The organism is Mangrovimicrobium sediminis, assembly GCF_004745945.1.
Lineage (GTDB): Bacteria > Pseudomonadota > Gammaproteobacteria > Pseudomonadales > Halieaceae > Mangrovimicrobium > Mangrovimicrobium sediminis.
On the sequence record NZ_SRLE01000001.1, the window covers coordinates 56,283 to 171,625 of the forward strand.

Here is a 115,343-nt window from a genome sequence, read left to right on the forward strand (position 1 = left end):
CTGCCGGATACCCCCACCGATCCCGCCGCCAGTGCCCTGGTACTGGGCGCCGGGCTGGCCGGCTGCAGCGTGGCCCGCGCCCTGGCCCGGCGCGGCCTGGCGGTCACCGTGCTTGAGCGCGGGGCGATCGCCGGCGCGGCGTCCGGCAACCCGCAGGGCATCCTGTACACGCGCCTGTCGCGCCGCCACGCGGCGCTGACCGACTTCGCCCTGCAATCTTTCCGCCACGCCAGCAGCCACTACGCGGGCATGTTCGCCCGCGCCGAGCTGCACACGGGGGAGGACGGCGAACTGTGCGGTATGTTCCATCTCGAGGAAGATGCCGACGAGTTCGCAGCCCTGTCGGCGGCACTCACCGGCCTCGAGGACCTGGCCGCGGGGCTGACGCCCGGGCAGGCGGAGCAACACCTGGGTCTGGCAACGGCACTGCCGGGCTTCTGGTTCCTTGGCTCGGGCTGGCTGCGGCCGACGGCGCTGTGCCGCGCGCTGCTCGAGCACCCCGGCATTCAGGTACGCAGCAATTGCGGCGAACTGGCACTGGCGCACGAGGGTGGCCAGTGGCGGGCCCGGGATGCGCACGGCAAGCTGGTCGGCGAGGCGCCAGTCGCGGTGATCTGCGCCGGGCACACCAGCCTGTCCCAGGCCGGTCTGGACTGGCTGCCGCTGCGCGAGATGCCCGGACAGACCACGCAACTGCCCGCCAGCGCGGCGAGCAGCACCCTGCGGGCAGCGGTATGCCACCGCGGCTACATTGCACCCGCGGCTGGAGGCGAGCACTGTATCGGCGCGACCTTTCGGCCGCGCGAGCGCAACGTCGAACTGCGCCCATCAGAGCACCGGGAAAACCTGGACAACCTGGCCGCCGCCCTGCCCCAGTGGCAGCCCTGGCTGGACGCCCTGCCGGCCGCGGAACTGCACGGCCGGGTGGGCATACGCTGCACCAGCCCCGACTACCTGCCCCTGTGCGGGCCGGCGCCGGAGCGCGAGGCGTTCTTGCACGCTTATGCCGGCTTGCGCAAGAATGCCCGTCAAATCATCGCCCAGCGAGGCCCCTACATGCCCGGACTCTATGTCAACACGGCCCACGGCGCACGCGGCCTGAGCTCCACGCCACTGTGTGCCGAACTGCTGGCCAGCCAGATCTGCGCCGAAGCGCCGCCGGTCTCGCGCGAACTGTCGCGCGCGCTGTCCCCGGCCCGCTTCCTGGTCCGCGACCTGTCACGTAACCGGGCCTGAACTATGTACCACTGCCTGTGCCGCCTCGCCTGCGCACTACTCGCCACCGCCGCGCTGTCGGCACCCGCCCTGGCCATCGAGCAGTACGGCTACCGGGTCATCGACAAGAAACCCCAGGACCGCAGCCTGTTCATCCAGGGCCTGGAAATCCGTGACGGCAAACTGTACGTCGGCTCCGGCAACTACGGGCAGTCGGTGCTGCAGCGTATCGATTTCGCCAGCATGGAGCCCGAAGTCACCCGCCACCTGAACCCGCGCCTGTTCGGCGAGGGCGTCACCGTGTTCGGCGACTTCATCTACCAGCTGACCTGGCGCGAGCGCATGCTGCTGGTGTTCAAGCGCGACGACCTCTCCCCCGTGGAATGGCACCCCCTGGCCGGCGAGGGCTGGGGCATGACCAACGACGGCACGCGCCTGATCTACAGCGACGGCAGCGACAGACTGTACTTCCTCTCCCCGGGCACGCGCGGCGTGACCGGCTCAATCCGGGTCACCGAGAACGGCAAGCCGGTGACCAGGCTCAATGAACTGGAATGGGTCGATGGCGAAGTCTGGGCCAATATCTGGCAGTCGGACCGCATCGTCATCATCAATCCCGAGACTGGCGAAGTGCGCGCCAGCATAGACCTGCGCGGCCTGCTGCCGGTCATGGAGCGCAAGGCCGGCACCGACGTGCTCAACGGCATCGCCGTGGACCCCGCGACGGGTGACATCTGGGTCACCGGCAAGCGCTGGCCCTGGCTCTACCATATCGAACTGGTACCCGTCGCAAACCCGCAATAGGCGGCCGAAACGCGCTAAACTAGCGTTTTGTGCTGTCCCCAGAAGAGCGACTATGAACCAGGCATTACCCAGGGCCCATCCGGCCTTTGAACCCCTGCGCCAGCAGAGCATCGACGCCCTCGGCCTGCGCGTCGAGGAGTACCGCCACCGCGCCACCGGCGCCACCCACTACCACCTGGCGGCGGACAACCCGGAGAACGTGTTCCTGGTCGCCCTGCGCACGGTGCCCGAGGACTCCACCGGCGTGGCGCATATCCTCGAACACACCGCGCTGTGCGGCAGCGAACGCTACCCGGTGCGCGACCCGTTCTTCATGATGCTGCGGCGCTCGCTGAACACCTTCATGAACGCGTTCACCAGCTCTGACTGGACCGCCTACCCCTTCGCCAGCCAGAACCGCAAGGACTTCGACAACCTGCTGCAGGTCTACCTGGACGCAGTGTTCTTCTCGCGGCTGGATCCGCTGGACTTCGCCCAGGAGGGCCACCGCGTCGAGTTCGCCGAGCCGGACGATCCGCAGAGCGAGCTGGTGTTCAAGGGCGTGGTGTTCAACGAGATGAAAGGCGCAATGAGTTCCGTGCCCAGCTACCTATGGCAGAAACTCTGCGAGCACTTGTTCCCCACCTCGACCTACCACTACAACTCCGGTGGCGACCCGGAGCACATCCCGGACCTCAGCTACGAGCAGCTGTGCGAGTTCTACCGCAGCCACTACCACCCCAGCAACGCCATCTTCATGACCTACGGCGACATTCCCGCGCCGGAGCTGCAACAGCAGTTCGAGGAGCGCGCCCTGCACCGCTTCGGGCGCCAGGAAGAGCGCATCGCGGTGGCGGCGGAGGAGCGCCTGCCGCAGCCCCTGCGCGTGCGCGAGCGCTACGCCTTCGACGACAGCGGTGAGACCGACCATCGCACCCACCTGATCGTGGGCTGGATGCTGGGCGAGAGCTGCAACCTGCAGGAGATGCTGGAGGCGCAATTGCTGTCCAGCGTGCTGCTGGAGAACAGCGCCTCCCCCCTGCTGCGCGCGCTGGAGACGACGCCCCTGGCGCACGCGCCCTCGCCCCTGTGCGGGCTCGAGGAATCCATGCGCGAGATGGTCTTCGTCTGCGGCGTCGAGGGCACCGACCCGGAGCATGCGGAGGCCCTCGAAGCCCTGGTCCTCGACGTGATCCGCGATGTCGCCGACAACGGCGTGGAGCACGAGCGCCTGCAGGCGGTGCTGCACCAGCTGGAGCTGCACCAGCGCGAGATCAGCGGTGACGGCTACCCCTACGGCCTGCAGCTGATCCTGCAGGCGCTGGGTTCGGCCACCCACTACAGCGACCCGATTGCTGTGCTCGACCTCGAACCGGTGCTGGACTACCTGCGCCAGCGCATCGAGGACCCGCAGTACATCCGCGAGCTCGCCCGCCGCCTGCTGCTCGATAACCCGCACCGGGTGACCCTGCTGGTGGAGCCGGACCGCGAGCTCTCCGACCAGCGCGTGAAGCGCGAAAAAGCCCGCCTGGACGCCCTGCGCGCGACCATGGACGAAGAGCAGCGCGAGGCCACCCTGCGCCTGGCGCGCGATCTCGTCGCCCGCCAGCAGCAGGTGGACGACCCCGACGTGCTGCCGCGTCTGGAACTGGCAGACGTGCCCGCCAGCATGCCCGAGCTGGAATGCACCGAGGGAGCGGCCGGCGCCCTGCCGATGACCAGTTACGGTCGCGGCACCAATGGCCTGGTGTACCAGCAGATGGTCTCCCCGCTGCCACAACTGGACGAGGAAATGCAGCAGCTGCTGCCCCTGTACACCCAGTTCCTCACCGAGCTGGGCGTGGGCGATGGCAGTTACCTCGACGCGCAACACCGCCAGTCGGCCACCGTCGGCTCTATCTCCGCGTTTACCTCCATGCGCGGCAAGGTGGACGACGAACAATCGGTGAGCGCGCATTTCGTGCTCTCCTCCAAGGCCCTGCTGCGCAACGTCGCGGCCCAGTCCGAGCTGATGGCCGATACCATGCACAGCGTGCGCTTCGACGAGGTGCCGCGCCTGCGCGAGCTGGTCAGCCAGCAGCGCTCCCGGCGCGAACAGGCGGTGACCGGCCACGGTCACAGCCTCGCCATGTCCGCCGCGTGTGCGGGCATGAGCCCGCTGGCACGTCTCAACCACCACCTCACCGGCCTCGCCGGGATTCGCGCCCTGCGCCAGATCGACGAGGCCCTGCAGGTGGACGGCAAGGCCGAAGACTTTGCCGCGGAACTGGCCAGCCTGCACGGCAAGGTCAGCAGTATGCCGCGGCAGCTGCTGGCGATTGCCGAGCCCGAGGCCCTGGCGGACATCGCCGCGGCCGCGGCGCAGGCCTGGGGCGCACAGGTCGAGGGCGAGAACCCCGCCTTCGCACTGGCACCGGTGCGCGAGCGTCGCAATGAATTCTGGATCACCAATACGCAGGTCAATTTCTGTGCGCGCGCCTATCCCACGGTGTCGGTGCAACACCCCGATGCGGCAGCACTGACCGTGCTCGGCGGCGTCCTGCGCAACGGCTACCTGCACCGCGCCATCCGCGAACAGGGCGGTGCCTACGGCGGCGGCGCAATGCAGGACTCCGGCGTGGCGGCGTTTCGCTTCTACTCCTACCGCGACCCGCGGCTGGCCGAGACCCTGGCGGATTTCGACGCCGCGGTGGCCTGGCTGCTGGAGACCCGCCACGAGGCGCGCGCGCTGGAGGAAAGCATCCTCGGTGTGATCAGCAGCCTGGACAAGCCCGGCTCACCGGCCGGCGAGGCCAAGCAGCATTTCCACAACCGGCTGTTCGGGCGCAGCCACGCCCAGCGTGAGGAGTTCCGCGCGCGGGTGCTGGCGGTGAGCATCGAGGACCTGCGCCGGGTGGCGGAGACCTACCTGCAACCCGAGCTCGCCAGTACCGCGGTGGTCAGCAGCAGCGCACAGCTGCCCGCGACCGAGTCGCTGCGCGAATCACTCGGCCTGAAGTTGCAGGAGTTGTAGGCCGTTATTGCGCCCGCGCCCGTGAACGAAGTAAACGGACCCAAGGGCAAACGGAGTCACGGGTAAACGGGGTCAGAGCCTAGGCTCTGACCCCTTGCTTCACCGGCCGAGCCGTCGGAAAAACCCAACGCCCATCCAGCACCTGCGCCCGCGGCCGATACAGCCGCACCACATAATTCCACCCCGGAGTAATCGGCAGGCAGTTCCCCGGCGCCTGTTCACAACCCCCGAAATACACCGTCACACCACCATCGTCATCACACTGCGCGCTCACATTGTTAATCGAGTAAGCGTCCCGGTCATTTTTCTCAAAATACCCCTCCCGGTTGTACACACTGATCGACCAGAAACCGTCGACCGGCACCTCGTGCACGCGCAACACATGCGGCGTGACGCCATCGTTGCCCGGCGGGTGTACGTTCACGTAAAAGGCATCGCGCGCCGGGTTACCGCCCCAGCCCAGCGCCGTGCCGATAAGGTGCTGCACATCGTCAACCTCACCGCGCGCACCGAACATCTGCGCCGAATCCATGCCCCCGGCCGCCGCGGCAAGATCGTTGAGCGCCGCGCGAATGCGGCCGGTGGCCAGCGTATCCCAGGCCGGAATGACAAAATCGGCACCGCGCGGCTGCTGCAGCAGCACCTGCGCCTGCAGCGCGTGCGCCAGCGCGAAATCCGCCTCGCTGCCGGGGTCGACAAACGTGCGCACCAGCAACAGCGCATAGCGGGTGCCGACGTCCGCCAGGGAAAAACAATGGCTCCCCGGCGTGTATACCACCGCGGGCGTGTAGTGGTCCTGGTCGATCACCTGCAGCGCCATGAAACGGCCGCCGGCCTCGGGCAGGGTTACCGTGACCGGACCCAGCGACAGGTCCGCCACGGCGTAGGAATACAGCGCATCGCGGTTCATGCGCACGACGTCCTGCTTCTCGATGGAGGTCAGGTAGGGCACGTGCAGGAACTGGCCGAAGGCGCCGTTCTCGACGAACTTGCGCAGGTAGAGGTCGGTCTCGGCGCGCCGGAAGTTGGCCAACGTCACCGCAGCCGGGGTGTTTGCAGTCATACCACGGGGTCCTGCCGGTGTGGGGTAAACCAGCCCGGCGGCCGCTTCAGCTGTCGAGCTCGGACTGCAGCAGCTCCAGGGTGGCCTCGAAGGTATCGCCGAAGGGCATGACCGCGGCATTGAAGTCGGTCACCCCCGCCTGGCGCAGCTGGTCGATGTCCGCGCGCAGGGTATCGGCATCGCCGACCAGCGCGAGTTCCGCTGGCCCCTCGACCCCCTCGCGATCGAGCATCGCGCGGTAGGACGGCAGCATGCCGTAAATCTCCAGGGTCTTTCCAATATACTCGCGCGCCGCGTCGACATCGCGGGTCAGGCAGATCGGCATGCCACAGACAATGCGCGGCGCGGCGTGCCCACCGGCGCTGGCGGCCTCGCTGATCGCCGGTACGACGTGGTCGGCAATCGTGTGCGGCCCGGTCATCCAGGTGGTGGTGCCGTGGGTGTAGCGCCCGGCCAGGTCGAGCATGGTCGGCCCCAGCGCGGCGAGCAGCAGCGGCACCGGTTCCGCGCCGGGCACGTCCAGTTGCAGGTGCCCGCTCAGGTCCTCGCCGTCGTAGTCGACCTTTTCACCGCGCAGCAGGGGGGCCAGCACCGACAGGTACTGGCGCATGTGCTTGGCCGGCTTGTCGTAGGACATGCCGTACATGTCCTCGATAACCAGGCGGTGGGAAAGCCCGACACCCAGGGTGAAGCGACCGCCACAGGCGGCCTGGGTGGTCATGGCCTGTTGCGCCAGGGCGGCCGGGTGCCGCGGATAGCTCGGGGTCACCGCCGTGCCCAGTTCGATGTGGTCGGTCTCCCAGCCGGCGATCGCGCAGGCGCCCACCGCATCGAGACCGAAGATATTGGGCAGCCAGAGGCTGTCGAAACCGCGCGATTCCATATCCTGGGCGAAGGCGACCACGCCGGCCAGGTCCATTTTTATATCTGGCGTGGTGCCGGCGAAAATACCGATGCGCATGGTGGTGTCCTCGTGCTTGCGGGCGGGTGCTTCAGTGGCAGATGGTGGACCCATCGTCCCTGACAGCATAGAACAAACAGTCCGCGTGGGCGATCAGGGCATTGGTGGTGATCATGAACAGCTTCAGCGGCTGTGCGGGATAGATATTGCCGTCCTCGATGCGCACCAGGCGCGACACCGCGCAGTGCCCCCCGGCATCCTGCGCACGAAACAGGCGGGTAGCCTCACTGCCCGCCCAGCCGAGCAGGGTGTCGTCGCCCACACCACCGAAATTGTGGTGCTCGATGTCCGGCAGCAGGGTGATGTCGTAGTTGTCGCAGGGCGCTTCCGCGTAGGTCAGCGTGACGTTCTCGCGCAGCTCCAGGCGGATCGGGTCGCGCAGCAATTCAAGACCCCAGTCGGTCTGCGCCGGGCGCAGCACATCCTCGCTCTCGAAGTAGCGGCACATACCCTCAAAGGCCAGTTCGTGGGCCTCCTCGTCCAGCCTGCCGCCGACCTCGACGGTCACCGTGGGGCGCTGCTGCTCGGACAACTCCATCAGGGCGCCGAGACCCAGGTCGGACACGATCAGGCGCTGTGTGAACAGGGAGACCAGGGCGTCGTGCTGGCGGTCCATGTGGCAGCACACGCCGAACGAGGGGCCGGAACCGGAGGTATTGTGAATGTCCACCACCGTTTCCGGGTGGTGCAGGCGCAGGAGTTCCAGGATCTCCTCGGCAAGTTCGCCCTGGGCATCGTCGAAGGGCGGGCGGAAGCAGCGGTTGAGATCCCGCGCACGCGGCAGCATGCGATGTTCAAACAGCGGCGGCTCCAGCGCCGCGGCCACCGAGGCGACGATACAGACCACGTTGACCGCCGGGCGGCGGCCGCTGCGCAGCCAGCGGTACAGGGCGAACAGTCCGGAGGGCTCGTTGCCGTGCAACAGGGTGACCAGCGCGCGGGTGCGCGAGCTGTCCTCCCCGGTCAGCAACAGGCAGCCCGGCCCATCCAGCCAGTGCAGGAATTGTTCGATGTTCTCGCCGACCTCTTCGGGGTCGGGATCGCGTACAAATTTAAAACGTCTCAAAGCGGCCACCTCGCAACGGGCAGGTTTTCCGTACTGTATTCAATAAAGCGTTCGAGCATGGCGTGGCGGGCGCGATCCGCATCCATCTGCAGCGCCAGGCTGTCGAGGGTTTTCTGCTGCCAGATCGCACCGGACTGACGGCGCGCCAGGCGCTCCTCGATGATGCCCAGGTAGTGCGCAATCTCCTCGCCGTCGATGCCGATGGCCGCGAGGCCGTCGGCGGCGACCGGCAGCAGCTTCGCCAGCAGTTCGTCCACCGGCAGTTCGCGGGCGCGGCTACCGCCCTCCCCCGGCCACACCAGTTGTGCATCGAGACCGAACTGCGCGGCGCGGTAAAAATTGTACTGCGCGTAGTGGAAAGGCATCGCCGGCAGCAGTTGCGCCAGCTGGGGTCGCAGGCCCTCGGCCAGGCCGATGAGAAAGGCGGCATTGGCGGCCATGTCGACGGCGGTGGGTCCCGCCGGCAGCGCGCGCATCTCGATGCGCAGGTGGCCGCCGCTGGCGTCGTCGTAGATCGGCCGGTTCCACAGCCAGACCGTGCTCTGGTGCAGGCGCATCTCGGCCAGGCCGGGAATGCGCCCGGCCGCCAGTTGCTGGGCCGCCGTTTCCTCAGCGCAGATTGGCAGCAGCGGCTCGTAGACGCTGACCGTCTCGCGAAACAACTCCTCGGCGCCGTCGCGCACCCAGCCCAGGCCGAAACCGACACGCGGCGGCTGGTGACAGGCGTAGGGGTCCAGGTGGCGGGTATCGATAGACTGCTTGAACAGCGGTATACGCGTCTCCTGCCACAGGCGATGCCCGAACAGCGTCGGTGAATTGGCGCCGATCGCCAGGGCCAGCGGCGTGGCCAGTTGCACCGCGTTGAAGGTATCCGCGTAAACCGCCGGCGATACCCGGTAGTGCACCTGGAACGAGGTATTCGCACCTTCCAGAGTGATGTCGTTCATCTCGATGCGCAGGGGTTCGGCACCGCCGATCTCGATTTGGAAGCTGTCGCCGCGCTGCCGGATCAGCTGCCGCACCAGGGCGTGGTAGCGGCGCCGGTCGGTGATGCAGTCAGCGCCGAAATCGGTCTCGCGCAGGGTGGGCAGAATGCCGATGGGCACGATGCGCCCGTCCCAGCGCTGCGCCACGGCGCGCAACCGCGACAGGCTGTCGAGCATCGCCCGCTCGGTGGCAAAGAACGGCCGCTCGCGCACGCCGAACGCCGGCAGGTTGTACTCGAGGTTGTAGCGGTTCAGCTCCAGCGTGAGCGTCGGGTCGTCAGCGGCGGCCAGGACCTCCTGGTTGATCGGCAGAGGGTGGCCGCGCTGGTCGACGATGTACATCTCCAGTTCCGCGCCGAATGACGCCTCGCCCTCGCCGAAACCCGGACGCCGCAGCAGTTGCGCCAGCACGTCCAGGTTGTCGTGCAGGCGCTCGCGAAAGCGGAGAAAGTCCTCCGCATCGAAATCTATGCGATCAATTTCCAAACCCATGTGTGCAGTGTGCCCTGAGCGCCCCCGCGGCGGTTTGATCTAGGTCGTGTTCGCCCGATTCTACTGTTCGATCGCTATGCGCAACTGGACTCGCACACGGTAGGTGTTCTCGCCACTGGCGATGGGTACTGAGGCATCGGACATCGCCGCCCGCGCCTCCATCATCATCACCGGCTGCATGCGGTTCTGGTCCTCGCTGAGCGAGAGAATCCTGCCCAAGCGTACACCGGCCGCCTCGGCGAGCGTCGCCGCCTTGGCCATGGCATCGCGCACCGCCAGTTGGCGCGCAACCTCCAGGGCGACCGAGGGGTCGGCATTGGTAAAGCGGATATTCCCCCCCTCGTTGACGCCCAGCGAGACCGCCCTGTCGATGACGGCGCCGAGCTTCTCGAGGTCGCGCACGGTCACCGCCAGGCTGTTGCGCACGGTATAGCCGACAATCCGCGGCGGGGTCTCGCCGCGCGGCTTGTCGTAGTGGTAGCGCGGCTGGATGTTGAAGTTCGAGGTCTGCAGGTCGCGCGCTTCGACGCCGGCCTTGCCCATCGCCTCCAGCACCGCGCGCATCGCCGCGGAATTCTCGTCGAGCGCCGCGCGCGCGGTGTCCGCCTCGCGCATCACGGTCAGATCCAGCACGGCGATATCCGGCACCAGCAGCGACTGCGCCTCGCCGGTCACCGCGATCTCACCGGGCTCCGCGGCACTGGCGTGCAGCGGCAGCACGGCCAGCAGGCAGCTGACTATGGCCCAGGACAGTAATCCGGTTCTGTTCATGACGACTCCCTATTCGTTGGTTTGATCTTCTAAGGACATCCATACCGCCGGCGACAGGCCATCGCCGCCACTCTCGGCATGCTGCCGCAGTTGCCGGCGCATGTCGGGGGTCCAGAAACGCTGAAGGTGGTCGCGCGTGCGCTGCGCGGCGGCAGCCGGGTCGCGGTGCTCGCCGCAATTCGCGGCAATCTGGTTGGCCATGTGCACCAGTCGCTGCAACGCAGAACCACTCATGCACGACCCCCCTCGACGCCGGCGAGACCACTACAGGCCTCCTGCGCAGAGCCGTGCAGAAAGCGCCCCTCCCCGGTGTAGATCGCCTGCCGGCCGGGCTGCAGGAAACCAACCAGGCTCATGTCAGCCTGCGCGGCCAGTTGCAGGGCGAGCGAGGTCGGGGCGGACACCGCGGCCAGCACCGCGATATCGAGGCGCGCGGCCTTGGCCACCATCTCGTAGCTGAGGCGGCTGCTGACCAGGACAAAACCGGCCCCGCCCTCCCCAGCCCGCGTCATCGCGCCCAGCAGTTTGTCCAGCGCGTTGTGCCGGCCGACATCCTCGCGCAACAGGCGAATGCGGCCGGCGCTATCACACCAGGCTGCAGCGTGCACCCCGGCGCTGCGGGCGCGGATCACCTGGGCGCCGCCGAGTTCGGCGAGGGCGTGCTGTAGCGCCTCGGGAGCCAGGACAAAACCGCCGCTCACCCGGGCAACGGCGGGAATCGCCTGCTCCAGGGATTCCACGCCGCACAGGCCGCAGCCGCTGCGTCCGGCAAGGCTGCGCCGGCGCTGCTTGAGCGCGGCGAACGCGGCGCCGGTGATTTCGATGGCCAGTTCCAGCCCTTCGCTGCGCTCGATCACATCGACGCCGAGAACCTGCCCGGGGTTATCCACGATACCCTCGGACAGGCTGAAACCCAGGGCGAAATCCTCCAGGTCTGCCGGCGTCGTCATCATCACCGCGTGGGAGACGCCGTTGTAGACCATCGCCACCGCGCTCTCGACCACCACGGCATCGGTATCCGCCTGCCATTGCCCGCGGTCCCACACCTGGCGCGATACTGCGGCTTCAGTATCAGTCATCGCCACTGACCTCTTCCGTCTGTGCACGCGGCACAGACTGCCGCTGGCGCGAGCGCCAGGACGCCGGTGCGTTGACCCGGCTCACCTGCACTGCAGTCACTTTGTACTCGGGGCAATTGGTGGCCCAGTCGGAGTTCTCCGTGGTCACCACGTTGGCGCGCGACACCGGGTGGTGAAAGGTGGTATAGACCACGCCCGGCCGCACCCGCTCGGAGAGCTGCGCGCGCAGCACCGTGGCGCCGACGCGGCTTTCGATACCCACCCAGTCGCCGTCGGCGATACCGCGCTGCTGGGCGTCCTCGGCGTGGATTTCCAGCAGGTCCTGGGCGTGCCAGGCGGTGTTGGCGGTGCGCCGTGTCTGCGCGCCCACGTTGTACTGGCTGAGGATGCGCCCAGTGGTCAGTATCAGCGGGAAGCGCCGGTTGACGCGCTCTTCGGTGGGAATGAAATCGGTGATTGCGAACAGGCCCTGGCCGCGCACGAACTGCTCGACGTGCATGGTCGGCGTGCCCTGCGGCGCGCCCTCATTGCACGGCCATTGCAGGCTGCCGTACTCATCCAACAGTTCGTAGTTCACCCCGGCGAAGGTCGGCGTGAGCGCGGCAATCTCCGCCATGATCTGCTCGGGGTGCGTATAGTCCATGGTACAGCCCAGGGCGTTGGCGAGGTCGCGCGTCACCTCCCAGTCCGCCTTGCCGGACAGCGGCGGCATCACCTGGCGCACCCGCGAGATGCGCCGCTCGGCGTTGGTAAAGGTGCCGTCCTTCTCCAGGAAACTGGCGCCCGGAAGGAAGACATGGGCGAACCTGGCGGTTTCGTTGAGAAAGATATCCTGCACCACCAGGCACTCCAGGCTGGCCAGCGCCGCCTCCACGTGCTCGGTGTTGGGGTCCGACTGGGCGACGTCCTCGCCCTGGCAGTAGAGCCCGAGAAACTGGCCATCCACCGCCGCGTCGAACATGTTGGGAATGCGCAGGCCCGGCTCCGGGTCGATGCTCACGCCCCAGGCGGCCTCGAACTGCGACCGGGCGGCCGTATCCGACAGGTGCCGGTAACCGGGCAACTCGTGGGGGAAGGAGCCCATGTCGCAGGAACCCTGCACGTTGTTCTGCCCGCGCAGGGGGTTCACGCCGACCCCTTCGCGGCCGAGGTTGCCGGTGAGCATGGCGAGGTTGGCGATGCCCATTACCGCGGTCGAGCCCTGACTGTGCTCGGTCACCCCCAGGCCGTAGTAAATGGCCGCATTGCCAGCGCTGGCATACAGCCTCGCGGCGCCGCGCAGGGTCTGCGCGGATACACCGGACAGCTCCTCGAGCGCCTCCGGCGAGTGCATGGGGTCGCGGATAAATTCCCGCCACTGGGCGAAGGCAGCAGAGTCACAGCGCGCGTCGATAAAAGCCTGGTCGTGCAGGTTTTCCTCGACGATGACATGGGCCAACGCGTTGAGCACCGCCACGTTGGTGCCGGGCCGCAGGGCGAGGTGGAAAGCGGCTTGCACGTGGGGCGCGTCCACCAGTTCGATGCGCCGCGGGTCGATGACGATCAGTTGCGCGCCCTCGCGCAGGCGCCGCTTCAACCGCGAGCCGAATACCGGGTGCGCCTCGGTCGGGTTGGCGCCCATCACCACGATCACGTCCGCCTGCGCCACCGAGGCGAAGGCCTGGGTACCGGCGGATTCCCCCAGCGTGGTTTTCAGCCCGTAGCCGGTCGGCGAGTGGCAGACGCGCGCGCAGGTATCGACATTGTTGTTGCCGAAGCCGGCGCGCACCAGTTTCTGCACCAGGTAGACTTCCTCGTTGGTACAGCGGCTCGAGGTAATCGCCCCGATACTGTTGCGGCCGTGCCGCGCCTGGATCTCGCTAAAGCGCGCGGCGGTGAAGGCCAACGCCTCGTCCCAGCCGACCTCGCGCCAGGGCTCGTCGATACTGTCGCGGATCATCGGTGTGGTGATGCGATCTTCGTGCGTGGCATAGCCGTAGGCAAAGCGCCCTTTCACGCAGGCGTGCCCCTCGTTGGCGCGGCCGTCTTTCCACGGCACCATGCGCACCACCTGCTCGTCGCGCAGTTCCGCGCGCAGGCCGCAGCCTACACCGCAGTAGGCGCAGGTGGTTTCCACGCTGCGCCGCGGCGCGCCGAGTTCGATCACGCTGCTCTCCACCAGCGCGGCGGTCGGGCAGACGCTGACGCAGGCGCCGCAGGACACGCACTCGGAGCCGAGGAAGTCATCCCCGGCAACACCCACGCGGGAATCGAATCCACGGCCCAGAATGGTCAGCGCGAAGGTGCCCTGGGTATCGGCACAGGCGCGCACACAGCGCGAGCAGACAATGCACTGCTGGGGGTCGAAGGTGAAGTAGGGATTGCTGGTGTCGGCAGCGCCGCAGTCAGCCGGCGCAGCCGCGGTATAGCGCGAACTTTCGATATCGAGCTCGCGCGCACAGTCCTGCAACTCGCAGTCGCCGTTGCTCGGGCAGCTCTCGCAGTCCAGCGGGTGTTCCGAGAGGTAGAGTTCCGTCACGCCGCGGCGCAGGCGCACCAGTTCCGGGCTCTGGGTGCGCACCTGCATGCCCTCCTCCACCGGCGTGGTGCAGGAGGCAGGAAAGCCGCGACGGCCGCTGATCTCCACCAGGCACACGCGGCAGGAGCCAAACGCGGCGAGGCTGTCGGTGGCGCACAATTTGGGGACGGGGCTGCCGGCCAGGGCCGCGGCGCGCATCACCGAGGTACCCGCCGGTACGCTGACCGCGCTGCCGTCGATGTTTAGGGTCACCTCTTCACCTGCGGCGACGCCGGGTGTGCCGAGGTCCGGCTGCGGCTCGTAGTAGTGCAGGACGTTGTCGTCGCGGCTCATGCGAAGTCCTCCGGGAAATGCGCGAGCGCGCTGCGCACCGGCGCCGGAGTCATGCCGCCCATGGCGCACAGCGAGGCCTGTTCCATGGTGTCGCACAATTCCTCGAGCAGCGCGAGCTCGCTGTGCGGCGCCTCGCGCGCGATAACGCGATCCAGCAATTCGGTACCGCGCACGGCGCCGATGCGGCACGGCGTGCACTTGCCGCAGGATTCCTCAGTGCAGAATGCCATCGCGAAGCGCGCCTGCCGTGCCATGTCGACGCTGTCGTCGAACAGCACCAGGCCGCCGTGGCCGAGCATGCCGCCGACCGCGGCCAGCGCCTCGTAGTCCAGCGGCGTATCCCACAGGGACTCGGGTAAATAGGCACCCAACGGACCGCCCGCCTGCACCGCGCGCAGCGGCCGGCCGGAGCGGGTACCGCCGCCGAAGTCCTCCAGCAACTGCCGCAGGGTGACGCCGAAGGGCACTTCGACCAATCCTCCCCGACGCACATTGCCCGCCAATTGTACGCTCAGCGTGCCGCGCGAACGCCCTTCGCCGAGTGCGGCATAGGCCTGCGCGCCGTCGGCGATAACGGTGGTCGCGGCTGCCAGCGTGAGCACGTTGTGTACCAGCGTCGGCCGCCCGAACAGGCCCTGGTGCGCTGGCAGCGGTGGCTTCGCGCGCACCATGCCGCGGCGCCCCTCGAGGCTCTCGAGCAGCGCAGTTTCTTCACCACAGATATACGCACCGGCACCGATACGCAGGTGGATACGGAAGCTGCGCTGGCTGCCGGCGAGGTTGCTGCCGAGGTAACCCGCGGCCTCGGCCTTGGCCAGCGCGACTCGCAGTACTTCGCGGGCGCGCGGGTATTCCGAGCGCAGGTAGATGTAGCCGGTGTCGGCGCCCACGGCCAGCCCGGCGATGGCCATGCCCTCGAGCAACTGGTAGGGGTCGGCCTCCAGCAGCAGGCGGTCGGCAAAGGTGCCGGAATCGCCCTCGTCCGCGTTGCACACGATGTATTTCTGCCCGGCGGGCGTGTCCATCACCGTGCGCCACTTGATGCCGGCGGGGAACGCCGCGCCGCCGCGGCCGCGCAGGCCCGAGTCATCGATGGCCTGCACGATCTCCTCCGGGGCCATCTCAAGGGCACGCTCCAGGGCATCGAAGCCGCGCCGCAGCAGGTAGTCATCGAGGCTCAGGGGGTCGCCCAGTCCGGCGCGGGCGAAGGTCAGGCGTCGCTGGGCCGCGAACCACGGCAGCGCTTCCACATCGCCCAGAAATAGCGGGTGCTGTTCGCGGGCCTCGGGCGGCAGCGCGACGATAGCGTCCACCTCCGCCGCGCTCAGCGGCCCAAAGCCCACCCGGCGCCCGTGCTGCTCGATCTCCAGCAGGGGCTCCAGCCAGAATGCACCGCGCGAACCATTGCGCACGATGCGCCCGTATTCCCCGCGCGTCTCAAGCGCCGCGGCCAGGGCCTGCGCCACGTCATCCGCACCGACGGCGATAGCGGTGGTATCTGCGGGAACGAAATACCGCACGCTCATGACGCGCTCTCCAGCAGGCTGTCCAGCAATGCATCCAGCCGCGCAATATCGACCCGGGCATGGGTGGCATCGCCGATACGCAACGCCGGCGAGCAGGCGCAATTGCCCAGGCAGTAGACCGATTCGACAGTCAGTTCGCCATCCGCCGAGGACTGGCCCGGCTCGATACCCAGGCGCGCCTGCAGGTGCGCAACCAACGCCTCGCCGCCGGCCGCCTGGCAGGACTCGGCGCGACAGATGTGCAGGGTGTGACGACCGGCCGGTTGGCGGCGGAAGTCGTGATAGAAACTGATGACGCCTTCGACCTCCGCGGCGGAAAGCTGCATGGCCCGCGCAATGGGTGGCACAGCGTCCGCCGGGATATAGCCAAAGTCCGCCTGCACCGCGTGTAGCAGGGGCAGCAGCCCGCCGGGCTGATCCTGGTACTGGTATAAAAGCTGCGCCAGCAACTGCTCGCTTTCCACGCAAGCGCCCCCGTTTTGGAATCCTGTTATGGGTGGGTACGGACTTACAGTATCGCGCAATTCTCCGCGGGCGTCAGGCCGGCGCCCCGCACTGCCGTATCACAGGTGCGAGGCGTGAAAGGCGATGTGCTCGCCGATGAATGTCGATATGAAGTAATAGGAGTGGTCGTAGTCGGGCTGCATGCGCAGGGTCAGCGGGTAGCCGGCTTCCTGCGCGGCCTCGCGCAACAGTTCGGGGCGCAGCTGCTCGGCGAGGAAGCCGTCCGCCTCGCCCTGGTCGACCAGCATCGGCAGGTGCTCCCCCGCCAGGCGGATCAGGCAGGTGCTGTCGTAGCTCTCCCAGGCCGCGCGGTCATCACCGAGGTAGTTGCCCAGGGCTTTTTCGCCCCAGGGACAACGGGTCGGCGAACAGATCGGCGCAAAGGCAGACACCGAACGAAAGCGGCCGGGGTTGCGCAGGGCAATCACCAGCGCGCCGTGCCCACCCATGGAGTGGCCACTGATCGCCGCGCGCGAGGTATCCAGCGGCAGGCCGGCCAGCGCCGCGGGCAGGTCCTCGAGCACGTAGTCGTACATGCGGTAGTGGGCCGACCACGGCGCGTTGGTCGCGTTGACGTAGAAACCGGCGCCGAGGCCGAAGTCCCAGGCGCCCTCAGGGTCGTCGGGCACGCCCTCGCCGCGCGGGCTGGTATCCGGCGCGACCAGGGCGACACCGTGCGCGGAGGCATAGCGCTGGGCGCCGGCCTTGGTGGTGAAGTTCTCGTCGTTGCAGGTGAGGCCGGACAGCCAGTAGAGGACAGGCACCGGCTCGCTCTCCGCCTGCGGCGGCAGGTACACCGCGAAGTGCATATCGCAGTCCAGCGACGCCGCGCGGTGCGCAAAGCGCAGCTGGCGGCCGCCGAAGCAGCGGCTTTCGCCGACCAGTTCCAGTGCGCCCATCAATACAGCACCACGGAGCGGATGCTCTCGCCGGAGTGCATCAGGTCGAAGGCCGTGTTGATCTCCTCCAGCGGCATTGTGTGGGTAATCAGATCGTCGATGTTGATACGCCCTTCCATGTACCAGTCGACGATCTTCGGCACGTCGGTACGGCCGCGCGCGCCGCCGAACGCGGTGCCGCGCCAGGAACGGCCGGTGACCAGTTGGAACGGGCGGGTGGAAATTTCCTGGCCGGCGCCGGCGACGCCGATGATGCAGCTCTGGCCCCAGCCCTTGTGGCAGCACTCCAGCGCCTGGCGCATGACGTTGACGTTGCCGATGCACTCGAAGCTATAGTCGACGCCACCGCCAGTCATTTCGACGAGGTGGCCGACCACGTCGTCCACGTCTTTGGGGTTGACGAAGTCGGTCATACCGAACTGCGTGGCCAGCGGCACCTTGTCCGGGTTCAGGTCCACACCGATAATCCGCGACGCGCCGACCATGCGCGCCCCCTGGATGACGTTGAGGCCGATACCGCCGAGACCGAACACCGCTACCGTGGAACCGGGCTCGACCTTCATGGTGAAAGCGACGGCGCCGATGCCCGTGGTGACGCCACAGCCGATGTAGCAGATCTTGTCGAAGGGCGCGTCCTCGCGCACCTTGGCCAAAGCGATTTCCGGCATCACCGTGTAATTGGAAAACGTGGAACAGCCCATGTAGTGGAGGATGGGCTTGCCGTCGAGGGTGAAGCGGCTGCTGCCGTCGGGCATCACACCGCGGCCCTGGGTCTCGCGAATCGCCTGGCACAGGTTGGTCTTGGGGTGCAGGCAGAAATCGCACTCGCGACACTCGGGCGTGTACAGCGGGATCACGTGATCACCGGGCTTGAGGCTTTTCACCCCGGGGCCGACCTCGACCACGACACCGGCACCCTCGTGGCCGAGAATCGCCGGGAAAGCGCCCTCCGGGTCGTCGCCGGACAGCGTGAAGGCGTCGGTGTGGCACACGCCCGTCGCCTTGACCTCGACCAGGACCTCACCCGCGCGTGGCCCCTCCAGGTCTACCTCGACGATCTCCAGCGGTTTGCCGGCCTGGAAGGCCACGGCGGCTTTAGTCTTCATGCAATTGCTCCCGGGTGGTGAATTTCGGATGCGCACATTATAGGGGCTATACTGCGCGAACACCCACCCCCCGACCAACGTCTAAACAGGAGACAGCCCCGCCATGAGCGAACCGGTCAGCGTGCATATCGAAAACCACGTGGCGGAAGTCCGCCTCAACCGGCCGGAGAAAATGAACGCGCTCTCCTGGGCGATGTTCGAAGCGCTCACCGAGGTGGGCCAGTCACTGGCGCGCGACCGCGAGGTGCGCGCGGTAGTCCTCACTGGTGCGGGCGATCACTTCTGCGCGGGGATGGACCTGGAGAACTTCGCCAACGTTTCACCCGAGGACGATTTCTTCCGCCCCGGGCGCGGCGGCGAGTGGCCCAACTACTACCAGTCGCCGGCGCGGGTCTGGCGCGAGGTGCCGGCGCCGGTGATTTGCGCCCTGCACGGCGTGGCCTACGGCGGCGGCCTGCAGATCGCCCTCGGCGCCGATGTGCGCATCGCCCACCCCACGACGCGGCTGTCGGTGATGGAGATCAAATGGGGGCTGATACCTGACATGTCCGCATCGCAGACGCTGCGCCACCTGGTGCGTGTGGACGTGGCCAAGGAACTCACCTTCACTGGCCGGGTCGTAGAGGGCTCGGAGGCGCTGGAGCTGGGCCTGGTGACCCGCCTGGCCGATGACCCGCTGGCCGAGGCCCGCGACCTCGCCGCCAGTATCGCCGCGCGCAATCCCGACGCCATCGCCCTGGCCAAGCGCCTGTTCGACACCACCCGCGATGGCGACGAAACCGCGGGGCTGGAAACGGAAGAGCGCCTGCAAAAACGCCTGCTCGGCAGCGCCAACCAGATGGAGGCACTGATGGCCGGCCTGGAACGCCGGCCCGGCGCATTTGGCCCGCGCGGCTTCGCCACCTTCGACGACATCGACAACTGACCGGAGACCGCATGAACGGCTACATCCCCCCCCGGGTCTGGACCTGGGACAGCGAAAACGGCGGCCGCTTTGCCGCCATCAACCGCCCGGTGGCGGGCGCCACCCACGAACGTGAACTGCCGGTGGGCCGCCACCCGCTGCAGCTGTATTCGCTGGGCACGCCGAATGGCCAGAAAGCGACCATCATGCTCGAGGAACTGCTGGCCCTGGGTATCGCGGACGCCGAGTACAACGCCCACCTGGTGGATATCAGCGAGGGCCACCAGTTCAGCTCGGGGTTTGTCGAGGTCAATCCCAATTCCAAGATTCCCGCACTGGTCGACTACAGTGTCGACCCGCCGCAGCGGGTGTTCGAGTCCGGCGCCATCCTCGTCTATCTCGCGGAAAAGTTCGATGTCCTGCTGCCCACGGAGCGAGGCCCACGGGCCGAGTGCCTGTCCTGGCTGTTCTGGCAGGTGGGCAGCACCCCCTTCCTCGGCGGTGGCTTCGGCCATTTCTACGCCTACGCGCCGGAGAAGTTCGAGTACCCGATCAACCGCTACGCCATGGAGGTCAAGCGCCAGCTGGACGTACTCGACCAGCGCCTGGCCGAGTCGCCCTACCTGGCCGGGGACGCCTACACCATCGCCGACATCGCCACCTATCCCTGGTACGGCCAGCTGGTGATCGGCGACATCTACAAGGCGCAGGAATTCCTCGACGTGGACAGCTATGCGAACGTGCAGCGCTGGGCGCGGGAGGTCGCAGCGCGCCCCGGGGTGCAGCGCGGCTCGCGGGTCAACCGCAGCGCGGACGGGGAGTCCAACGGCGTGCCCGAACGCCACGAGGCCAGCGACCTGGATTGACAGGTCCGCACCATGAACCCGGAACAGGAAGTAGCACGCAGCCAGAAGCGCATGGGACTGGGCATGCTGGCGCTTGCCTGGGTGGTGATCATCGGACTGGTCGGCTGGTTCTTCAACGATATGCTGGCCGCGCGGGTCAACCCCAACAGCAACGTCGCGTCATCCCTGGGCGCCGACGGCGTGCGCGAGGTGGTCCTGCAACGCAACCGCTATGGTCACTACGTGGCCAGCGGCGAAATCAACGGCCAGCCGGTCACCTTCATGCTGGATACCGGCGCCACCGGCGTCGCGATCCCGCCACGGATTGCCAGTCAACTGGGATTGCGGCGCGGTATGGCTTACCAGAGCGAGACCGCTAACGGCTCGACGCTCAGTTACGCCACCCAGTTGGAGCGCGTGGCGTTGGGCGATATCGTCATGCAGGAGGTGCCGGCGGCCATCGTCACCGGCATGGAGTTCGAGCAGGTATTGTTGGGAATGACCTTCCTCAAGCACATCGAGTTCAGCCAGCGCGGGGACCAGCTGACCCTGCGCCAGTACCCGCAGGCGAACAGGTGATCGCTAGAAGGTGTAGATACCGGTAGGGATACGGCGCATTTCCAGGCCTCCCTGCCCGGCGCCCACCGCAAACAGGCCATCGATGCCCACGTAGTGAACGGGGGTCGCCAACTCCGGCGGCACAACCGTGCTCGCGCTCAGCGGCTGGCCGAGGCTGAGGGGCTGCAGGTAGGCAGAGGGTAATACCAGGCGCGTGGCGACCGGCGAAGGCTCCGCCGCGCGCACGACGCGGTCTGCTCGCTCCGCCCGGGCGGATTGCGCGCCGGGCGCAGCGACAACCTGCGCTGCGCCAGCGGCGAGAAGAACCAGAGCTGCCAGGGTGCCGATTGTTCTGTGCATGGTGACTACCTCCATCTGCATCCGAGCAGTTGATACGCTAAGTGTGCGTCAATGGCCGGTTAACCTGTGGCGGAGAAATGTAAAGAAACGTAAACCGCCACCGACACTCACTCCAGGTCGAGAATCACCTTACCGCGGGCGCGGCGCTCGGCCAGGCAGTTGAAGGCATCGGCGTAGTGCTCCAGCGGGAACACGTCGGTGACCACCGGTTTCAGCTTGCCCTGCGCAAACAGCGCCCAAAGTTCCTCCACGTTGCGCTGGTTGCACTCCGGTTCCTCGCCGGTAAACCGGCCGTAGAACACGCCGACAATCGCGCAGCCCTTGAGCAGTGCCAGGTTCAGCGGGATTTTCGGGATCGGCCCGCTGGCGAAACCGATCACCAGGTAGCGGCCGTTCCAGGCCATATTGCGCAGTGCCGCCTCGGTAAAGTCGCCGCCTACCGGGTCGTAGACCACATCGACACCGCGCCCGCCGGTCATGGTCTTCAGCGTGGACTTGAGGTCGACCTCGCTGTAGTTGATGACTTCGTCCGCACCCAGTTGCCGGCACAGCGCCAGTTTCTCCTCGCTGCTCGCCGCGGCGATCACGTGGGCGCCCATCAGCTTGCCGATCTCCACCGCCGTGGCGCCCACGCCCCCAGCGGCCCCCAGCACCAGCAGGGTCTCGCCGGGCTGCAGGTTCGCGCGCTGCTTGAGCGCGTGATAGGACGTAAAGTAGGTCAGGCTGACGCCGGCGGCCTGCACGAAGTTTAGGCCCTCTGGCATGGGGTACACATCCGCCTCGGGCACGGCGCGCCGCGCGGCGAAGGCCTGGTGGGTACCGGCGGAGATCACCTTGTCGCCGGGGCGGAAGCGCGTGACGCCCTCGCCCACCGCGAGCACCACGCCCGCGCACTCGGCGCCGGGCACGAAGGGCAGATCCGGCTGGGTCTGGTACTTGCCCTGGATCATCAGCAGGTCGGGAAAGTTGAGCCCCGCAGCCTTTACCTCGAGCAGCACCTCTCCCGGGCCGCACTCGGGCTCGGGCCAGTCCTGCGCCAGTTCCAGCGTCTCGGCGGGACCGTGTGCTCGGCAAACGATGGCTTTCATGCATTCTCTCCTGGGTCTTATTGTGGCGTCGGCGACGGCTGTCGCGACACGGGCAGGGACGCCCGCGCCCGGGCATGTTAGCAGGCGTGCGCCCGGCGCAAAAACCCGATTGTCACCATTGATTTATCCGATTGGTAAAACCACGGTCGATTGATTACCGTAAAAGCATACAGTTACCCAACCGAGGAATACGACATGGCAGTTATCGAACGCGTCCCCAGCGTCACCTTCAAGACCCGCGTGCGGGACGACTCCGTTGATGGACCCAACCCCTACCGCTGGGAGGACAAGACCACCGAGGACATCTTCGGCGGCAAGAAAGTCGTGGTATTTTCCCTGCCGGGCGCCTTCACGCCGACCTGCTCCTCCAACCACCTGCCGCGCTACGAGGAGCTGTACGACGAGTTCAAGGCCCAGGGCGTCGACGAGATCATCTGCATCTCGGTCAACGACGCGTTCGTAATGTTCCAGTGGGGGCGCCACATCGGCAACGAGAAAATCTTCCTGCTGCCCGACGGCAACGGTGAGTTCACCCGCAAGATGGGCATGCTGGTGGACAAGTCCAACCTGGGCTTCGGCATGCGCAGCTGGCGCTACTCCATGCTGGTGGACGACTGCAAGATCGAGAAAATCTTCGTGGAGCCGGACTTCGGCGACCTGTGCCCGACCGACCCCTTCGAGGTCTCCGACGCGGACACCATGCTGGCCTACCTCAAGGGCGTGGAGCCGGGTGGGGTGAGCAAGCCGGTGCTCGACTTCGTCGGCTGAGAACAACTCTCCGGGAAACGCGCGACGCCCTACACGGGCGTCGCTGCCGGCCTCGGCCGCGAACTCAACACCAGTCCCAACAGGCCGCAGCCAAACAGCCAGGCTGCCGCCGGCACAGGCACTGTTGCCACGGACCACACCGCACCGGTCAGGTAGGTGTAATCGGCGGAACTCAGGTTTTCATAGCCGGAATCCAGTGTAAACCAGCTGACACCGGTGGCAATTGCGCCTCCCTGGTCTTGTCGCGACGCCATGCTCCCACCGACCGTACCGTCCTGCCAGTATGCGGAGACCGCCCCACAATACGCCGGATCGTCGCAACCGTAGGTGTTATCGACCGGCCCCAGGTTCCCGCCGATAAACACCTGGTTGATCAGCGCCCAGCTCGCAGCATTGGCCTGGGAGCTGGACTGGAAGACAAAATCGCTGCTCTCGTCGCAGCCCGAAGCCAGGGAGACGCAGGACCCTTCCAGGAACAGGACGTCGTAGCGCACCCCCGACACATCTACGCCAAGAGCGCCGACAATCCTGCCGGTCTCGTCGTATTGAACCGTTGCTGCCTGTGCCGGTATACCCACAAACAGCAATATCAGGCTGGTCAGGAGCAATAGTTTGCGCACAGGCGGTCTCCTCCGGGAATTTCCGACTAAAAGTGAACTCGCCCTGTCTGTCGGCGTCAGCGGGGGCCAACTTTAGGCAAACCGGTAGAAAATACGTGAAGAGGCAAAAAAATGCGTATTGGATCAAGCGGGCGCGGGAACCGCGGGTCCGGCGGACCTACATGCCCGGGCTGAAAACTGCTAACGTCGGGGGATCAATCCCGCGGTAACCGGACCCCGATGAGCAATTCCCTGCGAGCCACGCTGTACCAGCGTTTCGAGAAACTGCCTGGCGTCAGGCTGGAACAGCACGGGCAGCTACTGGCCCTGCGCGTCGAGAACCAGGCGGCGAGCGCACTGGTGTTCCTGCAGGGCGCCCAACTGGCCCACTACCAGCGCCAGGGTGAACACCCGGCCATCTGGCTCAGCCCGCAGTGCACCTACCAGCGCGGCAAGCCGCTGCGCGGGGGTGTGCCGGTCTGCTGGCCCTGGTTTGGCGACCTTGAACGCAATCCCGCCGCGATTCGCCGCCAGTGGCGCGCCGCCGACGCCCCCGCCCACGGCTTCGCGCGCAACCGGGACTGGCGACTGGACGATGTCAGCTGCCCGGACCCCGAGCGCACGCTGATCGACCTCAGCCTCACCGTCGCCGCCACCGACGACGCCGCATGGCCGCTGGGCGCGCTCCTGCAACTGCACATAGAAGTAAGTGCGCGTCTGCGCATCGAACTTCGGGTAAGCAACCAGGCTGCGACCGCCTTCTACTATTCCGGCGCCCTGCACAGCTATTACGCGGTCAGCGCTATCGATACCGTGCGCGTCGACGGCCTGCAGCGCCTGAATTACATCGACTGCGCGCGGGACTGGGACCACGGTCGCCAGCACGGTGAACTCGCCATCGACGGCGAGACCGACCGCATCTACCACGGGGCCTGGGGCCCAATTCGCGTCATCGACCACGGCTGGCGCCGGGTGCTGCACCTGAGCAGCGAGGGCAGCGATAGCGCGGTGGTGTGGAACCCCTGGGTGGAGAAATCGCAGCGGCTGTCGGACTTTGCCGACGACGCCTACCGGGGCATGCTCTGCGTGGAAACCGCCAACGCGGGCGAGGACTTCGCCATCGTCGAACCCGGCGAAACCCGCCGGCTCGGATTCACCCTGCGCTGCCGACCGCTGTAGGACGGCGGCGATTGCCCAGCCACAGTGCGCCCAGTGCCGGCGCGAACAGCCAGGCCGCCGCCGGCAGTGGAACCGGCGAGGTGAACAGGTCGGAGTCCTCGCTCAGGAGCCAGGCACCACCGCCGCCAAACGTGTCCGCCTCGGCCGCCCCGAGTGCGATATTCACCGTGGTCACGGTCAACAGCGTCAGTTCGGCGCCACTGGCGTTGCGGAAATTGCCGACAATGGAGGAGAAGCTGGCACCGTCCTGTGCGATGTTGATACCAAGGGCGCTGGTCGCATCAGCCTCGCTGAATTGCTGGTCGCCGAAGGTGAAGCGGAATTCGTAGGCGTCTTTGTCCAGGAACAGAATCGAGCCCGGCGTGCCCAGTGAAGCATCCAACTGGAAGCCGCCGCTGACGGTTTCCCCGGCAGCCAGCCCGAACGCCGCGCAATCGGTATTGCGCAGGTCGGTGCAGGTGCTGGAAAACTCGAAGACCACCGTGGCGGCCCGGGCGGGAATCGAGACCAGCAAAAACGCTGCGAACAGGACCGGCGATACACGAAAAGACTTGCAAAACATGGGCGAACCCCCCGGGGGCATGCTGGAGACCGCGACGCCGCGGTTCAGGGAAGCGTAGCAGCGCCAACCGCCACCGACAAACCTGGGCGCTACCCTACAGCCCCCGGCGGAAAGCTGGTAATGTTGCCCCCTCCTATCCGGACGCAAACCACCCGACGTTGAGCCAGAAAACCGCCCAGGAAGACCTCACCGGCCACACGCCCATGATGGTGCAGTACCTCGCCATCAAGGCCCAGCACCCGCACGATCTCGTGTTCTACCGCATGGGCGATTTCTACGAACTGTTCTACGACGACGCCAAACGCGCCGCACAGTTGCTGGACATCACCCTCACCGCACGCGGCAAGTCCAACGGCGAGCCCATTCCCATGGCCGGCGTGCCCTTCCACGCGGCGGAGGGCTACCTGGCACGACTGGTGCGTGCCGGCGTGTCGGTAGCGATCGCCGAGCAGATCGGCGACCCGGCCGCCAGCAAGGGGCCGGTAGAGCGCAAGGTGGTACGGGTGGTCACCCCCGGCACCCTGTCCGACGAGGCGCTGCTCGATGAGCGCAGCGAGAGCCTGCTGATGGCGGTCAACCAGCACGGCGAACGCTTTGGCCTGGCCTACCTGGACCTCGCCAGCGGTCGCTTCCGCGTGCAGGAAGTCGATGGGGAGGAAGCCCTCGCCGGCGAACTGCAACGCCTGGCCCCGGCCGAAACCCTCTACCGGGAGAGCATCGGCCACACCGTCGTCCGTAGCCGCCGCGGTGCCCGCGGCCAGCCGGAGTGGGAGTTCGACACGGCCAGCGCACGGCGCGCCCTGAACACCCAGTTCCAGACCCACGACCTCGCCGGCTTCGGCTGCGAGCAACTGGACCTCGCCCTGGGCGCCGCCGGTTGCCTGCTGCAATATGTGAAGGACACCCAGCGCAGCGCCCTGCCCCACATCCGCGGGCTCAGTCACGAGCGCCGCGAGGACAGTGTGATCCTCGACGCCGCCACCCGCCGCAACCTGGAGATCGACACCAACCTCGCCGGCGGTGAGGAGAACACCCTGTACGCGGTGCTCGACGAGACGGTCACCGCCATGGGCGGCCGCCTGCTGCGGCGCTGGCTGCACCGGCCGCTCACGCGGATACCGGTGCTCGAGGCACGCCAGGAAGCGGTCGGCGCACTGTGTGCCAGCTATGGTTACGAGGGCGTGCGCGAGGCGCTCAAGCCGATCGGCGATATGGAGCGCATCCTCGCCCGCGTCGCCCTGCGCTCGGCGCGGCCGCGGGACCTCAGCCGGCTGCAATCCTCGCTGGCGGCGCTGCCGCAACTGCGCGAGGCGCTGCCCACACTGGACTCGCACCTGCTGCGCGAACTGGATGGACAGGCCGCCGACTACCCCGCCCTGGTCGCGCTGCTGGATAGCGCGATCATCGAAAACCCGCCGGTGGTGATTCGCGACGGCGGCGTGATTGCCGAGGGCTATGACGCCGAACTGGACGAGTTGCGCGCCATCAGCAGCGGCGCGGCGGAATACCTGCTGGACATCGAGCGGCGGGAGAAAGAGGCGACCGGGCTGTCCTCGCTCAAGGTCGGCTACAACCGCGTGCACGGCTACTACATCGAGATCGGCCGCGCCCAGGCCGAGCGCGCACCGGCCCAGTACATTCGCCGGCAGACCCTGAAAAACGCCGAGCGCTTCATCACCCCAGAATTGAAGACCTTCGAAGACAAGGCACTTTCCAGCAAGAGCCGCGCCCTGGCCCGGGAAAAAGCCCTCTACGACGACCTGCTGGAGCGCCTCAACGAGGACCTCGCCGCACTGCAGGACACCGCCGCCGCGGTCGCCGAGATCGACGTCCTCGCCTGCCTCGCCGAGCGCGCCGACAGCCTGCGCCTGTGCCGGCCGCAGTTTGTCGAAGAGCAGGTGTTCGAGGTCAGCGAGGGCCGCCACCTGGTGGTGGAGCAGGTACTGGACGAACCGTTTATCGCCAACGACACGCTGCTCGACGACAGCCGCCGCATGCTGCTGATCACCGGACCCAATATGGGCGGTAAATCCACCTACATGCGGCAGAACGCGGTGATCGCGCTGCTCGCCCACATCGGCAGCTTCGTGCCCGCCGCCGCCGCGCGCCTGGCGCCACTGGACCGCATCTTTACCCGCATCGGCTCCTCAGACGACCTCGCCTCTGGCCGCTCCACCTTCATGGTGGAGATGACCGAGACCGCGAACATCCTGCACAACGCGACGCCGCGCTCACTGGTGCTGATGGACGAGGTGGGCCGCGGCACCAGCACCTTCGACGGCCTCAGCCTGGCCTGGGCCGCGGCGGTGGAACTGGCGCGCGAGGTGCGCGCCTTCACACTTTTCGCCACCCACTATTTCGAGCTGACCGCGCTGCCGGAGATCTGCCCGAGCCTGGCCAACGTACACCTGGATGCCACCGAGCACGAGGACCACGTGGTCTTCCTGCACCACATCCAGGAGGGCCCGGCGAACCGCAGTTTCGGCCTGCAGGTGGCGAAGCTGGCGGGCATACCACCGCCGGTGCTGGCTGCCGCGGCCGCCAAACTGCACGAACTGGAGACCGCCGGGGAGAACAGCCAGGCGCCGGGCGCGGGGGCTGCGGCGTCGTCGCCACAGGTGGACCTGTTCGCCGCGCCCGCGCCACACCCGGTGGCCGCGGCACTGGAAGCGCTGGACGTGGATGGCCTGAGTCCGCGGCAGGCGCTGGATACCCTGTACCGCCTGCGCGACCTGCTCTAGCACACACCCTGCCGCCCTTCTCATCCGGCGGCCTTGCAGTTAAACTAGCGCCCCCTGAGCCGGGCCGGGCGGCGCCGGGGCAAGGCACGAACCAGGAATCCCGTGAGGCACGAATAGCATGACGTTTGTTGTAGGCGAAGATTGTATCAACTGTAAGCACACCGACTGTGTGGAAGTCTGCCCGGTCGACTGTTTCTACGAGGGGCCGAACTTCCTCGTTATCCACCCGGACGAGTGCATCGACTGCGCCCTGTGCGAGCCCGAGTGCCCGGTGGACGCCATCTTCTCCGAGGACGAACTGCCCGAGGACCAGCAGGTATTCCTCGAACTGAATGCAGAGCTGGCCGAGATCTGGCCGAACATCACCGAGATGAAAGACGCCATGCCGGACGCCGAAGAGTGGGCCGGCAAGCCGGGCAAGCTCTCGCTGCTCAAGCGCTGACAGCGGCCGCCTGAACAAGCCCCGCACTGCGGGGCTTTTTTATTTCTGAACCCGCGAGGCAGGCACCATGTCCGAACGCGGCATCCTTATGCTCGCCGCCGGTTTCTCCCGGCGCTTCGGCGCCGACAAGCGCCGCGCAACACTGGCCGACGGCAGGCAACTGCTGGTGGCGAGCGCCCAGAATGCCCTGGCCAGCGGGCTGCCGCTGCGGGTCTGCCTGCGCCCGGACGACGAAGCACTGGCCGAAGCCCTGACCGAACTCGGTGCACAGGTGGTGTGGTGTGACAACGCCGCCCGCGGTATGGGCGCCACGCTGGCGCAGGGGATTGCCACGGTGGATGACTGGCAGGCCGCACTGGTCGCACTGGGGGACATGCCCGACGTACATCCGGACACCTTCGTCCGGGTCGCTGCCGCGACCGACGCGGCGAGCATCTGCCGCCCGACTTGGAGCGGCACCCCCGGTCACCCGGTCGGCTTTGGCCGCGACTGGTTTGCGAGCCTGCGCCAACTGGATGGCGAGCGCGGCGCGCGCGAACTGTTGCGGCAGCACGGCGCACAGGTAATCACCCTGGCGCTGCCGGACCCGGGCATCCTGCGCGACGTGGACACCCCGCAGGATCTGGTTTGATCACCCTGTGCTGGCACATCGCCCTGCGCTCTTTTATAGTCCCTGCTGTTAATGTTGTGCACTGGCTAAGCTCCTGATGGAACCGGAAAAACCCACCACCTTCTTCGGCCTCGACTGGCGGATCGCCCTCGGCTTCGCGGTTTCCTTCGTGTGGATTACCGGCGGATTCCTCTACCTGGCCAGCATCGTCGGGCTCAGCCAGTTCATCCACCTGCCCACCGCGGACATTGGCAGCTTCCTGGAGGGCGCCTTCGCCCCGCTGGCGTTCCTGTGGCTGGTCATCGGCCACTTCATGCAACAGAAGGAGATTGTCGCCAACACGCGCGCGATCTTCCTGCAGGAGCAAAGCGCCCGCCGCCAGGAAATGCACGCGCAGCGGGACTCGTTCTTCAAGCTGCAGACCCTGGTGCAGGACCAGTTGGGCTCCATCGCCGCGTTCCACTACATGTCGCTGCAGGCCCTCATCGGCACCGAGGACGAAGACACGGACGCACTGACCGCAGAACAGACCCTGGGCGCCTCCAGCGACTCGGCCTGGTTTATCCGCAAGATGATCGCCCTGGCGGTGAGCAACCGCCAGGACCAGGCAAAAATGCACGAGATTTTCTTCGGCACCGAACTGCGCGAGCGCCACTCGGACAACTACATCAAGACCTTCCGCAAGCTGCTGCGCGCCGCCGAGGCGGTAGACACCGACAACATGGTCAGCGAGGCGCTGTTGCACGGCTCTCCGGCGGGCATCCTCTACCGCATCATTCTCATGGTGCAGGGGGAACAGTTGATCGACTCGTTGATGTCGCTGTCGAACGAACCCGGCTCCGGCCGCAGTATGGCCGGCTGAGCCACCGCACTCAGGCGATGACGCCCTCGGCGCGCAGTGCCTGCAGCGCCTCGTCGGATAAACCCAGCAAACCCTGCAGTATCTCGGTGTTATGGCTGCCGACAGCACCGCCAGGCCAGTCCGTGCGCCCGGGCGTTGTCATCAGGCGCGGCGCAATGGCGGGAATCTTCAGGGGTTCGCCGTCGATGGTGACGTTCTCGAACATGCCCCGCGCGATGAAATGCTCGTCGGCCATGATGTCGGCGATGCTGTTGATCGGACCTACCGGTACCCGCGCCTCCTCCAGGGTGGCGATGATGTAACTGGAGGCGTGCGCCGCGCACCAGTCCGCCAGCGCCGCGTCGATGGCCCCGTCGTGGCGCACACGGCCGGCGTTGTCCGCCAGGGCCGGGTCCGCGGCCATGTCCGAACGGCCGGCGGCGGTCATCAGGCGTTTGAAGATGGAATCGCCGTTGCCGCCGATCACCACGTACTTGCCGTCGTCGCACAGGTAGGTGTTGGTGGGCACGATGCCGGTGACGGTGGTGCCCGAGGGTTCACGCACGACACCGGCGCCGTCGTACTCGGGCACGATGGCCTCCATCAGGTTGAAGATGGATTCATACAGGGCGACATCGACCACCTGGCCCTCACCACCGGCGCGCTGGCGCTGCAACAGGGCCAGCGCAATACCCAGCGCTGTGTGAATCGCGGCGAGGGTATCGCCCATGGAAATATTGGTGCGCACCGGCGCCTGGCCCGGCTCGCCGTTGATATAACGAAAGCCCGCATAACCTTCGGTGACCGAGGCATAGCCGGGTTTGTCAGCGTAGGGACCGGTCTGGCCGTAGCCGGAAATGCGCGCATACACGAGGCCGGGGTTGTCCGCCTTGATGGTGTCAGGTCCCAGCCCCCAGCTCTCCATAAGTCCGGGACGGAAGTTCTCCACCAGCACGTCCGCATCGCGCAACAGGGCGCGCACCAGTTCGCGGCCGCGCTCGGTTTTCAGGTCCAGGGTTACGCTTTTCTTGTTGCGGCCGAGACTGCGGTACCACAGGGAGGTGCCGTCGCGCAGGATGCGCCAGCCGCGGATGGGGTCGCCGCCGGGCGGTTCGACCTTGATCACCTCGGCGCCGAAATAGGCCAGGATGGTGCCGGTGAAGGGGCCAGCCAGCAACTGGCCCAGTTCGATGACGCGTATGCCATCCAGCGGTCGTGCACCTGTGGCCGTGTTCTCCAATTGCATGCCCTCCCCGGGCCAGCTGAAAAGTCACGGCCATTAAAACAAAAAAAGGCGCGACCAGCGCGCCTTTACCAGTAGCAGCGGTGGGTCAGCCGAACAGGGATTCGCCGGTGAGACCGTGGTGTTCCATGATGCCGCGCAGGCGCTTGAGCGCCTCCACCTGGATCTGGCGCACACGCTCGCGGGTAAGGCCGATCTCGCGGCCGACTTCCTCCAGCGTGCTGCTCTCGTGACCGCGCAGGCCGAAGCGACGCACGACGACCTCGCGCTGCTTTTCGGTCAGCTCGTCCAGCCAGCAGGCGATGTTTTCCTTGATGTCCGATTCCTGCAGCAGCTGGGACGGGTCGCTCTCCTGCAGGTCGGCAATGGTATCGACCACCGACTTGTCGGAATCCGGACCGACCGGTGTATCCACCGAGGTGACGCGTTCGTTGAGGCCGAGCAGGCGTTTGACGTCGTCCGCCGGTTTGTCGAGCATCTCGGCGATTTCTTCCGCGGTGGGTTCGTGGTCGAGCTTCTGGGTGAGTTCGCGCGCCGCGCGCAGGTAGACGTTGAGTTCCTTGACCACGTGGATCGGCAGGCGGATGGTGCGGGTCTGGTTCATGATCGCCCGCTCGATGGTCTGGCGAATCCACCAGGTCGCATAGGTCGAGAAGCGGAAGCCGCGCTCCGGGTCGAATTTCTCCACGGCGCGAATCAAACCAAGGTTGCCCTCTTCGATCAGGTCGAGCAGGGTCAGGCCGCGGTTGATGTAACGACGGGAGATTTTGACTACCAGGCGCAGGTTGCTTTCGATCATGCGCTTGCGCCCTTCTTCGTCGCCCTTGCGGGCCAGACGGGCGTAGTGTTTTTCCTCGTCGGGTGTCAGCAGCGGCGAGTAGCCGATCTCGTTGAGGTAGAGTTGGGTGACGTCCAGGGACTTTTCGACCCGGCTGGCGGTGCGCGCCTTGGCCTCGTCGAACATCTCGTCCTCGAGACTGCTGTCGTCCGCGTCATTATCCTGCGAGTCAAGCATCGCCTCTTGCGCGCTGTCGTCGTCGCCATCGAGTTCGATGACACCCCTCTCGGCTTTCACGCCGGCCCCCTTGAGCTGCTGCATCTTGCGAGAACTCCGTTTCTCTACTGCGGTGTTTTCCAGTTCCATGGCGCCCCCCCGAAACCTGTTGCTGGCAAAGTCTGCAAGCCGTCCCCCAAACACCGGGCAGGACAGGCTAACTCAACCATCGGAGCAAACACAAGCAACCGTGCAAACAATTGCACTAGCTAACTTTACACTCCGGGACGAGATGTGCCGCACCGCCTTTTGCCGCGACGTCAACGCCGGGGCAGAACCCCGAGAGGGTCGATCGGCTTGCCCTCCCGACGAATCTCGAAGTGCAGGCGCACCGAATCCGTGCCGCTACTGCCCTTCTCCGCGATCTTCTGGCCGGCGCTGACACTGTCGCCCTCGCCAACCAGCAGGCGTTCGTTGTGGCCATAGGCGCTGAGATACTGCTCGTTATGCTTGATGATCAGCAGTTCGCCGAGGCCGACAATCCCGGTACCGGCGTACACCACCTGTCCCGCCGCGACGGCAATCACCGGGTCGCCGCGGGCACCGCCGATATCGATACCCTTGTGCACGGTCGCCGAATAGTGCCGGATAACCTGCCCGTCAGAAGGCCAGCGCCAGCTGCGCACCGGGCCGAGGTCCACCGATGAGCCAGTTTTAGCAGGCGTCGATGACGCTTTAGTGACCGCCGGTGGGGGGGCCGGAGCTTTTTTGGCCGCTGGCGTGGGGACTTTTGCCGCGGGCTGCGCTGCCGGTTTGGCCACGGTGGTGGGACGCGACGGCGCCGGGCTGGGCGCAGGCTGGTCGCGCTCGAGCAGCACCAGGCGCTGCCCGGGGTAGATGGTGTACGGCAGCGGGATCTTGTTAGCGGCCGCCAGCCGGCGGTAGTCGAGGCCGTAGCGAAAGGCGATGGAGTACAGCGTATCCCCGCGCTGCACAGTGTACCCGGGCTGGGTGCTGAGGGTTTGTACAGGGGCTGGCTGCGGCGCGCGGGCCGCATTGCGATCCTCCACCGGGGCGCGCACATTGCCGCCGCAGGCCACCAGCAATGCCGTGACAAGGCAGCCGGCCAGGAATCTGATGTCACACCTCGGGTTCGCCTGCGTGCGCATCGTCGCTGGATTCAGCCCGTGCGGGCTTCCCTCGTGGCACCACCCCAGCGGTGGTCGATCAACCACACCAGCGCCAGGCCGCCCAGCGCCAGGACCACGCACAGCGGCACCAGCGGGTCCTGGCCGGTGAGCGTGTGAAATTCGCCGGGCAGCACCGGGACCTGCTGGGCCGGACGCGGGTGACCGTCGCTGCCGGTGGTCCAGACCAACACCTGCTTCCAGGGCCAGACCACCAGCAGCGAACCGAACAGGAAGCCGGTGAGCATCGCCATGGTGGGTTCGTGAAAGCGGTGCATCAGCCAGTACAGCAGCCGCGAGAAACACAGCAGTCCGGCAGCGGCGCCGACGGCGAACACCGCGATCACCGCCAGGTCCAGGCCCTTGAGCGCGCCGATGATCGTGCCGTACATGCCCAGCAACACCAGGATGAAACTGCCGGATATCCCGGGAAGAATCATCGCGCAGATGGCGAGGAAGCCGGCGATGAACACCCCGGGCAGGCCGAAGTGCAGGTTCAGTGCCGGCGCCAGCGCGATCGCCGTGGCCGTGGCGACCCCGACCAGCAGGCAGGCGGCCCGGGTCGCAGTCCAGCCGCGCACCTGGCGCAGCAGCACCAGGGCCGAGGCGAGGATCAGGCCAAAGAAGAACGCCCACAGCGGTACCGGGTGGTGCTCGAGCAGCCAGGCGATCAAACGCGCCAGGCTCACCACGCTGGTGGCGATACCGGCCAGCAGGCAGAGCAGGAAGGTACCGTTGACGTGTGCCCAGGCGCCGCGGATATCCAGGCGCAACAGCAGGCGCAGGCACTCCAGGTCGAAGGCGCGGATGCTGCCCAGCAGCGTGTCGTAGATGCCCGTGATAAAGGCGATGGTGCCGCCGGACACCCCGGGGACGATATCCGCCGCGCCCATCAACAGGCCGCGCAGGTAGATTCCGAGCTTGTCCAAGGGCTCAGCGCACCGTGCCGGGACGCAGTGGTACGAAACGAACGGGCTCGACCACGGTGGTCTCGAAGCCCTCGGCGCTGCGGTCGACCACGTGCAGGAACTGGGTCTCCTCGCCCACCGGGATCACCAGCCGGCCACCGGGCGCGAGTTGCTCGAGCAATGCCTCGGGAATCCGCTGGGGCGCCGCCGCCGCGAGTATGCCGTCGAAGGGCCCGCGCTCCGGCCAGCCGAGGGCGCCGTCCGCATGCGAGACCTGCACGTTGCGCAACTTGAGCTGGCGCAGGCGCTGGCGCGCGCGCTGCAGCAGTGGCTTGATGCGCTCCACGCTGTAGATCTCGGGCACCAACTGGGCCAGCACCGCGGTCTGGTAGCCGGACCCGGTACCGATTTCCAGCACGCGCTGCGGTACGCCGCGCTCCAGCAGAAGTTCGGTCATGCGCGCGACGATATAAGGTTGTGAGAGGGTCTGCTGGTAACCGATGGGCAGGGCGACGTCCTCGTAGGCGCGGTGCGCCATGGCCTCGTCGAGGAACAGGTGGCGCGGCGTGGTGCGCATCACATCGAGCACGCGCTGGTCGCGAATGCCCTCGTCGACGAGGCGCTGGATGAGCCGCTCGCGCGTGCGCTGCGACGTCATGCCGATACCGTTGAGGTCTACGCTATTCACTCCGCGAACCACTGTGCTGCCCCATTGTCTCCCCTGCCTGCCGCCCCCGGTCGGCAATCTGCATGAACTCCGCAAGCAGGGCCGTGGCGTAGCCGCCGGCACCCAATCCGAAGGTCAGTAGCAGGCTGCCATCATCACAAAACTGCCAGCAAAAGTCATCAGCGAGCAGGCGCGTCGCCCGCCAAGCCAGCTCCAGCCCCATGCGCTCCAGAAACTCGCAGGTCTCGGACTGTTCGGCCAGGGCCGCGCGCGCCGGGGCGGCGGCCGCAGCCAGCCTGTCGCTACCCCGGCCCCACAGCGGCAATGCCGGGTGCAGGTCGGCACGGGCGCAGCGCGCCTCGATGTCGGCATCCACCTGCGCGCACTGGAACAGGCTGTGGGTACCGGCAAGCATGCAGACATCGCCGGGGCGCACGCGGTCCCAGTCACCGTCGGCGACGCGCTGCCCGAGCAAGTGGTTGAACAGCGACGAGCGCAGGGCGGAGAGATAGATGCTGCGCCGGTTGCGCGAGATCCTGCGCCCGCCCTCGCGCATCCAGCGCTGCGCCTGGGCCAGGGTGGCGTCGTCGCGCCCGAAGCGCTGCTCGCCAAAATAATTGGGCACGCCCTGCCGGGCGATCAACTCGAGCCGCGCAAGCAGCGCCGCGGAATCCGCCTCCAGCTCGCGCAGGCGCAGGGTGAAACGATTGCCGCGATGCACGCCGCGCTTGAGCTTGCGGCGGTGCCAGGTGGCTTCGAGGACGCGCACCTCGCCGCCAGCCTCAAGCGCCGACCAGTCCGGCGCCGGACGACCGGCGAGCCCCACGCTGAACCACTGCCTCGTCACGGCATTGCGGTCCTTCATGCCGCTGTAGCCGATTTCCCGCGGGTGTACGCCGGCCAGCGTCGACAGGCGCTCGGCGAGTTCCGGCGTGGTCAGTTCGCGCTTTTCGAGGTGCAGGAAGGCGTGCTCGCCACTTCCCTCGGGGATAAAACCGAGTTGCTCCTCGACCAGGAAATCCTCCGGCTGGACGCGCATCAGCGCGCTGGCCACCGGTGCTCCGGTGGCGGTGGGACAGCCACCGTTCACGCTGGTGCGCCGAGCAGGACCACCGCGTGAGCGGCGATGCCCTCCTCCCGGCCGGCGAACCCCAGGCCTTCGGTGGTGGTGGCCTTGATACCGACGCAGCCCACGCCCACCTGCAGGTCGGCGGCGAGATGCGCGCGCATGGCATCGATGTGCGGGGCGAGCTTCGGTGCCTGCGCGATCAGGGTGGAATCGATGTTGTGTACGGTGTACCCGGCGTCGACCACCAGTTGATAGACACGGCGCAGCAGTACGCGGCTATCGATGCCGGCGTTGGCCGGGTCGGTATCGGGGAAGTGCCGGCCGATGTCGCCGGCGGCGATGGCACCCAGCAACGCATCGCACAGGGCGTGCACCAGCACGTCGCCATCGGAGTGGGCGGCCAGGCCGCGGCTGTGGGGAATGCGCACACCGCCGAGGACGACGGCGTCGCCCTCGGCAAAGCGGTGCACGTCGTAGCCGTGACCGATGCGCAGGGTCACTGCTGCTCCTCTTTCCAGGCCAGGTACCAGGCGGCCAGCGCCAGGTCGTCCGGCGCCGTCACCTTGAAGTTGGCGGGCGACCCGGGCACCAGTTGCACCGGCAGGCCGGCGTGTTCCATCGCCGAGGCCTCGTCGGTCACCGGCAGGCCCTGCGCCAGTGCGCCCTCGAGGGCCGCGCCGAGTTCGCCAAGGCGAAACATCTGCGGCGTCTGTGCGCACCACAGGCGCGAGCGATCCAGGGTGTGCTCCACCAGGCCGCTGTCGCCGACATACTTGACGGTATCGACGATGGCCTCGGCGAGTATGCCGCCGACCTGGGAGGCCAGCACCTGGTCAATCAGCCGCGCCAGGTCGGCCTCGGGCAGGCCGGGTCGCGCCGCGTCATGCACCAGCACCCAGTCGTCCGGGTCGCCGGGCACGGCGCGCAGGCCGGCCAGTACGGAATCGGCGCGCTGCGCACCGCCGGTGACGCGCTGCACACGGGGGTCGGCAAACAGGGGCAGCGTGTCCGCGTGGGTGTCGTTCTCGCTGACCGCAACGGTGACGCTCTCAATGCGCGGGTCGCGCAGCAGCGCATTGACCGAATGCTCGAGCAGGGTGACACCGTCGAAGCGCAGGTACTGCTTGGGAATGTCGCTGCCCATGCGGGTACCCACACCCGCGGCGGGCACTACCGCGTGACAGCGACCACTCACGGCTGCTCTCCGGGCGCAGGGCTGGCGTCTTCCTCGACCTGGTAAAACACCTCGCCGTCACGCACCAGGTTGAGCTGTTCCCGGGCGCGCTGTTCCACGCCCTGGTTGCCGCTTTGCAGGTCCAGCACCTCGCGCTCCAGCACCGCATTGCGGGTGCGCAATTCCTCGTTCACGCGGTCGAACTCCTCGACCTGCGCGCGCAGGCGGTGCACCTCGGCGAGACTGCCGTCAGCGAACCACAGCCGGTACTGCAGGAGCAGCAACAGGGCGACCAGTATCGCCAGCATCCAGCGCACGCCATCGGACCGCTAGCGGCGGAACTCCGCGAGGCCGCGGTACGGCGCGCTGGCGCCGAGTTCCGCCTCGATACGCAGCAGGCGGTTGTACTTGGCCACGCGGTCGGAGCGGCACAGGGAACCGGTCTTGATCTGCCCCGCGGCGGTAGCCACGGCCAGGTCGGCAATGGTGGCGTCCTCGGTTTCGCCGGAGCGGTGCGAGATTACCGCGGTGTAGCCCGCGGCCTTGGCCATGGCGATGGCGTCGAGGGTTTCCGACAGGCTGCCGATCTGGTTGAACTTGATCAGGATCGAGTTGGCGATGCCCTTGTCGATGCCTTCCTTGAGGATTTTCGTGTTGGTGACGAACAGGTCGTCGCCCACGAGTTGTACCTTGTCGCCGATTTTGTCGGTGAGCAGTTTCCAGCCGTCCCAGTCGGACTCGTCGAGGCCGTCCTCGATGGAGATGATCGGGTGGTGGTCGGCCAGGGCGGCCAGGTAGTCGGTGAACTCGGCGCTGGAGAACTTCTTGCCCTCGCCCGCCAGGTCGTAGACACCGTCCTTGTAGAATTCAGACGCGGCGCAGTCCAGCGCCAGCGTGATGTCGCTGCCCAGCTTGTAGCCGGCCTTGTCCACCGCCTCGGCGATGGCTTCCAGGGCCGCCTCGTTGGACGGCAGGTTGGGGGCGAAGCCGCCCTCGTCGCCCACCGCGGTGTTCAGTCCACGCGCGGCGAGCACTTTCTTCAGGTTGTGGAAGATTTCGGCGCCGGCGCGCAGCGCCTCGGCGAAGCTCGGCGCGGCCACCGGTTGCACCATGAATTCCTGGATGTCCACGTTGTTGTCCGCGTGCTCGCCACCATTGAGGATGTTCATCATCGGCACCGGCATGCTGAAGGTGTCGCTGCCGTTGAGTTCGGCGATGTGACGGTACAGCGGCAGGCCCTTGGAGGCAGCGGCGGCCTTGGCGGCGGCCAGGGAGACCGCGAGGATGGCGTTGGCGCCGAACTTCGCTTTGTTGTCGGTGCCGTCGGCGTCGATCATCGCCTTGTCCAGGGCGCGCTGGTCAGCGGCATCGAGACCCAGGGTCAGGTCGCGGATCGGCCCGTTGACGTTGCCCACCGCCTGCAGCACGCCCTTGCCCAGGTAGCGGGACTTGTCGCCATCGCGCAGCTCGAGCGCTTCACGGGAGCCGGTAGAGGCGCCGGACGGGGCGCAGGCGGCGCCGACGTGGCCGCTGTCGAGGGTGACCTCGGCCATGACCGTGGGGTTGCCGCGCGAATCCATGACCTCGAAGGCCTGCACGTTTGCAATCTTGCTCATAGGGCTAACTCCGTGAATGCGTTCTATTCGATATTCAGTTCGGGCAGGGACTTGACCAGCTCGTCCACCGCCTTGACCTGGGCGAGAAAAGGCTTGAGTTGCGCCAGCGGCAGCGCGCTGGGACCGTCGCACAGCGCTTTGTCCGGGTCCGGGTGGGACTCCAGGAACAGGCCGGCCAGCCCCACCGCCATGCCGGCGCGGGCGAGTTCAGCGACCTGGCTGCGACGCCCGCCGGACGCGGCACCGCCCGGGTCCCGGCACTGCAGGGCGTGGGTGACGTCGAAGATCAGCGGCGCATCGCCGCAGGTCTTTTTCATCACGCCGAAACCGAGCATGTCCACCACCAGGTTGTCGTAGCCGAAGTTGCTGCCGCGTTCGCACAGCAGGATACGCGAGTTGCCGCACTCGGCGAACTTCTCAACCACGTTGGCCATCTGCGAGGGACTCAGGAACTGCGGCTTCTTGACGTTGATCACCGCGCCGGTGGCCGCCATCGCGGCGACCAGGTCGGTCTGCCGGGCGAGGAAGGCGGGCAGCTGGATGATGTCGCAGACTTCCGCCGCCGGCGCCGCCTCCTCGGGCGTGTGTACGTCGGTGATCACCGGCAGGCCCAGCTCCGATTTCACCGCGGCGAGGATGGACAGCCCCTCCTCCAGTCGCGGCCCGCGGAAGGAGTGGATCGACGAGCGATTGGCCTTGTCGTAAGAGCCCTTGAACACCAGCGGGATGTCCAGCTCGCGGCACACCTGCGCGTAGTGCTCTGCCACGCGCAGGGTGAAATCGCGGTTCTCCAGTACGTTGACGCCACCCAGCAGCACGAAGGGGGCGCGGTTGTCGATGCGGATACCCGCGCAGCTAACGGTCTGGTCGGACACGGCCTTTCCTCTGCAAAAAGGGAGCTGGGTTGCGCCTCACGAACTCGCGGCGTGCTCGATCGCCGCCCGGATATAGCTGGAGAACAGCGGGTGACCGCCGCGCGGGCGCGAGGTGAATTCCGGGTGGAACTGGCAGGCCACGAACCAGGGGTGATCGACCAGTTCGATCATCTCCACCAGCGAGTGGTCCGCGGACCAGCCGGCAAAGCGCACGCCGGCGGCGCGCAGCTGGTCCAAGTAGTTGTTGTTGATCTCGTAGCGGTGGCGGTGGCGCTCTTCGACCACATCCTTACCGTAGATCTCGCGCACCTTGCTGCCCTCTTCCAGGTGGCACGGTTGCGCACCCAGGCGCATGGTGCCGCCGAGATCGGAACTCTCGTCGCGTTGCTCGGTGCTGCCGTCGGCATTCATCCACTCGGTGATCAGGCCGACGATGGGGTGCGGGGTGCTCGCGTCCATCTCCGTGGAGTGGGCGCCTTCCAGGCCGCACACGTCGCGGGCAATCTCCACCAGCGCCACGTGCATGCCGAGGCAGATGCCGAGGAACGGGATGTTGTTCTCGCGGGCATAGCGCACCGCGGTGATCTTGCCCTCGATACCGCGGTCGCCGAAGCCGCCGGGCACGAGGATGGCATCCGCCCGCTCGAGTACCGCGGTGCCATCGCGCTCGATGTCCTCGGCGTCGATGTAGTCCACCCGCACTTTGGTCAGCGTCTGCAGGCCGGCGTGGGCGAGCGCCTCGTTGAGCGACTTGTAGGCGTCCAGCAGGTCCATGTACTTGCCGACCATGGCCACCCGCACTTCGCCCGCGGTCTCGGTGAATTCGCGCTCGATCACCTCGTCCCACTCGGCGAGGTCGGCGGGCGGGCACTCCAGGCCGAAGCGCTCGACCACGAAGTCGTCGAGGCCGAAGCTGTTGAGGATGCCCGGGATGCGGTAGATGGAATCCGCGTCGATCAGCGGAATGACCGCGCGCTCCTCGACGTTGGTGAACAGCGAAATCTTCTTGCGCGCGCCCTCGTCGATCTCCACCGAGCAGCGGCACAGCAGGACGTCCGGCTGCAGGCCCAGCGCACGCAGCTCCTTGACCGAGTGCTGGGTGGGCTTGGTCTTGATCTCGCCGGCGGTGGGAATAAAAGGCACCAGCGTCAGGTGCATGAGCAGGGCATTGCGCGGGCCGACTTCCACCCGCAACTGGCGCGCGGCCTCGAGGAACGGCAGGCCCTCGATGTCGCCCACCGTACCGCCGATCTCGACCACGGCGACATCCGCGTCGCCGGCGCCGAGGACAATGCGCCGCTTGATCTCGTCGGTGACATGGGGAATCACCTGCACCGTGCCGCCGAGGTAGTCGCCGCGGCGCTCCTTGCGCAGCACCGCGTTGTACACGCGGCCGGTAGTGAAGTTATTGGAGCGCTTCATGGTGGTGCGAGTGAAACGCTCGTAGTGACCCAGGTCGAGGTCGGTTTCCGCACCGTCTTCGGTGACGAACACCTCGCCGTGCTGGAAGGGACTCATAGTGCCCGGATCGACGTTGATATAGGGATCCAGCTTGAGGAGGGTGACCTTGAGGCCGCGGGCCTCGAGTACTGCAGCCAGCGAAGCGGCCGCGATACCCTTGCCCAAGGACGACACAACCCCACCGGTAACAAAGACGTAACGCGTCATGAAATGCCTTTAAAACACGTGTATTCGGGAATACGCAAGCACTCCGCAACGCCCAGCTGTTCGCCGTGGAAGTCCTGCAAAAAGATGGGACGCCAGACTACCAGAAACCCCCTGCCTGCTCAATCCACACTGCACTCAGCGGCGGGCTCCCATTGCAACTGCCACAGGGACTCGCCTGCCGCGGGAACCTCCCGCCAGCGCGAACTGCGGCAGGCGCCCAGCCCGCCCACCGCGAGAATTTCCCCGCCCAGGGCCAGCAGCGGCAGCCGCTCGCGCCACCAGGGTGGCACCTGCGCCTGGCGCATCCAGTCCTTCAGGCTACCCGCCCCGGGCCCGTGCGCCGGGCGACAGGATTCGCCGCCGCGGCGCCAGTGCAGCTCCAGCGCCTCCCGGTCTCCCAGAGCGATCCCGCAGGAGGCGGACGGCTGCAGGCCGAGGCGGCCGAACCCTGGCACTTCCAACGACTGCCCGGGCGTGAGCGGGAGCGAGTCCTGTGGCTGCGGGGCTTGTGGCAACCGGTAGACGCCCTCGCGGTAACGCTGCAGGCGATAACTGCCGGCCCGCAATAGCGGCGCCGCGTCCGCGCGTGCCGAGCGCAGCTGGCCGATGAATTCCCGCAGCGGCGCCTGGTCCGGCAGCGGCAGGCCCTGCCCGCGCAGCCAGTGGCGCAGCCGGCGCGCGGCGGCACCAACATCGCCGGCCAGCAGAGCCTGCAGGTCGACGCCGGGATCACCCATGACGCTGTAGCAGGTGGGCAACACGCTATCGGACGCGGCGAGCGCACGCTCTGCCTCCGCCAGGTGTGCACTGGCGCGGCCCACGGTCTGGCGGTAGGCGGGCCAGCGCGCCTCGATGCGCGGCAGGACCTCGTGTCGCAGGTAGTTGCGATCCAGTTGCGGATCGCCGTTGCTCGGGTCGTCTATCCAGTCCAGAGCGTGCGCCGCGGCGTAGGACTCCAGCGCCACACGCGGCAGCTCGAGCAGCGGCCGCACCAGCCAACCCTGCCCCAACGGGCGCTTCGGTGCCATGGCGGCGAGACCGGCCAGGCCGGCGCCGCGCAGCAGGCGCAGGAACAGGGTCTCGACCTGGTCGTCCAGATGATGGGCGGTAAATACAATGGCGCCGGGTTCCAGTGCTGCGGCCAGCGCCGCGTAGCGCGCCTCGCGGGCGGCGGCCTCGATGCCCTGCCCCGCGGGCGTCACCGCAACCTGTACAGTCCGGCAGGGTACCCCGAGCTGCTCGCAACGCGCGAGGCAGTGGGCGGCCCAGTCGTCGGCCTCCGCTTGCAATGCGTGGTTGACGTGCAATGCCGCCAGCGGCGGTGCCGTGTGCTCGGCGCACCAGCGATGCAGAAGATGCAGCAGGACAGTGGAGTCGAGGCCGCCGCTGAAGGCGACCAGCCAGTGCGGGGCGTCGCGCAGGCCGCGCAACTGGCTATCGAGTTGTGCGAGGTCCAGCGTCGCGGACACGGGACCGGCGCGGCCCGGCGTCAGTTGTTGCCGAAGGAGAGAATCCGCTCGTAACGCTGGCTGAGCAGATCTTCCAGGGGGAGGCGCGCCAGCCGGTCGATCTGGTCTACCAGGTGCTCGCGCAGGCGTTGCGCCATCAGGTCGACGTCGCGATGGGCACCGCCCAGCGGCTCGGGGATGGTGGCATCGACAATACCGAGCTCCTCGAGTACCGAGGACGTCACACCCATCGCCTCGGCGGCTTCCGGCGCGTGCACGGAATCCTTCCAGATGATGTTGGCACAACCTTCGGGGGAGATAACAAAGTAGGTGGAGTACTGCAGCATGGCCAGGTGGTCGCCGACCCCGATACCCAGGGCGCCGCCGGAGCTGCCCTCGCCGATCACAATACACACCAGGGGGGTGGCCAGGCGCGACATTACCGCGAGGTTCTGCGCAATGGATTCGCTGATACCGCGCTCCTCGGAATCGATACCCGGGTAGGCTCCGGGGGTGTCGATCAGGGTGACCACCGGCATCTTGTAGCGCTCGGCCAGTTCCATCAGGCGCAGCGCCTTGCGGTAACCCTCGGGCTTGGGCATGCCGAAATTGCGGTAGACCTTGTCCTTCACCGCGCGGCCCTTCTCCTGGCCGATGACCATGACCGGGCGGCCATCCAGGCGCGCCACACCGCCAACGATGGCCTTGTCGTCACCGAAGCGACGGTCGCCGTGCAGTTCGTCGAACTCGGTGAAGATGCGCGGGATGTAGTCGAGGGAGTACGGGCGCAGCGGGTGGCGCGCCACCTTGACGATATCCCAGGCGCTGAGATTGGCGAAAATCTTTTCGGTGAGCTTGGCACTCTTGTGCCGCAGGGTCTGGATTTCCTCGCTGATATTGAGCTCGTTATCCGAGCTGACCAGCTGTAATTCCTCGATTTTTACTTCCAGCTCGGCGATCGGTTGCTCGAAATCCAGGTAATTCGGGTTCACTGACTCACTGCCCCCTCGCGGTGAAATAAAGCTGCACCCAGTGTAGCCAAATTAGTACCGGACCACCATTCCCCGGCGGCGTCTGGTATTATTCACCCGCTTAATGTTTACTATGCACACATCGTGACAGCGGTACGTCGACGATCCGGCAATCTGCTGCCATACTTCGCACCAAGTATAAAAATCGCGGCTCCCCCCGTAGAGACCGTGTTGGAGGCTATCACCGTGAGAAGACCCGTTCCCAAGCTGTGTCCACTGGCCGCCGGCCTGGCGCTGGCAGGTTTCGCCAGCCAGGCAGCTGCGCTGAGTTTCGAGATGGGGCCCTTCGAGGGCACCTTTACCTCCACCCTGACCGTAGGCGCCAGTTGGCGACTCGAGGACCCGGATAGCGATGTAGTCACGCCGGGCAATACCGCTGGCAAGGGCGGCGCCGCCTCAAGCACTGCCGATGACGGCAACCTCAACTACGAAAAGGGCGACATGTACTCGCTGCTGTTCAAGGGCGTGCACGACCTCGACCTGAACGCCGGCAACTACGGCTTCTTCACCCGCTTCAAATACTGGTACGACTACGCGCTGGATGATGACAAACTGGCCCACGGCAGTGCCGCCAACGATTACGTCCCCAACCAGACGCTGGAGACCGGCGACTTCGAGGACCTGGCCAAGGAAAAAGGCTTCGAGTTCCTCGACTACTACGCCTACGCCAACTTCGACCTGGGCAGCCTGCCGGTGGAAGTGCGCGGCGGCAACATGGTGCTGTCCTGGGGTGAGAGCACGTTCATCCAGAACGGCGTCAACACCATCAACCCCTTTGACGTCACCGCCCTGCGCCAGCCGGGTTCTGAGATCAAGGAAGCCCTGCTGCCGGTGGGCATGGTCTACGCCAACGTCGGCCTCACCTACGACCTCAGCCTGGAAGCCTTCTACCAGTACGAGTGGCAGCGCACCATCATCGATGAGTGCGGCACCTACTGGAGCTCCACCGACCCCTACGGTGGCGGCTGCGACTACCTGACCGCCACCGCGGGCGTATCCGACCGCGAGCAGTTCGAGACCGGCTACGTCATCCCGCGCGCGCCGGACCAGGAGGCCTCGGATAGCGGCCAGTGGGGTGTGGCCATGCGCTACTTCGTCGATTCGCTGAACTCGACGGAATTCGGGCTGTACTACACCAACCTGCACAACCGCACGCCGATCTTCAGCGGCATCAACCCGAGCGAAAACTACGGCGTGCCGTTCCTGCTCGGCTCCAACCCCTATTACTTCTTCGAGTACCCCGAAGACATCGAACTCTACGGCCTTACCTTCGCGACCAACATCGGCGAATGGGCGGTCTCCGGCGAGTTGAGCTACCGGCCGGAATTCCCGCTGCAGATCAACACCGTCGACCTGTTGCAATCGCTGGCCCTGGGCTCCTGGGGCGAGTGGTCGCGGGTCACGCCACGCGCGACCGAGGCAGGAGCGGGCGCAGTGGTGCACGGCTACGATGAGGTCGAGTACACCCAGTTCCAGATGACCTTCATCAAGTTCTTCGAGCAGGTGCTGGGGGCTTCGCGCCTGAGCTTCGCCGCCGAGGCGGCGGGCACCTGGATCGGCGGCATGGACGACGACATCAACTACGGCCGCTCCTCGGCCTACGGTATCGGTGACTTCGAGGAATTCCAGAGCACCCTGTTCAACGTGCCGGTGTCGTGCAATTCCCACCCGTTCCTGGAGGCAGTGGCAGGACTCAAGCCGAACAGCAACGGCGACTACTGTACCGACGACGGCTTCACCGACGACTTCTCCTGGGGCTACCGCGTGCGCGCCAGCCTCGAGTACCCGAGTGCAATCGCCGGCATCAACCTGACCCCGAGCCTCGCCTGGGGCCACGACGTCAGCGGCACCTCGCCGTCGCCCAATTTCATCGACGGTCGCAAGGCACTGAGCCTGGCGCTGCGCGGCGACTACCTGAACACTTACCGCGCCGAGTTGTCGTACACGACCTACTTCGGTGCAGATTATAACGAACAGGAAGATCGTGATTTCCTGTCCCTGAGTTTCTCGGTCGCCTTCTGAGGCGCCATTTCCGCTTTTTGGAGAAAGTCATGCAGAACACCGCACGCAAGCTGATCACCGCTACCCTGCTCTGCCTGAGCTGTGCAGCACAGGCCAAGATAACCCCGGAACAGGCCGCGCGCCTGGGTGGCGACGAACTGACCCCTGTCGGCGCCGAGCGCGCCGGCAACGCCGCCGGCACCATCCCCGCCTGGACCGGCGGGCTGTCGGAACTGCCCGCCGGCTACACGCCCGGCGAGCGACTGGTCGACCCGTACGCCGATGAGAAACCCCTGTTCAACATCAGCGCCGCCAACTACCAGGAGCACGAGGACCACCTGACGGTGGGCCAGATCGCACTGCTCAAGCGCTACCCCGACACCTACCGTATGCCGGTCTACCCGACCCACCGCAGCGCCCGGCTGACGGATGCGGAGTACGCCGCCATCAAGCAGCAGGCCACCGAGGTAGAACTGGCCGAGGGCGGTAACGGCATGATCAACTACAGCGCCTCGGTGCCCTTCCCCATCCCCGCGTCGGGGGTCGAGGTGATCTGGAACCACATCGCGCGCTTCCGCACACCGAACGTGGGCCTGAGCCGCCGCTACACGCAGATTCCGGTGCAGACCAACGGCGCCTTCGCACCGGTGCTGTTCGAGGAACCCAGCATCTACGCCGCCCGTGTGCCGGATAACCCCTACCCCAACCGCCTGTTCGTGTTCATCCAGCGCATCCTGGCCCCGGCACGCCTGGAGGGCGACGTGCTGCTGGTGCACGAGAACATCAACCAGGTTGTCGAACCGCGCTCGGCCTGGATCTACAACGCCGGCCAGCGCCGCGTGCGCCGCGCCCCGAATATCGCCTACGACGGCCCCGGCACCGCGGCGGACGGCCTGCGCACCTCCGACGATCTCGACATGTACAACGGCTCGCCGGACCGCTACAACTGGGAGCTCAAGGGCAAGCGCGAGATTTACATTCCCTACAACAGCTACCGCCTGCGCGACGGCGGCCTGAAGTACTCGGACATCATCCAGCCGGGGCACATGAACCCGGACTACACGCGTTTCGAACTGCACCGTGTGTGGGTGGTGGACGCCACGCTCAAGGAAGGTGCCCGCCACATCTACGCGCGTCGCACCTTCTATATTGACGAGGACACCTGGCAGATCGCGGCGGCGGACATCTACGACGGTCGCGGCGAACTGTGGCGGGTACGCGACAACCACGAGATGATGCACTATCAGGTCTCGGTACCCTGGACCGCAGTGGAAACCCTCTACGACCTTAACTCCGGCCGCTACCTGCTGACCGGCCTGGACAACGAGGAAAAGGGCTACCAGTACAACTTCGACTACCAGGGTTCGTTCGAGGACTTCACTCCCGCCGCCCTGCGTCGGGCCGGTCGCCGGTAAGTCCCAGCCCATGCTGAAACCGATTGCCGCGGCGCCGCTGGTGGCGGCGGGCCTGCTGTTGGCGGGCCCCGCGCCCGCCGAGATCGACTTCGCCACGCTCCCGGCGATCGCACAGCCACGGCCCGCCAGGGTCGCGCTGATGGACCTCACCCGCGCCGGCGAGCGCCTGGTGGCCGTCGGTGAACGCGGCGTTATCGCCTACAGCGACGACAGCGGCGCGAACTGGAGCCAGGCCGCCGTGCCGCTCAGCGCCACGCTGACAGCGGTCAGCTTCGCGGATGCGCAAAACGGCTGGGCGGTCGGTCACGGCGGCGCCATCCTGCACTCCAGCGATGGCGGCGCCAACTGGCTGCAGCAATTCGACGGGCGCCAGGCCAACCAGCAGCTGCTGCAATATGCGCAGGAACAGGTCGGCACCCTGGAACAGGCACTGGACGAAGCGGACCCCGATAGCGAGGCCGGGCAGGACCTGGAAATTGCCATGGAGGACGCCGGTTACCTGGTCGAGGACGCGCAACTGGCGGTGGAGACCGGGCCGGCGGATCCGTTCCTCGATATCCTCATGCTCGACACCAACCGCGGCTTCGCCGTGGGCGCCTACGGCATGCTCTACACCACCAGCGATGGCGGCGAGCACTGGCAGATCAGCATCGGCGGCATCGAAAACCCCTCACGCTACCACTACTACGCCATCGCCAGCGGCGCCGACAACACTCTCTACCTGTGCGGCGAAGCCGGCCTGCTGTACCGCTCGCTCGATGGCGGCACGCACTGGGAACAACTGGACCAGATCTACGAGGGCAGCCTGTTCGGCATTCTCACCCAGGGCGACGCGGTGCTGACCTTCGGCCTGCGCGGGCACATCTTCCGCAGCGAGGACCGCGGCGAGACCTGGACGCGCATCGACAGCGGCGTGGAACAGGGGCTGTATGGCGGCACCGCCCTCCCCGGGGGCGACATCGTGTTGTTCGGCGCCGGCGGCCAGGTCCTGCGCAGCAGTGACGGCGGACGCAGCTTCAGCGCCCGCAATCACCCCTCGCGCTCGACCTTCTCCGAGGGCATTGCCGGCGGCGATGGCGACTACCTGATCGCCGGCATGCGCGGCGTGGTAAGCATGCAATGGGAGCAGCGGCAATGAATGATCACCTGCAATTGCCGCTGACCGACGCCGACGGCGAACTGCGCCCGGCACTGTCGCGCGCGCTGTTCCGTGCCAGGCGCAGCCTGATGACCCTGTTCGCCCTGGTCACCGTGTTCTTCCTGTGGCAGACCAGCCAGCTGCAACCGGACGCCAGCTTCGAGAAGATGATCCCGGTCTCTCACCCGTACATCGCCAACTACCTGGAGAGCCGCGCGGACCTCGCCGGGCTGGGCAACGTCGTGCGCATCATCGTCGAGACGCGCGAGGGCGACATCTTTACCGCCGAGTACCAGGAGCTGCTCAAGCAGATCACCGACGAGGTCTTCTACCTCAACGGCGTGGACCGCTCGGCGCTGCAATCCCTGTGGACGCCGAACGTGCGCTGGCAGGAGGTCACCGAGGAGGGCTTTGTCGGCGGCACGGTGATTCCGGACGGTTACGATGGCGGCGCCCGTGCACTCGAGCAACTGCGCGAGAACACCCTGAAATCCGGCCAGATCGGGCGCATCGTGGCCAACGACTTCCAGTCCGCGATCATCGTCGCCCCGCTGGTGGAGCGCGACCCGACCACCGGCGAGCGCCTGGACTACCACCAGTTGTCCGCGGACCTGGAACGCCTGGTACGCGACAAGTACCAGAGCGAGAACATCAGCATCCACATCACCGGCTTCGCCAAGCTGGTGGGCGACCTGATCGACGGCGCGACCCTGGTCGGCCTGTTCTTCCTCATCGCTTTCACCATCACCGGCCTGACCCTGTTCGCCTACTCCCACTGCTGGCGCCTGACCTTCGCCTCGCTGCTGTGCTCCACCGTGGCGGTGATCTGGCAGTTGGGCCTGCTGCGCCTGATGGGCAAGGGCCTGGACCCCTACTCCATGCTGGTGCCGTTCCTGGTGTTCGCGGTGGGCATCAGTCACTCGGTACAGATCACCAATCACTTCGCGCACACCACCTTCAGCGGCCTGGCGCGGCGGGAGGCAGCACGCCTGACCTTCATCCGCCTGTCCAAGCCCGGCTTCATCGCCCTGCTCAGCGACGGTGTCGGCTTCCTCACCCTGTATGTCATCGACATCCCAGTGATCCAGGAACTCGCCCTGGTCGCCAGTACCGGTATCGCCGTGCTCATCCTCACCAACCTGGTACTGCTGCCGCTGGTGCTCTCGGCCACCGGTATTTCGCGCCGCTGCCTCGCTCACCGGGTGGTCAAGGACCAAAGCCACTTCCGTCACTGGCAGTGGCTGTCCCGAGCGGCAACCGCCGGGCCCGCGCGCAGCATTCTGGTGGTGGGACTGGTGCTGCTGGGGGTCGGGCTGTATTTCGGCCAGTTCCAGAAAATCGGCGACCTCGACCCCGGCGCCCCGGAGCTGCGCCCGGATTCGCGCTACAACCAGGACAATGCCTACCTGGCGGCGCACTACTCCACCAGCACCGACGTCTTCGTGGTCATGGCCCACACCGAACCGCAACAGTGCGGCAATTACCCGTTCATCTCCTCGGTGAATTTCTTCGAGGGCTACATGAGCACCGTGCCCGGCGTACAGTCGGCACTCTCCCTCGTAGACGTTTCCAAGCTGGTGATCATGGGCATGAACGAGGGCAACCCGCTGTGGTTCGACGTCAGCCGCAACCAGTATATTCTCAATAACTCACTGGCACGCGCGCCGAGCAACCTGCGCAACACGGACTGCTCCATGGCGCCGGTGATCCTGTTCCTCGATGATCACCGGGCGGACACCCTGGACGGCGTGGTCAACGCGGTAGAGAGCTTCTCTGCGGAGTACCCCACCGAGGCGGTGGACCTGCGCATGGCCGCCGGCAATGCCGGGGTCGAGGCGGCGACCAACATCGTCATCGCCCAGGCCCAGGACCGTATGCTGCTGTGGGTGTACGGCGTGGTCATCGCGCTGTGCCTGCTCAATTTCCGTTCCCTGCGCATCACCGCCTGCATCATCATCCCCCTGGCGCTCACCTCCATTCTCGGCCAGGCGCTGATGGCGGGCCTCGGTATCGGGGTCAAGGTAGCCACCCTGCCGGTGATCGCGCTGGGCGTGGGCATCGGCGTGGACTATGGCATCTATATTTACAGCGCCCTGCAGCAGAAACTGGCCGATGGCTACGGTCTGCAGGAGGCCTACTTCGAGGCGCTGAAATCCACCGGCACAGCGGTGGCCTACACCGGCCTGACCCTGGCCGTGGGCGTCGGCACCTGGATATACTCACCGATCAAGTTCCAGGCCGATATGGGCCTGATGCTGACATTCATGTTCTTCTGGAATATGCTCGGCGCCCTGGTGTTGCTTCCCGCCCTGGCCTGGCTCATGCAGTCAAGGAAAAGCGCCGTCCCCCAGAACTGATTCGTGGTATCAATCATGCAGGACTACAAGAACAAGCCGGTGCTGGTCGCCGGCGCCAGCGGTTTTGTTGGCAGTCATATCGCCCGCCAACTCGCCGAACAGGGCCGCCAGGTGCGCGTCCTGGTGCGCAAGACGAGCAAGATAGCGGCCCTCGAGGGCCTCCCGGTGGAAATTCACTACGGCGACGTCCTCGAGCCTGACACCATCCGCGCGGCCATGGACGGTTGTGGCAGCGTGTTCTACAGCGTGCTGGACCCGCGCTTCTGGCTCACCGACACCAGCATCCTGTATCGCAACAACGTCGACGGGCTGGTCAACGCCATGGACGTGGCGCTGGAGCTGGGCGTCGAGCGCTTCGTCTTCACCAGCACCATGGGCACCCTGGGCATCAACCCCGATGGCCCGGTGACCGAGGATATCCCCTTCAACTGGCTGGACCGCGCACCCGCCTACATCCGGGCGCGGCGCGAAGCCGAGCTGCAACTCCTGAAATACGCCAGGGAAAAAGGCCTGCCGGGGGTTGCCCTGTGCATCGCCAATACCTACGGCCCCGAGGACTACCAGCCGACACCCCACGGCGCGATGCTGTGGGACGTGGCGCGCGGCAAGTCAAAGCACTATATAGAGACCGGCGCCCCGACGGTGGATATCCGCGACGCGGCGCAGGCCTGCCTGCTGGCCGAGGAAAAAGGGCGAATCGGCGAGCGCTACATCATCGCCAACGAATTCGTCAGCAACCGCGACTTCTACGCCATGGCCGCGGCAGAAACCGGCCAGGAACCACCCAAGGGTATCTCCATCAAGCTGGCCTACGCGGTGGCCTGGGTGGCCGAGCGCGTACTGAAGCTGATGGGCAAGAAAGACTTCCTGCTGCGAACCGACGCCGTCTACCTGTCCAACGTATTCCGCGAGATGGACCACGGCAAGGCGAGCCGGGAACTGGGCTGGGAACCGCGCCCCCTGCGCGAAACCGTCCGCGATGCGATCGCCTGGTACGCGGAGCAGGAGCGCAAGGCCGGAAGCTAGAAACGGAAGATGAAGCCCAGCACCGGGCCGCTCTCTTCCACATCGTAATCGTAGGGCTTACTCGCGCTGTCGTTGGCGTAGTCGATATCCAGGTGACGGTAACCGAACTCCACTGCACCCCAGTCGGCCACCCGGTAGTCGAGCAAGGCCTCCAGTAGCCAGAAGCCGTTGTCACTGTCCGCGTAGCCGTAGTCGCCGCGCATGCGCAAACGCCACTTCTCACCGACCTGGGCGAGCAGGCGTCCGCCGACGAAGGGCGTGTACCAGTCGTCGCCGATCTGGCGAAACGCCCCCTCCGACTCGAAGGTCTCATCCGGCGTAATCACCGTGATGTCGCGCAGTTTCAGCTTGAGGTCGATATCGAACCAGCGTACGCCCGCGGCCACCTGCCAAAGCGCGGTCGGGTAGACGGCGAGGTCGTAGGCGCCACCGACATCGATGTAGGTCTGCTCCTGGTCGATTTTCACCCGCGCGTCGGCCGCAACCGGAATCGTCGAGCCGTCCTCCGGCACGGTGTAGTCGAACTCACCCGCAGTGCGTCCGCCCGCCTTGATCCGGTTGAACTCGTAGCTGGTAAACAGGGTCCAGCGGTTGTACCGGGCAGTGCCTGAGACCATCGCCGCCGCATCGAGGATGTCGGCGAGGTCGTCCCAGAAGTCGAGGTCGATATCGGCGCCGCCACTTTCGCCTTCGACACTCTTCGCCCAGGCGTAGGGCGTGACCTCAAACTGCCAGGCCGGCGTGGGTTGCGGCAGCGGCGCGGCGTGTAATGGCGCGGTAAATGCGGCCAGACAGGAGGTGAAAAGCGGTACCGCGAAAAATCGGATTGAGAGGGTCATGGCCTGCGCGTCTCCCTGTGCAGCTATGGCCGGAGAGTATAGTTGCCACTACACCATCACGCCTGTCTTTCACCGGTATATCCCGTCCAGCGCCGCCGGGCCCCGCACAGCGCCCTGTTCCTGCAAACAGCAGTCATCCGGCGCGCACCATGGCAATGCGATCGTCAGGTTCAGGAAGGGCCGCGCGCTGTTTGTCGAGTATTTCCCGGAGTTCGGGTCCGCAGTCTGGTTCCGGAACGATGACGAAGCCGTGCCGCTCGTAGAAGGGCCTGTTCCACGGCACCGAGGAGTAAGTGGTGAGCCAGAGCGATCGACCGGCGCTCCACGCGATAACCATCTGCAAAAGCCCGGCTCCCACCCCTCGCCGCATGCAGGCGGGAAGCACGGAGAGTTGGTCCAGGTAAGGCTGGTCATCAACCATGCCGGCTGCGGTGAAGCCAATCGGCTGGCCCTTGGGATCACACGCCAGGTAGACATCGCCCCGCTCAATAGCTGCGGCCCAGCGCTGGGCTTCAGCCACCACGAACGGGTGGTCGTGATCGAAGCTCATGCTGATACCCGCCTGCGCATATAAGCTGCTCGATGCGTCATCGATAGCTATGAGCGCTTCCAGTTCACCAGGGCCGGCTGTGCGCACACTGAATCGTTCCACGAATCCAAGTCCGATATGGTTAGGTTTACAGGCGCCATGCCCCACGACATTCCCGCGAGGGATTAAGGAGGATGCCCGGCGTGGTCGGGCGCTGCCACAGGCATCTGGCCCAGAATCGAGAGTCCAGCTCAGGCCCTACAATGAGGTGCAGGCTTAATCGCAGGGGGCGAACTGCTCAAATACCTGCTGGCCGGTCAACTTCCGGGTCTCGTTGCTGAACTCGTAGAAGGCCGGTTTTTCATCAATGAATATTTCACCGGTGAGTTCAAACGCGGCATCCTGGAACAGGCCCGCCGGGAGAATGTAGTCGTCACCCGGGAGCAGATGATAGAACAGGTGTGTACCGCACTCGGGACAAAACCCGCGCTCCGCCCAGTCGGAAGACCGGTAGGCAGCGGGCTCGCCACCGGAGAAGCTGACATCGGACCCGCAGTGCACCGCAAACATCGGACCACCCGACCAGCGGCGACACATCGCGCAGTGGCAAAGCCCCACCTCCGCCGCATCCCGGGCCTCGACTTCAATCTTTCCGCAAAGACATTTACCTTTCATACAAGAAACTCACTGTAAACGGTGGAATGTAGGCGCCTAAGGTAGCAGGTGCCCGCGAATGTGCCTGTCTCGTTCACATGACCGATAGGTGCTAGCATTCCCGAGTCTCTGCTTGCTTGGCCATATCATGTTCTTTCTCTCCAAAATGAAAGACTCCTCTCTTGCCCGACACCTCTTGTCACCTCAGAAAAATCCTTTTCAACTGGCTCATCAATAGCGTCCGAAATAGTGTCATTTTTTACGTGCTTGATCAGGTACCCGGCCATGGCTCCTTCTCCCAGACGTTGAGAGTAAGTTGAGTGCAAGATAACACGCGCCACCCTTTTTGTGCCTTTAAGAAATGAATCTACAGATAGAGTTAATTCAGGATTTGACATCCAGGTTTCAGGGAGCGAAATAGATATGACTCCTTTTCTATTGCTCGGAAGCTGCTTTCTCGCCTTTTTCAGTTTATTTAGAAGCCGTTGTGCCGAGAAATCATCATGTGAAACAATCGCTTTTGATTCGACACATATGGGAACTCCATTAACGATCACCTCTATATCGTAGTCCTCGCCCTTCTCGCCTGTTTCTTTAATAAACTCAACGCTATATCCTTCGTCAAGCAACGCCGATGCAACCCAGATTTCGGTGTGCATGGCTTCAAGATCGTTTCTAGTTTTTGCTCTTTCAACCCAATCATCAAACCCATTGACCTCCCTGAGCTCGTAGCACCTATCTGCAAAATTGCAGATCACAATCTCAGCCCACAAAGAACGACCATCATCATCCTTTCTGTTAATTATTCTTTCTACGGTACCCGAGAAAATATGCCGCTCACACCATTCCACTCCAAAAATTCCAAATAGGACAGCGCGTGCTTGAGCCGATTCAACAAACCTGTCGTCATGATCTTTGAAGACGACAAGTGCTTCATCGAGCTTTTTTTCGAGTTCCTCTAATCGCTCCGAATAGTCCAAGGTCCCTCTACTCAATATCGCTTCAAGTACCGGCGGCGAATCCGCGCAGCGACTTTGACCTCCGCATGGCTTGACTTGTTACGAGTTAGTTGAATATTCCGCAATTTGAAGTTGCCACGCTCAGCCATCCACCAGAAATTGCTTCTTGTGTCTTTAGAATTGTCGACTCCCCAATCACAATAACGCATTCCCCCCGTTCCAAGGTGTACAGCTTGGTTGCATCTTTATTGGGCAATGCTCGCATCCATTGCCTAGAGTGAACTATCAGTTTGTCGCCATAGCGTATTGTATCGACTGTGGCCAACTCTCCTAGCTCTGACGAATCTCGACCTAGTAACAGTAACTGCGCATCGCTTGTTTTTTCGTTGTCCGAACTAATCTCATAGTAGACAAAACCCTGAAGGCCTCTATTGCTTGCAATGTAGGCTTCGAACAACGGTAAAACTGATTTGGGAAAGAAAAGAGTAAGACAGCCAAATAAAACCACTATGCCAGCCCCAACCTTTGCAAATGCATCGAACGTCTCAATCAATAACTCCAAGTAACGTCTCACTATCAGCTATCTCACTGTAACTAGTGCCAAAGACACGTAACAGACACAACAATAGAACAATATACGAGTTGCAGAAACTCACTACCAATGGGGTGAATAACAGCTGCCACGAAGTCGTCTGGCGATTCCCATCTCCAGGCACCGAAGCTCCCGACTAGCCGCCAGCGCGATACAAAGTCACAAAGCGAAACTCCGCCGATTCATCGAGGTCCGGCAAGGTACAACTTTCGCGCTGTTCGATTCGCCGGTAAGGCGGTCGATCGAAATTGCGGATGCGCGAATCCGCCACCAGTACCTGCCCTGCCCGCGCGGTGAAGCGCTCCAGCCAGGGCAGGTTCTCGCGGTCGTACAGCACGTCGGCGACCAGGATCAGGTCCAGGTCACCATCCACAGCCTCGAAGTCCGCGGCGAGCGTCAGGTCCACCGCATTCAACGCGGCGTTGTACGCAGTTGCCTGCAGAGCCAGGGGGTCGATGTCGCAGGCGATCACTTCGCGCGCGCCGACCAGCGCCGCGGCAATCGCGACAACGCCGGAGCCGCAGCCGAAATCCAGCACGCGCCGGCCGCGCACCGTGTCGGGATTGTCCAGCAGGTATTCGGCCAGCACCTGGCCCGAGGCCCAGCACAGCACCCAGTACAGGGGGTTGTCCATAACCCGCTGGCTGGCCTCGGCGTCCAGTACATCGCGCGGGTAGTCTTCGAGCAACAGCAGGCGCAGGTCGCCGCATTGCGGCAGGACCTGTTCGCGCAGGGTCGCGCCGGGGATGATCGCGGCGAGTTGCCGGGCCAACTGGGCGCGCAGTTGTGGGTCTGCTCCGGATATCTCGAAAGTCGTCATTACGCAGCTATCGGTAGTTTGCCTGGTCGCGACCGATTCTAGAGCCTGGAAGTACACCGGGCCAGCGCGCGGCGCCCCGGCCTTGCGCTACAATGCGCCGCATGTCGGAAGCGCCACCCTATCTCGTCCCGCACAGCCAGGAAGCCATTCGCATCCTGTATGCCGACCAGCACCTGTTGCTGGTGCGCAAGCCGCACCTGTTGCTGTCGATCCCTGGGCGCCACCCGCTCAACCGCGACTGCCTGATCTCGCGCCTGCAGCGCGACTACCCCAGCGCCAGCATCGTCCACCGGCTCGACCTCGATACCTCGGGCATCATGGTGGTGCCACTGGACAAGCCCACCCACGCCCACATCAGCAGACAGTTCCAGGCGCGCGAGGTGCGCAAGCGCTACGAGGCCATTGTCTGGGGTGAAGTGGAGAACGACGCGGGGGAAATCGAACTGCCGATCCGCTGCGACTGGGACAATCGCCCGTTGCAGATGATCGACCACGAGCGCGGCAAGCACGCCCTCACCCGCTATCAGGTGATGGAGCGGCTCGGCGATCGCACCCGCGTGCTGCTGCAACCGGTCACCGGCCGTTCGCACCAGTTGCGCATCCACCTGCGCGAGTTGGGCCACCCCATCCTCGGCTGCGATATGTACGCCCACCCCGAAGCCCTGGCCATGGCCGACCGTTTATTGCTACATGCCACGCGCCTGGAGTTCGTGCATCCGGCGACCGGCGAGTGGCTGCGCGGGGACTGCCCGGCGGAGTTCTAGGCTCGCCGCCGGGGCAAACACGGCTCAGCCGGGCGAGAACTGGTTGAGGATGAAACCGACCAGCATGACCTGCGGCACCGTTACCAGCGGCAGGAACAGCGCGATCTTCCAGGAATGGGTAGTCTCGCGCAGGGTCATGACCTCGGTGTAGTCGGTAGCCACCCCCGCCATCAGGAAGGTGAACGCATTGCCCGGCGCCTGCGCGCGGTTCATCAGGTCCGCGGCGATCGGCGTCGAACCCTCCGAGCACACTTCGATAATGGTGGTCGCCAGCAGCGTCAGCCACAGGCCGGCGAAGCTCGCACCGAACCAGGTGGCGAAGTCGTCCATCGGCACCAGCGCACGAATCGCGCCGGCCAGGGCCAGGCCGAACAGCGACCAGCGGATAACCGGGCGCGAACCGGCAATGCCCTCGCGGAAAATGTCCCACGCGCCCGAGGGCGAAAAGCGCGCCGCGCCGCGCACCTCGGACCAGACCTCGCCCAGCGGGCGCTCCGCACCAAGTTGCTCGCGCGCCGGGTTCGGCGGCAGCGTACCGCGCGCCACGAGGGCGTCGAACACCAGGCCGGTGACCACGCCGATGACCGCGGAAAGCACGATGAAGGTGAACGTCCAGCCCATGCCGATCAGGCCGAACAGGATCAGTGTGAGCGAGAACGAGTTCCACGGGCTGGCCAGGAGGAACGCCATGACCTGCCCCGCACTGGCGCCGCGCTCATACAGCTTCATGCCGACTGCGAGGATGCCGTGACTGCACAGGTCGAGGAACACGCCGGCGAGGGTCGCGCGCAACAGGCCGCCGGTGCCGGCCTTGCGACCGAGCAGGCCGATCACCAGTTCGCGCGGCACGCGGCCGAGCAGACCGACAAAGAAAATGCCGATGAGCAGGCCCCACCACATGCGATTGAACAGCTCGAAAATACCGCCGGCGAACACGCCAAGCGCATTGTCGTGGGCGTGCGGCATGAACGCGCCGAGCAGGTAGCCGATGCCGACGACTGCGGCGCTGCCCCAGAGCAGGTAGTCCCGCCGCTGGGTCGGACCGCAACAGCCATCGCCGGATTCTTCGGTGTGACAGCTGGCGCCACTGGCCGGCGCCGGCGCGCAACAAGCGGCAGCCGGCGCCCCGTGACGCTGCTCCTGTGACTTCGTTTCATGACAAGCGCCAGCCTCCGCTTCTTGGGCAGTCGGCGCGCCGCTGGACGATGCGCAGCAGGTGCCGGCATCCTCCGCGGGGGGCTTCTCTCCACAACAACCGGAACCCGGTGTGGTGTTGTCGTCGGTACTATTCATCGGCTACCTCCTTTACCACAGGCGAGGTCGTCGAGGATCGCGCACTCCGGGCCCTCGTCGCCCCGGCAGCGCCTGGCCATGGTCTCCAGCGTCTCACGCATCGCCACCAGTTCATCGATGCGTTGCTGCAACTTGGCGCTCTTTTCCAGCACCAGTTGGCGCGCGTGGCGACTCTCGCGACCGCTGTCGCGCTGCAGGGCCAGCAGCTGCCGGCATTCTTCCAGGTCGAAACCGACGTTGCGCGCGCGGGCCAGGAAACACATCTCGTCGAGTTGGGACGGGTCGTATTGCCGATAGCCGTTGTCCGCGCGGCGTGCGGGCGCGATCAGGCCGATATCCTCGTAATAACGGATGGTCTTGCTGCTCAGCCCGCTGCGGCGGGCCGCTTCGGAAATATTCATCGCGGGCTCCCGGTCATCTACTGACCAATCTAAACCTTCCCGTCGCTGGAAGGTCAAGCTACCATCCAGATAACCGCCCGCCCTGAACGGCAACGCGCGTCCACCCCCGGCGGGGTATCCCCTGGTGTCGCGTTGCGTTGCAAGATGGCGGCCTCAACCATAGCCCCGGCCCCTGCGACGAGGAGAAGCCCAATGTCCGCCGTCATCTACCCGACCACCAATCTCGCTGCCACCGAACAGCTGAGTTTCGCCCGCGGCGAAGGCGTGTACGTCTACGACCAGCAGGGCAAACAGTATCTCGAGGGTATGGCAGGGCTGTGGTGCACCGGCCTGGGGTATGGCAACCAGGAGCTGATCGAGACCATCGAGCAACAACTGCAGACGCTGTCGTTCAGCCACACCTTTGGCGGCAAGACCCACCAGCCGGTGATCGACCTCGCCGACAAGCTCGCGGCGATGGTGCCGGTGAAGGACGCCATGGTGTTCTTCGGCAACTCCGGCTCGGACGCCAACGACACGCATATCAAACTGCTGCGCTACCACGCGGACATCACTGGTAACACCGGGCGCTACAAGATTATCACTCGCGAGCGCGCCTACCACGGGGTGACCGTCGCGGCGGGTGCGCTCACCAGCCTGCCGGCCAACCTCGCGCATTTCCAGGCGCCGATCGAGGCGCTGGGCATCCTGCGTACCGACCACCCCCACTACTACCGCGGCGCGCTGCCGGGTGAATCAGAGGCAGACTTCGTCGCCCGCATTACCGGCAACCTCGAACAACTCATTCTCGCCGAAGGGCCCGAGACCATTGCCGCGTTCATCGCCGAGCCGATCACCGGGGCCAGCGGCGTCATCGTGCCGCCCGCGGGCTACTACCCGGCGGTACAGGCAATTCTCGACAAGTACGGCATCCTGTTCTGGGCCGACGAGGTGATTACCGGTTTCGGCCGCACCGGCGACGTCTTCGGCTGCGACAGCATGCAGATCAAGCAACCCGCAATGATGACCTTCGCCAAGCAGCTGTCATCCGCCTACTACCCGATCAGCGCCGCCGTGATCAGCGGCGAGCTCTACGAACCGATGGTCGCCGCCAGTGCCGAGGTCGGCATCTTCGGCCACGGCTATACCTACTCCGGACACCCGGTGGCCTGTGCCGCCGCCCTGAAAACCCTGGAGATCTACGAGCGCGATGGCCTCTACTCGCACGCGGCAGAGGTCGGCGACTACCTGGAGGCCCGCCTGCAGGAACTGACGGCGATCGAACAGGTAGGCGAGGTGCGCGGGCGCGGCCTGATCGGCGCAGTGGAACTGGTCGAGGACCGCGCCAGCAAGACGCCGGCCAGCGACCTTGCCAAACGCGCCACCCAGGCGGCCCAGGACAATGGGCTGATCGTGCGCAACGTCGCCGGCAATGCGCTGGCGGTCTGCCCGCCGCTGGTCATTACCCGCGCCCAGGTGGACGAACTGGTCGACAAACTGGGCAACGCCATCGAACAGGCACTGGCGGCGCGCTGAGCGCCGCCGGCCTACTCGTAGACCAGCAGCACCGGCGGCACGATTTCCGAGAGCGCCGGGCCGACGCCTGACTGCGAATCCACATAGAAGCGGATGACGGGATAGATATCGTCGTCATCCTCCACGCCGATAGGCTGGCCCTGCGACGGGTACGGCACCTCGATACAGAAGCCCGCCTCCAACTCGTCGATGGCACAGTCGCGCGCGATGCGAAACACATAGAAATCGTCGAAGTCGCCGATCTCCAGGCCACCGGCGAAGGCCTGCGCATAAAACGCTGCACTGCCTATGCTGTCGCTGTCATCGATGCTGCTGACCCCCCCGGCAATCTGTACAAAGTACACCGCGTGATTGGTGTACAGCGCCTTGCCGGTGCGCTGGTGGTTCACACCGGCGATATACCAGAAATTGCCAGCGTCGGAGGTCATATTGAGTATTGTGGGAAACGTATTGAAGCGATAGTACAGCGCGTCCTGGTTGTCGTAGGCACAGGGCAGGTAGTCCCTCAGGCAGTCCCAGCCCTCCCCGGCATAACCGGTACCGGTTGCGAACGTCCGCGGTGCCGAGGGCGCGTGGCGGCGGCGCAATGCGGTGGCCAGGTTGGCCAGTCGCGCCTCGACACCGGGCAGCAGCTCGTACTCGCTGCGGCCGGTGATACGGCTCGCGTAGGGCTGCAAGGGATACGGGGTGAATCCCCCTGTGTCGAGCGCCACCCGGTACACGGCGACCGGGCTGGCGGCATACCAGTCCTCGACCGCCTGCGGGTCGGCTGGCAGGGAGAAGCGCCCCAGCAACGCGAATTCGTCAGCGTCGCGCGAATACCCGGCGTACAACGGCAAGGTGGCATCACCGACCGGCACGGACAGGATATTGGTCGCGGAGGCCGGCAGGCCGCTGGCCTCAAGCAGCTCGACCAGGCCGGTAGCGACACTCTGGTTGGCGGTCATCACCAGTGCAGAGAGTCGTTCGAAGGGATAGGCCGAACCGGGCACCTCCCCCGGACCGGGATGAGCGTTGAAGCGCAGCTGGTTCAGGCTGTCGCCAAAGGACGCGGTGACCAGCGGACGCCGCGTCGACCAGAATGGCGCGTCGGGCAGCCGGCGGTTGTGCACATAGGGCGTGAAGCCCATGTACTGCATTTCAGGCGGCGTCTGCAGCAGCACCACCACCCCCTCGTCCTCTCCCAGCATGAAACCACCGGCGTAGCGCCGCAGCTCCGGAAAACGCGGCCGGAATTCGGCATAGGAGTAGACCGTCAGCGGGTTATTGCCGAAACAGAAAGACTGGTCCTCGAAGCACTCCTCGATGTCACCGGGGTCCCAGCTGCCGCTTTCCCAGTCAGACACCGGCGCCTGCTCAAGCGCAGCTTCGAAAGCCTGGCGCAGGTCTTCCCACGCTGCATATTGCGCGGTTGCAGGTATCGGCAGGCACAGCAGCAGCGCCAGCACGATCGGGCACAGTGAATGGAGCGGCCCGGTCGAGTGTCGTAGGCGAAAGTTATACATAGGGACGGTTCCTTTTAACATCCATGTTGAGAGGGAGTGCAGAGCTGGCCACCGGGCCGGGTCGCGACTAGCGATAAACCATGACCACCGGTGGCACCACTTCGCTGATATCCGGCCCGACTCCCGAAATTTCCTCGAGGTAAGAACGGGAAACCAAGTACAGGCTGTCGTTGTCATCGACGCCAATAGGGTCCTGGCCTGTCGGGTAAGGCACTTCCATGCAATAGCCCAGTGCCAGCTCGTCCACGTCGCAATCCCGGGCGATGCGAAACACGTAGAAATCCTCGAAATCCCCGATGGCCAGCCCCGCCGAGTACGCCTCGGCATAGTAGGCCGCGCTGCCCGCGGCAGTGCTGTCGTCGATGCTGCTGACGCCCCCGGCGAGGCGCCGGTAGTAGACCGAGTGATTGGTATAGCGGGCCTTGCCGGTGCGCCGATGGTTAACCCCGACGACGTACCAGAAATTGCCAGGGTCGGAACGCAGGCGCAGGAATTCCGGGTCGGTGATTTGCTGGATGTACAGCGCGTCCTGGTTATCGAAGGCGCAACGCAGGTACCCGGCGATACAGTCCCAGCCACGCCCTGCCCCGACCTTGCCGTCGTAGAACACGTTGGCAGTCGCTTCCGGATGACGCAGGCGTAGTGCGCTCACCAGGTCGTCCAGACGTTGCTCGATCCCCGGCAGCAGCACGTATTCGCTGACGCCGGTCTGGCGCGGTGCATAGTTTTCCAGGGGGTAGGTCGCGCTCGCAGCAGCATCATCTCCAATACGGTAGACCGCCACCGGTTTCGCTGCATTCCAGTTCTGCTGGGCGACTGGATCATCGGGAAAGGTGAACCGACCGATGAGCGAGAACTCGTCCGACTCAAAGCGATAACCGGTAAACAGGGGCAACTCGGGGGCGCCGACCGGGATCGGCAGGACGTTGACCGCCGAGGCGGGCAGGCCGCTGGCGTCGAGCACGGCCGTCAGGGTATCGGCTACTTCCCGATTGCCGGTCATGATGAACGCGGTCAGGCGGTCGAAGGGAAAGCTGCCCGCGGCCGCGCCGGACAATTGGGCCGGAGACGGTGTCGCAGGCGCAAGCGCGGCGACACCGTAGCCGGAGCCGGTGCCAGGGGCGTTCGGGTCCAGCGGATCGTTAGGGTCCAGTGCGTCATTCGGGTCCACAGGCTCATTGGGATCGGCGAGAAAGGCGCCCATACGCAGGTGGTTCACCGTGTCCGAATAGGAAGCGGCAACCAACCCCCGCCCCTGGGTGACCGGGTTGCGGCGATTGTGGACGTAGGGCGTGACACCCAGGTAGGCCATCTCGGGCGGCGTCTGCATCAGCACCACGACCGCCTCGTCATCGCCCAGCATGAAACTGTCGATGAAAGTGCTGGCGTAGCGAAATGATTCCGGGAAGCGCCACGGGAAGCTGGCATAGGAATAGGTGGTCAGCGGATTGTTGCCATAGCAGAAGGACTGCTGGATGAAACACTCCGCGAAATCCACCGCGATCCACTCACCCTCCTGCAGGGAGTAGCGCGAGCCACCGCCGAGGAGTTGGCTCTCGAAGTTCGCCTTCAAGGTCCCCCAGGCCGTAAAATCTGCCTGCGCCCGCGACACCGCGGGCAACAACGCGAGCAACGCCACCAAACACAGTACCGCTGCGGGGAACACCAAATTTTGCGCAAACCACTGCCGCATCAGACCCACCTCCCTGTCAGTCTTCATCCGGGTTTGACAGCCCATACCAACCCTGTTGACGCGCACCCCAGCGGACGCGCCAGAATCGGGAAAAGGCTGAAGAGAAACATCCGCCCGGTTCGCTGGGCCGATGCATAGTGCGCGGTCGCTTGTTGTCTCGACCGGCGTTACGGGCTTAGTTAAGACGGCCCATGCAATGAGCGCAAGACTGATTCGCTCTTAGTAGGGCGCGGGCGGATTTCCGTTCGCTATATCAAAAAGCCGTCCACGTTGCCTTTCGATAGCAATGACGGGGCTGGTGTCGGGGCGGGGACTGTAAAAAAGGCGGTGGCCAGGGCCACCGCCATGCGCACTTCATCGCGGTTTATCAGGGTGCGGCGACCTCGCCGGTAATACCGATGTACTCCTGGAAGTCGGCATCGCCATCGGTTTCCACGGCGATGATCTTCGGGTTCTGCAGGGTGACGAAGCCACCCAGGTCCAGCCCCTCGACACACAGGGGCGGCGCGTAGGTATCCACGTTCTCGCCAATCAGGTCGACCGTGTCGTCGTCATTGCTGGTTCCCACCAGTTGCCCGTCGACGGTCTCCTGGGCAGCCCCGCACACCACGCCCTCCTGGCGATTGAGGATCTGGAAGTCGACCACATCGGTGACGAAGCCGGGCACACCGGCCGGGCAGTCCAGGTTTTCCGTGGCGATGCTGCTGGTGGTGACCAGGTTGAGATCGAGACAGGTGTTGTACAGCGCACAGTCGCCGCTCACCGAAGCATCGCTACCGAAACAATCCGGCGTGTCGTTGAGCTCGGCGAAACCGTCGTTGTCGCGATCGACGACGATAGCCACCGAGAGGTCGCTCAGGCGCACCGCAGTCTCTACCGTGGCGGGCGTCCCGGCGTCGTCCTGGATCAGGAAACGCGGCGGGTTGTCCTGGCGAGAGCAAAACAGTACCTGGTTGTAGGCAGCCAGCGTGGTCGGCGGCGTACCGCTGCAGGTATTGCGCTCGAGGTCGGAACCGGCAATGCCGGAGCAGGTATCGCCGCTGGCGCCGTGACAGACGCCCTGCTTGATCGCGGTACCCGTAATACCATCCCCGGCCAGCGTTTCACAATCGGTGCCACGAATCGCGTGGCACATGCCGCTGGCCGCGGCACCATCGAGGGCGTCGCAATCTGTCGGCAGCACATCGTCAACCGACTTGTCGGTGTACTGGCAGGCAGTCTTCAGGCCGCCGGACTCCGCCATGCTGGAAAACAACTGGTTGATGACCTCGTCGGAGAGCAGCACGGTGGCATCGCCGGCGTTGGGAATCTGCATGGTCGGGGCCGGCGCCACATCGACGACCGCGCCCGGCGTGGGCTGCACGTCCGTGTCGACAGCCAGGGTCTCGAAATTGCCGGACAGCGTCGCCAGGAAGCCCTGGGGTGTGATCTCCACGGATTCCAGTGCGCCACCCAGCGATGCCTGGCCGAACTCCTCCACCTCTTCCTCGTCGATCTTGATGTCCCCCAGGTCGATGGGATCGGGTTCCGAGGCGCCGATCGCCTGGTTGAACTCGGTGACCTGGGACACGTCGATGGCCGGTGTGAGGTCGAGATCGACAGTGCCGAAGGTAAAGATGGTCACGATGCCCTCGATCGCCCAGTTGCACACCTCGGCCAGGCAATCGACATCGCTGCCGCCTGAAGTGCTGACCGAACTGGTGCCGGTGACGAACACGGGTTCCTCCGGCGGGTCGCCGAGGAACTGGCCTTCGGTGATATTGAAGCTCAGGCTGAGGTCGCTGATAGTGGTGGTCGAGGTGATGTCGACCGTGGTCTCGGCCACGCACACACCGGCGACGGTGTCCTTGCAGTGGCCGTAGGCGGAACCGTACACGGTCACGTCGGGCAGATCGATGCTCACCGCGATCTTGCCGTCCTGGAAGGTGACCGGACAGCTGATGGCGTTGGCGTCGATGCTCGAGCCGGTGATACCAATTTCCACGTTGGGGCTGCAGGAACAGCCGCCGCTGATTTTCTTGCTGATCGGCGCTATCTCGGCAATTTTCGACTGCACACTCTCCTTGAAGGCCTGCCCCGCGTCCGGGCACTTCTGGTCCATCAGCGCCTGGATGCCATCCTCGGTCAGGCCGACGACGAAGGAGTTCTGGATCGCCTCCTCCGCCTCGTCCAGCGCCACCATCAACAGCGGCGAGACCGAGCGTTCGACATTGAAGCCCAGCGCATTGGCGGCCAGCGTCTCCAGCGGCGCGGTCGGCGACTGCACGCCACCCACGGCGAAGAACAATTCGTCGAAGGCGCGATTACCATAGGTGTCCAGGGCGTCGACGGTGAGGCGGTTGGAGCCGCGGTCGAAGCTGCCCAGGGGGGCGCTGCCCGCATCGAGGTCGGCGCGCAGGTCGGTCTGCGGAATCGCTTCGTCGAAGTGATACTCGTACTGGTCGGCGGTGAACTTGCCGTCGCCGGCGACAAAGCTCTGGCCAGAGACATCCAGCGCCGCACCGTTGATCTTGGTCGCGGCAATCGGCAGGCCGTGCTTGACCACACCGGAGACCGGGGTGGGCACCGCGTTGACCACCTGCTGCTCGAAGGGCGATTCGATGTCGACACCGAAGACCGCGAACTGGCCGGCATCCTCCATGTCGTCGATGTGGCAGGCATCGCTCACCGGACCCCGCGTCGGGCGGTTGGCCAGGCGCTCGCCATCGGCGAAGATGACGTGCCCACCCGCAGGCAGGCCCTCAAGCGTAAAAGACACTGTGTTGGAAGACGGTTCCTCGATATCACCGAGGTCGACCACGAGGTCGGTGATCTCCACGTTCTCGCCGCCGATGCTGACGTTGCCGGCGTAGGGGCCGCCGGGGAAATCCGTGGCCGGCGTCAGGCCCAGCGCGGCGGCAATCTCCACACCATCGACAAAGACCTGCAGGCTCGCGGGCTCCAGGCCGGTGGCCGCGAGCACAACATCGACCGTGTCGCCGGCCGTCGCGACCTGGCCGGTCGGCTGGTACAGGCGCAGATAGGGGACATCCGAACAATAGGCATGGACGGTTTCATCGCCGTCCACCGCTGTCACCGAGAGCAGCGGTATGGGCGCAGCCACAACGTGAACACCGCGGTTGGTGGTGCGCAGGGAGTAGTCATCCTCGTCGATGCGGCTGCGCAGGTGGGCGGGATCGTGATTCTCCACCGGCAGGGCACCGAGGATGACCCCGTTCGGGTCCAGCGCGAGCAGTTCGGCCTGGACCTCGGTCTGGGGCGAACCGCCGGCGACCTGGATCTCGATGGTGTGTTTCCCGGTACAGTCCTTGCCGGGTTTGCCGTGAGTGTACGGCAGGGAGCAACTCAGGCTGAGTGCACCGCTGGCTGGCAGGGAATAGACGCTGGACAGGCCGAGCACCACGCCGGTGCAGGCCAACAACCGCAGGTTTCGAGACATAATCTCCTCCCCTGTTCTTGGGCTTTGCCCATGTTATTGGGAGAGAAGCATAATCCAGGATTCGGGATGCGCAAGTCACTTGCAGTCCAAATTACTGCAAGTGACTTAATTATGACCCATATGGGCTAGTTTTGAACGGATTGCGAGGGCGACGCGAGGCGCCCCAGATCACCGCAGGCTGTTGAGCCCCTCTTCGATCAGCGGCCGCAGGTCATAGCCCAGTTCGATGCTGGCCACGCCCGGGAGAGTCAGGATGTCGGCACCCTCGGCCTGCCACGCCACCACGGCGTAATAGCCGTTGTCGTAGTCGATCCAGGGGTCCCAGCCCAGTGCGCCAGGGCTGGAAACCACCGTGGTATCGGCGCAGTCGGCATCGAAGTCGGCGGTCTCACACTCGCGCCAGTGGCCCAGCGCGTAGCGCCACTCCAGGTCGCCCACGGTCAGGCCGGGCGGAGCATTGCCCAGGGTGACCGGCGGCCCGGTGCGGTCGGCGTCCCAGGTATCGCGCTGCGCGGCGAGAAAATTACCGGTCATGATGGCACGGATGAAGCGCTCGGTATCCGCAACCGTGGAACGGAACCCGCCGGAAATGTAGGGGTTGTCCGTGTCCGTCAAAACGTTGGTATTAGTCATGCCCAGGGGCTGGGCCACGAGCATGGTGAACAGGTCGGCAAAGCGCTGTCCGGCCGCCTGTTCGGCGATATAGGCAACAATTTGCAGGTGTGCCGGGCCGTAATTGAACTCGGTGCCCGGTGCGGCGGTGATGCCAATCTGGTACAGCTCCATGGCGCAGCTCTCGAGCGTCATGTCCTCGTCGCGCACGCAGGTATCATCGTCTTCGGTTACCGAGAAGCCCGAGGTGAAGGACAGCAGTTGCTCGATCGTGATCTGGCTGCGCGGGTCGGCGGGGTCGTTGGTCCACCAGGGGATGTAACTCTGCGGGTTATCCGACAGCGCGAGCACGCCGTCGTTGACCAGCGACATGATGACCGCGCTGGTCAGCCACTTGGAGAACGAGGCCACCAGGCGAACTTCGGTCTCAGTGGCATCGCCTTTGGTGTAGGTGTAAAGGCGCCCACTGGCATCGCCGAGGATGAACACGTAGTCGTCCGCCCGAAAATCGTCCAGGGTCGGCTCGAGGGTCGAGAACACTTCCTGGGTGTTGGGCTCGTTGGGTTCATTCGGCTGGTTGGGTTCGTTCGGTTCGGGCGGGGGGGCTGTGGTCTGGGACGAGCCGCCACCACCGCCACCGCAGGCCGCCAGACCGACGGCAAGGCCGACCAGCATGACGACAGCCAAAAGCTGCGATCGCATTTCGGATACTCCGGGAAAAGGGTTGGAGGGCATTGTGTTCCTTATTACCGACAGGGCCGCCGCGCGGAAGTTCAGCTGTAACCCCGGAGGTGCACTGTGAAAAAATTACACCACCCCGGTAACAATTGCCAACTAGTTCACTGAAAGTAATTTGCAGTTAATCGTCGCCTAATGCAAGAAAAGGGTTTACACTGCGGCCTCGGGATCAGGATTTCTGTGCTGCGGCGTGCTCGCTGGCGGCGCCTGACCAGTGTTATCCAGCAGGAGGCAAGCTCTCATGGGGCGGTATCTCATTCAGTGCCTGGCAGTGGCAGCGGCAATCGGTGTTTGCAGCCAGGCGGTCAACGCGCAGGCCGTGATCCGCGGCACCAGCACCTCGCTGGTCGGTGCCAGCGAACGCATCATTTCCTATCGCAATCAGGAACACATGTGGCAGACCAGTGATGGCGCGCAACATATCATCATCAACCTGGGCGAAGATTCCCCCTCCGGCGACCTGGCCATGTACACCAAGTCCGGCGCCGGTGACTGGACCGCGGGCATCAAGCTCGCCGCCACCGACAAGGCCTCCACCATGGACGGCGTTCTGTCCGGCAACAGCCTGCACCTGTGCTACGGCCTGGCCTCCGGCGCTGTGCACTACGCGCGTCTGGACTACAACAGCACCACCCATACCTGGTCGCAGGGTCTGAACACCGAAGTGGATTCGGCCTCGGACTCAACCCCCTTCACCCCGTCGATCGGGCTGGACGGTGCCGGCCGCACCTGGTGCGCCTACTCCGACCAGGACGCGGCAACCCTGCGCATCCGCATCAAGCTGAAGTACAGCACGGACGGCGGCATGCTCTGGTCGGACTCCAACGCGCTGTTCGCCAGCGACAACCTGTTCCCGTCCAAGGCGGCCAAGCTGGTCCCCACCACTGACGGCATGGGCATGGTATTTACCGACGCCACGCAGGTCGCTGGCGAGAAGATCATCAGCGCCTACTGGGCTTTCCTGCCCAACACCGCGCTGCCCACGGACCGCTGGGACAACGAGCTGATCTGGACCTACCCCGCATCCAGCTCCCGCGACTCCGACCCCTACGGCACCCACTACTCCGTGGTCAGCGACGGCGCCGGCAACGTGCACGTGCTGTACACCGACCAACTGGCACTGCAGATGCGCAGCCGCGACGCGGTCAGTGGCACCTGGGGCGCTGCCAATAACCTGGCTGGCCCGGCCAGCACCGCCTACATGCAGGTTGCCGTGGACACCGACGACGGCGAACTGTACGTCCTGTACAACTGGTACCAGCAGCTGCGGGTCCTGGTGAGCAGCGACGGCGGCCAGAGCTTCAGCGATGTGGCCCTGCTGTACCGCCCGTCATTTGGTTTCCTCGATGCCTCGCACCCGCGGGTGGAGACGCCCTCCTACTTCACCTCGCCGATGCACGTGCTGAACCAGGTGAAACTGACTACCCAGGGCGGCGAACAGGAAATGCTGATGCAGCATCTGGTACCCACGGCGCCCTGAGCCGCCACCACCGGACCCACGAAAGGCCCCGCACACGCGGGGCCTTTTTTTTGACCTCACAAGCTGGGAGGCTCGGCTGGTCTGGTCCGGTCCGGTCCGGTCCGGTCCGGTGTCAGAGTCGCGACTCTGACCCCTCGTTGGACACTCGGTTACCGCGCAACGGCACACCCACCAAGAAATAACCTCTAGCTATTACATGACATAGCCAAATGTCACTGGGTTATCTCACGCCCGCGCTGGATACTTGCACCCAGCAGCAATCACGGGTAATCCAGAATGTCTCTCCGCTCTTCCTTCCCTGCCGGCGCACTGCGCACCGCTCGCACCCTCTCTCCGCTCATCGCCGGCCTCGGCCTCGCCCTGGGCAGCCTGGGCGCCGGTGCGGCACAACTCGCCGTGGAACTGGGACACGGTAGCGGTAACTACGCCGCGGGTGAAACCGTCTACATTGCGGCCAACACCTCCGACCTGCTCACAGAGGACGACGCCGCCCGGCCAGAAATGCCGGCCAACGGCATGCAGCGTATCTTCGCCGGCTGGACCGGCGACGCCGAGTTCCTGGACGACCCGCTATCGCCACGCACCAGCATCCTGATGCCCGACCACCCGGTATCGGTCAGCGCCACCTACAAGGACGTCTCGCCGTGGATTACCCCCTCGGTCCTGACCTATTTCCCGCCCGAGCACCACAGCGTGATCTTCTTCTTCCACGGCATCGAGAGCTGCTCCTGGTGCCTGGCGCGGCGGCCGACCGCCGAGGTGTTTATCGAGGAAGCGGTTTCCCGCGGCTTTGGCGTTATCGTCCCGGAAAAATTCGACCCGCTGGATGACACCTGGGACAGTGAACTGGAGCCGTCCGCCAACTTCGACATGCAGCGCATGAGCGCACTGCGCCACGACCTGGTCGCGCGCGGCGTGATCCACGCGGACGAACCGGTGCACCTGGTCGGCGTTTCCGCCGGCGGCTACTTCGCCTCCCTGTTCGACGAGAGCGCACAGGCCGAGCTGGATTTCCCGGTGACTACCATGACCCTCATGCTGTCGCCCGGCTACTACCCGAAAATGACCGAGACCCGCGTACCGACCCTGCTGGCCCAGGCGCGCAACGACAGCCTGAGCACCCTGGAGATGGGTGTCACCGCACACAACCTGCTGCTGCAACGCGGTGTCGCTGCGCAGATGGTGGTGGGCAGGGCAATGCCCGTGTACCCGGAATACTTCGCCGCAGTCGACGGCGTCACTGCCACTGCCTCGCGCGAAATCGTCGCCGCCCTCGACGCCGGCGGCTTCCTCGACAGCGCGGGCTTCCTGCGCGACAACCCGCGCACGTCCGGCTGGGAGCAGGTATTGCCGCCCATCGAGGACCTGGCGCAGACCATCAGCGACATCCGCAGCATGATGTTCCAGGCCTACGCGGAACACAGCATCATGGACGGCTTCGCCCACCGCGTCTTCGAGTTTATCGAGCAACCCGTGGCCCGGGTCGACTACGCCCCGCGCGTGATCGGCTTCGAACCGGCCACCGGCACCGAGGGCACACCGGTCACCATCCACGGCGAATTCTTCGTCGATGTGCAGGCCGTGGAGTTCAACGGCCAGCCCACGACTTTCGTACAGCTGACTGGCGACCAACTGGTTGCCTACGTGCCCCAGGGCGTCAGCGCCGGACCGATTTCCGTCACCAACTCCGCCGGCGACGGCGTGAGCACGGGCAATTTCGGCGTCCTCGCCGCCGAGGTGGACAGCATGGAACCGGCTTCCGGGCGCGAGAGCACCGTGGTGGTCATCTCCGGCAGCGGCCTCGTGGATGTCACCGGGGTGACCTTCAACGGCCTGGCCGCGAGCTTCACCGAGATTTCCGCCGGCAAACTCACGGCATCCGTGCCCAAGGGCGCGACCGACGGCCCGGTGCTGGTGAACACCGCGAGCACCGGCGGCATCTACGCCGGCGAGTTCGATGTCCTGCCGCCGCCCAGCGTGAGCGGCCTGAGCACGGACCGGGCAATGATCGGCGACCTGGTGAGCATCTACGGGGATAGCCTGGGCGATACCACAGACGTTCTGCTCAACGGCTCAATCAATGCGCCGTTCACCGTGATCTCTGACTCCGAGGTGGTGTTCGAAGTACCGGCGAATGCCCAGAAAATCAGCGGTATCCGCGTGTTCACGCCCTACGGTTCAATCAGCGCCGGCAGCATCTACTGCAAGAACTGCTCGCGCTGAATCGGGCGCAGCGCGCCTGACTCCCCCGTCCCCCGGTGGTCCCCCGACCACTGGGGTGTCACTATTTTGCACTGCAACTGTCTTGCATATTCTCCCGGTTATGCCAGAATCATGAACATCAACTTTGTACCTAGGGATGGGCTGCAGTGGTGTTCACTTTTCAAGCAATCGACCGGAGCATACCGGTCAGTGGAGCGTTGGTGCGTCGTATACTGCCTTTGTATCTCGGCGCACTGGCAGTCACAGTGCAGGCCCAGACCGTCGATGTCAGTATCGGCAACAAGGTCGCCGGTGAGGCCGATGGTTTCGCGGTCGTAGAGGTCAGCCTGAGCGCGGCGAGCAGCGAGGCGATCTCCGTCGACTGGCAGACCAGCGACAGGCAGGCGGTGAGTCCGGCGGACTACGCCGGCGGCAGCGGCACCCTGGTGATCCCCGCGGGTGAAACCAGCGGCTCCATCAGCATCGCGCTGGTGGACGACAACCTCGATGAGCCCTCCGAAAAATTCTTTGTCGATCTCGACAACCTGCAGGGGCCGGCGAGTTTCAGCGACAGCCGCGCCCGGGTGACCATCTCCGACAACGACGACGACGCCCTGTCCTGGGATAGCATCGCCACCGGCTTCCAGTCCCTGCTGGCACTGGATAGCGGACGCTACGTGGTGCAGGAAGGCAGCTGGCTGTTCCACCAGATCGACGAGTGCTTCACCAGCGGCAAGAACTGCCTCGGCAACAACCCGAGCAGCCAGTACGGCTACGCCCGCTTCCCAAACCGCGAGTGGGAGTGGCGGCGCAGCATCGGCGGTGTCCCCGGCTACATGGTGGGCAACGACGAAGCAGTCGTGCTGATCCTGCAGACGCCGCCGACCTCGCACTACTTCGGCCTGACGCCGAACGTGCATTCGCGCTACTCGCCCACCCCGGGCAACGACTCCCTGCGCTCGCGCATCGCCATCGGCGGCAGCTATGCCGACTCGCTCAACCAGTTGGCCCTGGGCGCGGCCCCGGTGGAAGGTGCATCGCCCTACCCCTTCGATCGCACCACGGCGGTGATCTTCTCGCCCAACCAGATGGTGTCCGATGAACTTACCCAGCAACTGACCGCTGCCGGCCTGCCGGCCGAGGCGATCAACGTGATCGGCATTCCCGTGGGTGCCGTCGAAGTACCGCTGTACACCGGCTATGCCAATGAGGCGGATGAGTTCTGCCTGCTGATGCGCGTGAGCATCCCCGACGACCAGCAGGCCCTGACCGACTGGGCACAGCAGCTGCCGATTGCCAGCTACCGCGTGGCGATCAACGGCGCGGACTTCGTACCTTTCGCCTACGTCCCCTACAAGGAGCGCTTTACCGGCCGCTCGGAGTACGATTTGCTGCCGGGCATCGAAGCGCGCCGCGACGCGTTGGTCGAAGCGATCAAGCTGCGGCACGCCGGCGCCTCGCCACTGGAGTATCGCCGCATCGAAGCCAGCCCGCGCACCGGCCTGGACTGCATCAACGACGAGATCAGTTGCGGCTTCGACAACCAGGACGCGCTCTACGAGCGGCGCATGGATTTCCCGCGCCGCTATACCATGACCAGCGATCCGGAGAATTTCTGGTACTTCGTCGGCGTCAACCACCGCCGCACCGGCAAGGCGCTGTACACCAATCACTCGGTATATATCGATGAAAACTCCGCCGGCGTCGCAGGCATCACCGATTTCCGCGCCGCGGGCAGCGCCGCTTACTACGCCGCCGCCTTTGCCGACGGTCTCGCTATCGGCGATTTCGAAGACCTCTACGTGCTGAAGATGGCGCGCCAGTGCGAGAGCGAGGAACTGGACCTCGGATACTGTGTCGAAGTACCTTATCCAACGGGGGAAAATCCGGTAGGGGCGACCGACACTGACGCCCTGTACACGCTCACCAGACTTTACCTGGATTCGGAATCCAAGGTCGGTCCCGACCTTGCCGAGGTCGTGACTCCGGTTTTCCTGATGTACGAATAACCGATACCTGTCCAGCGCCGGGAGCGTATGCTCCCGGGTAGCGGATCGGTCGGTCCGCGTCCTGGAGAGGTATCAATGACCCGGCTCAAGCTTGTTTTCTCGATTTTCGTTGTAGCAACACTCAGCGGCTGCGCTTCCAGCGTGGACGCCGCCCTGTTCAAGGACGCGGAAAAGCTCTCATCGCAGTGCAGCAATCGCCTGGACGCGCCGCGCAGCGGCTACGGTGCGTTTGGCGACACAAAGTACGACGTGAAGTCGCTGCGCAACGCGCACTGGCGACGCAAGGACATACAAGTCTTTCTGCCAGCGGGCAAACAGGCTAAAGCACCGGTTATCTTCTTTTCCCATGCCTTCGGCGCCTACGACTGGAAGGACACCTACCCCGACCTGATGCGCAATCTGGCCAGTCGCGGCAACATCGTGGTGTTCGTGCCCTACCGCGCTTTCGGCGCGTCCAATGAAAAACGCTACGAAACCCTGTGGGACGGATTCACCCGCGCAGTGGACGAATACGGTTCTCGCATGGACCTCAGCCGCGTGGCCTTTGTCGGCCATTCCTACGGCGGCGGCGCCACGCCGTACATGGCCTACAAGGGGCTGGTGGAAAAAGGCTGGGGCAGCGCGGGTTCGTACATCTTCATCATGGCGCCGTGGTACAGCTTCGATATCACGCAGAAAATGCTGTCCTCCTACCCGCGCGATACGCACCTGGTCATGCAGGTCTACGACGAGGACGACGTCAATGATCACCGCATGGCCATCGACCTGTACAACTCGATCGAACTGCCGGCATCCAACAAGACCTTCCTCGAAGTGCGCTCGCAATCGCGCAACGGCTGCGCGATCACTGCCAGCCACGACACGCCGGCGCGCAATCCTTCGCTGTTCCTCAAGGCATACGGCGTGTTCCGTCCGCTGGACGCGATGAACGATGCCGTATTCCACGGCAACAAGAGCGCGCTGGATATCGTGTACGGCAACGGCAACTCGGGACAGATCGAGATGGGCGACTGGGACGACAAGCAACCCTTCGCGCCCATGCTGCGCAAGGAATCACCCAGGGCCGATGTGCCCCAGGACAAGTTCCGCTTCTCCTGGGACGATCGCCGGCAGAATCCGCGGGTGGGTGTCGGCGAGCCCGAGTGAGGGCGTGACAGCGGGCACACTCTGGGCGGTTTTACCGCAGAAAACCTGCGCTTTGATTGTAATTTAATGCTGTTCTTCTATACTGGATCGACCAAATCGTTCAGTCTGCCGGGGGGCAAGTTACGGGCTGGACACTACCACTGACCAGGGATTTTTACGCGCCGCCGCCGGGTTGCGTCGGCGTCAATCTCTCGGCTGAACCAGTGCTGACAAGTTGCTGATAGGAACACTCCCTGATGTCCGGTACACCACCACAATTGACGCGAGACAGCTTCCGGCTGCTGCCGCCGCCGCCTTTCAACCCCACCATCAGGATCAGCCAGTCGATGATCTGGTACCAGGACTGGTTGTACGTGGGCGGCGGGCGCGGCCCGCTGAAAACCGAGTCCCGCGGCAAGCAGGCACCGGCTGACGACAACGCCCTGGGCGCTGAAATCTGCCGCTATTCGCCCACCGAGAACCGCTGGGAGCGCGTGTACTCCAGCCCCGTGGTCGGTGACGGCGAACCCGTCGCTCGCGACCGCAGTGTGCGCGCGCACGCGATCACCACCGACAAACAGGGCGTGGAAACCCTGTACTTCGGTATCGGTTCGCTGCAGGACCAGGTGATCATCGTCGCCACCGAGGATGGCAGCACCTTTCGCGAATGCGGCGAAGCCGGCCTGAACCAGCCGGACAGCGACATCGCCTCCATCCGCCGCCTGTGTGTCGTGGGCAACAAGGTCTTCACCTCGCCCGTCGGTAAAAACAAGGGCCGCGGTATGGCCGACGACAACGTCGCCGACGTGGTCGCTGTTTTCGAGAGCGATACCAGCCTGACCAAGCCATGGAAAATGGTCAGCGAACCCAACTTCGGCGACGAGCACAACGAGTCGATCAACGACCTGATCGAATTCAACGGCCAGCTCTACGCGGCGACGCTCAACCGCCGCGGCGGTTTCCAGGTGTGGAAATCCTCGTCCAAGCGCACCAGCCAGGCGCGCTGGAAAAAAGTGATCGACAATGGCGCCTATCGCTACGCCGCGAACCCCGTGCCGACCTGCATGCAGGTGTTCAATGGCGCCCTGTACATCGGCACCGGCGTGCAACGCCAGGGCAAATGGGGCAACGACAAGTACGGCCCGATCGCTCCCGAACTGATTCGCGTCAACGACGACGACAGCTGGGATCTGATCTGCGGTGAGAGCCGCTGCACGCCGGACGGCCTGAAAACACCGCTCAGCGGCAAGGGCGCCGGTTTCGACCACCTGTTCACCCAGGCGTTCTGGACCATGACCGAGCATCACGGCCTGCTGTACATCGGCACCAGCGACTGGCGTTTCTGGCCCAGCTACCTGCCGCGCGGCGCGCGCCACCAGCGCGAGGACCTCAGCCAGCAACGGGTCCAGTACCTGCGCCAGGAGACCAAGAAATTCTCCGGTCACTACGCCCTGTACTGCAGCGCAGACGGCGTAAACTGGGACACCGTCACGCAGACCGGTCTCGGCAACAACCCGGACAACTATGCAATCCGCGGCCTGCTCTCGACGCCCGCCGGATTGATGGTAGTTCCGGCCAGCAGCGGCAAGACCTCTGCCGGCATTGAACTGTGGTGCGCGGATTGACCCTGACTCCGCGCACAGAACTCGAAACTCCGCTAACCTTTTCGAGAATCCTACGATGACTGCACCGTTATTTATCCTGGCTCCGCCCCGCTCCTTCACCTCCATCGTCTGTGGCATGGTGGGACAACACCCGGAACTCTACGGACTGCCGGAGGTTAACCTCTTCGGCGGCGACACCGTGCGCCACCTGTCTCGCTGGTACTTCGTGCGGCCGCGCTTCCAGCACGGCCTGCTGCGCGCCATCGCCGAACTCGGCCTGGGCGGCCAGTCCGAGGAGGATGTGAACGCCGCCAAGCAATGGCTGCGCGAGCAGGCCAATCGCAGTACCGGCGACGTGTACAAGGACCTCGTCGAATGGGCGGCGCCGCGCCGCCTGGTCGACAAGAGCCCCATGTATGTTTACGAGCCCGACGCATTCGAGCGCGCCAAGGAGGCCTTCCCCGACGCCCGCTACCTGCACCTGACCCGGCACCCGCGCAGCACCTGCGAATCACTGGTAAAGCTGATGGCCGACATCAAGGACCAGGGCGGCCGCTCCGGCGGCTTCGACGCCAACCCGGACTCGGTGTGGCGCGACCCGCACGTGCAGATCATGGAATTCCTCGAGGGTATTCCCGCGCCGAACCACCTGCGCGTAAAGGGTGAGGACCTGATGGCAGACCCGCGCAACTACCTCCGCCAGATCTGCGAATGGCTGGAGATCCGCCAGGACGACGAGGCCATCGAGGCGATGATGCACCCGGAGAACTCGCCCTACGCCTGCGAGGGACCGCCCAACGCCAAGTTCGGCAACGACCCGAGCTTCATGGAAAAGCCCGCCCTGCGCGAGTACCGGGTGCCGGATGTCAGCCTGGAAGGTCCGCTGGACTACGATGCCAACCTGTACTTCTCCGACACCCTGCGTCACTACGCCAACATGTTCGGCTACAGCTGAGCGTGAATGCGCAAACAAAAAAGGCGCCTCGAGGCGCCTTTTTTATTGGTAGTGAAGTAGCGACTCAGGGCTGTCCCAGCCAGACCTCGGCGCCGGTGTTGAGGTTGGGATCCTCCTCCACCTCGGCCTGCTCGGCAAAGCGGCCGCCGCGGCGACGACGCATTTTCATGTAGTTGTTGGCGGTGCCGAAGTACAGGCCCTGCGGTGTCGATACGAAGGAACGGATACCGTACATGTAACGATTGCCGAAGCCATCGAGGCTGACCGCTTCCCAGTTGTCGCCGTCCTCGGTCGCCCACAGGTGGAAACCGCCACCGCCGTCGCTGAGCCCCGGCCGGAATGCCGCCACCCAGGTCTCCACCTGGTGCGTGCCGACGTAGAAGCAACCGTTGTGCTCAGCCATGCTCCAGATCACCGAGTTGTACTGCTCGTTGAAGCCCGGCCCCTCACCCGAGATCGGTTTCTTATAGCCGTCGGGCGTGGCGCGGTGGGTGCCCATGATCAGGTCCCAGCTGTCGTCGGCGCGCACGCGAATCAACTCCGCCGCGGCGGGACCGACATCGTGCTCCGGGTCGTAGCCGAGGCCGGCGATGCCGGAACCCACGTACAGGGCGTCGCCAAAGGCTTCCATGGTCGGCGCCATCTCGTTGAGGTTGTTGCGGTAGGCACCGCACTCGAGCACGCGGCTCCACTGGAAGGGCGGCTCGCCTTCCGCCGTGGTCTTCCACAGCTCAAAACCCCGGTACGGATTGGTCACGCTGGCATACAGGTGGTCGTTGAATACCGCCAGACGGGTGATGGCGATATTGCGCTCATCGCCAAAGCCGGGCTCGTTGGCCGCCTGCCAGTCGCCACGCGCGGGATCGCTGGAGACATAGACTGTCGGGTCGCTGCGCAGGTTGCGGTCGAAACCCTTGTCCGTGGCGGTCCCGGTCGGCGCGGCAAACATGCGCCCCTTGAACGGCACCAGGGAGCGGAACGACATGATGCTGTCGTTGCCCATACCCGCCTCGGACACGACCTCGAAATTGACGCCGTCCTCGGAACGCAGGACGTGGGCGCCCCAGTTGCTGATGGTGCCGGCATAGAGTGCGGGGTACGCATCCGTGGGCGACTGGAACACGGTGAGATTGCGGATACCGCGGTACAGCGGCACCATCTCCTCGGTCTGGAAATCCATGTTGCCGGCGCGCATCATCTTGCGCATCGTGTCCTGGGCCGCGGCCCGCTCGTCGGCTTCCACCAGCGGTGAGGTGAACATCACCTCCCAGTCGCAGGTGCCCGGCGTCAGGCGCAGGATACGCGCGCAGTCCTGCGGCCCGTGTCCGGCGTGGTGGGTTACCCCGAGATAGACGTAGCCGTTGAAATAGGCCAGTGACTGGGCGAGTTGGCTGCGCACATTGCCCATGCCGTCCCAACCCACCTTGATGAAATCACCTCTGCGCAACATTGTATGCGTATTCCTTCTGGTTACCGGCTAAGCGCCGTTCGCTCGCGTCACGGAATCCACGACCACATCTCGACCTGCACGAAACGCACGATGGTCAGGAACAGCACCTGCCACACCGGGCGCGTTTCCGCGGAAATTTTTGCGTAACCGGTCATGCCGGATTTCAGGCGCTCCTCGGGGTTGTCCAGCCGCGTGATCACCTTGACGATATTGCCGAAGGAGCGCTCCTCGACGTTGGTGTCGATGGCCGTCACCTTGCCGGGGAAAATCTGGTCGTGGAAGGCCCACACGCGCACGCGCACATCCGAGCCGAGTTCGACGACGTCGGAGTCGAACTCCGGCACCTCGATTTCCGCGATCACGTTGCGCGTGTCCTCGACCACGGCGAAGACCTCGCCAGTGTTCAGGTACTGGCCGACGCGCTGCTTGAGGTACAGGGTCACCAGCTTGCCGTCGAAGGGCATGTAGAGGAATGACTTGTCGTACTTGTCCTGGGCCAGGTTGCGCTCTTCCAGCCAGCGCTGCAATTCCGCTTCGGCCGCGAGCAGTTCTTCCGCCGTCGCACCGGCCTTGACCAGTTCCACGTTGGCCTCGGCCTCGCGCACATTGCCGACATCCACCTCGTACTCGCGGCGAACTTTCTGGATTTCCTCTTCGGAAATCACATTCTTCTCGAAAATTTTCTCTTTGCGCTCGAGGTCTTTCTTGCTGTAGGCCGCCTTGGTGCGCTCGACCTCCAGGGCCTGCTCGGCGAGGCGCAACTCCTCGGGTGTCGGCTTGGCGCGCAGCCGGTCGAGCACCGCCTGCTGTTCCTTGATGCGCGCCTCGTAGATCTTGATCTGGCCGGCGAGATCCGCCGAGTTGAGCTTGGCGATCAGCGTGCCCTTTTTCAGGGTTTCGCCGCCGTCGTAGTAGACCTCGCGAATGATGCCGCCAAAGTCCGTAGTGATCTCCTGGTAGGCCACCGGCTTGATCAGCAGCTGGCCACCGCTTTCATAGGAATACGGCAGGAACATCACGCCGACCAGGCAGGCGATGACGATCCACTTCAGCCAGCCGCCACTCTTCTCGGCATCGCGTTCGGCCTTGCGCTTGAGCTTGCCCTGGGTGCCGCGCGCGGTACTCGGCGCGCCGGCGCGACCAGTGCGCGCCACGGCCCCGCCGCCGCGCCGCGGCTGCTGGGCCTGTGCCTGGCGCTCCTCGCGCTCGCTCGCGCTCTTGGCGACATTGGCGAAGATCTTGTACAGGAACAGGCTGCCGACCATTACCACCACGGTGATCCCGGTGGTACTGAAATACTCCTTGCCCAGGCTGCCGACCATGTAGAACAGGAAACCCAGCACAAAGATCATGAACGCCAGCGAAGTAAGGCCGAAAGCCGCCAGTGCCAGGCCACCGCCCTCTGGCTGCGGCTTACCGGTGACACCGGCCTTCAGGGACAGGAACGCCTTCTGCCGCAACTCGGGCTCGTCCAGCATGATCGACAGCAACTGGTAGCCCGCGGAGGGGAACAGCGGGATGCTGGTGATCACGAAGGTGGAAAAGCCCATCACCCCCACCCAGAACCAGAAGTGGGAGAGCCCGCTGTCGTCGGCGCGGGTGAGGTACCACAGGATGATACCGGCGCCGGAGATAAACAGCTTGGTCAGCAACGGCATCGCCGCCACCCAGGCGCGCTGTACCCGCGGCGCGGTGGGCTCGACGATCGCCGCCACCATGAAGCGCGGGATGACCCAGAAGATCAGGCGCACGCCGAAGGCGCGCACCTTCATGCCGAAAAACTTGGCGGTGGCACCACGCGACAGGCAACTGAACAGGTTGACGGTAAGCAGGCTCAACGCCGCACGGGCCAGGAACGACAGCGAACTCATGAGCCGCCGGAACTCCTCGAAGAACCCTTCGAGGTGCTGGTCGATCAGGAACACCCCGGAGATCAACAGCAGGGGAATTGCCCAGAGCAGGAGTTTGCGCAGCGGCACGGCCACGGCCAGGATACCGTCGAGCAGGCGGTTCGGGTCGAACAGCTTGAACTGCGGAAACACGGAGCTGTTACCGCGTTTCTGGCGCTGCTGGCCGGCACCGGCGCCCATACCGCCGCCCATGCCACCGCCCATGCCTCCGCCCATACCACCGCCCATACCACCGCCCACGCCTGCGCCCACGCCTGCGCCCATACCGGCACCCATGGCGGCACCGGCACCCATCGCGCCGGCCATCTTGCGCCGCCCGAACATGCCCGTGGCAGCGCCCATACCGACGCCCGCATCCAGCGGGTGATCGCGGTCGGCTTCGAAGGCCTCGTCATCGTCGTCTTCGTCATCCACCGGCATGTACTCGCCGACGATGACCTCCTCTTCTTCAGCGGCCGGCTCCGGTCGCCGCCTGCCGGGACGATCGCGCAGGAAGACCTCGCCATTGGGCGAATCCACGTACTCCTCTGCCCCGGCGTTCTCGGCGGCCGGCGCAGGGCGTTCGGGTTTTGCTGTTGCGTCGGCGCGTTTGGGCGCAGGCTGTTCGGGGCTGGCCTCGTCACCCGACTCGCTGCCGCGCGACAGCCCGGCGGGTACCGGCAGGTTGGAAACCCGCTCGGCCTTGCGCGCCGCGCCAATGCGCTGACGCCGCCGCTTGAGGGTCCCGCGCCGCCGCGTGGTGTGCCCGGGGGCCGCGTCCTCAGCGGGCAGCAGCGGCCCGATCACCGGGTGCTGGCTGGCCCGGCGTCCCCACAGGCGCGCACCGGTCAGCGACTCCACGGTCAGTTGCAGTTCGTCGTCGTGCAGGTCGCGGGAAAATCGTTCGCGGAATTTTGCGGTGACCACAGCGATGTCGTTCTCACCGGAGAGGGCGTCGATCAGGAAGAACGCCTCGGCGCTAAGCAGCAGCTGGCGCCCGGTCTCCGGGTCGCGAATAAAGAATCGCTGGCCGTTGCGGCTGCTGACCTCGACACCACGCTTGAGCAATGCCGGTACCGGCACGCTGGTGGCTTTTTGTTCCTGGTTTCCCTTGCTCATCGTGTACTCAGTCGAGGTGTTTCCCGAGGTAAACTTCACAGCCGCCATCGGGGTTGTCAACCAGCTCCTCTTCGCCAATCGGCCGCACGCGCGGCCCGAACGGGTTGGCGGTGCCGAGGAACAGGCCGTGCTCGGTGGACGCGAAGGTGCGCAGACCGGCGTTAAACGGGTTGTTGAAACCGGTGATAGTGACCGGCACCCAGTTCTCGCCATCGAAAGTGCGGTAGAGGTCGAAGCCGCACTGGTTCTCCATGATGAAGCGCTCACCCACCTCGGAGACGATGGAACTGAAAAAGTCCGGCCAGTTCTCGCGCCGGGCGTAGCCAAGCAGGGAGTTCCAGCTGAAAGTTCCGAGGTACAACCAGCCCTCGTGCTCGACCATGCGCCAGAAGTAGCCGTTGAAGTAATTGTCGAACCCGGGGCGGTAGCCTGACAATGGCTCTTTGTAGCCATCCGGCGTGTCGCGCGCCTCGCCGACGATAAGGTCCCAGGAGCCGTCCGGGTGAATGCGGAATACCTCGGAAGCCGCAGGGCCGATCCCGTTCTGGGTATCCACCCCGCCGCCCTGGATACCGGTGCCGATATACAGCGCGCCCTTGAACGGCAGCATGGAACAACCGGCCTGGTTCAACTCGCCGCGATACGCCCCGAGCTCGATGACTTTCTCCCACTCGTAGGGCTCCTCGCCCTCCAGGGTAGAGCGCCAGATCTGGCCGCCCTCAAGGTTCAGGGTGCTGACGTACAGGTGGTCGCCGAAGCCGATCATCTCGAAGACGGTGCGATTGGTGGGGTCGCCGAAGCCGAGTTCACTCACCGGCTTCCAGATGCCGCCGGCGGGATCGGCGCACTCGAAGACCACCGAGTGCTTGGCCACGTTGGGGTTGCCGCCGCGGCTGCCCGCGGGCGAGGTATACAGCTTGCCCTTGAACTCGATCAGAGTGCGGATCACCGTCACCGGCAGACCGCCGAGGCCCGGCTCGCAAGAGGGTTCGAAGGTGCGCCCGTCCACGGTACGCAGTACCAGGCAGCCAGGCCCCTTGGCGGGTGACCATGTGGCCACATACAGCGCCGGCTCGGTCTCGTGCGCGGCCTGGAACACGGCCATACCGCGCAGGCCGAGCTCACGGGGTATTGGTTTGCCGTGATCGCCGATGATAGTGGGCGAGCGATAGACCATCTCCCACTGGTCGGTAAGCGGGTCGTAACACCAGATCTGCGCGTGCAGGTCCAGGTCGAAGGGATTCTCCGGGCACTCCACCGGCCAGGGGTTCATGCCGATGGGCAGGCGCGCCTTCATCAGCGGGAAGTTGCCGCGAGTGGTGCCGACGTAGATCTTGCCGCGGAAATAGGCCATGGAGTGCGCATAGGCATTGTGGCCGTCGCCGAAGCCGCCGCGGGCAATGCGCCGGAAGTCCTTCGCCGCCAGTCCAGGGTTGATCCCGACCTTGTTGAATTTCATCTCAGCGGACACGCGCGGCTTTCCCCATCATGTCAGGCATGCTCGTCCCCGACCCGGGTAAAGCTTGACCAGGCGCCGATCAGCATCTTCGGCCGCGACGCCGGGAAGAAGTGTCCCGCTCCCGGTACGACCGTCAGCTGCGCCTGCGGCATCAGTTCCACCAGGCGCCTGCCGGAGGTCAGCGCCTGGGATATTTCGCCATACACAGCCAGGGTCGGCAGGTCCAGTTCCGCCAGCACCTCGTCGGAGATGCCATCGTTGGTCATGATCTCGCGCTCGGCCTCGGTAGTATCGAGCAACTTGAGCCACTGTCGCGCACCGCGCTTGCCGGCCTTGCCGATGAACGGATGCACCCACTCGCGCAGCGCCTCGACGTCCGCGTGCTGGTCGTCGACCTGCATGCGGGCCGCCTCCTTGAGCATGCGGTAGCCAAAGAACGGGTCGCCCACATCCACATCGAGACCGCTCTTGCGCAACACGGCCTGGATCTTGCGGCCGTGCTCCCAGGGCTGCTTGCGCGCGCGCAGCGAGTAGAGCTGGCTGTCGGCGATGGTCAGGGTGATCAGGCGCGGGCGATAGTGCCGGGCGAATTGCAGGGCGACCAGACCGCCGAAGGAGTGGGCGATAACGTGTGCCTTCTCGATATTCAGGTGGTCCATGAGGTCGCGCAGGTCGTCGGCCATTTCCCGCGGCGTGTAGCCGGACTTCGGCATCCGGCTGCGGCCGTGACCACTCAGGTCGTACAGCAGCACATTGAAGTACTTGGCCAGCGCCGGCGCGATCTGCAGGTACCAGAACGCTAAGCTGGTGGCGAGCCCGTGAATCAGCACCACGTGCTCGGCTTGCGCGCCGCGCTCACTGGGCATCTGGATGTAATGTATCGCGCGTTCCGCGCTTTGCGTAAAGGGCACGTTCGCAACCTCAATCGTTTCTACTGGCCACGTGCGACCGGCGCTGCTGCGTGCGGCGCCGGGCGGGTGGCAGGATATGCGCCGGGCGGATGACCTGCTCTGGCTACTTCTGCAACTGCTGGGCGGAGAAAAACTCCCAGATCCGCTGGCTCAGGCGCAGCGCCGCGCCCTCCCCTTCCCCCAGGGCCCAGGTGTGCCCGCCGCCGATCAGCTTCAGGTACTGCACCGGCGCAGCCTGGCAGGCGTAGGTTTCCATGACCCGCTGCGGTGCGAGGGTATCTGCGCTCGGCTCACCGCTGCAGCGGTTCCCGGCCTCCAGCGGCGCCAGGCTTTCCTCTACCGAGCGATAATCGACCCGGGTGATCGAGCGTTTGCCGACACCGCCCTGCGCCGGCACGTTCTCGTCCGCGGTACCGTGGACATGCAGTACGGCAATCGGGGTCTCGGGTTTGCAACCGGTCAGCGCCAGGGTGCCGGCGACAGGCGCGATCGCGGCAATCCGGTCGGACATCTCACAGGCGAGTCGATAGGTCAGCATCCCGCCGTTGGAGACACCGGTGGCGTACACCCGCTGCGGATCGACGCCATACTTGTCCACCGCCATGTCGATAAGGCTGCCGACAAACCCGACATCGTCACTGCGCTTGCGCACCGAGTTGCCGCAACAGACGCCGGCATTCCAGGTGCGGTGGCGCTCGGAAAACCGCTGTACCGTGCCCTCGGGGTAGATCACGATAAACCCGTGCTCCCGTGCCACCTCATCCATGTGGGTAAAGCCTTCGGTCTTCGCCGCATTACCCATACCGCCGTGGAAGACCAGCACCAGGGGCGGACGGGCATCCTTGGGCAGGTTGGGAGGCACGTAGACCAGGTACTCGCGCTGCTCGCCGCCGACCTCGATGGACTGCGCACCACTGGCGTCCTGCCGCGCCTGGCAGGCACTGGCCAGGCCGAGCAGGACGAGCACGCACAGGCGCCAGACAAGACTGCTACTCGGCATTGCCCTGCCCACCCTGTGTCGCGCTCGGCTGTGCAACGGATTGCTGCTCAACGGATTGTTCTTTGGCGGGTTCAGCGGATGGTGCTGACTCGCTGGCCACTGCCGCCTCGCTCCTGCGCTGCCGCGGCTTGGCCGCGACCGAGGGACCCTCGGTGGCTGCGGCAAGGCGATCGGGGCCGGGGTATTCCGCAGCCTTGTGCCCCTCGAGCATCCATTTTTCCAGGTCGTCGAGAAAATCTTTCTCGCGCTGTAGTTCCTTGAGCAGGGCCTGGATCCACTTTATGTCCGCACCCAGCTTCTTGCTGTAGTCCTGGATTTCAGTAACGGTGCTGTTGCTGATGGGGGCATTTTCCGACCCGGCGAGTTGCGCGAAGACAGCGGTAAACTGACCGCCGAGGCGCGAGGGGTCGAGTTCGACGAACTCCTGCTGCCGCTGCTTTTTCTCGTCCGCGAACTTCTTCAGCAGTTTCTGCTTCTGGGTGTCCCGCCACTTGCGCTCTTTGTCGGGCAGCGGGTTTTCGTCACGGTTGTAGTCGTAGTGACCCAGACGTCTGCGTTTTCTGGGTTTGTCATCCACTGCGCTTGTCTCGATTGCGAATCCCATCCTATTTAATACCCGAAATCATATGCCAGTGCTACAACCGAATGCTTGAAGACGCGCTCGTCGGGGCGCCTTCAGTACCCGAAATCATGTGCCAGTGCTACAACCGAGTGGTTGAAAGAGCGCCCGTCGGGGCGCCACGGCAAGGGCTCGTCCAGCGAAAGCTTGCTAGGACGAAACGGCGTGTAGTGCGGCTTGCGCAGGAAGTTGGGGTCGTTCCCCAGGGCCGCATGCGCCGGGCCGAAACACGAAAACGGCGAGGATTCCGGGTGTTTCATCGCCTCGATCGCCTGCGCATCGGAACGGATGCCGAGCCAGTCGCAGACCATCGCCAGTTGTTCGTCGCAATGCTCGAGAAACACTTCGCCGAGCACGCGGATGTAGTTCTCCCTGGGCACTGTCTCCAGGAACTCCAGGATATTGATATGGCTGTCGTGCCAGGCGATCTGCGGGTCCAGGATCGGCTCGTCGCCCGAGTAATCGATGCTGTCTGTAACCAGCGCCGACAGCTGCAGCAGGTTCATCACCGACTTGCACTGCCCCCAGGGGTGGCGCACGAGGTGGATGAACTTCGCGTTGGGGAACGTCTCCAGGATACGTTCCATAAACTGCGGGTTGACCACATAGGCCGGACTCTTCTCCACCGTGATCAACGGGTCGACGGCATCCACCAGTTCCCGGTAGATCTCGCCGGTGGTGCGATGGAAGCGGCGGTTCACCCAGTGGCGCGCCATCTGGATCGAATCCGTGCTCTGCTCGCCGGCATAAATCTCGGCGACCGTGCGCAACAGGCCATGCTTGCGCGTCGAATACTCGGAGATGTCCTGGCCGTTCTTACCCCGCGTACTCCACAGGTCGGCCAGGGTTTCCACGGTAAACAGGTTCAGCTCCGGCAGGCCAAACGCCTGCGGATGCACACCCAGCATGGCGTTGACCAGGGACGTGTAGGACCGCGGCGGAGCCAGGATGAACAGTGGATCGGCCAAGGCTTACCTCGCTACCCGGGAACAGACTGAGGTGGACACCGATGGCGCTCCGGCGCTGCTTCAGCTATTGGAGCTGACCAGCTGCGCCACCTGTGCCTCGGTGACCTCGTCTTCCTCTTCGGGCTCTGCGCCGGCCTGGCGCAGCCCTGAATAGGCAGCGCGCCACGCTTCCGCCAGTTCCTGCGGGTCCTCGTCCTGTGCCTGCAGCAAATCGCGCAACTCGGCGCTGCGCGCGGTCAGCCGGTCCTTGCTTAAGGCAATGGCGCGATACTGCTGGTTGGCGAGGTCGTACTGGCCGAGCTCGAAGTAAACGTCCGCGAGTTGCTTCAGTGCGCGGGTATCGCGGGTGCGTTTGACCATCGCTTTTACCGCCACCAGGGCTTCCTCGTGCTTGCCCTGCTTGCTGTAGGCGGTCACCAGCTTCTGCTCGATTTTCTGGGCGAGGTCCGGCATCGACTGCTCCGGTGATTCCTGCGCCAGTTCGCGTGCCTGCAGCAGCGTGCTCTCCGCCAGCTGGTATTTCTGCTGGCCCAGCGCCGCCAGGGCCAGGAAGTAGCTGCCCATCGCGGAATCCGGCTTCAACTTGAGCAGCTTTTCGAAGGAGCGCTCGGCGCGCAGGTAGTCGCGCTGCTTGAGCGAGATCGCGCCCTGCTTGATGTGCGCCGCGACGCTGTCCGGGTTCGCCTGTGCCGCGTGATAGGCCTCTTCCTGGGCCGCGATCAGATCGCCGGACTCCTCATAGATATTGCACAGCATGAGGCGCAGCGAATCGCGATGCGGCTCATACTCCAGCGCAATCTCAGCGTGTTCGCGCGCCAGCTCCGGCTGGCCGTCCTCCAGGTACATCTGCGCCAGACTGATGTGCGGCTTGACCAGGGAGGGTTTCAATTCAATGGCTTTCTGGAAATCGTCAAAAGCCGATTCCACCTCGTCGAAGGCGAGGTAGATTTCACCGCGCAGGCTGTAGGCGTTGGGCAGGTCCTGTTTCAGGGACAGTGCCGTCTGCACGCAGTCCAGGGCGCGTTCGAAGTCGTTGCGCTTGACGGCGCAGCGCGCCAGGCCCAGGTAGACCTGGGGGACTTCCGATTGTTCGTCCAGGATATCCTCGAGGGCGTGCTCCGCCTCTTCGACGTTGCCCTGGCGCAACATGGCCATTGCACCTTGCAGGCGGTCCTTGAGACTGGGAGCTCCCTGTTGTCCCCTGGCCGCATCACCTTGACCGTTCTGGAATCGTCCGCGCATGTCTAAATCTCGATGTGTTGCTGAAACCGGCTTCGCGAGCCTCGCGAAGCCGGTTCGATTTGCCCACCCGTCAGGGTGTCAGGACTCTTCGCTGCCAGACAGCGCGTCGACCTTCTGGCGCAGTTCCTCGATGGTCTGGCGCAGACCGCCGCCGGCACCACCGCCTGCGCCGCCCTGACGACCGCCACCGCCGCCGCCCATGCGACGCGCTGCACCCGGACGACCGCCACCACCGGCACGACCTGCTCCGGCTCCGGCACGACCGCCACCAGCGCGGCCCGCACCTGCTCCGGCGCGACCGCCAGCGGCACGACCAGCGCCCGCTCCAGCGCCACGAGCCGCACCGGCTGCACGACCGGCACCTGCGCCGGCGCGGCCAGCACCAGCACCGCGACCTGCGCCTGCAGCACGGCCTGCACCGGCTCCAGCGCGACCAGCGCCCGCGGCACGCCCTGCACCGGCTCCAGCGCGACCTGCGCCAGCGCCACGGCCCGCACCGGCGCGGCCTGCGCCAGCTCCGGCGCGACCTGCACCGGCACCAGCACGACCGGCACCTGCGCCACGACCGCCGCCTGCACGACCGGCACCTGCGCCGCGGCCTGCACCAGCACCGGCACGGCGAGCGCCGCCGCCAGCACGGGCACCGCCACCGGCACGCGCACCGCCGCCAGCGCGACGGGCACCACCACCGGCGCCACCGCGCTTGGGCTCTTCCTCAAGGAACTTGACCAGGCTGTTCACGCCTTCGGCGCTGAACTGGAAGCCGTCATCGCTTTCGATCGGGCTCAGTGCGGCGACGATCTTTTCCTTCATCTTGCCGCCCTTGCCTTCGGTTTCACGCTTGTCCAGGCGCTGCATCAGCTTTTCGAGCTGCTGCTGGCTGATTTCCGTGCCTTCCACCAGGGTATCGCCAGGCTCTACGGTTTTCAGGGTTTGCAGCATCTTGGCCCGCAGACCGCCGCCACCACCGCCAGCGCCAGCGCGACGGCCACCGCGCGCGGGGGCCTCCTGGGCCGGCTCGGATGCCGGGGCGCCTTCACGCAGGGCCCGCAGCCGGCTACGCCTGTTTTCAGTGGAATCGCTCATGTTTCATTTCTCCTGTCGCATTTATGCGTCGTTCAGATGTTGCAACTATACCGGCAGCACGCTGGCTGCCGAAGTCCCTACCCAATCTTTGCAAAAAATTTCATAAGCCGGACCCCGTTCAGAGGTCCTGGCCCAGCCACACCTGGCAACCGCTTCCCGCCGGTTCGCCCTCGCTGGGATCGCGGCGCATGCCGAACTGGCTGGCCTCCATGTGGTTCGAGGTGCCCAGCACCAGGCCCTCCGGGGTGGACAGCAGGGTACGGATGCCCACCTCGTAGGGATAGCCGAACCCGTCCAGGGTCACCGCTTCCCAGTTGTCGCCATCACTGCTGCGCCACAGGTGGAAACCACCGACTTCCGGCTGGCGGCGCAGCTTGGCCTGGAAAATCAGCCAATGGTGCGTACCGGCATAAAGATAGCCGTCATGTACTTCCATTGCCCAGATTACCGAATTGTAGAAGTCGTCGAAGCCCGGACCCATGCAGGAGAACGGTACTTTCAGGCCGTCCAGCGTAAAGCGCGGCTCTCCGGCGATCAGATCCCAGCTGTCGTCGGCATTCAGGCGGATCAGCTCGAAGGCGGCGGGGCCGACATCGTTGGCGCTGTCTTTGCCCATGCCCGGCAGGCCCGAACCAATGTACAGGGCACCCTTGAACGGGATCATGGTCGGTGCCGTCTCGTTGAGATTGTAGCGCTGCGCGCCGTCGGTAAGCACCGGCGTCCAGGTGTAGGGCGGTTCGCCCGAGGCGTCGGTCTTGTACAGCTGGAAGCCCTTGCGCGGATTGCCGGCGCTGGCGTACAGGAAGCCGTTGAACACCACCAGCCGGGAAATCGAGCTGTTGGTGTCGTCGCCGAAGCCGGGCTCCATCGCCGGCACCCAGGCATTCGATGTCGGGTCGTCGGTGACGAAGATGATGGTATCGCCGGCGAAGTTGCGGTCCATGTAGCCGTCGCGCACGGCGCCGGTCGGAGCACAGAACACCTTGCCGTTGAAATTGGTCAGCGAGCGGAACGAGAGGAAGGATTCGTCGACCAGCCCCGGGTCCGACAGCTCGGTAAACGTGACGCCGTCCTGGGTGCGCAGGATACGCGCACCCCAGTGGCAGATAGAGCTGATGTACAGCGCCGGCTCGTCATCCGACGGGCCCTGGTACACGAGCATGCTGCGAAAACCGCGGTACAGCGGCACCATCGGCTCCACTTCCTCGCGCGCCTTGCGACCGCGGCCGCCGCCGGACATCTGGCCTTTGCGCAGGACGTCCTGCGGGTTGGCGCGCTCGTCCGCCTCCACCAGCGGGGACTCGTACACTGTCTCCCAGTTGCCGCTGGCGGGATCCCAGCGCAGGATGCGCGCGCGGTCATGTGCGCCCATGCCCTTGTGATGGGTCACGCCAAGGTAAACATATCCCTTGAACCAGGCCAGGCAGTGCGCGACCTTGCTCCTGGGGTTGCCCATACCTTCCTGGCCGATCGGCCTGAATCCTGACTCCGCCGGCATACCCGCCCCTGCTGTCTGTACGTCTGCGCTCATTGGTAACCGAACTCCCTGGCCAGTTTCAGTGTCTCGGGACGGAATTCCGCCTCCGGGTTCCAGTCCAGGGGTCCCTCCAGGGTGGACGTCTTCACCTGGCCGCGGCGCAGCGCCGGGTTGGCGAGGAAGTTCGGGTCGTTGCCGTACTTGGCGTTCTGCGGGCCCTCACAGGCAAACGGCGAACGCTCCGGGTGCATCACTTCCTCCAGCGCCTCGGCGTCGGTGCGCGCCTCCAGCCACTCGAATATCTGCGGCAGGTAGATCTCCAGGTTGGAGAGCAACTGCTCGCCCTGGATGCGCATGCTCTGGCCCAGCGGCAGGCTGCTGCAGAACTCGACGATGTTGGTGTGCGCCTGGAGCCAGACATTCTCCGGGTCCATGCGTTCGGAATCGAACTTGCCGCCCCACTCCGAGTTGCGGCTGACCAGGTCGATCATCGACTTGCAGGTCGGCCGCGGGTGCCGCGTCAGGTGCAGGAAAAAAGCATCCGGATACATCTCGTACATGCGATCGAGGTGCTCGGGCTTCATCACCGTGGCCGGGCTCTTGTCGATGATCGCCTTCGGTGAGGCCAGTGCGATGATGTGGTCGCACACGTCCTGGCAGCTGCGGTCGGCCTCGTTGAGCCAGTGCTGGGCCTCGTCGACGTTGGCTTCGCTCTGGCCGCCGAACTGCAGTTCGGCCAGGGCGCGCAATACCCCGTTGGTGGCGTGGGCGCGGCCGCGGCGACGCAGCTTGCGGTGCAGGTCGGAAACGTAGTCATCCAGGAACAGGTTGAGTTCCGGCAGCCCGAGGAAATCGGGGTGCTGGCCGAGCATGCCGCACACCAGCGACGAGAACGAGCGCAGCGGACAGAGGATGAAAAAAGGCGGTCTCACGGCGGCGTTCATTGGTTCTTCACCCATTGTGTGTTGCTGGCCAGCGCAAGGATAGTATCGCGCTGTTGCAGGATGTTGACGTACACCGGGTATTGCCCGTACATGACCTGAGCGTGTTGCCACTGCTCATCACTGAAGATTACCTTGAACAGCGTGGGATCCCCCTTCATTCCGACTCCAAAATATTTCGCGGCCGCCTCTTTGGCGCACCAGATCTGCAATACCTTGCCCTGCAGCACTTCCTCGGGGAGGTTGGCTACCAGGCCCTGCTCCTCCGGGGTAAAGCTGGCTATCACGTGTTCCGGGCGCTGCATGCGACCGACGTGTTCTACATCCACCCCGACGCTGCAGCCGGGTTCGGCCACTGCCGCCACCAGCAGGCTGCGGTCGTGGCTCAGCGACACCTCCGGCGCCATCTCCAACTGACCGTTCCACCAGCCGTCGACGTAGGGCGCGCCCTCCTCGTTGTGCAGGACGAGGATATCCGAGGGATACAGCAGTTCACCGGTTTGCTGGTAGAGCCAGTAGCGCACCGCCTCCTTGAGGCAGATGCGGCCCATCAGCCACTCCATGCGGCGGCGGAACGGCACATCCAGGGCATACCACTGCTGGCGTTCGTCCATGCTCAACGTGGAGTGCACCAGCATGCGCATGAAGACACCGCTGGACTGGGTGAAGAACTGCTCGGCGAAGTTCTGCACCTGCCACAGCAGCACGCTGCCGTCACCCAGGCCATCCAGCGGCGCGCCCATCCAGCCCTCAAGCGGGCTGCGGCGGCACTGGTAGAAGCGGTGCGGCACCGGGAAGTAGACATTCGCCAGGTTGGACACGCGCAACAGGGAGCGGCCCTCGCCGTCGACACACTCGGCCTGCCACAGGCGGTCCGCCTCGGGGCCGGTCTTGTCCGGGCGCAGCGGCGTCTGCCGGGCGATGAAGTGCATGTCCTCGACATCGCGCGGGCAGTTGGCGTAGAACTCGATGCGCTCGATGGTCGAGGGGAAACAGTTGTAATCGGTGCCGACCTGCTGGGCGATCCAGAAGGCGGCGACCTGACCCAGCGCATCGAGCAGCACCGGGTTGACGATGAACGCGGGCTCCGCGCCGGCCACAAAGAAGCCGTCCAGGGTACAGGGCGACAGGCGCGCGTCGATACCCTGCTCATCCACCGCCGCGATACCGGTGACACTCTGGAACACCGGGCCGTGGAACATGCCCACTTCGTACAGTTCGTGGTCCTGCCAGCGGTAGGTCTGGGCCGCGCTCACCGGCGCCACCGGCGGCAGGTGCCATTCACCGTCGAACAGGTATTCGGCGGTGACCACCATCTGCTTGTCGCGCATCAATTGTACACGGCAGCGTGTGTCGTCGAGTTTTTCTGCCTGCACCTGCAGTTCGGCCTCGGCGTGATCGAGGGCGATCCAGTCGAAGGCACTGACCCTGGCGATGGCGCTCAGGTCGCGGGAGCCGACCAGCGCGGCGGCTGCCTCGGCCATGATTTCCAGGCTCACCATCAGGGGCACACAGGACAGGCCGAACAGTTCCGGGTCCGACTCGCTGGTGGTGCCGGAGAGCACGTGGTCGAGCAGGAAGCGATCTTCGTAGACGCTCAGGCGACAGGCCGCGCTCAGGCGGTTGTCGTCGCTGCGTGTGATATCGCTCAGGAAAGGAAAGGCATCGATGTCGGAATCGATTGCCGGGTATTCCGCCTCGACCGCGGCGAGGTTCTCGAGCACCGCGTCCTGCCGGGCGAGAAATTCACGCATGATTTCGAAGTGTTCGCGCATGGCCTCGTCTACCGCCGGTGCGACCATGGGGGTCGGCTGCGCGGGGGCATCCGCCTGCTGGGCGACCGGCGGCGGTTCCGCCGCATCCTGCGGACCGCTGTGGCCCGCTGCGGGGGCCGCCGGCGCTGCACTTTCAGGCGCAACAGAAGGCACTGTGGCGGCCGGTGCCGCATTCGCGGCGGGGGCGGCAAACTCCGCCAGGCCCTGGTCTTTCCAGCGCAGCAGGGGCAGCGTGTTGTCCAGCAGCATGCCCGGCAGCGTGCCCTTGTCCGGGGTGTCCCAGTCCAGCGAGCGGTAGGCGCGGCCGGCAAACAGGCGGCCCGGCTCCGGCAGGCGATGGTTGACGAACATGCTGCCCGCCAGTTGCAGGACCTGCTCGACATCGCTCTTGCGACGCTGGTTGCTGGCCATCACCAGGCTGTCCTTGCCGGCGAGAATATCCGATACGAAAGCGCTGAGGTTCCCGGAAGGACCGACCTCAACAAACATGCGCACGCCGTCGGCGTACATCTGCTCGATGGTCTCGCGGAAGCGTACCTTGTTCGACCACTGCTCGGCGGCCAGCGCCTGCACCGCCGCGGCGCGCGCCGGGAACAGGCCGGCACTGGCACAGGAGTACAGCGGCACCGAGGGCTTGGACAGCTTGCAGCGCTTGTAGAAACCCTGGAAGGCCTCGGTCATCGCGTGGAACCAGCGCGTGTGGTAGCCGCGGTCGAAAGGCAGGCGGATGCAGATGCCGCCGGCGGCGGTCAGCGCTGACTCCACCGGGCCGATATGAATATCCTTGCCGAACAGTACCAGTTGGTTGGCACAGTTCTCCATGGCGATCACGACATCGTCGGTGAGATAGGACTCGACCACCTTCTGGTCGAGCGCGCCCACCGCCAGCAATACGCCGGTGGGAATCTGACCATCGGCGAGCACGCGTTCGTACTCGCGGTTGAGGTCGCGAATAAAGTGCGCGAGTTTCTCCGGGGAGCGCCCGCCCATCGCCGCCGAGGCGGCCAGCGCGGATGACTCGCCGGAACTGTGGCCGAGCATCACGTCGGGCTCGATACCGAAATCCTGCAACAGGGCGAACATCGCCTGGCCGCCGACGAACACCGCCTCGGAGCCGACGTCCATGGTGTGCAGGCGCGCTTCCAGTTCCTTGCCGATGGCGTCGTTGAGCTCGCTCTTCGGCGGGAACATGATGTCCGAGCGGCGCGGGCCGTCACGGTCGGCGTACAGGCCATCCCAGAAATCGAACCATTCCTGGACCACGCCGAAGTTGGTGACCAGGTCGCGCAACATGCCGGGGTACTGGGAGCCCTCACCCGGGAACAGGAAGGCGAGCTTGCCCTCCAGCGGCTCGGCGGCATAGCTCACGCCGGAACGGGTGGTCCAGCGCGCGGCGTCCGCGTCCTTGCCGGTGAGTTTCTTGCGCGCCTGGCCGATCTTCTTGGCCAGGTCGTCGAGGTCACTTGCGACCATGGCGAGTCGGCAGAGGCCGTGCTCGAACTGCTCGGCCAGGGTCGCGGCAACATCCACCAACTCCACCGAGACGGAATCGGCAATGTAGTTTTCCAGGCGATCCAGTGCCTCGGACAGCGCGGCGGGCGACTCCGCTGAAAACAGCAGAAGCTCCGCGGGCATGGTGCCGAGGGTGGCAGGACGCTTCGCCTCGGCGGGCGCCTGCTCGAGAATCGCGTGGGTGTTGATGCCGCCAAAGCCGAAGGAGTTGACCCCGGCGCGGCGCGGTGCGCCGCCGGCGCTGACCCAGGGCCGCGCCTCGGTGTTCACGTACAGCGGCGTTTCGCCGATACGCAACTCCGGGTTGACCTCATCGCACAGGGTCGGCGGCAGCACACGGTGGTGCAGGGCCAGTGCCGACTTGATCAGGCCGGCGATGCCCGCGGCGGGAATACAGTGGCTGATCATCGACTTCACCGAGCCTATGGCCACCGAACCCATGGGCCGGGTGCGTTCGCCGAGCAGGGTGCGCAGCGCGGTGATTTCGGTGCGGTCGCCGAGCGGGATGCCGGTGCCGTGGGCCTCGATCATGCCCAGGCTGGACGGGTCGACGCCGGATTGCTCGTAGGCGCGCTGCATGGCCAGCAGTTCGCCGTCCATGCTCGGTGCCAGCAGGCCGGTGGCGCGGCCGTCGCTGGCCTGTCCCACCCCGCGCAGCACCGCGTAGATGCGGTCCTCGTCGGCCAGGGCATCCTCGAGGCGCTTGAGCACCACCATGCCCAAACCCTCGCCGAGCAGGGTGCCGTCGCTGCCGGACTCGAAGGGACGTACCCGGCCGCGGCGGCTGAGCGCGCCGAGCTGGGTGAAAATCACCGAGACTTCCGCCGGCAGCGAGGCGTTGACGCCGCCCGCGATCATCATCCGGCTGCGGTGGTTGCGCAGCTCGTCGATCGCCGCGCCCACCGCCAGCAGGGAGGAGGAACAGGCCGCGTCGAGAATATAGTTGGGGCCGCGCAGGTTGAGCCGGTTGGCGATACGGCCGGTCATCACGTTGGGCACCAGCGAGGGTGCGACGTCGGCATTGAACTGCGGCAACTGCTTGAGCATGCGCTGGCGCAGCGTCTCCAGTTGCTCATCGCCGAGATCGGGCATCAGCTCGCGCAGCATTTCCAGGGTCTGGTCGGCCACCAGGTTGTGCTGCAGCACGCTGGCCTGGCCGCGGTGCAGGTAGGTACTGTGGCCGAGCACCACGCCGGTATCGCTGTGGTCGAAGTCCGGCGCATCGTAACCGGCGTCGATCAGGGCATCGCGGGCCACTTTCAATGCGATGAAGTGGTCCGGCTCACCGCCGTCGATGGAGTTCGGCATGATACCGAAGGGCTTGGGATCGAAACGGTAAAGATCCTTCAGCCAGCCGCCGGCGGCGGTGTAGATGCGGTTCGAGGCGAGATAGCGCGGCGCGTCCCAGGACTCCACCGGGTCACCGATACAGTCCCGCTCGGCCAGGATGTTTCTCCAGAATGACTTGAGATCAGCTGCCTCCGGAAAGGTACAAGCCATCCCGATTATGGCGATTTCACCGCTCACTAATTTCCCCTGCCTTAACAGTCAACGCGTGCAAATGTGTTGGCGATCTTCCCGGTCAGGCGAGCTTTTTCGTCTCGCTTGCGCCGGGAGCGGTACCGCCAAGGCGGTTGAGTTCCTCGCTGGCGATGCACTCCATGCCTTCGATGGCGAGCAGGACCCTGCCTTTCTTGTCACAGTAATAGACATCGGCAAGGACTTTGTAATCGGCGCTGCCCGGGCGCATTTCGAAATGCATCTCGAATTGCTCGGGAAGGCCGTCGGCGTAGCGCACCACGCGCTCGAAGCGGGCGGGCAGCGCGGACTTGCCGCGGTAGTGGCGCGCCCAGATCAGGCCCATCTGCGGCCCGACATCGACAACGCCCGGGTCGAACAGCCACTGCCGGGCCGGGTCGGCACCAGTGATCCATTCGCTGGGACGGGTGTGCATCATGGTCGAGGCTGAGCCCGTTTCGGACATGCCGTTGATGCGTTCGATCAGCTGGAAGCGCGGGCCGTGGAACAGCCAGTCGCTGTAGGCCATCTCCGCGCTCACCGATTTGTCGGCGTGCTTGGAGGGCTTGTGCAGCGGCGCCGCGTCCAGATGCTGCTCCAGGCGCGCCACGCAGCGGTAGTGCAGGGTCTCGCCGTCGCCGGAGCGCAGCTGTACCTGGACTTCGAAGCCGCTGGCGTCGCCGTAGGGCGCCGGGATCACCCGGATCATCAGCGGCATCGGGTAGGACTCCACCTGGATGCCCTTGATCAGGCGATGCTCGTGAATCTCGGTCAGGGTCCAGTCCGGCCACAGGGCGTCGGCGGCCTCGGCCATGATATTCAGGGCAACTGCCGCGGGCAGCACCGGGATACCATCGATCAGGTGATCGTCGAGATACACGTGGCGGCGGTCGAGGGAGAACATGATCTGCTGTTCGCCCTTGGGGTCGATGGAATGCTGGGCAGCACCCACCAGCGGACCGTAGGTGTCCTCGCCGCTGCTCGCGGCACTGGCATCGGCGGACTCGTCGAGCACGAAGCGACCGGCGTTGGCCTCCCAGGCCTCCCAGGGACCCTGGCCGGAAATCACTTCCACGCCACCGGTGGGATACACCAGGTCGTTGACGAAGTGCTCCGCGCCGCCCTCGGCGGGGATCAGCGCCACGCCCTTCTCGGCGAACTTGGCCTCGACTTCGCTGGTGACCATGCCAGCACCGAAGCGGGTCGCCCCCCAGGGGCCCCAGCAGAACGAGCGCACCAGCACATGCTCCGGCCACTGCGAGCTCAGCTGCTGGCAGACCCGGTTCATCAATTCGTTGGCGGTGGCGTAGTCGCTCTGGCCACTGTTGCCATAACGGCCGGCCACCGAGCTGAATACGGTGAAGAACTTCAGCGACTCGGGACGCACTAGTTTTTGCAGGTTGAGCAGGCCGTAGAGCTTGGTGCCCACCACCGGCGCCAGCTTTCGATGGCCTTGTCCTGGACCAGTTTGTCCTCGATGATGCCGGCACCGTGCACGATGCCGTCGATGCGACCGTGCTGTTCGTACAGCCCGGCCATGAATTTGGCCATGCCCGCCTCGTCGCCGGCATCTACCGCATGGTATTCGACCGCGGCGCCGCTCTCGGTGAACTGACGGATGTTGTTGCGCAGCTCGCGCAGGCCGAGGATGCGGCCCACCTCGCGCTTGACCTCGACCGGGGTCAGCTCGGACTGGCCGGCGCGGACCTTGGCGAACAGGTGGTTGCGCAGGGCCACTTCATCGGGCAGCGCGGCGAGTTCATCGCTCTCTTCCACCAGCGGCGAGCGGCCGGTCAGGATCAGGGTGTTGCCGGGCCGCGCCAGCGGACGCAGGACTTCGGCGGTGACGCCACGACCGCCGCCGGTGGCCAGTACCACCAGCGATTCCTGCGCCAGCGGTTGCTCGGTGAAGGCGATCTCGTGGGGCTTCTCGACGGTGCGGAACACCGTGCGCTGGCCGGCGGGATAACCCACCTCGATACGGCCGCCACACAGCGTGAATTCTTCGAACAGTGCGTCGGCACAGGCCTCCAGCGAACTGGCGGGGTCGAGGTCGACCGCGCGGCAGCGCAGGCTGGGACGCTCCTCCCACAGGCTCTTCATCAGGCCGATACAACCCCCCTGCAGGGAGATGCCCGCGGGCATGTCGGCCGCCGGCAGGTGCAGGAAGTTGCCGCCCAGCGCGGTGACTGCCATGACACCGGCGGTCTCCTGCAGGAAGGGCAACACTTTACCGGTCAGGCGGAACAGCAGTTCCTCGTTGCCCGCCAACTCGGCCTGGAATGCCGCCAGCGGCGCATCCGCAGGCAGCCAGGGTGTTTCGATCGCGGCCAGGTGGATGAAGCCGGCGAGATCCGCCGGGGTTTCAAAGGCATCCAGGCCGCCTTCGACGCGGAGGTCGTCCGCGTTCAGCAGGCGCGGGCTGAAGCCGGCTTTTTCCAGCCGCGCCGCCAGCGCCTCCGCAATGCCACGGGCATCGCGGGTCAGCAATACGGCCCCGCGCGCGCTGCTGTGCAGCGCGTTGGCGGGGATTTGTTCAACTTCGGGTACAACCTCGTGCCGGGGCAGAATCCGCGCAGTTTCTACGGTAGTGCTCTCTGCCCCGGCTTGATCAAAAGGGCTGGTTGCCTCCACTGCGGCGCCCGCGTCGATCTTGTCGAGGATATCCAGCATGGCGTTCAGCGTGGGGGCTGAAACCAGTTCCTTGCGGCCGTCACCGATGGTCTCGGCGTACACCGGCGGCAGCTCCTGCAGCAGGTTGCCGACGATCTCGACACGCTTGATCGAGTCGATGCCGAGGTCGCCTTCGAGGTTCTGGTCGGCGCCGACCATGTCCTTCGGATAACCAGTGGTGTCCTCGATGATCGTGTACAGCTTGGCTTCCATCGCCGCGCGGTCGAGACCGGCAGCGGCAGGAGCGGCCGGTGCAGGCGCTGCGGCGGCGGGCGCCGGAGCGGGTGCTGCAACCGGGGCCGGAGCCGGGGCGGCGGCCGCAGGTGCCGGGGCAGGTGCCGCAGGTGCGGGCGCCGGTGCCGGTGCCGGGGCAGCCTTGGCCACCGGGGCGACTTCCTCGGGCACTTCCATGGCGGGCGGGCTCATCAGCATGGACGGAGCAAAGTTGCCGATGGTGCCGCCGGACTTCGCCACCGAGCGCTCGAACTGCTCGGGCGGTGCGCTGCCCAGGTAGGTTGACATGACAGTCTGCTGGGTATGCAGGAACTGCCGCATGGTTTCAAAGTATTCCGACATCACCGATGCCGGGACACTTTGTATTCTCTGGAATTTGCCCATATTTCTGGCTCCCGTCTTACCGATAGTTGAATTAACTGGTTGCGATTGCGGCCGGGCAGGTACCGATGAATCCGGTGCCTGCGGTGACTGGCGGCTGGCCTCCGCCGAAGTTGCCGCAAACGCGGCCCCCGCACGGGCGGCGGGGATGAGAACAGGTACTGCGTCCTTATCGATGTTGATGCCGATGGTTTCCGCGGCCTCATCCGGACGGCGCACACCACTGCCGTTGATCATCCAGGCATGGGCGGGCACCGGCGGCGTGCGCCGGGTCTCGGTCAGGGCATCGAGGTCGCAGTCGAGGCAGTCGCGGCCGGCGAACAGCGCCATGATGTCGAACTCGCGCGACCTGCAGAACACCTGGCCGAGTCCGGCCAGCAGGCCGTAGAGGCCGCCGCCCAGGTCGTCCAGTCCGATCGCGGTGTGCGGCTTGTCGCCGAGGATGCGACCCACCAGGCGGGTGAGCACGGACTTGGGACCGAGTTCCACGAACACAGTGGCGCCGTCCGCATGCATGGCCTCCACTTCCTTCACGAACTCCACCGGCTGCACCAGGTGTTCGATCATGGTGCCCTTGAGGCTCTCGACGGAATCGCCGTGGGCGATACCGTTGGTATTGGAGTACACCTCCACCTCGGGCTTTTTCCAGGAGGTGGACGAAATGATTTCCGCCAGGCCCTGCTGCGCCGGACGCACGAAGCTGGAGTGGAAAGCCGCCGCCACCGGAATCTGGGTGGCATCCACGCCCTGCTGTTTGCACGCTTCGATGGCCTTGGCCACGCCGTCCTGGGAGCCGGAGACGATGATCTGCAGCGGCGCGTTGTGGTTGGCGACGATAACCCCGTCGATGCCGGCAATAATCTGCTCGACCTTGTCGCGCTCGGCGTTGATTGCGGCCATGGTGCCCAGTTCACTACCCGCCTCACGGGCGGCGTCGACGATCAACCGGCCGCGCGCCTCGGACAGCGACATCAGGGTGCCGAAGTCGAACACGCCGGCGGCGTGCAGGGCGGTGAACTCGCCGTAGCTGTGGCCCGCCACCATGTCCGGTTTCAGGCCCAGGGAATCGAGCATGCGCAGGTAGGCGATGGACGCCGTGCCCAGGGCGGGCTGGGCGACATCGGTACTGGTCAGCGCCTGGGAGGCGGCGCGTTGCTCCGCCTCGGTGTAGCAACCACGCGGGAAGATGAACTGGCTGAGCTGTGCGCCCTCGCCAAACCGCTTGCCGAACGGCGCCGCCAGGCAGCTGTCCGCCTCGGCAAAGGTGTCGCGGAACACGGGCAGGAAGACACCCAGTTCGCGCAGCATGTCGGTGTACTGGCTGCCCTGCCCGGAGAACAGGAAGGCGAGCTTGCCACTGCCCAGGGTCGCGGGGTCGGAGATGCCGGTGCCCGGGGGCAGCTTGCTCTCCGGCTTGTCGATAGCGCCGAGCAGCGCGTCGAGCTTGTCGCGCAAGTCGCGCTGGGTGCGCACCACGGCAAAGGCGCGGTGTTCGCCGTCGCCCATCTGCTCGGCCAGGGCGCGCGCGATGTCGCGCAGCTCGAGGTCGACGCCCAGCGCCAGTTGGGTCTGCAGCCCGGCCAGTTGGCCGCGCAGTTCCTCGGCATCGTCCGCGGCCCAGACGAACAGTTCCGCGGGCCACTTGGCCATCAGCGGGTTGCGCATCCAGCTGCGGTATTCGCCGCTGTATTCCTCGGCGGTGATATGGAAGTTGGTGCCGCCGAAACCGAAGGCGCTGACCGACGCGCGACGCGGCACGTCCAGGCGCGGCAGCCAGGGGCGCGCCTCATCGAGCAGGTACATCGGCGACTGCGGGTCGGCGAGCACCGCGTTCGGCGTTTCGACATTCATGTGCGGCGGCAGCACCTTGTAGTACAGCGCCATGGCCACCTTGACCAGGCCGGCGACGCCGGCGGAGGCCTTGGTGTGGCCGATCATGGTTTTCACCGAACCCACCACCGCACTGCGCGGCTTGGCACCACCCTCGACCGCGAGGGTCGTGGTGCTCTCCAGTTCGGCGGTATCGCCGGCCACGGTACCGGTGCCGTGCGCCTCGAACAGGCTGACGCTATCCGGGCCGTACCCGGCGCGGGCGTAGGCGTTGCGCATGGCGCGCAGCTGGCCCGCGGGCAGCGGTGCGGTGAGGCCCTTGGCCTTGCCGTCGCTGCTGCCGCCGGCGCCCTTGATCACACAGTAGATGCGGTCGCCATCGCGCTCGGCGTCTTCCAGGCGCTTCATGGCGATCATCGCCACGCCCTCGGAAATAGCGATGCCGTCGCCGGTGGCGTCAAACGTGCGGCAGCGGCCGCGCGGCGACAGCGCCTGGGTCTGGCTGAAACACAGGTAGCCGAAGGGCCCCTGTACGGTGTCCACACCGCCGGACAGCACCATGTTGCTGTGGCCGAGCAGCAGTTCGGAAATACCCTGGTAGATCGCGGCCAGCGACGAGGCGCAGGCGGCGTCCGTGGTGAAGTTGGTGCCGCCGAGGTTCAGGCGGTTGGCGATACGCCCGGCGACCACGTTGATCAGGATGCCGGCGAAGGTGTCCTCGCTCCACTCCGGCAGCTGGTCGGCGATCTCGTCCGGCAGTTCTCCGTTGAAGCGAGGCAACTCCGAACGCAGGCCGTACTGCATACCGACGTCGCCGGTACCGCCACTGGCGCCAACGATAACCGACGTGTGCTCGCGATCGAACTCGCGCTCTTCATAGCCGGCATCGGCCAGGGCGCGGCGGGTGACCTCCAGGGCCATCAACTGCATGGGATCGATCGAGGTCAGCGACTTCGGCGGCATGCCGTAGCGCATCGGATCGAAGGGGAAATCGTCGATGAAGCCGCCCCAGCGCGAGTAGATCTTGTCCTTCGCGTTGCGGTCTTCGTCGAAATACAGGCGCCAGTCCCAGCGGTGAGCGGGAATCTCGGTGATCGCATCGATCTTGTCGATGATGTTTTCCCACAGCTCGGCGGGTGTGTGGGCGCCGGGGAACAGGCCGCCAACACCGACGATGGCGATATCCAGGCCGGCGACTTTCTCGGCGGCCTCGTCGATGCGCGACTCCAGCATGCCTTCGATGCGCTCGCGCGCGCCGTCGATGACCGCGCTATGCAGGTCGGCGACGGTCAGTACCTTGTCGCGCAGGGCCGCGACCTGGCCCAGCATATACATGCCGTCGTCGCGCTGGGTGGTCTCGTCGAGCTCCACCAGGCTGCCGGTATCCGCATCGCGCACGGTACCTTTGGAGGCGATGCGCAGGCGACCGAGGATGAGATCGTCGAGGACGCCGCGGACTTCGTCCGCCGGACCGCCACCCTTGAGCTGGCGCAGGCGCTCCTCGAAGAACGCGTCGGCAAACTTGGTGTGTGCGGCGCGGCTGGCGTGACCGGGGCCGGATTCCAAGCTCACCGTTTTGGTGCACTTGATTGCTTCATCCTGGAACGCCGGGACCACCGCCTCGCTGCTCACGATTTCCTCGGTGAACAGGTAGGCGCTGCCCATCAGGATGCCGATGCGCACGCCGAGTTTGGCCAGCGGCGCGACCATGGTCTGCAGCGCCGCCGAGGAGACCTCGTCGTGCAGGCCGCCGGCGAACAGGATCATCAGTTCGCCAGCCAGTTCGGGCTGCTTGTCCAGTTGCGTGAGCAGCACGTCGATCATGCTGCTCCAGAGCACGAAACTGCTCAGCGGACCGATGTGGCCGCCGCACTCGCGTCCCTCGAAAATAAAGCGTCGCGCGCCATCGCGGATGAACAGGTTGAGCAGGTTTGGCGAGGGTACGTGCAGGAAGCTGGGGATGCCGGATTCCTCCAGGCTGGCAGCCTGGTCCGGGCGGCCGCCGGCGATGATCGCATAGGCCGGGTTGTAGGCCTTGCACACCTCGATCTGGTGGTCGAGCAACTCGCGCGGCGCGAAGCCGAGCAGGCCGATGCCCCAGGGTTCCTCGGGCAGCAGTTCGCGGGTCTCGGCGAGCATCTGCTCAAGCTTCTCGCCCTTGACCAGCGCCAGGGCCAACATGGGCAATGCACCAGAACGGGCCACGGCTGCGGCGAATTTGGGGCAGTCGGAAACCCGCGTCATCGGGCCCTGGACGATGGGCAGACTGACGCCCAGACCCTGAGCCAGGGCGCTGCCCGGGGCCAGGATATTCTGGCGCGCGGCCATGACCAGGTTTTCGTCAATAGCGGTGTCGATCGCTGCCAGCAGTGCTGACAGGTGGCCGTAGCGGGTGGCGTAGGCGCCGGCGAAGGCAATGTCCTGGCCCAGCGGAACGATGCTCTTGGCGGGCTCTTCCCAGCTCAGCTTGTCGGTGACCAGTTCGCGCAACTCGGCGGGACCCATGGTGCCCGCCTCTTCGGCGAGCGCCTTGGCTGCGTGATTGCCCGGACGCATGAGGAAACGGAAATAGGTGCCGCGGGCGCCATCGCCCACGGCCAGCGCCTCATTGCCGACCAGGTTGGCGACCAGCGGGCGCAGGGTATCGCGCAGCGGGCTTTCGTCCAGCAGCAATACCTGGTTGTCCAGCACGCAGCCGCGGAAACCCAGCGCGTGCAGGGCCGAAGCAACGTGCGGGGTGACGCCACCGCGCAGGTAAAGGGGAAGCTCAGTACGTTTGAGAATACTCTGGGCGAGGATGAAACTGCTCTCCTCGCCGACCAGTCCGCCGGATTCATGGCCCTTCAGCAACAGGCCATCGACGGCGTTTTCCACCGGGCCCAGGTCGAATTCGCTGCTGTGGATCTCGGCCAGCAGGGTGACGCCCTGCTTGCGCAGCTTCTCCACCGCCACTCGGTTCGGCTCTACCAGCGCCGCATCGACGAACAGGTAGGCGAGCCCCGCGGGAGCCAGTTCACACAGGTGATCCACCAGCTTGTGGCTGAACGTATCGACCTTGACACCGAACTTGTGCCCCTTGGCAAAACAGGCCAACTGCCCCAGTTGCGCTTCGAAGCACAGGGGATCGGACAACAGTTCAAGGTTGAGTACGCCGACAGCGCCGGCGCGGCAGGCTGCTACCGCCAGGGTGGCGTCGCCGCTGCCTGCCGGAGTGAAGACAAATTTTTCAAATTCCATGGATACCGCCTTGGAGTGTGGCACGCCTTCGTCCCCTATCTACCCCTCGTAAAAGTTGACGAGGCACACAATCACAACATGCAATAATCGGGCCGACCCCGCTCAGCAACCACTCAAAAAGTAGGGGCTCGGCCCTCCCCAGTGCACCCGAGTATAGACCACATGCTAAAAATGAAAGATGAATCCCTGATGAAACGCAAATATTTTGCAGACTTTGTGACATAAGTCACGAAAGCGCTAGTGCGCCCAAGTTCGGTGCATGCGACACTCTGAAAGTGACCCCCTCAGCACTAAACGGGAACGTTTTCACTGCCAAATACCTGCTGTGAAGTGAGATGGAGCGTACTAATGCAACGCCTGTGCCACTGATACACGGCTCACAGCACTTATCCTCATATACCAAATTGCAATTTAACCAATTGATTTGGTGCAGTTTTCTGATTATCTTGGCGAGACCCGACAGGGGACTATTACTTTTTCAGGGGAGCTAAACCAGTGAAAACCATCATTCGCGGGCTGACTTGCATCGCCCTCACACTATTGTCTGCGCTTAGCCAGGCACAAAGCGGCACCGCCACCGGCACCGGCGCACTAGCCGGTTCCGGCATCTACGACGCCAGCGCTACCGGCACCGCCACAGCCAGTCTGGCCGGCGACATCCTGACGCTGGACTACACCTACGAACTGACCATGATCACCCCGCCCGGCTCCGTCGGCGAGGTGTTCACCGCCGCCGGCACGCTCGTTATCGATTACAGCGGCCCCGGCCCCGTCGGAACCAACTCGACCACCACCTGTACCCCGCCGGCCGTACCCAACGTGGACATCTGTCCCAACATTCTCGGCGCCGCCGCAACTTCCCTCAGCGGCGACACCGACCTGGTGACTGTCGTGCTGCAGTACTCGCCGTCACCGGGTGTCAACGATCTGACCATGACCTGGGCAATGACCTACGACGCCCCGCCGGAACCGCCGGAGCCCGTCGAGCCGGTGCCCACCCTGCCGCTGTTTGCGCTGATCCTCATGGCCTGCGGCCTCGGCGCCACCGCCATGCGCTCTCTGTCGCGCAGGAATACCCGCTAAACCATCTGCCCTCCCTGCAGGCGTCAGTTGTAAAGAAACCCGACAGCTGACGCCCGCAGAAACCAATTTCCGCCACTTTGCCCTGTCAACTTTCCTGACAAGAGCCGCCAAAAACTACCCAAACGGGCTAAGCAAAAATTGCGCTGCAAGTTTTTTGCTTGCAATCATCAAATCGTAAGCTAGAGTTTATTGGTCTCGCGTCACCTGTTCCGGGTGGCGACACTTCTATTGGAGATTTACTCATGACCTACACCAAGCACTGGAACTGGTTGCGCTCCGCAGCAATCGTTCTAGCCGCAGCGCTTTGCGTTGTGCCGGCCACCCAGGCCGCGCCAGCCAAGGAACGCGTCAACATCATCTACAAGAAAGGCGCGCAGGCCAAAATCATGGCAGCCATCGCTCGCAAGAACGGCCGGCTGATCTATGAATTCCCCGAAGTAAACGCAGTAACAGTAGAACTGTCACGCAAAGCGGTACGCGCCCTGAAGCGCAACGCCAACGTGAAATTCGTCGAAGCCGACACCATGCAGTACGCCTTCGCGCTGACCGACCCGTCTGACGGCGACCCCTACTTCCTGGGCCAGGCCGTACCCTACGGCATCCCGATGGTACAGGCCGACGTACTCGACGATTCCACCGCGGGCAACACCACCCTGTGTATCATCGACTCCGGTATCGACGGCACTCACCCGGACCACGCTGGCAACATCCTGGCCGGTGAGAACCTGACCACCTCCGGCACCTGGGACAGCGACGAGTCTTCCCACGGCACCCACGTGGCAGGCACCATCGCCGCGGTCAACAATCCCGACGTGGGCGTGGTCGGCGTGCTGCCGAACACCAACCTGAACCTGTACATCGCCAAGGTATTCGACGCTTCCGGCTCCACCGCTTCCTCCACCGTGGCCAAGGCCATGTGGGGCTGCTGGCGCCGCGGCGGTGCTGACGTGATCAGCATGTCCCTGGGCGGTGCCGGCAACAGCCGCCTGCAGCAGATCGTCGCCGACTTCCTGTACACCCGCGGTGTCCTGCTGATCGCAGCGGCCGGTAACGATGGCAACAGCGTTATCTCCTACCCGGCGGGCCTGGACAGCGTCATGTCTGTCGCCGCTATCGACGAGAACAAGGCCTGGGCGAACTTCTCCCAGTTCAACGAAACCGTTGAAATCGCCGCTCCGGGCGTCAGCGTCCTGTCCACCGTACCGGTAGGCAGCATCGTCGACTACACCGCGACCGTCGACGGCACCGAGTACCCCGCCCTGCTGATGGACGGCACCCCCGCCGCCACCGCGACCTCCACCCTGTATGACCTGGGCACCGGTGAAGCCATCGACGGCGCCGCAGCTGGCCAGATCTGCCTGATCCAGCGCGGCAACATCAGCTTCGCCGACAAGGTACTGGCCTGTGAGAACAGCGGCGGTATCGGCGCGATCATCTACAACAACGTTCCCGGCTCCCTGAGCGGCACCCTGGGTGACGTGGCCACCACCATCCCGTCTGTCGGCGTCAGCGACACCGACGGCGCCCTGATGCTGGCCGACGTGGGCACCATCGCCACCGTGGACACCCTGAACGGTATCGTGTCTGACTACGACTACGACTTCTTCAGCGGCACCTCCATGGCGACCCCGCACGTATCCGCCGTTGCGGCACTGGTCTGGAGCCACTTCCCGACCTGTACCAACGTCGAGATCCGCGACGCCCTGAACGCCACTGCTGAAGACCTGCTGACCGCCGGTCGCGACAACTTCACCGGCTACGGCCTGGTGCAGGCGTTGGCAGCCTACGATTACCTGGCCGAGAATTCCTGCGGCCTGTAATCGAGCGTTCCAACTCGAGAAAACGCCGGGCATTGCCCGGCGTTTTTTTTTGCCCCTGAAAAACCTCCCCGCTTTCAGTCCCGCTGCGGCACCAGGTATTCGATCACCAGTTGCAGAGTGCGCGCACCGCGGAACTCGTTGACGTCCAGCCGATAGGCCGCGCGCACGCTGCGCACGGACTCGTCGGGCCAGACCGAGGTATCCACGTTGAAGGCAATGGCGTCGACAATGTCCCCACTGCCGGGCAAACCCAGCACCAGTTTCAGGTGCTTCTCCCCGACCACACGCTGGTTGACCAGGGTAAACACCCCGTCGAACACCGGCTCCGGAAAGTGCTGCCCCCAGGGGCCGGCAAAGCGCAACAGCTGCGCGGTCTCCAGGGTGAACTGGGCCGGCGCCAGTTCGCCATCCGAGTCGATGACCGCCTGCAGTTCCAGGTCACGCGCGTGGCGCTCGACCTCGGCGACAAAGGCCGCGTCGAAGGCCGGATAATCTGTGCGGGCGATGGTCAGGCCCGCCGCCATGGCGTGGCCACCGAACTTGCTGACCAGGCCCGGGTGGCGCGTGGCGACCGCGTCGAGCACGTCGCGAATGTGTACGCCCGGGATCGAGCGCGCAGAGCCCTTGACCTCGCCCCCCTCCCCATCGGCAAACACGATGGTCGGCCGGTGCAGGCGATCCTTGATGCGCGAGGCGAGAATACCGATCACGCCCTGGTGCCAGCCCGGCTCGTAGAGGGTCAGCGCCGCGGGGGCCTTCGTCTCGCCGTCCAGCACCAGTTCGTCGAGCAGGCGCAGTGCCTGGTCCTGCATGTCGCGTTCGATCAAACGCCGGTCCTGGTTGATGCGGTGCAGCTCAGCGGCCAGGGGACGCGCCGCGCCGATCTCCGGCTGCAGCAGGCACTCGATACCCACGGCCATGTCCTCCAGGCGCCCGGCAGCGTTGATGCGCGGCCCCACCGCAAAACCGAGGTCCGAGGCGACCACGCTGCGGGCCTGGCGCCCGGCGACTTCCAGTAGCGCGGCAATTCCCGGTCGCGCGCGGCCGGCGCGGATGCGCTTGAGACCGGCCTCCACCAGGATGCGGTTGTTGCGGTCCAGCGGTACCACGTCGGCCACCGTGCCCAGTGCCACCAGGTCGGTGAGGCGACCGAGGTTGGGCTCGGTGCGCCCGGCGAACCAGCCACGCGCACGCAATTCGGCGCGCAGCGCGAGCATCAGGTAGAAGATCACACCGACGCCAGCGAGATTTTTGCTGGGAAAGGGGCACCCGGGCTGATTGGGATTGACGATGACATCCGCCGCGGGGAGCGCATCCCCGGGCAGGTGGTGATCGGTGACCAGGGTGGCGATACCGGCCTCGCGCGCGGCGCGCACCCCCTCGACACTGGAAATACCGTTGTCCACGGTCACCAGCAGGTCAGGGCGTTCGCCGCGCAGGGCCAGGGCCACGATCTCCGGAGTCAGGCCGTAGCCGTACTCGAAACGGTTGGGAACCAGGTAGCTCACCCGCTGCGCGCCGAACTCGCGCAGCGCAGTCATCGCCAGCGCAGTGCTGGTGGCGCCATCGGCATCGTAGTCGCCAACGATCAGAACATACTGCTGCGCGGTCAGTGCATCCGCCAGCAGCCGGGCGGCGGTTTCGGCGTGGAGCAGTTGTGCGGGTGCGGCGAGTCGCGAGAAGTCGAGGTCGAGTTCGTCCGTGGAGGCCACGCCGCGGCCGCCATAGACACGGGCCAGCAGCGGATGCAGGCCATCATCGCGCAGCGCCGGCGGAACCTCGGCCTGGCGCTGGCGAATGGACTTTTGCATGCCGCGCGGAAAACCTCAGTCGCGCAGGTTGTCCGCCATGAACGCGCGCACTGCTGCGAGATCGTTGGGCAGCACCTCGCAGCGCTCGGGCCGCTCGAACAGGTCGCGCAGGTGCAGGGGCAGGCCGACTTCCTCGGTGAGGCCGGCGCTGCGCACCGCGTCGGGGAACTTCGCCGGGTGCGCCGTGGCCAGTGTGACCACCGGTACCGCGGCATCGACACCCGACTCCAGCGCGGCGCGCACGCCGATGGCACTGTGCGGGTCGAGCAGGTATTCGCACTCGTCCCAGGTCGCGGCGATCTGCGCGCAGGTCTGGGTATCGTCGACACAGGCGCTGGAAAACAGGCTGTGGGCGCGGGCCATGGCGGTGTCGGAGAAGTGAATCGCTCCGGCATCGAAACGCGCCATGAGATCGGCGATGGCCGCACCGTCGCGATCGTACAGATCGAACAGCAGGCGCTCGAAGTTCGAGGAAACGCTGATATCCATGCTCGGCGACAGCGTGTGATGCAGGGTCTGCCGGCTGTAGGTCGCGGTGGTCAGCGCCCGGTGCAGCACGTCGTTGCGGTTGGTGGCGATGATCAGGCGCTCCACCGGCAGGCCCATGCGCTGCGCCAGGTAGCCGGCGAAGATATCGCCGAAGTTACCGGTGGGTACCGAGAACGCGACCTTGCGCGCCGGTGCGCCCAGCGCCACCGCCGCGTAAAAGTAGTAGACGATCTGCGCCATGATGCGCGCCCAGTTGATCGAGTTGACCGCCACCAGGCCGCGGTCCTCCGGCAGGAAACTGCGATCGGCGAAGCAGGCCTTAACCATCGCCTGGCAGTCGTCGAAGTTGCCCTGTACCGCCAGGTTGTGGATGTTGTCGCCCACCACCGTGGTCATCTGCCGGCGCTGCACTTCGGACACGCGCTGGTGCGGGTGCAGGATGAAGATATCGATATTACTACAGCGCTTGCAGCCCTCGATGGCCGCCGAACCGGTGTCGCCGGAGGTCGCGCCCATGATCACCACCTTGCGGTGACGGCGCTCCAGCACGTAGTCCAGCAGTCGCCCGAGCAGTTGCAGGGCGAAATCCTTGAACGCCAGGGTCGGGCCGTGGAACAGTTCCAGCACCCACTGGTTGTGGGCGAGTTGCACCATGGGCGCCACCGCGGTGTGACGAAACTCCGCGTAGGTGTCCTCGATGATCGCGCGCAGGTCATCGGCGGGGATGCAATCGGCGACGAACGGTGCAACGATTTTCTGTGCGAGCTGCGGGTAGTCGAGCTCCGCCATCGCCGCGATTTCTTCGGCAGAGAAGGTCGGCAGGGTTTCCGGCACGTAGAGGCCGCCATCCGGCGCCAGGCCGGTGAGGAGTACGTCTTCGAAGTTGAGTGCCGGCGCCTGCCCGCGGGTACTGATGTATTTCACTGTAACAATCCGTGGTATCTGGGTTGCGGGGGCACTAGCCGTCCAGCGGCTCGACGCGGATACGCGCCACCTCGCCGGAGATGGAATCCAGTGCCTCGATAGCCGCCACCGCCTGGTCCATGCTGCCCTGCACGGCGCGGTTGGTGAGCACGATCAGCGGCACCCGGTCCTCGCCCTCGGCGGGGGCCTTCTGGATTAGCGCCTCGATACTGATGCCCTGGTCGCTGAAGATGGTGGCGATCCTCGACAGCACGCCGGGACGGTCCTCGGCGACCATACGCAGGTACCAGGGCGTGACCACCTCGGTCATCGGCACGATGCGCACATCGCGCAGCTTTTCACTGGCAAAGCCGAGAGCCGGCACGCGGCACTGTTGCCCGGCGGAGAGCTCACGCGCCAGGTCGACGATATCCGCGACCACTGCAGAGGCGGTCGGTTCGGCACCGGCACCGGCGCCGTAGTACAGGGTCGGCCCGACGGCATCGCCCTCTACCAGCACCGCGTTCTTCACGCCGTTGACGTTGGCCAGCAGGCGCTTTTCGGGAATCAGCGTCGGGTGCACGCGCAACTCGATACCGCCGCCGGTCTGCTTGGCAATGCCCAGGTGCTTGATGCGGTAGCCCAGTTCCTCGGCGTACTCCACGTCCTGCGGGGTGAGTTCGGTGATGCCCTCGGTGTACACCGCGGAAAACTGCAGCGGCATGCCGAAGGCCAGCGAAGCCAGGATGACGAGTTTGTGCGCGGCGTCGATACCCTCGACATCGAAGGTCGGGTCGGCTTCGGCGTAGCCCAGGGCCTGGGCCTCGGCCAGCACATCGTCGAACTCGCGGCCCTTGTCGCGCATCTCGCTGAGAATGAAGTTGCCGGTGCCGTTGATGATGCCCGCCAGCCATTCGATGCGGTTGCCCGCGAGCCCCTCGCGCAGGGCCTTGATGATGGGAATGCCGCCGGCCACCGCCGCCTCGTAGCGGATGGTGACGCCGCACTGCTCGGCCTGCGCAAACAACTCGTTGCCAAACTCGGCGATCAGTGCCTTGTTCGCCGTCACCACATGTTTGCCCGCGGCCAGGGCTTTTTCTACTACTTCCTTCGCGACCGTGGTGCCGCCGATCAATTCGACGAGAATCTGCACCTCCGGGTCGTCGATCACCGCGAAAATGTCGCGGCTGACGCGGGTGGAGCCGGTGTCACAGGCGGGGTTGTCGCGGCGCGCACCGACGTGCACGACTTCGATAGCGGCCCCCGCGCGCGCGGCGATTTCCGCGGCATTGCGCGCGAGCACATTGAAGGTGCCGCCGCCGACGGTGCCGAGGCCACAGATTCCAACTTTTACCACTTGCGCGCTCATCGCTCGCCCTTTACTCCCCTTCCCAGCCCGCCTCAGGCGAAGCCGTCTGTCTTGATCATCTTGCGTATGTTGCGCACTGCCTGACGGGTGCGGTGCTCGTTCTCGATCAGGCCGAAGCGCACGTAGCCTTCACCGTACTCGCCAAAGCCGATACCCGGCGACACCGCGACCTTGGCCTCGACGAGCAGCTTCTTGCTGAACTCCAGCGAACCCATCTCGGCGTAAAACTCGGGGATTTTCGCCCACACGAACATAGTGGCCTTGGGCGACTTTACCGGCCAGCCGGCAGCGTTGAGGCCTGTGCACAGCACATCGCGCCGCGACTGGTACATCTCGCGAATCTCCGAGACGCAGCTCTGGTCGCCCTCCAGTGCCTTGATCGCCGCCACCTGGATGGGGGTGAACATGCCGTAGTCGAGGTAGGACTTGATGCGCGCCAGGGCGCCCACGAGGGTGCGGTTGCCGCAGCAAAAGCCCACCCGCCAACCGGGCATGTTGTAGCTCTTGGACATGCTGAAGAATTCGACGGCGATATCCCGCGCACCTTCCACCTGCAGGATGGACGGCGCCACGTAGCCGTCGTAGCACAGGTCGGCATAGGCCAGGTCCTGCACGACCCAGATATTGTGTTCGCGGGCGATTGCCACCACGCGCTCGTAGAACTCCAGTTCCACGCAGTGCGCCGTGGGGTTGGACGGGAAATTCAGCACCAGCATCTTGGGCCGCGGCCAGCTGTTGTGGATGGCCTTTTCCAGCTCCTCGAAGAACACCGTCTCGTTCTCGCCCATGGGTACGTGACGGATATCGGCACCGGAGATCACGAAACCATAGGGGTGGATCGGGTAGGACGGGTTGGGTACCAGCACCGCGTCGCCGGGGCCGGTGGTGGCCAGCGCCAGGTGCGCGAGGCCCTCCTTGGAGCCCAGGGTAACGATGGCCTCGGTCTCCGGGTCCAGAGTGACGTCGTAGCGGCGCTGGTACCAGTCGCAGATCGCCTTGCGCAGGCGCGGGATACCCTTGGACTGGGAATAGCGGTGGGTGTCGCCGCGCTGGGCGGTCTCCACCAGCTTGTCCACGATGTGCTGCGGCGTGGGCTGGTCCGGGTTGCCCATGCCGAAATCAATAATGTCCTCACCGGCCGCGCGCGCCTTCTGCTTCAACTCGCCGATGATGTTGAACACATAGGGAGGAAGGCGCGAAATCCGCCGGAATTGCTCGTCCACGTTAAGCACTCTGGTACGGCGCCCCGGGGATATCCGGGGCGCGATTAAAAAGGTGGGAAACAGTAAGGTTTCTAAGGGGTTATGTCAACGCAAGGCAGGGGCGAATCACTCCAGGCCGAGGGTGACCATGAGCTGGTCGACGGTCTGGTAGCCCGGAATCAGCTGACCGGTCTCGGTGATCAGGGCCGGGGTGCCGCGCACGCCCAGGCGCTGGCCCAGTTCGTATTCGGCGATAACCGGGTTGTCGGCGCACTCGACGGCGGGCACAGACTGCTTGTTTTTCAGCTTGGTCAGGGCTTCCTGGCGGTTCTCGGAACACCAGGCAGTAACCATGTGGCTGTAGGCAGCAGAGCCGACGCCGGCGCGCGGGAAGGCCAGGTAGCGCACTTCCACCCCGCGCTTGTTCAACTCGGGCACCTCTTTATGCAGCTTCTGGCAGTAGAAGCAGCTGGTGTCGGTGAACACGGAGAGCACGGCGCGGGGTTCGCCCTCAGGCTTGAAGATAATCATGTCCGCCTCATCCACCTGCGCCAACTGGTCCTTGCGATCGGTATCGCGGCGGCGCTCGGACAGGTTGACGTAGTCGCCCTTGTTGACCGCGAACAGGTCGCCGTGAATGAAGTAGCTGCCGTCCTCGGTCGCGTATACCAGCGGGCCGTTATCGAACTGTACGGCGTAGATACCGGGGATCTCACTGCGCTCTACGGTCCCCACCTTCAGCCCCATGGCCTTGCTGTTCAGCGCGGCGGTGAGCCGCTCCAGGACAGCCTTGTCGACGGCCTTGTCCTGGGCGCCTGCAGCCGCAGCGGCAAGGCTCAGCACGAGGGTGATGACGGTGCGGGAAATACGGGAAATCATGTTGCGTCCTCAATCTGCGGAGCGCCCTTTGACGGTGTGCCCCGGTGTTTTTTGTCGACCTGCTTTGACCCCGACCGCGCGCGAAGTTCCTCAGCCGCGCGGGTGGTGCCGGGCATGCAGTTCCTGCATGCGCTGCCTGGCCACGTGCGTATAGATCTGCGTGGTAGTAAGGTCGCTGTGCCCCAGCAGCATCTGCACCACGCGCAGGTCGGCGCCATGGTTCAGCAGGTGCGTGGCAAAAGCGTGTCGCAGGGTGTGCGGCGACAGGTTCTGCGCGATGCCGGCGCGTTGCGCGTAGATTTTAATACGATGCCAGAAGGTCTGGCGAGTCATCTGCCGCCCCTGTTTGCTGGGAAACAGCACATCCGACGGAATTCCGTGCAGCAGTTCACGTCGCGCCCCGACAAGATAGCGCTGCAACCAGGCCAGCGCCTCCTCACCCATGGGCACCAGGCGCTCCTTGCTGCCCTTGCCAAACACCCGCACCACGCCCTGGTTCAGGCTCACCTGGTTGACCTGCAAACTGGTCAGCTCGCTCACCCGCAGCCCGCAGGCATACAGCAATTCGAGCATGGCCCGGTCGCGAAACTCGATGGCGCTGTCGAGATCCGGCGCCTCCAGCAGAGCATCCACCTGCGCCTCGGACAACGACTTGGGCAGCGGCCTGCCCAGCCTGGGACTCTCGACATCCAGCGTGGGGTCGACCTGCGTGGTGCCCTCGCGCAGCTGGAACTTGTAAAAACCCCGCAGGCAGGAGAGAAAGCGCGCGGTGGAGCGCTGGGAACTGTTCTGCGCCAACCGCGCGCCAAGATACTGCTGAAGGTCGGCACGATCGGCCTTCAGCAGCCCCTTGCCCAGCTCTTTGCCCAGCCACTGGTCGAACTGCCGCAGGTCGCGGCGATAACTGCTCAGGGTGTTGTCGCTCAGCCCTTTCTCCATCCACATGGCGTCGATGTAGCGTTCGATGTTGGGGTTTTCTGGCGTCTGGCTCGGCATGGGCTGAACGGTACCATACTCCGACGGCGGGACTTTTAACTTTCTGGACAATCGGTCCTCTGTACCGGAGTGCCCCTGCCCGGGACCGCCAAAAAGTGTACATCCGTGTGCAG

General features: G+C 65.2%; 88 protein-coding genes and 1 pseudogene (1 of these 89 only partly in view). 27 read left to right on the forward strand and 62 right to left on the reverse strand.

From position 1 onward, the window contains the following. The 3 genes in view from mnmC to E4634_RS00300 are tightly spaced (at most 52 nt apart) and all read left to right on the forward strand, a layout consistent with a single transcriptional unit that may run on beyond the window. A protein-coding gene (gene mnmC, locus E4634_RS00290; protein ID WP_135440605.1) for a bifunctional tRNA (5-methylaminomethyl-2-thiouridine)(34)-methyltransferase MnmC2/FAD-dependent 5-carboxymethylaminomethyl-2-thiouridine(34) oxidoreductase MnmC1 crosses the window boundary here: on the forward strand, positions 1-1,236 show its 3' portion. 816 nt of this gene lie to the left of the window's left edge; only the last 1,236 of its 2,052 coding nucleotides appear in the window; the start codon falls outside the window, past its left edge; it ends in the stop codon at positions 1,234-1,236. Positions 1,237-1,239: 3 nt separating this feature from the next. After that, positions 1,240-2,019, forward strand: coding sequence for a glutaminyl-peptide cyclotransferase (locus tag E4634_RS00295; protein ID WP_135440606.1), 780 nt, complete (start codon positions 1,240-1,242; stop codon positions 2,017-2,019). Between the two features lie 52 nt (positions 2,020-2,071). Further along, entirely contained in the window at positions 2,072-5,011 is a 2,940-nt protein-coding gene (locus tag E4634_RS00300; protein ID WP_135440607.1) for an insulinase family protein, read from the forward strand. Between the two features lie 79 nt (positions 5,012-5,090). On the opposite strand, the gene E4634_RS00305 is transcribed toward E4634_RS00300, so the two are convergent. The 12 genes from E4634_RS00305 to E4634_RS00360 form a co-directional block, all read right to left on the reverse strand. Beyond that, a complete protein-coding gene (locus E4634_RS00305; protein WP_167854692.1) occupies positions 5,091-6,074 on the reverse strand; it encodes a DUF1254 domain-containing protein in 984 nt (327 codons plus the stop codon). Between the two features lie 46 nt (positions 6,075-6,120). Then, complete coding sequence (locus E4634_RS00310) at positions 6,121-7,035, reverse strand: LLM class F420-dependent oxidoreductase (protein WP_135440609.1); 915 nt, start codon at positions 7,033-7,035, stop codon at positions 6,121-6,123. A gap of 31 nt (positions 7,036-7,066) precedes the next feature. Continuing rightward, positions 7,067-8,110, reverse strand: a complete 1,044-nt coding sequence (locus tag E4634_RS00315) for a M14 family metallopeptidase (RefSeq protein ID WP_206046743.1) — start codon at positions 8,108-8,110, stop codon at positions 7,067-7,069. Further along, positions 8,098-9,579 (reverse strand): glutamate-cysteine ligase family protein, encoded by a 1,482-nt coding sequence (locus E4634_RS00320; RefSeq protein ID WP_135440611.1) that lies wholly within the window; start codon positions 9,577-9,579, stop codon positions 8,098-8,100. Before E4634_RS00320 ends, E4634_RS00315 begins: the two co-directional genes overlap by 13 nt. Positions 9,580-9,639: 60 nt before the next feature. Next, positions 9,640-10,350: an SIMPL domain-containing protein gene (locus E4634_RS00325; RefSeq protein WP_135440612.1), complete on the reverse strand. Its 711-nt coding sequence runs from the start codon at positions 10,348-10,350 to the stop codon at positions 9,640-9,642. A 9-nt stretch (positions 10,351-10,359) separates the two neighbouring features. Beyond that, positions 10,360-10,584 (reverse strand): formate dehydrogenase subunit delta, encoded by a 225-nt coding sequence (locus E4634_RS00330; protein ID WP_206046744.1) that lies wholly within the window; start codon positions 10,582-10,584, stop codon positions 10,360-10,362. Continuing rightward, a complete protein-coding gene (fdhD, locus tag E4634_RS00335; RefSeq protein WP_135440613.1) occupies positions 10,581-11,429 on the reverse strand; it encodes a formate dehydrogenase accessory sulfurtransferase FdhD in 849 nt (282 codons plus the stop codon). Before fdhD ends, E4634_RS00330 begins: the two co-directional genes overlap by 4 nt. Next, positions 11,422-14,280 (reverse strand): formate dehydrogenase subunit alpha, encoded by a 2,859-nt coding sequence (gene fdhF, locus E4634_RS00340; protein WP_135440614.1) that lies wholly within the window; start codon positions 14,278-14,280, stop codon positions 11,422-11,424. Before fdhF ends, fdhD begins: the two co-directional genes overlap by 8 nt. Continuing rightward, positions 14,277-15,806, reverse strand: coding sequence for a formate dehydrogenase beta subunit (locus tag E4634_RS00345; protein ID WP_135440615.1), 1,530 nt, complete (start codon positions 15,804-15,806; stop codon positions 14,277-14,279). The genes fdhF and E4634_RS00345 overlap by 4 nt, the downstream gene beginning before the upstream one ends. Next, positions 15,803-16,270: a formate dehydrogenase subunit gamma gene (locus tag E4634_RS00350; protein WP_240725033.1), complete on the reverse strand. Its 468-nt coding sequence runs from the start codon at positions 16,268-16,270 to the stop codon at positions 15,803-15,805. Before E4634_RS00350 ends, E4634_RS00345 begins: the two co-directional genes overlap by 4 nt. A gap of 99 nt (positions 16,271-16,369) precedes the next feature. Beyond that, positions 16,370-17,209, reverse strand: a complete 840-nt coding sequence (gene fghA / locus E4634_RS00355) for an S-formylglutathione hydrolase (RefSeq protein WP_167854693.1) — start codon at positions 17,207-17,209, stop codon at positions 16,370-16,372. Then, entirely contained in the window at positions 17,209-18,315 is a 1,107-nt protein-coding gene (locus E4634_RS00360; RefSeq protein WP_135440617.1) for an S-(hydroxymethyl)glutathione dehydrogenase/class III alcohol dehydrogenase, read from the reverse strand. Before E4634_RS00360 ends, fghA begins: the two co-directional genes overlap by 1 nt. A gap of 103 nt (positions 18,316-18,418) precedes the next feature. Here E4634_RS00360 and E4634_RS00365 point away from each other — a divergent pair, with 103 nt between their 5' ends. From E4634_RS00365 to E4634_RS00375, 3 genes are read left to right on the forward strand one after another with little or no spacing between them, the layout of a single operon-like run. Next, complete coding sequence (locus E4634_RS00365; RefSeq protein WP_135440618.1) at positions 18,419-19,240, forward strand: crotonase/enoyl-CoA hydratase family protein; 822 nt, start codon at positions 18,419-18,421, stop codon at positions 19,238-19,240. Positions 19,241-19,251: 11 nt separating this feature from the next. Then, entirely contained in the window at positions 19,252-20,085 is an 834-nt protein-coding gene (gene yghU, locus E4634_RS00370; RefSeq protein ID WP_135440619.1) for a glutathione-dependent disulfide-bond oxidoreductase, read from the forward strand. 12 nt (positions 20,086-20,097) lie between these two features. Further along, complete coding sequence (locus E4634_RS00375; RefSeq protein ID WP_135440620.1) at positions 20,098-20,643, forward strand: retropepsin-like aspartic protease family protein; 546 nt, start codon at positions 20,098-20,100, stop codon at positions 20,641-20,643. Positions 20,644-20,646: 3 nt separating this feature from the next. Here E4634_RS00375 and E4634_RS00380 read toward each other — a convergent pair whose 3' ends face one another. Together E4634_RS00380 and E4634_RS00385 are read right to left on the reverse strand one after the other, a co-directional pair. Further along, positions 20,647-20,982, reverse strand: a complete 336-nt coding sequence (locus E4634_RS00380) for a hypothetical protein (protein WP_135440621.1) — start codon at positions 20,980-20,982, stop codon at positions 20,647-20,649. Positions 20,983-21,089: 107 nt separating this feature from the next. Further along, a complete protein-coding gene (locus E4634_RS00385) occupies positions 21,090-22,070 on the reverse strand; it encodes an NADPH:quinone oxidoreductase family protein (RefSeq protein ID WP_135440622.1) in 981 nt (326 codons plus the stop codon). Between the two features lie 195 nt (positions 22,071-22,265). Between E4634_RS00385 and E4634_RS00390 the strand changes: the two genes are divergently transcribed. Next, the gene (locus E4634_RS00390) at positions 22,266-22,838 is read left to right on the forward strand and encodes a peroxiredoxin (RefSeq protein WP_135440623.1); all 573 of its coding nucleotides are present in this window, start codon (positions 22,266-22,268) and stop codon (positions 22,836-22,838) included. A gap of 29 nt (positions 22,839-22,867) precedes the next feature. Here E4634_RS00390 and E4634_RS00395 read toward each other — a convergent pair whose 3' ends face one another. After that, on the reverse strand, positions 22,868-23,458 hold the full coding sequence (locus E4634_RS00395) for a hypothetical protein (RefSeq protein WP_135440624.1): 591 nt from the start codon (positions 23,456-23,458) through the stop codon (positions 22,868-22,870). A 219-nt stretch (positions 23,459-23,677) separates the two neighbouring features. Here E4634_RS00395 and E4634_RS00400 point away from each other — a divergent pair, with 219 nt between their 5' ends. After that, a complete protein-coding gene (locus E4634_RS00400) occupies positions 23,678-24,616 on the forward strand; it encodes a D-hexose-6-phosphate mutarotase (protein WP_135440625.1) in 939 nt (312 codons plus the stop codon). Here E4634_RS00400 and E4634_RS00405 read toward each other — a convergent pair. Continuing rightward, positions 24,591-25,178 (reverse strand): hypothetical protein, encoded by a 588-nt coding sequence (locus E4634_RS00405; RefSeq protein ID WP_135440626.1) that lies wholly within the window; start codon positions 25,176-25,178, stop codon positions 24,591-24,593. The two genes, E4634_RS00400 and E4634_RS00405, sit on opposite strands and share 26 nt — an antisense overlap. A 203-nt stretch (positions 25,179-25,381) precedes the next feature. Here E4634_RS00405 and mutS point away from each other — a divergent pair, with 203 nt between their 5' ends. The 4 genes from mutS (at position 25,382) to E4634_RS00425 (ending at position 29,833) form a co-directional block, all read left to right on the forward strand. Further along, complete coding sequence (mutS, locus tag E4634_RS00410) at positions 25,382-27,919, forward strand: DNA mismatch repair protein MutS (protein WP_135440842.1); 2,538 nt, start codon at positions 25,382-25,384, stop codon at positions 27,917-27,919. 118 nt (positions 27,920-28,037) lie between these two features. After that, a complete protein-coding gene (gene fdxA / locus E4634_RS00415; RefSeq protein WP_135440627.1) occupies positions 28,038-28,361 on the forward strand; it encodes a ferredoxin FdxA in 324 nt (107 codons plus the stop codon). 67 nt (positions 28,362-28,428) lie between these two features. Further along, positions 28,429-28,992 carry a nucleotidyltransferase family protein gene (locus E4634_RS00420; protein WP_135440628.1) on the forward strand — a complete coding sequence of 188 codons (564 nt, stop codon included), beginning with the start codon at positions 28,429-28,431 and terminating at the stop codon, positions 28,990-28,992. A gap of 76 nt (positions 28,993-29,068) precedes the next feature. Then, positions 29,069-29,833, forward strand: a complete 765-nt coding sequence (locus E4634_RS00425; protein ID WP_135440629.1) for a hypothetical protein — start codon at positions 29,069-29,071, stop codon at positions 29,831-29,833. A gap of 10 nt (positions 29,834-29,843) precedes the next feature. Here E4634_RS00425 and E4634_RS00430 read toward each other — a convergent pair whose 3' ends face one another. The 14 genes from E4634_RS00430 to E4634_RS00495 all read right to left on the reverse strand — a co-directional run bounded on the left by E4634_RS00430 (position 29,844) and on the right by E4634_RS00495 (position 43,653). Further along, positions 29,844-31,058, reverse strand: a complete 1,215-nt coding sequence (locus E4634_RS00430) for a CaiB/BaiF CoA transferase family protein (RefSeq protein WP_135440630.1) — start codon at positions 31,056-31,058, stop codon at positions 29,844-29,846. Positions 31,059-31,143: 85 nt separating this feature from the next. Beyond that, the gene (gene rpoS / locus E4634_RS00435; protein ID WP_240725034.1) at positions 31,144-32,199 is read right to left on the reverse strand and encodes an RNA polymerase sigma factor RpoS; all 1,056 of its coding nucleotides are present in this window, start codon (positions 32,197-32,199) and stop codon (positions 31,144-31,146) included. A gap of 170 nt (positions 32,200-32,369) precedes the next feature. After that, positions 32,370-33,218: a peptidoglycan DD-metalloendopeptidase family protein gene (locus E4634_RS00440; RefSeq protein WP_135440631.1), complete on the reverse strand. Its 849-nt coding sequence runs from the start codon at positions 33,216-33,218 to the stop codon at positions 32,370-32,372. Between the two features lie 11 nt (positions 33,219-33,229). Further along, the gene (locus E4634_RS00445) at positions 33,230-34,165 is read right to left on the reverse strand and encodes a DUF368 domain-containing protein (protein WP_206046745.1); all 936 of its coding nucleotides are present in this window, start codon (positions 34,163-34,165) and stop codon (positions 33,230-33,232) included. Positions 34,166-34,169: 4 nt separating this feature from the next. Continuing rightward, positions 34,170-34,802, reverse strand: coding sequence for a protein-L-isoaspartate(D-aspartate) O-methyltransferase (locus E4634_RS00450; RefSeq protein ID WP_434783489.1), 633 nt, complete (start codon positions 34,800-34,802; stop codon positions 34,170-34,172). A 22-nt stretch (positions 34,803-34,824) separates the two neighbouring features. After that, a complete protein-coding gene (gene truD, locus E4634_RS00455; RefSeq protein ID WP_135440633.1) occupies positions 34,825-35,865 on the reverse strand; it encodes a tRNA pseudouridine(13) synthase TruD in 1,041 nt (346 codons plus the stop codon). Positions 35,866-35,897: 32 nt separating this feature from the next. After that, positions 35,898-36,374, reverse strand: a complete 477-nt coding sequence (gene ispF / locus E4634_RS00460) for a 2-C-methyl-D-erythritol 2,4-cyclodiphosphate synthase (RefSeq protein WP_135440845.1) — start codon at positions 36,372-36,374, stop codon at positions 35,898-35,900. A 2-nt stretch (positions 36,375-36,376) separates the two neighbouring features. Next, positions 36,377-37,075, reverse strand: a complete 699-nt coding sequence (ispD, locus tag E4634_RS00465) for a 2-C-methyl-D-erythritol 4-phosphate cytidylyltransferase (protein WP_135440634.1) — start codon at positions 37,073-37,075, stop codon at positions 36,377-36,379. Beyond that, positions 37,072-37,362: a septum formation initiator family protein gene (locus tag E4634_RS00470; RefSeq protein WP_240725035.1), complete on the reverse strand. Its 291-nt coding sequence runs from the start codon at positions 37,360-37,362 to the stop codon at positions 37,072-37,074. Before E4634_RS00470 ends, ispD begins: the two co-directional genes overlap by 4 nt. Positions 37,363-37,383: 21 nt before the next feature. Then, positions 37,384-38,670 carry a phosphopyruvate hydratase gene (eno, locus tag E4634_RS00475; RefSeq protein ID WP_135440636.1) on the reverse strand — a complete coding sequence of 429 codons (1,287 nt, stop codon included), beginning with the start codon at positions 38,668-38,670 and terminating at the stop codon, positions 37,384-37,386. 23 nt (positions 38,671-38,693) lie between these two features. After that, positions 38,694-39,545 carry a 3-deoxy-8-phosphooctulonate synthase gene (gene kdsA / locus E4634_RS00480; RefSeq protein WP_135440637.1) on the reverse strand — a complete coding sequence of 284 codons (852 nt, stop codon included), beginning with the start codon at positions 39,543-39,545 and terminating at the stop codon, positions 38,694-38,696. Positions 39,546-39,581: 36 nt separating this feature from the next. Next, a complete protein-coding gene (gene pyrG, locus E4634_RS00485; protein ID WP_135440638.1) occupies positions 39,582-41,213 on the reverse strand; it encodes a CTP synthase in 1,632 nt (543 codons plus the stop codon). 119 nt (positions 41,214-41,332) lie between these two features. Further along, complete coding sequence (tilS, locus tag E4634_RS00490) at positions 41,333-42,682, reverse strand: tRNA lysidine(34) synthetase TilS (protein ID WP_167854694.1); 1,350 nt, start codon at positions 42,680-42,682, stop codon at positions 41,333-41,335. Positions 42,683-42,702: 20 nt separating this feature from the next. Further along, the gene (locus tag E4634_RS00495; RefSeq protein WP_135440640.1) at positions 42,703-43,653 is read right to left on the reverse strand and encodes an acetyl-CoA carboxylase carboxyltransferase subunit alpha; all 951 of its coding nucleotides are present in this window, start codon (positions 43,651-43,653) and stop codon (positions 42,703-42,705) included. A 225-nt stretch (positions 43,654-43,878) separates the two neighbouring features. Here E4634_RS00495 and E4634_RS00500 point away from each other — a divergent pair, with 225 nt between their 5' ends. Genes E4634_RS00500 through E4634_RS00520 form a run of 5 tightly spaced genes read left to right on the forward strand, consistent with a single transcriptional unit; the run spans position 43,879 to position 51,629 of the window. Further along, positions 43,879-45,714 (forward strand): DUF1302 domain-containing protein, encoded by a 1,836-nt coding sequence (locus tag E4634_RS00500; RefSeq protein ID WP_135440641.1) that lies wholly within the window; start codon positions 43,879-43,881, stop codon positions 45,712-45,714. Positions 45,715-45,743: 29 nt separating this feature from the next. Further along, positions 45,744-47,108, forward strand: coding sequence for a DUF1329 domain-containing protein (locus E4634_RS00505; protein WP_135440642.1), 1,365 nt, complete (start codon positions 45,744-45,746; stop codon positions 47,106-47,108). A gap of 10 nt (positions 47,109-47,118) precedes the next feature. Beyond that, positions 47,119-48,246 (forward strand): WD40/YVTN/BNR-like repeat-containing protein, encoded by a 1,128-nt coding sequence (locus tag E4634_RS00510; RefSeq protein WP_135440643.1) that lies wholly within the window; start codon positions 47,119-47,121, stop codon positions 48,244-48,246. Then, positions 48,243-50,603 (forward strand): efflux RND transporter permease subunit, encoded by a 2,361-nt coding sequence (locus tag E4634_RS00515; protein ID WP_135440644.1) that lies wholly within the window; start codon positions 48,243-48,245, stop codon positions 50,601-50,603. Before E4634_RS00510 ends, E4634_RS00515 begins: the two co-directional genes overlap by 4 nt. A 15-nt stretch (positions 50,604-50,618) precedes the next feature. Next, the gene (locus tag E4634_RS00520; protein WP_135440645.1) at positions 50,619-51,629 is read left to right on the forward strand and encodes an NAD-dependent epimerase/dehydratase family protein; all 1,011 of its coding nucleotides are present in this window, start codon (positions 50,619-50,621) and stop codon (positions 51,627-51,629) included. Here E4634_RS00520 and E4634_RS00525 read toward each other — a convergent pair. From E4634_RS00525 to E4634_RS00550, 6 genes are all read right to left on the reverse strand, one after another. Next, positions 51,626-52,468: a hypothetical protein gene (locus E4634_RS00525; protein ID WP_135440646.1), complete on the reverse strand. Its 843-nt coding sequence runs from the start codon at positions 52,466-52,468 to the stop codon at positions 51,626-51,628. The two genes, E4634_RS00520 and E4634_RS00525, sit on opposite strands and share 4 nt — an antisense overlap. Positions 52,469-52,601: 133 nt before the next feature. Beyond that, on the reverse strand, positions 52,602-53,120 hold the full coding sequence (locus E4634_RS00530; RefSeq protein ID WP_135440647.1) for a GNAT family N-acetyltransferase: 519 nt from the start codon (positions 53,118-53,120) through the stop codon (positions 52,602-52,604). Positions 53,121-53,273: 153 nt separating this feature from the next. After that, the gene (locus E4634_RS00535; RefSeq protein ID WP_135440648.1) at positions 53,274-53,672 is read right to left on the reverse strand and encodes a GFA family protein; all 399 of its coding nucleotides are present in this window, start codon (positions 53,670-53,672) and stop codon (positions 53,274-53,276) included. Positions 53,673-53,797: 125 nt separating this feature from the next. After that, entirely contained in the window at positions 53,798-54,631 is an 834-nt protein-coding gene (locus E4634_RS00540; RefSeq protein ID WP_135440649.1) for a hypothetical protein, read from the reverse strand. Between the two features lie 85 nt (positions 54,632-54,716). Further along, positions 54,717-55,172, reverse strand: coding sequence for a hypothetical protein (locus tag E4634_RS00545; protein WP_135440650.1), 456 nt, complete (start codon positions 55,170-55,172; stop codon positions 54,717-54,719). Positions 55,173-55,338: 166 nt separating this feature from the next. After that, on the reverse strand, positions 55,339-56,022 hold the full coding sequence (locus E4634_RS00550) for a class I SAM-dependent methyltransferase (RefSeq protein ID WP_135440651.1): 684 nt from the start codon (positions 56,020-56,022) through the stop codon (positions 55,339-55,341). 101 nt (positions 56,023-56,123) lie between these two features. Between E4634_RS00550 and E4634_RS00555 the strand changes: the two genes are divergently transcribed. Continuing rightward, on the forward strand, positions 56,124-56,786 hold the full coding sequence (locus E4634_RS00555) for a pseudouridine synthase (protein ID WP_135440652.1): 663 nt from the start codon (positions 56,124-56,126) through the stop codon (positions 56,784-56,786). Between the two features lie 24 nt (positions 56,787-56,810). Here E4634_RS00555 and E4634_RS00560 read toward each other — a convergent pair whose 3' ends face one another. Together E4634_RS00560 and cueR are read right to left on the reverse strand one after the other, a co-directional pair. Beyond that, positions 56,811-58,079 carry a permease gene (locus E4634_RS00560; RefSeq protein WP_135440653.1) on the reverse strand — a complete coding sequence of 423 codons (1,269 nt, stop codon included), beginning with the start codon at positions 58,077-58,079 and terminating at the stop codon, positions 56,811-56,813. After that, positions 58,076-58,480 carry a Cu(I)-responsive transcriptional regulator gene (gene cueR / locus E4634_RS00565; protein WP_135440654.1) on the reverse strand — a complete coding sequence of 135 codons (405 nt, stop codon included), beginning with the start codon at positions 58,478-58,480 and terminating at the stop codon, positions 58,076-58,078. Before cueR ends, E4634_RS00560 begins: the two co-directional genes overlap by 4 nt. A 192-nt stretch (positions 58,481-58,672) precedes the next feature. Between cueR and E4634_RS00570 the strand changes: the two genes are divergently transcribed. After that, positions 58,673-59,995 (forward strand): aminotransferase, encoded by a 1,323-nt coding sequence (locus E4634_RS00570; protein ID WP_135440655.1) that lies wholly within the window; start codon positions 58,673-58,675, stop codon positions 59,993-59,995. Positions 59,996-60,006: 11 nt separating this feature from the next. On the opposite strand, the gene E4634_RS00575 is transcribed toward E4634_RS00570, so the two are convergent. The 4 genes from E4634_RS00575 to E4634_RS00590 form a co-directional block, all read right to left on the reverse strand. Continuing rightward, the gene (locus E4634_RS00575; RefSeq protein ID WP_135440656.1) at positions 60,007-61,500 is read right to left on the reverse strand and encodes a hypothetical protein; all 1,494 of its coding nucleotides are present in this window, start codon (positions 61,498-61,500) and stop codon (positions 60,007-60,009) included. A gap of 67 nt (positions 61,501-61,567) precedes the next feature. Next, a complete protein-coding gene (locus tag E4634_RS00580) occupies positions 61,568-63,073 on the reverse strand; it encodes a hypothetical protein (RefSeq protein ID WP_135440657.1) in 1,506 nt (501 codons plus the stop codon). 487 nt (positions 63,074-63,560) lie between these two features. Beyond that, complete coding sequence (locus E4634_RS00585) at positions 63,561-66,632, reverse strand: hypothetical protein (protein ID WP_135440658.1); 3,072 nt, start codon at positions 66,630-66,632, stop codon at positions 63,561-63,563. 168 nt (positions 66,633-66,800) lie between these two features. Further along, on the reverse strand, positions 66,801-67,946 hold the full coding sequence (locus E4634_RS00590; protein WP_167854695.1) for a serine hydrolase domain-containing protein: 1,146 nt from the start codon (positions 67,944-67,946) through the stop codon (positions 66,801-66,803). A gap of 277 nt (positions 67,947-68,223) precedes the next feature. Between E4634_RS00590 and E4634_RS00595 the strand changes: the two genes are divergently transcribed. The 6 genes from E4634_RS00595 to E4634_RS00620 all read left to right on the forward strand — a co-directional run bounded on the left by E4634_RS00595 (position 68,224) and on the right by E4634_RS00620 (position 77,357). Further along, a complete protein-coding gene (locus E4634_RS00595; RefSeq protein ID WP_135440660.1) occupies positions 68,224-69,462 on the forward strand; it encodes a sialidase/neuraminidase family protein in 1,239 nt (412 codons plus the stop codon). A 276-nt stretch (positions 69,463-69,738) separates the two neighbouring features. Beyond that, positions 69,739-71,685, forward strand: coding sequence for an IPT/TIG domain-containing protein (locus E4634_RS00600; protein WP_135440661.1), 1,947 nt, complete (start codon positions 69,739-69,741; stop codon positions 71,683-71,685). A 200-nt stretch (positions 71,686-71,885) separates the two neighbouring features. Then, positions 71,886-73,673: a Calx-beta domain-containing protein gene (locus E4634_RS00605; protein ID WP_167854696.1), complete on the forward strand. Its 1,788-nt coding sequence runs from the start codon at positions 71,886-71,888 to the stop codon at positions 73,671-73,673. A gap of 75 nt (positions 73,674-73,748) precedes the next feature. Continuing rightward, a complete protein-coding gene (locus tag E4634_RS00610) occupies positions 73,749-74,819 on the forward strand; it encodes an alpha/beta hydrolase (RefSeq protein WP_135440663.1) in 1,071 nt (356 codons plus the stop codon). Positions 74,820-75,055: 236 nt separating this feature from the next. Continuing rightward, positions 75,056-76,423 (forward strand): hypothetical protein, encoded by a 1,368-nt coding sequence (locus tag E4634_RS00615; protein WP_135440664.1) that lies wholly within the window; start codon positions 75,056-75,058, stop codon positions 76,421-76,423. A gap of 55 nt (positions 76,424-76,478) precedes the next feature. Beyond that, a complete protein-coding gene (locus E4634_RS00620; RefSeq protein ID WP_135440665.1) occupies positions 76,479-77,357 on the forward strand; it encodes a sulfotransferase family protein in 879 nt (292 codons plus the stop codon). A 64-nt stretch (positions 77,358-77,421) separates the two neighbouring features. Here E4634_RS00620 and E4634_RS00625 read toward each other — a convergent pair whose 3' ends face one another. The 14 genes and pseudogenes from E4634_RS00625 to E4634_RS00685 all read right to left on the reverse strand — a co-directional run. Continuing rightward, on the reverse strand, positions 77,422-78,807 hold the full coding sequence (locus tag E4634_RS00625) for a hypothetical protein (RefSeq protein ID WP_135440666.1): 1,386 nt from the start codon (positions 78,805-78,807) through the stop codon (positions 77,422-77,424). Between the two features lie 47 nt (positions 78,808-78,854). Beyond that, positions 78,855-81,815: an HlyD family secretion protein gene (locus tag E4634_RS00630; protein ID WP_135440667.1), complete on the reverse strand. Its 2,961-nt coding sequence runs from the start codon at positions 81,813-81,815 to the stop codon at positions 78,855-78,857. A 7-nt stretch (positions 81,816-81,822) separates the two neighbouring features. After that, positions 81,823-83,286 carry a hypothetical protein gene (locus E4634_RS00635; protein ID WP_206046746.1) on the reverse strand — a complete coding sequence of 488 codons (1,464 nt, stop codon included), beginning with the start codon at positions 83,284-83,286 and terminating at the stop codon, positions 81,823-81,825. A 20-nt stretch (positions 83,287-83,306) separates the two neighbouring features. Further along, complete coding sequence (locus tag E4634_RS00640) at positions 83,307-84,185, reverse strand: alpha/beta fold hydrolase (RefSeq protein ID WP_135440668.1); 879 nt, start codon at positions 84,183-84,185, stop codon at positions 83,307-83,309. Between the two features lie 103 nt (positions 84,186-84,288). After that, positions 84,289-85,185: an extracellular catalytic domain type 1 short-chain-length polyhydroxyalkanoate depolymerase gene (locus tag E4634_RS00645; RefSeq protein ID WP_135440669.1), complete on the reverse strand. Its 897-nt coding sequence runs from the start codon at positions 85,183-85,185 to the stop codon at positions 84,289-84,291. Next, the gene (locus E4634_RS00650; protein ID WP_135440670.1) at positions 85,175-85,762 is read right to left on the reverse strand and encodes a hypothetical protein; all 588 of its coding nucleotides are present in this window, start codon (positions 85,760-85,762) and stop codon (positions 85,175-85,177) included. The genes E4634_RS00645 and E4634_RS00650 overlap by 11 nt, the downstream gene beginning before the upstream one ends. A 98-nt stretch (positions 85,763-85,860) precedes the next feature. After that, entirely contained in the window at positions 85,861-86,772 is a 912-nt protein-coding gene (locus E4634_RS00655; protein WP_135440671.1) for a sulfotransferase family protein, read from the reverse strand. A 60-nt stretch (positions 86,773-86,832) separates the two neighbouring features. Then, the gene (locus E4634_RS00660) at positions 86,833-87,927 is read right to left on the reverse strand and encodes a tetratricopeptide repeat protein (protein WP_167854697.1); all 1,095 of its coding nucleotides are present in this window, start codon (positions 87,925-87,927) and stop codon (positions 86,833-86,835) included. Positions 87,928-88,016: 89 nt separating this feature from the next. Further along, positions 88,017-88,712: a hypothetical protein gene (locus E4634_RS21395; RefSeq protein WP_167854698.1), complete on the reverse strand. Its 696-nt coding sequence runs from the start codon at positions 88,710-88,712 to the stop codon at positions 88,017-88,019. A 506-nt stretch (positions 88,713-89,218) separates the two neighbouring features. Next, positions 89,219-90,631, reverse strand: coding sequence for a hypothetical protein (locus E4634_RS00670; RefSeq protein ID WP_135440673.1), 1,413 nt, complete (start codon positions 90,629-90,631; stop codon positions 89,219-89,221). Continuing rightward, the gene (locus E4634_RS00675; RefSeq protein WP_167854699.1) at positions 90,628-91,509 is read right to left on the reverse strand and encodes a sulfotransferase family protein; all 882 of its coding nucleotides are present in this window, start codon (positions 91,507-91,509) and stop codon (positions 90,628-90,630) included. The genes E4634_RS00670 and E4634_RS00675 overlap by 4 nt, the downstream gene beginning before the upstream one ends. A gap of 8 nt (positions 91,510-91,517) precedes the next feature. Next, entirely contained in the window at positions 91,518-96,332 is a 4,815-nt protein-coding gene (locus E4634_RS00680; RefSeq protein ID WP_206046747.1) for a type I polyketide synthase, read from the reverse strand. Between the two features lie 55 nt (positions 96,333-96,387). Beyond that, entirely contained in the window at positions 96,388-96,852 is a 465-nt protein-coding gene (locus E4634_RS22055) for a polyketide synthase dehydratase domain-containing protein (RefSeq protein ID WP_353511668.1), read from the reverse strand. Between the two features lie 170 nt (positions 96,853-97,022). Beyond that, a pseudogene (locus E4634_RS00685) lies at positions 97,023-104,678 on the reverse strand (KR domain-containing protein); the annotation flags it as partial. A 495-nt stretch (positions 104,679-105,173) separates the two neighbouring features. Here E4634_RS00685 and E4634_RS00690 point away from each other — a divergent pair. Next, complete coding sequence (locus tag E4634_RS00690) at positions 105,174-105,761, forward strand: hypothetical protein (protein WP_135440675.1); 588 nt, start codon at positions 105,174-105,176, stop codon at positions 105,759-105,761. A 242-nt stretch (positions 105,762-106,003) separates the two neighbouring features. Next, positions 106,004-107,581 (forward strand): S8 family serine peptidase, encoded by a 1,578-nt coding sequence (locus E4634_RS00695; protein WP_135440676.1) that lies wholly within the window; start codon positions 106,004-106,006, stop codon positions 107,579-107,581. Positions 107,582-107,655: 74 nt separating this feature from the next. On the opposite strand, the gene recJ is transcribed toward E4634_RS00695, so the two are convergent. From recJ to xerD, 6 genes are all read right to left on the reverse strand, one after another. Continuing rightward, on the reverse strand, positions 107,656-109,392 hold the full coding sequence (recJ, locus tag E4634_RS00700; RefSeq protein WP_135440677.1) for a single-stranded-DNA-specific exonuclease RecJ: 1,737 nt from the start codon (positions 109,390-109,392) through the stop codon (positions 107,656-107,658). Between the two features lie 15 nt (positions 109,393-109,407). Further along, positions 109,408-110,805: a threonine synthase gene (thrC, locus tag E4634_RS00705; protein WP_135440678.1), complete on the reverse strand. Its 1,398-nt coding sequence runs from the start codon at positions 110,803-110,805 to the stop codon at positions 109,408-109,410. 34 nt (positions 110,806-110,839) lie between these two features. Next, a complete protein-coding gene (locus E4634_RS00710; protein WP_135440679.1) occupies positions 110,840-112,153 on the reverse strand; it encodes a homoserine dehydrogenase in 1,314 nt (437 codons plus the stop codon). Positions 112,154-112,185: 32 nt separating this feature from the next. Continuing rightward, positions 112,186-113,376, reverse strand: coding sequence for an alanine transaminase (gene alaC, locus E4634_RS00715; RefSeq protein ID WP_135440680.1), 1,191 nt, complete (start codon positions 113,374-113,376; stop codon positions 112,186-112,188). Between the two features lie 105 nt (positions 113,377-113,481). Beyond that, positions 113,482-114,234 (reverse strand): DsbC family protein, encoded by a 753-nt coding sequence (locus E4634_RS00720; protein ID WP_135440681.1) that lies wholly within the window; start codon positions 114,232-114,234, stop codon positions 113,482-113,484. Between the two features lie 90 nt (positions 114,235-114,324). Further along, positions 114,325-115,230 (reverse strand): site-specific tyrosine recombinase XerD, encoded by a 906-nt coding sequence (gene xerD / locus E4634_RS00725; protein WP_135440682.1) that lies wholly within the window; start codon positions 115,228-115,230, stop codon positions 114,325-114,327. Between the last annotated feature and the right edge of the window lie 113 nt (positions 115,231-115,343).

Excerpts from the sequence above, each read along its gene's own strand:
- E4634_RS00295 (WP_135440606.1), top strand. The coding sequence starts at position 1,240 with ATGTACCACTGCCTGTGCCGCCTCGCCTGCGCACTACTCGCCACCGCC.
- E4634_RS00300 (WP_135440607.1), top strand. The coding sequence starts at position 2,072 with ATGAACCAGGCATTACCCAGGGCCCATCCGGCCTTTGAACCCCTGCGC.
- E4634_RS00305 (WP_167854692.1), bottom strand. The coding sequence starts at position 6,074 with ATGACTGCAAACACCCCGGCTGCGGTGACGTTGGCCAACTTCCGGCGC.
- E4634_RS00310 (WP_135440609.1), bottom strand. The coding sequence starts at position 7,035 with ATGCGCATCGGTATTTTCGCCGGCACCACGCCAGATATAAAAATGGAC.
- E4634_RS00320 (WP_135440611.1), bottom strand. The coding sequence starts at position 9,579 with ATGGGTTTGGAAATTGATCGCATAGATTTCGATGCGGAGGACTTTCTC.
- E4634_RS00325 (WP_135440612.1), bottom strand. The coding sequence starts at position 10,350 with ATGAACAGAACCGGATTACTGTCCTGGGCCATAGTCAGCTGCCTGCTG.
- E4634_RS00330 (WP_206046744.1), bottom strand. The coding sequence starts at position 10,584 with ATGAGTGGTTCTGCGTTGCAGCGACTGGTGCACATGGCCAACCAGATT.
- fdhD (WP_135440613.1), bottom strand. The coding sequence starts at position 11,429 with ATGACTGATACTGAAGCCGCAGTATCGCGCCAGGTGTGGGACCGCGGG.
- fdhF (WP_135440614.1), bottom strand. The coding sequence starts at position 14,280 with ATGAGCCGCGACGACAACGTCCTGCACTACTACGAGCCGCAGCCGGAC.
- E4634_RS00345 (WP_135440615.1), bottom strand. The coding sequence starts at position 15,806 with ATGAGCGTGCGGTATTTCGTTCCCGCAGATACCACCGCTATCGCCGTC.
- fghA (WP_167854693.1), bottom strand. The coding sequence starts at position 17,209 with ATGGGCGCACTGGAACTGGTCGGCGAAAGCCGCTGCTTCGGCGGCCGC.
- E4634_RS00360 (WP_135440617.1), bottom strand. The coding sequence starts at position 18,315 with ATGAAGACTAAAGCCGCCGTGGCCTTCCAGGCCGGCAAACCGCTGGAG.
- E4634_RS00365 (WP_135440618.1), top strand. The coding sequence starts at position 18,419 with ATGAGCGAACCGGTCAGCGTGCATATCGAAAACCACGTGGCGGAAGTC.
- yghU (WP_135440619.1), top strand. The coding sequence starts at position 19,252 with ATGAACGGCTACATCCCCCCCCGGGTCTGGACCTGGGACAGCGAAAAC.
- E4634_RS00375 (WP_135440620.1), top strand. The coding sequence starts at position 20,098 with ATGAACCCGGAACAGGAAGTAGCACGCAGCCAGAAGCGCATGGGACTG.
- E4634_RS00380 (WP_135440621.1), bottom strand. The coding sequence starts at position 20,982 with ATGCACAGAACAATCGGCACCCTGGCAGCTCTGGTTCTTCTCGCCGCT.
- E4634_RS00385 (WP_135440622.1), bottom strand. The coding sequence starts at position 22,070 with ATGAAAGCCATCGTTTGCCGAGCACACGGTCCCGCCGAGACGCTGGAA.
- E4634_RS00390 (WP_135440623.1), top strand. The coding sequence starts at position 22,266 with ATGGCAGTTATCGAACGCGTCCCCAGCGTCACCTTCAAGACCCGCGTG.
- E4634_RS00400 (WP_135440625.1), top strand. The coding sequence starts at position 23,678 with ATGAGCAATTCCCTGCGAGCCACGCTGTACCAGCGTTTCGAGAAACTG.
- E4634_RS00405 (WP_135440626.1), bottom strand. The coding sequence starts at position 25,178 with ATGTTTTGCAAGTCTTTTCGTGTATCGCCGGTCCTGTTCGCAGCGTTT.
- mutS (WP_135440842.1), top strand. The coding sequence starts at position 25,382 with ATGATGGTGCAGTACCTCGCCATCAAGGCCCAGCACCCGCACGATCTC.
- fdxA (WP_135440627.1), top strand. The coding sequence starts at position 28,038 with ATGACGTTTGTTGTAGGCGAAGATTGTATCAACTGTAAGCACACCGAC.
- E4634_RS00420 (WP_135440628.1), top strand. The coding sequence starts at position 28,429 with ATGTCCGAACGCGGCATCCTTATGCTCGCCGCCGGTTTCTCCCGGCGC.
- E4634_RS00425 (WP_135440629.1), top strand. The coding sequence starts at position 29,069 with ATGGAACCGGAAAAACCCACCACCTTCTTCGGCCTCGACTGGCGGATC.
- E4634_RS00430 (WP_135440630.1), bottom strand. The coding sequence starts at position 31,058 with ATGCAATTGGAGAACACGGCCACAGGTGCACGACCGCTGGATGGCATA.
- rpoS (WP_240725034.1), bottom strand. The coding sequence starts at position 32,199 with ATGGAACTGGAAAACACCGCAGTAGAGAAACGGAGTTCTCGCAAGATG.
- E4634_RS00440 (WP_135440631.1), bottom strand. The coding sequence starts at position 33,218 with ATGCGCACGCAGGCGAACCCGAGGTGTGACATCAGATTCCTGGCCGGC.
- E4634_RS00450 (WP_434783489.1), bottom strand. The coding sequence starts at position 34,802 with ATGACGTCGCAGCGCACGCGCGAGCGGCTCATCCAGCGCCTCGTCGAC.
- E4634_RS00470 (WP_240725035.1), bottom strand. The coding sequence starts at position 37,362 with ATGCTGGCGATACTGGTCGCCCTGTTGCTGCTCCTGCAGTACCGGCTG.
- eno (WP_135440636.1), bottom strand. The coding sequence starts at position 38,670 with ATGAGCAAGATTGCAAACGTGCAGGCCTTCGAGGTCATGGATTCGCGC.
- pyrG (WP_135440638.1), bottom strand. The coding sequence starts at position 41,213 with ATGACGCGTTACGTCTTTGTTACCGGTGGGGTTGTGTCGTCCTTGGGC.
- E4634_RS00505 (WP_135440642.1), top strand. The coding sequence starts at position 45,744 with ATGCAGAACACCGCACGCAAGCTGATCACCGCTACCCTGCTCTGCCTG.
- E4634_RS00510 (WP_135440643.1), top strand. The coding sequence starts at position 47,119 with ATGCTGAAACCGATTGCCGCGGCGCCGCTGGTGGCGGCGGGCCTGCTG.
- E4634_RS00515 (WP_135440644.1), top strand. The coding sequence starts at position 48,243 with ATGAATGATCACCTGCAATTGCCGCTGACCGACGCCGACGGCGAACTG.
- E4634_RS00520 (WP_135440645.1), top strand. The coding sequence starts at position 50,619 with ATGCAGGACTACAAGAACAAGCCGGTGCTGGTCGCCGGCGCCAGCGGT.
- E4634_RS00525 (WP_135440646.1), bottom strand. The coding sequence starts at position 52,468 with ATGACCCTCTCAATCCGATTTTTCGCGGTACCGCTTTTCACCTCCTGT.
- E4634_RS00535 (WP_135440648.1), bottom strand. The coding sequence starts at position 53,672 with ATGAAAGGTAAATGTCTTTGCGGAAAGATTGAAGTCGAGGCCCGGGAT.
- E4634_RS00550 (WP_135440651.1), bottom strand. The coding sequence starts at position 56,022 with ATGACGACTTTCGAGATATCCGGAGCAGACCCACAACTGCGCGCCCAG.
- E4634_RS00555 (WP_135440652.1), top strand. The coding sequence starts at position 56,124 with ATGTCGGAAGCGCCACCCTATCTCGTCCCGCACAGCCAGGAAGCCATT.
- E4634_RS00560 (WP_135440653.1), bottom strand. The coding sequence starts at position 58,079 with ATGAATAGTACCGACGACAACACCACACCGGGTTCCGGTTGTTGTGGA.
- cueR (WP_135440654.1), bottom strand. The coding sequence starts at position 58,480 with ATGAATATTTCCGAAGCGGCCCGCCGCAGCGGGCTGAGCAGCAAGACC.
- E4634_RS00570 (WP_135440655.1), top strand. The coding sequence starts at position 58,673 with ATGTCCGCCGTCATCTACCCGACCACCAATCTCGCTGCCACCGAACAG.
- E4634_RS00575 (WP_135440656.1), bottom strand. The coding sequence starts at position 61,500 with ATGTATAACTTTCGCCTACGACACTCGACCGGGCCGCTCCATTCACTG.
- E4634_RS00585 (WP_135440658.1), bottom strand. The coding sequence starts at position 66,632 with ATGTCTCGAAACCTGCGGTTGTTGGCCTGCACCGGCGTGGTGCTCGGC.
- E4634_RS00590 (WP_167854695.1), bottom strand. The coding sequence starts at position 67,946 with ATGCGATCGCAGCTTTTGGCTGTCGTCATGCTGGTCGGCCTTGCCGTC.
- E4634_RS00595 (WP_135440660.1), top strand. The coding sequence starts at position 68,224 with ATGGGGCGGTATCTCATTCAGTGCCTGGCAGTGGCAGCGGCAATCGGT.
- E4634_RS00600 (WP_135440661.1), top strand. The coding sequence starts at position 69,739 with ATGTCTCTCCGCTCTTCCTTCCCTGCCGGCGCACTGCGCACCGCTCGC.
- E4634_RS00610 (WP_135440663.1), top strand. The coding sequence starts at position 73,749 with ATGACCCGGCTCAAGCTTGTTTTCTCGATTTTCGTTGTAGCAACACTC.
- E4634_RS00615 (WP_135440664.1), top strand. The coding sequence starts at position 75,056 with ATGTCCGGTACACCACCACAATTGACGCGAGACAGCTTCCGGCTGCTG.
- E4634_RS00620 (WP_135440665.1), top strand. The coding sequence starts at position 76,479 with ATGACTGCACCGTTATTTATCCTGGCTCCGCCCCGCTCCTTCACCTCC.
- E4634_RS00625 (WP_135440666.1), bottom strand. The coding sequence starts at position 78,807 with ATGTTGCGCAGAGGTGATTTCATCAAGGTGGGTTGGGACGGCATGGGC.
- E4634_RS00630 (WP_135440667.1), bottom strand. The coding sequence starts at position 81,815 with ATGAGCAAGGGAAACCAGGAACAAAAAGCCACCAGCGTGCCGGTACCG.
- E4634_RS00645 (WP_135440669.1), bottom strand. The coding sequence starts at position 85,185 with ATGCCGAGTAGCAGTCTTGTCTGGCGCCTGTGCGTGCTCGTCCTGCTC.
- E4634_RS00660 (WP_167854697.1), bottom strand. The coding sequence starts at position 87,927 with ATGGCCATGTTGCGCCAGGGCAACGTCGAAGAGGCGGAGCACGCCCTC.
- E4634_RS00670 (WP_135440673.1), bottom strand. The coding sequence starts at position 90,631 with ATGAGCGCAGACGTACAGACAGCAGGGGCGGGTATGCCGGCGGAGTCA.
- E4634_RS22055 (WP_353511668.1), bottom strand. The coding sequence starts at position 96,852 with ATGGCCTACAGCGACTGGCTGTTCCACGGCCCGCGCTTCCAGCTGATC.
- E4634_RS00695 (WP_135440676.1), top strand. The coding sequence starts at position 106,004 with ATGACCTACACCAAGCACTGGAACTGGTTGCGCTCCGCAGCAATCGTT.
- recJ (WP_135440677.1), bottom strand. The coding sequence starts at position 109,392 with ATGCAAAAGTCCATTCGCCAGCGCCAGGCCGAGGTTCCGCCGGCGCTG.
- E4634_RS00710 (WP_135440679.1), bottom strand. The coding sequence starts at position 112,153 with ATGAGCGCGCAAGTGGTAAAAGTTGGAATCTGTGGCCTCGGCACCGTC.
- E4634_RS00720 (WP_135440681.1), bottom strand. The coding sequence starts at position 114,234 with ATGATTTCCCGTATTTCCCGCACCGTCATCACCCTCGTGCTGAGCCTT.
- xerD (WP_135440682.1), bottom strand. The coding sequence starts at position 115,230 with ATGCCGAGCCAGACGCCAGAAAACCCCAACATCGAACGCTACATCGAC.